This window comes from Vibrio sp. 811 (genome assembly GCF_033339195.1).
Genome location: NZ_JAWOUB010000008.1, coordinates 1 through 115343 on the forward strand (window position 1 = coordinate 1; position 115343 = coordinate 115343).

The window sequence follows — 115343 nt, forward strand, 5'->3', positions numbered from 1 at the left end:
TAGCATGAGTAGTTTTACAGGCAAAGCCGAAACGGATGATAACCACCTACTGAAGTAGGTGGTTTAGGGCTGAAAAATAAAAAGCGCCTTTCGGCGCTATTAATTATACATCCCTTACCCAAACGTCTTTGACGTCTTTCTTAAGAAGGTCAATCACACTCTGGTGAATAAAAACTAATCCAAAGTCTTCTTCTAGTTTAAATATTAATCGTTCTTCTAAGGGAATATTTTCTAATTTAGAGAAATCAAACTCCGTTGACTCGATGTCTAACCAGTTTAACTTGCCGTATTGTTTTTCTTTGTCCGTCAATTTATAAGTTTGATGGATGTAAGGCATTCGATAATCTTCGTAAACTTTAATTTGATCATCTGTTGGTTGGCTTGGAGAACAATCGACACGAGCGTCTAACCACTCTACTCCGTGTACGACCAGTTTCTCCACTTTTGACGCAATATCGCTGATGATAAATAACTTTGGAGAAAAGGTCATTTCAAGCAGTAAATCAGGCTCAATTGGCACTATTGGCTTAGGGCTTTGCTGGAATGGGAAGTCAGTCAAAGATTGTTTAGATAAAACTATGTAGTTAGTCATTATTATATTTACCTACTTACACTAGACTCGGGGCGTCTCTTCGGATGTATCAAATGAAAAGGCAACGATACTAGTGTTTATTTTACCCTCCTCATCTAAACGGACAAGCGCTTCAAACAACTCGATTGAGAAGAACGTTTTTGTCATTCCGACAGGTTTAAAAACATGCCTCTTGCTATCCGGAAGTTCCTTGATCTTTTCATCAGATAAGTAAAAACGAGTAGTTACGTCAGTCACTTTTATGCTTTTATCATAATCAACGACATCTACTAAGTTATCTACTGCTATTATGTAGCGCTCAGTTAACACTCCGTCTCCGGAACAGGTTAATTTTGCGGGATAAACTTCAACACCGTATGGGTCGAAACTCATAATTAGTTCAGCAATAGGCTTAGTGACATTAAAAGCACCGCCTCTGATTAAATCTAACGCTTCCATTTCATAGATATCATCATCTTTCCACACAATCTCACTTATACAAGAAGTGGGAGTGAAATCATTATCATCATAGAAAGACGACCGACTATCAACGGCTGTAAATAATGATTCACCCTCGTTAAAGTCTTCATTTATGTATGCTATTTCCATCTCAAACCTATAATTTACTAGCAACCTTTAGATAATTGAACTTAAGGGCTTTCTTATAAAAAAGTCCACTCCATATTTCTTCTATCTCCGGCCAAGTTGTATTTTTGTGTGTTCTTTGCTGACAATCTGAGCTTCTACAACCATTTCCTTTTGGAGAAAAGTCACCTCCTGTATTGTGAAGCAATATCGTAAATTCACTTATCATGTCACAAATTCTTTCCGAAAGATCATTCAGTTCTTTTCGATATACAGGAGGTGGCATTTCACAGTGTAGCTTTTCCAACGTCTCTAGCAATTCTTGCTTTACAAACTTATGATAGGCTTTAGAAGGATATGCTTTAATCTTATTTTTGTCTTTGTTCAGCATACTAGCCCTCTTCATTGGATTCCCTCCATTTAACATCGAGGTAGGCTCTGCATTAGAGTACACTTGTTCATCACTCTTAAGATTAAGTTTACTTACTGTATTTCTACCCGTATGACCGCTAGAATGCCAAGGCAATCGATACTTGCACGCAACCTTTTTAGCCGTACCTTTGTCACTGCTGGGAAGTATTACTATATTGTCTAAACTGTTCCAACTGTATTCTTTGTTTCGCATCTGTTCTGTTCGCTGAGTTGATAGCTTTTCGAACAAATTAAAGCTAATCAGATGATGTCCAGTAAGAGGACAATCACATTTTTCAGCTAATATATGATTGGCCTTTAGTAATGCTTCACCAGAAACATGTCGAGAAAAACCGTTATTGCTCATACTCATTTTTTCCTTCCTGGAAGGACACATTTTTTCTTATGTCGTTTATCGGCGATTGCCCGCTTACACACTCTACAACGAACTGTTTTAGTCCCTTTATCCTCATTTGCCTTCGCAGAACTCTTTCCTGACTGTGCAGACTCGCCAGTATTATGTTTTACTTTTGCTGGGTAAGTTTTCTCACTCTTACCTAAAATTCGAGCAAAAAGGTCATCAAACTCGCCCATCGCTTCTTTAAGCTTATCCGGTACCATCTTATCGATGATTTTTACCTCATCCGCTAACTTCAAGAAATACGTACCGAGCTCATCTGCACCCATTCTGTTTGCGTGTGAAGCCAACTCAGTTGCCACTTCAATGCAAGGTTTTAGAACATCGCTAACAATCTGGCTGGTCTGTTTTGCATAATCCATCCAATCTAACGTGCGTAGGAATTTTTCTGGATCGCCTTTACCCATGCCTCTTAAAACAGCAAGCAAAGTATCTTTTGATGTTCCTTTACCGCCTTTTAACGCAACTTTACAAGTGCCTTTGACTGCACTACCAAATGTCGGGACACAACCGATAAGCGTTAATGAAAGAGCTAGCCAGTTTTCCGACTTTTCACGTTCTTCCTCATTCAACAACGTCATAATGTTCGCTGATAAATCGCGGACATCTGCTGCTTGATCGACAACAGGGATCATGGTCAGGGCCGTATTGGCAATAATCTGTTCTACGGAGGCATCATCGTTAAAGTCACCAAGAATGACGCCCCAAACCCAGCTTGCAGCACCAGACATTCTCTTCCACGCATTCTCCCAGAAACCGACTTCTCCACGCTTAGCTTCTTCAATAATTAGCTGCGCGTTTGCACTTGGATCAAAGTTCGGGTTGGTCTTGGTTGGGACATTTGGCATAAAATCACGGCTGTCCTCGCCGTACTCTATAGCAAACTCCCCCGGAGCAACGCCACCAACAGATGCTTTACCGTTGTCGTCGAGAGTTCCTTCAAACACCGCGCCAGATTGATCTGTGAGAGTGTATGTTGCGCCTTGAACGGGTTCACCGTCTGAGTATGAGAGATACAAATCAACCGTATACGTCCCTTCCTGCTCTTCACTCACAGAAACCGATGGGTTTTGTGCGCCGCCAAGACACACAGTGTTGGCTTTGTTCATGGTCATTTGATCGGACAGGCGACATACGCCCTTACCTTCAAACTTAACCGTTGGTGAAGCTGAAATGAATTTTGCTTCGGCTTCTATCGTGCCTGAGGCAACGCCTTTTCTGTCACCGCCCGCATCGCCAGTACTTTTTGAGAACGTACTGCCCTTGATAGCGACACTGTTACCGCCATCCATAGAGACTGTCGTAGTCCCACCAGCAAGGTCTGCTGATTTAGCATTGTTGCCATAAGGGATAGGGACGACTGGCTTGCCGACCTTAGTTAAACAAACATCTGGGAGCGTTGCATTCGCTTCACCACCTGAGCCTTTATGAACTATCGAAAGTCCATTCGCACCAACTGTTACGCCCATAACCAATCCATTTGAATTTTATTGATTGAATGATAAAAGAGATCGCAAACTGCAATCTCTCTAAATAACTAGTGAATTTCACTAAAAAACCAGTGATATTCACAATAAGCCCTAAAACTGGCAGAAGATCTCATTTTAGATCTCTGGTTATCTATACATTTCAAGCAGTTGCTGAAATTTTAAGTCTATGACGATGTAGGTTGCCGCATACATAAGCGCAAACGTCATAGCACTAAGACTTAAGATCAGCTTGGGTGAAATTACCCTTTTTAACGGCTTCTTTAGATATTTAGCTTTAAGGTTGATTAAAGAAACTTTTTCTTGTTCTGCTAGGCGGTCATCTCGCACTAATCGATAAATGGTGCTGCCAATTTCCGCTAACTTTTCGTTACCACGCTCTTCACGGCCGTACTTGCCTTGGAAACCAAGTTGAAGCAATAAATAGAGAAACTCTATAACGTGACGGTATTTGCGAGGGTCGGCTTTTAAGCGGTCGAGAATAACGAAAAACTTGTCACCACCAGATGTTTCGTTATGGAATTCAGACAGTAAGCTGTTCTGGCTCCAGTGACTATTTGCTCCCCATTCTTGCCGACAAACAGATTCATCAATCGCCGCACACAAGCAGTAACGAATAACAAGAACCGAAGCACGATCGAGCTCCATTTCATTAAGTTTTCGTTCACCTTTTCGAATCTCACGTGCCACTTGTTCACGAAATGGCATCGGGTCATCAAGCCAAGGGATCGAAGACATACAAGACAGACTGGCGATCAACCATGAGAACTGGTCCACTAGCGGGTTAATACCCATGTTATCGATAGATAGATCTTGTACTGCGATGTTTCTCGACAAGTCAGGCGCTGGCATTACCTCCATTGGTTTGCCAGGCTCTGGTTGGAATAAGACTACGGTGACGTCGGTTTCTGCGTAACTCATAGACGAACGGCCCAAAGTTGCAATGATAAGTTAGCGAAATCGCCCGCAACGTGAATCGCAATCGCAGCAGTGTTCTTCAATGCCATCCACTCTTCGCCCGTTTTATCGAGCTCGAAATAGGTGTAGCCAGCGTGATACGGCAGCGCGCGTGGCACAACTGGCATTGGTTTGATCTCAATCCCAGGCAGTTGAAGGTTAATCAAGTCACGTATGTTATCGATAGCACCGATCTTCGTTTGGCTGACAAACTGGGTATGCAGGACATCCAAGGTCACGTCAGCTTTAACTGCGAGGATAAAGGTCGTCGTATCAATGATCTTATTGTCAGGGATTGCTGCCGTTCTGATGCCATAGTTCTGATCTTTTAAGGTCAGTGGAATTGCTCGTTGCTCAGACATCACGCTCAATGTCATTTTCGCACTGTCTAGGACGCGAGAAAGACAGCTAGTAAGATCACCATGATTGTACTTCGTAAACTCAATAGGTCGGCGTGTCGTTGAGCACAGCGTCGAAAGCTCACCTTCTGCCTGAAGAAGAATTCGATACAAAGACTCAGGATGCACAGCTTCTGTGCTTGCGAAATGCCAAAACAAGGGTTCGTATCGGTTGAGCGCTTGCAATAGCATAAAGTCAGAAACCGATGATACGCCTTGTTGATCCACCACCCCTAATCGCTGAACTATCGATTCCGCGCGATGCTTCAACATAGAAGCAAACTCGGTCGCAAATTTACTCAGTACTGTCGACGCATGAATATCGATACAGGTAGGAATGAAACTATCATCTAAGATCACGCTGCCATCAGGCTTCACTTCTGAGATCTTTAAGATCGGAATAGACGTGTAAGCACTCTTATCTTCATGATCGTACATTAAGCAAAAGTTAAGCTTACCGACGACGATATTTGCCATGTCTTCCGAATCATAACAAGCGTCAACCGCTTCTTGAGATTCCATCGTATAGCGCGCACCGTCTTTTTTGGTACCAAACAACTCAGAACGTTCCGATGGTAACGGACAGCACAAATAAACGACTTTATCGGCAATCGAAGGATCTACATCTTTCACTTCAGGCAGCTCGGCAAGCAACGGAAGCTCAAATGGTGTCCGGTCTTGTAAAATACCTTCAGCACGAGTAATACCGATTTTACCCAGTGCTAGTAACTGAGAGTTGATTTCTAAACGTTTAATTCCCCAATGCAAAGGCGATGCATTGGCACTCAGTAGGCTCGATAGTTTACTTTGCGAACGATCGAGTTGTTGAAAATGCTGCGGCTTCATGAACATTCCATCTTGCCAAACAACTGGATTGTATAAAGACATGTTTCTATCCCTTAAAAGTAAACCTGTTCAATGCCGCGAGTGTTATCAGAAATTAACTCACTGCCCTCTAACTTGAGCTTGATGTAGTACTCGCTCTTCTCTTCAATAACTTCCACTTTTCGCCAAGACGAACCATCAATATCACGAAAAGCCACTGAAAAACCGACGGCACGAGTGTCAGGGTCTAGCGTTAGCATTTCATGAACTTTTCCACCTGGCTGTATTTGATATTCGTAACGTTTGATGTACTCATCACCCAACGACGCTTTATCGCTCTCAAACAAGGCAAAGAAATCTAAGCTTCGGAACAATACTGGCGAACTTAATTCGTGAAGACGGAGAATAACTGGAGATGACTGGCCCCCATTTCTCACATTGAGTACAGGTGATGCCTCAATAACCAATTCAATCGACGAAGTTTCTGGTGTGATACCAGTGGACTCTTTAAATTGATCCCACATGGAACAACCGGACAACATGGCAAATCCGAGTAATACGGCGATACTACGCATGGTTTCCCTTAATCACTTTGTTATAGTTTTTCTTAATCAGCCCTTTTAAGGATGTTTCATTAAGCAGGCGACGATTATTAGTGTAGAAATCTAGGTATTCGGCCCACAGCTTTGACTTAGTTGAGAACAAAGACTGGCTAGTGACCCTGTTAGCAAATGCTACGGGATCGTTCGTTTCTGACTGTTCTAAAATGAGCTCATTCAGTGCTTTGTTAAACATAACTTGGTGATCGTTCAGCTCATCGAGCATTTGTTCAACCAGTTCATTTGGAGCCAGTAATTGCTGACTATTCAAAGTGAGCATTAGCTCTGCGATGTTCGAGTTAGCCTCACTCGCACTCTGCTCATCTTTTAACGATTCCACTTCGTGCAACTCTTTCTGTAGGTTATCAATACATAAACGCAAGCAAGTGCCCATTTGCTTGAATAACTGCGCCTCGTTTGTCATCAACTCTGGGTTTCGAATACCCAAACCATCAAAAAACGCTTGCGCTATATCTTGAGAGCAAACGGCCGCATCAGTATCGACTTGTGCTTTCGTCGTACTGTTTATCGCGTGCTCTGCCGTAGGTATTTGAAGTTGCTGATTAGTGTTAGGAGAAGGCGTAAAAGATTGGGTCATCTCTTCCCATTTTGACCCTGTATTAGCCTGCTCTACGACCATCTCAGTAACATTATGCGTACGATGTTGTCTTTGAATCGTGCTATCTGGGGCTACTGTGCCTGGTTGCATCACCTCAGCTGAGGCAATATCGGCTCTATGTGCCTTACCGCTTTCTGGCGCTGATGTATCATTGACTGATGCGTTACTCTTGGTTTCCGAAGCCATCCAGTCTTCAGGGATTAGGCTTGGCTGATCGAATTCGGAATATATGCTGAAACTGTCATCGACCACCTGACGTGTGCTTTCCACGGTTCTAGGTTGTTCAGATTCTGTACGCTCATTATCACGAATTAAGTAATCGTCATCTCGCTGCATCGAAAAGTTAAGGTGAGCAACAGGATCATGACAATCAATGTCATCCTGTTTAGTCTCCATAAACAAATCTTCTAAGGCACCGACTTTTTCTTCCTCTTCGACAACCGCATCTCCTAGACTAACCAGAGGATCGCTAGATACTCGCTCAGGAGCAATATCAGCGGCGATGTCTAGTGTTGAGGTAACGTGCTCAAGAGAAACACCAATCTCATATTGCCCTAAAGAAATGATGTCGCCATCAACTATCGCAACGGGTTGATTTTTTAGTATTTTATTCCCATTTACCATTGTGCCGTTAGTTGATACGTCACTTATATAGTAGGTATCTCCATACACGCTGAGCAAACAATGAGTGCCCGATATAAAGCGGTTGTGATCGGCTAAAGACACGCTACAGCTTGGGGAACGACCTATCGAACCACCACTTTCAGGCATTTCAATATGCTTTGCACCGGTGTATTCCTCTGGACACTTTGAGATAAATAAAACTAGCTGATTTGAGTACATTTACGAACCTCAAAAGAGCAAAGAAACTGATAGTTCAAGCCCACCAATTCCATCATTTACAACCGGAAGGATATAAGAGGCCTGCGGGATAATTTGTATATGGGCGTCAGGATTACTGCCTAACTTTATAGCAGTACCAAGGGTCATAACCGCACCTAACTCAAACTGGTCGATGTCTTCAACACTCTCATAACGATAGCCCTCTTGGTCTACTTGCCAGCGATTAGAATATTGCGAGTAACCGACAGACAAGCCCGCACCAACATATGGCGTGAAAACACTCCAAGAAGTCAACGCATATTGAGGAACAACACGAAGTTCATAGTTCGTCGCTTCTTGATATAAGCCGTTTGCTGGCGCTTCAATATCTTCTGCTAGATAGTTTAGCCCTAACCACCAACGCCAACGGTTATTGTTTTCATCAATAGGACGAGTATGAACCAAGCCGAACCTAAGCGTATCCTGCTCACCACTTTTACCTTCATCGTATTTAATGCTATCGATAGTCAACATACTGGTAGAGAGTCCATATCGCTCCCCTTTTGCCATTACAACAGAAGAAAATAGACACATGGCTGAAATCAGCCCAATTTGACTTGGTTTTAGCATTTCGTCCCTCTAGGAAAACCGATATTCTACTTAGAGGCGAAAGATATCAATTATATTCTCTTTTTCAATAAGCCTAAAAAAACACCTATAATTTAATACATTTCAACTATCAGGTTGGTTGTTTTACCTACAAACAAAAACTAAAGAACCGACTACAGATTAAGTGACGAGACAGTAAATCTTTCTATTTAAATAGAAGTAACAGAATTTGATTGCTAATTGGACAAAACGTAATCTCCGATAACAATTTAGTTACTTTTTAATCAACGTTCTCATCTTCATATATAAGTTTCTTCTTATAAATAGACTTAACTATTGATATTAATATTATGAACAAAGATCACACTAAAAGTAATTTAATTTCTTTTAATGAATTTTTATTATCTAATCCGCTTATTTTGTCTATAGAATTGCGACAGATGTGCACTGCTTATAATTTAATATAACAGTAGTGAAATCCTATATAACTTAATACTTCTATATGATCAGTTGGAACTTTCCTTATGTTTTTTACCGACTTCGCTCGAAGACCAATCGATGAAAATAACCCAAGCGGCTCTAATCCTAATGGTTCTGAGGATTTTGACGAAATTAAACGTCAAATAAACAACCTGAATAAAGTCACAGGGAGAGTCTCGTGGAAAACGGTTCAAACACTCTCAAAAAAGATCTTGAGTACCCAAGCGAAAGACCTACGTTGTTGCTGTTACTTTACCGTTGCGTCAACCTATAACGACGGCTTAAGAGGCCTTGTTGAAGGGTTAAACTCAATACTTGATGTGTGTGTCGTATATTGGTTCAACGCGTATCCAGAGCATTCAAAGTCAAAGGCACGAATGAGCGCTATTGAATGGATGGTAGAGCATACTGAAAAACGAATTAATAAGCATCGAGCGTTACCAGAAGAGCTTCCATTGATAGAGGCAGCACATCAATTATGCTTGAGGATTGAGGAAGAGCTTCGTCTTCATTACGGTATTGAAGCGCCGTCATTAGGTCGCATTCGCCGTATTTTGAATCAATGGATTGAGCAGATAAAAGAACAACAAATTGCGGCTGAGTTACGCGAGAAAAAACAAGCCAACACTAGCGCTCCTGCAGCAACGCAGAAGGCACCTGAAATTAAAGTGAATGTGTCTCCCTCTCCGGCACCGGTGTCATCACCCAACCTAAATAGCCAAGAGAAAGCATCACCGGCAAAGTCTGGTCGATTTATGATCTACTTCGTTATTGGTTTGATTGTTACTGCGATATGTTCACATTTCATGTACGAGCAACAACGTTATCGAACATTGGAACAAAAAATTAATCAAGCTTCACTTAATGAACTTGTAAATTTGGTCGCCTCGTTAGATTACGAAAATAAAAAATATGCTCAGTCATTGAAAACGCAGGCCATTAATCGTGTCGATATTATGATGAATAACTGGTTTTTAGACTCGGCAAAAGTAAGTAACGTCAGCGAGCTCGATAGCTTGACCAATGAATTAATCGCAATCTATCCGGATTCGTCTTCTGCACAGCAGCTACGTCAAAACTTTTTGACACAGAGCGCCCATTTAGAAGACCAGTTTATGGATGTTTATAAGCGATTCTCAGACGCAAGAACGGTGTTTGCCAACGTAGCTAGACAGAATGTAGATAAGAACTCTGAAAAGGCGTACGAATACAGTAACTCGTTATTCCCGCTTTTAGGTCGTATTGAATACGCTGAAAAGTATTCACAGCAAAAGGAAATTGACCGCGCAACCCTTTTACTGAACATCTACCTATATAAATTGAGTCAGCTACAAGCTGAAAAAACTGACAATAAATAACAATACAATTAAAGAAGTTTTAGGCTTATGTTCAAACAAAAACTGTTTAGAAATCCAGTGGTGATTTCTACTATATTGATGTTTTTAGTGGCTGCAATTATCACCACTATTTATCTGCTTTTTCTTGACGAAATCGATCAACTTTATCTTTGGCTGACTCTTGGTGCTATCGCCATGGTTTACGTCACTTTTCAATTCACATTATGGTTGAAGAAAAAGAACAACGCTAAAGCTCAACATTTGGAAACCGAGGAAGAAGCGCTTTCTATGGTTATCCAGCCTCTTCTTGCTAACTCAGGCAAGAAACCAATTTACCTGATGCTTGGTAATAAAGGGTCAGGGCGACGTCAATTTTTATTTAATTCTAGTGCAATTAAACCGATGGATCGCACTAGAACCGCTAAGAATGACTTTTTTGAATGGTACGAATCTGACAGCGCTGTATACATCAAGCCTGACCAACGCTTAGTGTTCCAGGAAGTATCAAGCAGTGATGCTTCTTTATGGAATACGTTCATTGAAGAAGTTATTCATCATCGACCTAGAAAGCCATTTTCTGGGTGTCTATTCTTCATCGATTTCGAGTTCATGATCGTCTCTGAACCAGAACAAAAAGAGTACACCATTTCGTCGTTATTGGCGCGCTTGAGTACCATCAACTCTAAAACGTCTTCAGCATTGCCAATCTATTTGATTATGTCAAAGCTAGACAAGTTAGATGGCTTTAAAGAATACATGCACTTTAGCTCTCTCAAGACACGTGTTGAGTTCCTCTCTATCCCACTAAAAGAAGCCAAGGGTGTATTTGCAGAGTACTACCGCGATAGCTATCGAAATCTAGTGAGAGTGCTTGAAAGTAATGCGCTAGATGCATCCGCTAATTCAACGGACATTGATGAGAAACAAGCAATACTCGCTTTCCCTAAGCAGTTTGAGCTATGTCAATCTGAAGTCAGCTATGTGCTTGAGCGTCTATGTGATGTTAACAACGGTGTCTATTCACTAGACATCCGTGAGATTTTCTTTAGTTCGAGTCTGCAAGGCGGTCGCAAGTACAATTTACTTGCAAAAAGTTGTAGTAATTACTTCAACTTACCTATTATCGCGTCAGAGCATACTCAGTTAACAGAAACGCCTTATTTCTCTCGCTTTCTGATTGATTCACAAATATTGCCGGAAAGCGACTTTGCGGGCGAAAACAAGACGTATCTTCGTCTAATTCAGAGACAAAGCCGTTTGGCAATACTCGGCTCTATTATCCTGCTTACTGGGGGCAGTTACTTCTTTTTCACGACATTAGACCGTAACTTACATGTGATGAATCAACTCTTGAGTATCGATGACAAATCACAAGTGGAGCAAGATGCAAGATTCAATGAGCTTTTAGCGAAGGCGACGAAAGCAATAGAGCCTTCTTATGGGGCGTGGCTTAAAGGTTCTAAGGCTTTGGATGAAGAGATATTACCACTCAACATTAGCCGTTTGGATCAAAGCACTCGCATCGCATACGAAGCATTACTTAAGGACGTTGCTCAACAGTTGATACCTCTCATTGAGAAAGGTTACCGTCTACAACTGACACAAAATCAAAACACTTTTACACGCGCTTTACCTCTATTGAAGGGGTATCTAATGCTAAACGATCCAACAAAGCGTGATATCCGTTTTTTGCGTCATCAAACTCTCCAAATGATGAACGACTTGAGCAACCAAAGTGACGTCGTCAATCAGGCGATGCGCTATTTGGACGCTTACTTTCGCACGCAGTTTGAGCCAATTGATATCAATATGGATCTTGTTCGCGCAACACGTCGCTCATTGCTAGCAAATTCGAATGTTGATCTCGTTTATGCAGGCATTTTAAACGAAGCAAATTCGATTGATTTAGGAACCCTAGATCTGCAACGAGCTGTGGGTTTTGAGTTTAGCAATGTATTCAACACACCAATCGATAGTGAACGCTTGATCGTAGATAAGATCTATACCTCCACTGGTTTTAGCACTTTTTATCGACCAAGCGTGGACCTAATGTCACAACAAGTCATCAGTGACAACTGGGTTTTAGGTCTGTCACAACACGTTATTCCTACTAGTGAAGAACAAGAAGCCTTCAAAGAGGAAGTACGTAAAAAATATACTGACGACTACATCAGTAATTGGCGCAATGCGCTGAGTGAACTAAAAGTCCAGAACTATGACAATGTCGGCGACCTAACGAACGCGATAGACTTAATCTCGGGCCCTTCTTCACCAATGACAACCGTACTGAAGCAGGTCTATGCCAACACACAATTTTCACCCGTTGGTGAAAAAAATGCTCTGATTTCAAAGCTAGACCCGAAACTCGTGGCAGCGGCAGACTCCGCATCAGACGCAGTAGAGGAAGTAGTTAAGCCTGATTACTTGTTGATGAAACGTGTTGAACAAGCTTTTCACTTATTAAACCAACTTCAGGTCAGTGAAACACCAAACTCCCCTACTCCTTGGGATGAGACCGTAGCAGCGTTAAGCCGTGTTCGCACATATATGAAAGACATCGCTGATGCACCTGACCCGCAAATGGCGGCGCTAGCGGCAGCTCAGCATCGAATGAACAGCAGTGAAGCTGACCCATTAATAAAACTTAAACAGATTGCCCAAAAATCACCGGAACCCGTTCGTAGCTGGTTGTTAGATGTGGTTCAACAAAGCTGGTCAGTCATGATTAAAGAGTCCGCTAAAGGCATTCAAACCCAATGGTACAGCGAGATTTACACCAAGTTTAAAGAGATAGGGCTAGGACGATACCCATTTGATCTAACAGCGACCGAGGAAATCTCAATTGAAGATTTTGAATTACTGTTTGCTTCCGGTGGTTTGTTAGACACATTTATTCAGAAAAATTTTGCACCGTTCTACGATACCAATTTATGGACGCCAAAACAGGTGGATGGCGAGACGATGCCAATCTCTCCGGCTCTGTTAGTGCAACTGCGTAACTATAACGTTATTCGAGACACATTAATTAATAAAAGCACTAACCGCGTTCATATTCCGTTTAGTGCAAGAGTACTCGATCTTGATTCTAGTGCGATTAGAGCGAGCTTAAAAATTGCAGATACCAATATAAGTTACTACCACGGTCCAAGCCGCATTCGTGAAATGGCATGGCCACCGCAAAATGGTGACTTCAATATTAGTATCACACTCCAGGATGTAACCGATGAAGGCAGACAGCACGTTTTAAATAAGAGTGGTCAATGGGCGATATACAGATTGCTAGGTGACTCGACCTTGACAAACACTCATAACGGCAGCTTTGTCAGTGACATAAAAGTGTCAGGGAGGGACTTGAGCTTACGCATCACTCCGTTGACACAGAAAAACCCATTCACTCTTGCTGAGCTGTATAACTTTACGCTCCCAGAGTCGATTTAATAACAATATAAAAACAAAATAGGCAGAACACATGATTTCAAACATGACTTTACAAGGTTTAGATAAATTAGATCGAAAAATACTTTCAAGTCTATTGTCGAATGGGCGAGAGTCGATTGCGAATCTATCCCGAAACATTGGTTTGTCTCGAACAGCAGTAGCAGAAAGAATTAATCGTTTAGAAAAGACCGGTATTATCAAAGGCTATACCGCACAGATTCGCGTAGAAAATGAAGGGCGAAAAGCCGCTAGTTATCTACTGATCTCTTGTGAAAAGGGTAAGAAGAATGATGTAACGAATGCACTTAAAGAAATCCCTGAGGTTCGCTTAACGAGCGTTGTTGGTGGCAACTTTGATATTATTGCCCTAATTGAAGCGCCCGACCTGCAGTCTATTCATCATCTTTGTAATGAAATTGAATCATTTAACGGCATTCAAAGGCTTGATACTACCGTTGTACTGCACCAGCCGATCAGTCGTTAAGCTTTTCTGACCTCTTTGAGGAAAACATAAAGGGCCGCTCGTTGAGCGGCTTTCTTATATGCTTCCGATAAGTCGAATTTTGGCGTCTTTATCACCTGGGTTGCCAAGCCAGAACGTTTGACCTAGTTGGTTCCCTTCTCCATTACCCAATTTGTTTTCTGGAATACTGTCTAGGTTAACTGTCAACTTTAGGTCCCACGACATTGGGTCACGCAGAATAAAGCGCATCAAGCCCACCAGCGTCTTATGTAACTCACCATCGTAGGAAAACTGCTTAAACGTTTCAAAATCAATGTTGTCGATACACAAGTTAAACTTGCCGTTCAAATCCGCAATGCTTTGTCCCAAGTGTAAGCTTTGTCCCAATACACAATTGGAACGATTGAGTTTGTTACGCTGGCTTTCAGCGATTTCTACGCGTCTATAAACCCATTCTTCGATTCGCACATTCGGCAGTGAAAAGTAGTGCGAAACAATACCGGAAATAAGCTTAGGTGAACGTGTACGCGTAGATAACTGGTTCACGTAAGACAGAACTTTCGCTCGATCTAACTCCGCTACTTCACAATCTTGCATAACGCTTGACAGACCAGCCAAATGCAGTATGCGCCCAGAAAACGCATCGCTCGCCCCGCTTTTGTACTGCACGTGATATCGGTATTTCTTCCAAACACGATACAGTAAGCTTGTATAGCGGTTGTGGAAAAAGTCGAAGAAGTCCTTCACTGGGTTATCATCGGGATCACGACCGACGAGTTTCTCAGTGTAAGACGCAGGTAGGGGCGAGCTTGAACCATGCAAGCCAAGAAAGTTCGTCTCAATACGTGAATATTGCTGTCCGTTTCTTTCCATATGAGTAATAAAATCCATATCACTCTTTGGAAAGCACAGGTTTGGCGACACGCTGAACTCAATTCGCTCTTGATGGAAGTATTTGTTCTCGCCCACGGCAACAAAATTTGAGTTTGGCTCCAGCTGGTAGTGTTTCTCTAACAGCAACACCGCTTGGTAGAAACTAAACTCATTCGACTTATCAGAAAGTGTGTTAATCATAGTATCGTCTGCTGCCCGATTAGGCTTGCCCAGTTGTAAACCTCGCCCGTCGCTTCATCGAACACCTCTAGTTCGGTAAAGGAGTTCACACTCGAATATAAACGGATAAATTCATTCAATACCGTGGCCATAAGGAACATATCGCCTTCATTTACGAAGAACTTAGAGTCCGTGACGAGCTTGAATTGGTTACCACGCACAGATACACCACGAAATACGCGATCGATTGGTTTCATCTCTGAAGAAATAATGCCATCAAGTCGATGAATCGACGCGCGGTGGGCTTGTCTATCGACTCGAGAGTGGAAGTCGTAAGTCGAGAGCAACACTTTCAACACATCGATATTGGCCAAAGACAAGTAGTTGAGCGACATGTTGGCAATCAACTGCCATTGAAGTTCACCATTAACCTGAGGACTTACTGACTGTGTTGGCTTAGTAATGTTTTTAAACGTCGCATACGTTGGCGACTTGTGCGTCGCGTACGTGATATCTCCTACTGACAGGCGCTCCGCTAAGTCCGCGTTACTGCATTGCAGTTTCATCAATACTGTTTCAGTCCCTAAATCCGCAATGTCACCATTGTGAGTATGGAATGAGATATAGCGCTCTAACCCTCTCCCACTTACTCGCTCGCCCACTTTGGATTTGTAGAACTCTCGCTTATCACGCTGGTTGATTTGGTGCTCAAACGATTCAAATTCAATCAGTGGTTTTCGGCGACGCTCGTCTTTACTCCAGCTCTCCACTTGCTCAATGGAATAAACCTCGTAATGCTCCTGAGTGTTACTTTGTGGACGCACCTTGTACTCGTTTCGTCGATGCTCTAAACGGATTGGATCGCCGTCTTTTTCAAACAAGTTAACGGCAGGTGTGCAGTGCAACCTTAAGTGTTTATCTTTAAGCACCACCTCTGAAGGCAAAGCACGCTTAAAGTGGAATTTGATTTTGACCGTGCTGCGCTGTGGAATGCCTTTTAGCCACTCTAAGCCTTTAATGTCGAAGAACATGAACTTATCTGGCAAAGAGAAGAATTCTTGCAGCAAACGGTAGCCTGCAAAGGAGTTTTTGCTGTAAGGCAGCAGCGCCTCGTCCTCTTCATGCCCGACTGGCTTAACGTATTCTGGCCCTAAACGATGTTTGTAGCCGCCACCAACATCCAACTCGACGTAATCTAGATAACGGAACAGCCATAAGAAGACAGTGCGAGTAATATGAATCTCACCATGCAGGTGCAATCGCAGCGTGTCTAAACCTATCCGAGACAGCTCAAGGCCATGCTCCGTCGATAACGTCACATCAATCATCGAGCTGGTGCGGCTGTTAGTTTGTTCGATGTTAGTAATCGTAACTGGGTATAGATTGACGTCATAACAAGTACGGAACAAACACTGCGTGCCTTCTACCTGCTCGCTGGCCATTTCCGCACCACGTTTCACCACGGTTTTCTCAGTAACACTTCCGGTATGCGGTTTTAGTTCGCTAATACACAAAGACGGAATCGAACGCATGTAATGTGGCCACAGCAAAGTCATCAGAGATTGCGTTAGCTCAGGAAGTTCATCGTCAATCTTTTCGCGGATGCGTCCGGTCAAAAAAGCAAAACCTTCCAGCAGTCGTTCGACATCTGGATCAAAAGTTCCTTCAGAGAGAAAGTGAGTTAACTTCGGATGATATTTGGCAAACTCACTACCCGACTCGCGTAAATACGTGAGTTCATCTTGAAAGTATTTACTGTTACTCAAGTGGCACCTACTAAACGTTAAATTGGCCGTCGGTTCCCATGTAGACATCGATCGACATTGGGACTTTACCGCCGTTATGGGAAACTTCGCCGCGAATACCAAAGCCGAGTTGTAATGGATTATGGTGGTCTTCACGGTAATGAACCTCGACATTAAGCAGTCGGGGCTCAAAGCGCTCTATGGTTGACGTGATGTTTTTTTGAATATGGCGAACGAGGTTTGTGTTGTTAGAAAGTACGTCGTTAAAATCTGGCAGACCATACTCATTGTCGATCATTGCGTTGCCGGAGTGCGTATTCAACAAGTCAGCGAGATGCGAGTGAATGGATTCAATCAAATGCTTATGAGACACCACTTTCTCGTAGCAGTTTTTTGGTTCTCCTAGCTCGATCCGCTCTAAAAGACGGTAACCTTTTTCCATATGCGATCCTACGAAAAAAGCAGCCAGTCTTCACTGGCTGCTTGATGGTTTCAGTAATGGGTTATTGGTCTAGCTTACCAACTAGAGACAAGTCGAAGCTTGCGCCCATGTACTTGAAGTGAGGACGTACAGACATCGATACTTTGTACCAGCCTGGATCGCCTTCTACGTCTGATACTTCAACCTTCGCAGCGCGAAGTGGGCGGCGACCACGAACTTCCGCTGGCGGGTTCTCTTGGTCAGAAACGTATTGACGAATCCACTTGTTCAATTCGATTTCTAGGTCAGAACGCTCTTTCCAAGAACCAATTTGCTCACGCTGTAGCACTTTTATGTAGTGCGCTAAACGGTTGATAATGAACATGTAAGGAAGCTGAGTACCTAGCTTGTAGTTCATCTCGGCTTGTTTGCCTTCAGGCGTGTTCGCAAACACTTTTGGTTTTTGAACAGAGTTTGCAGAGAAGAACGCCGCGTTGTCAGAACCTTTACGCATGGTTAGCGCAATGAAACCTTCTTCTGCTAGCTCATACTCACGACGGTCAGAAACCAGGATCTCGGTTGGGATCTTAGTCTCGATTTGACCCATAGCTTCAAAGTTGTAAACCGGTAGATCTTGTACAGTACCACCGCTTTGAGGACCAATAATGTTCGGACACCAACGGTACTTAGCAAATGATTCACTGATCTTGGACGCCATCGCGTACGCTGAGTTGCCCCATAGGTAGTTATCATGGCTGTCTGTCACTTGCTCATCGTAGTCAAACGCCTTAATTGGGTTATCTTCAACAGAGTAAGGCGTACGTAACATAAAGCGAGACGTACATAGACCTAAATAACGTGCATCTTCGTGCTCACGCAGACCACGCCATTTCGCGTACTGTGGACCTTCGAATACAGACTTAAGATCTTTTAGGTTTGGCAGCTCTTCGTAGCTGTCTAGACCAAAGAATTTAGCCGATGCAGACGTGATGAATGGTGCGTGAGACATTGCACCTACGTTCGCCATATATTCCATCAGTTTGATGTCAGGCGACGAAGCAGACATAGCGTAATCACAAATGACGGCGCCAACAGGTTTACCACCGAACTGGCCGTATTCACGTGTGTAGATTTGCTTGTACAGGCCAGACTTCACCACCTCTGGAGCGTCTTCGAAGTCATCAAGAACTTCGTCTTTCTTCGCAGAGATCAGTTCGATTTGAATGTTCTCGCGGAAGTCAGTGTGATCAACCAGGTACTTAAGGCCACGCCACGTTGATTCAATCGCTTGAACTTCTTCGTTATGAAGAATTGCATCAACTTGCTTAGACAATTTTTGGTCGATTTCAGAGATCATCAGATCAACCAGAGATTGGTCGACTTTCTCTGTGTTCGAACTGCTTAGTAGCTCACTGATGAATGCTTCTACGCCGCGTTTTGCAACGTCAAAACCTTCATCACTTGGCTTTAAACGTGTTTCGTTAAGAATGCTATCCAGAAGTGAGCCTGATTCAACTAAGGCTGCTTCTTGTTCTGGCGCTTGTGCTTCTGCAGACATGATATCCCTTACTCTTCTTTCGCGTCTTGGTCGTTGCCAATGCTTAGTTCATCCAACAGTTTCTTTCTCGCTTCTTCATCTTGAAGAACCGATGCGATCTTCTTACGGAACGCAGGAACGTTTCCTAGAGGACCTTTAAGTGCAACCAAGGCTTCGCGAAGCTCAAGTAGGCTGTTCAGTTCAGGTACACTTTTCGCGATCGCTTCAGGAGAGAAGTCCTTCATGTTTTGGAACGTCAGATCAACACCAATCTGGCCGCCTTCTTCATCAGAAAGACGGTTTTCAACGTTGACTTTAACGTTTGGAGACATGCCCTCTAGCACTTCGTTAAAGTTGTCTTTGTCAATGTTAATTGGAGTACGTTCTTCAATTGGTGTCTCATCTGCACGCGCAGTAAAGTCGCCAACTACCATCATGCTTAGCGGCAGCTCTACGTCTTCTTGCGTATCGCCAGTTGCTGGAACATAACGGATATTAATTCGCTCTTTAGGAGCCACCGAGCCGTCACGTGACATAATTCGTTCCTTATCTAACTCTTTAATTAGTCGTAAATTGCTTTCCACTCTTCATACTTCTCAGGTAGAAGATCCTTGCTTCCAAATAACCGATGGAGTGTTTTTCGAATTAGGTCTTCTAACTGTGACGATAAGTGGGGTTCCCAGCTCGCGAGATTAAACGCTTTTTGTACTTCCCACCCCTTCTCAAGATACGGCAAACACAACGGGTATAATCCAACAGACTGGTAAGCTGCTATCAATTGTAAATACAGCATGAACTGCCCACGTCCCGAGCTATCCAGCTCAAGTTTGTGGGCAAGCTCTGCTGCACATTCCCCTAGATTTTCTAGAGTGATATCCTCCATTGGCAGCGAGTCTTCCTGCGAAATCACAACCGTTTGAACAACGGGTTGAGAAGTCGAAGAAGTAGTATCTTGAGTCGATAACCAGCTCAAGGTCGCTTCATCTGCAAATGGTATAGAATTCTTAAATGAGAGGTGCTCGATGCCCTCTAGCGATTCAACAAAACGCGTCACTTCTTGTTTCACAGCAAGCGCTGCATCATCAAAGCCCAAGTTATTAAGCATCGAATACACGAAGTAATGGCCCGTCAGCCAAAACGGCGCATCCGTTAATGTGCGCTCCAAACGCTTAATGGTGTCGATGTCGCTTTCTTGTTCAGCTTTATCTCGGTATTCCGCTTGTTGATCGGACGACACTGCCAAGCTCAAAGGCGTTTGATTATTTTGGTGGTCGGGTAGACCATCAATGTCATCCCAAGTCAGATGACGATAAATCCGGTAAGCCAGCGGATCACTTGGGTTCGCATGAAGCATGACTTCCGCAACCTTCTTCAAGGTGCGCTTAGAAGCCGTCGGCGAAGAGAAGTCCGTATCGACATCGACTTCTTTTGCTACCGCTTTCTTAACTGGCGCAGGTTTAGGGGCCGGCGGAACCGCCTTCACCGGTGCGGTTTGCACTTCACTCTGCGCTGGCGTTTCTGCGGCGGCAGGCTGCGTAGCTGGTGCAGGCGCCGCTTGTTCGACGTTAACGACTGCTTCATCGCTCTGCTCATCAGCCGCCGCTTGTTGAGATAAAACATTGAGTTGAGTGCGAATCTCAAAGAAATCCGCTTCTGAGTCTTGGTAAACCTCGTCGTACTGGCGCTGCACTTCTTCAATAGTCGAAATGCAGTTTGATACCAAATCCCATGACTGAGCACTTTCCGCTAACTTGCTGCTGACCAGTTTAAACTGATGGTTCAACCATTCGACCGCGCCATCTCGACCCCGCTTTCGGGAAGGATACAATTCAACGCCAAAGCGACTTAACGCCTCACTAAGCAGCTTTAGACCTTGTTCAAAGCCTTGCAGACCAAACTCTTCTGTTAGCGCGCGAACGAGGTAACAAATGGCTTTTAAGTCTTTACTGTGGTGCTCTAGAACTTCAGTCGCGTGCGTTTTTACTACGCTCCAATCTACTGTTTCGCCAAACAAGGAACCGAATTTCTTCACTTCGGATTCCATCATTTCATAGCAAAACTCGTAACGGGCATCATTACCCACTGGAGATTCATCAGAAATAGGATTAAGCAGACGATCGATATCAATGTTGGACAAAATTCACGTCTCCTTCAGTCAAGTAATCTCTCAACGCACGCGCTACCGCAATTGCGCCATTTGCTGGCTTAGATAATCGATGGCTCTGCTCAATTGCATCCGACGCCATGCTATCTAGAATTTTCGTGATTTCTGTAAATTTGCTTGGTGCATTCCGTTCTAAATCGGCAAGGGATTCATGTAGCTTTTGTTTGTCGTAAACGGATTGCTCCATCACGGTGCTAAACAAAATAAATTCGCTTCTTGCGACGATTAAATCCTTTATTTTTTTGTCTAGTTCTGGCGTATTACCGAAGTAGGCTTTGGCTAATTCAGCTTCTTCAATTGCTTTGGTGTAAAAGTGGGCCTCTGCATGTTTATCGATGGAGTCATTAATATTTTCCATCACAGTCTTTGGTAAGATTTGGTTGTAGAAATAGGCTTGTGACTGGTTTAACAGCCATGCCTCTTTCATTTCATTTTCTGCGAGCTTAGCTTCACCATCTAAAATTAAGCGAGCAATCTGCTTATCTCGACTGCCAGCTATGGCAGATACTTTCATGGAATCGATAGACGCGACATTTAATCCAGACATCACTTTAGTCAACGCCTCATCCGCATATGGAAACAGGGCACCGTCACGAACAAGGGTTTCTCGCAAGGTGACAAGCTCCTTACGTAATTCGACTAATGCCATTGGTAAGCCATCCGCTAACGATTGATACGACGTTAACTGAGCCTGTTTTTCTTCATATAAATTCGAGAGGCTTAACTGCTGAGCTTGATATGCTGTTCGATAAGCTTCTGTCATATCAATACTCTGAGTAGCTTGAGACAATTCTTCTTTGATTTCCCATGGAGGCTGAGCTAAAAAAGAAGCCGTTTCAGAGGGCGTAATAACGTGAGTTACAGTAGTGACACCTCGGGAAAAAATGGCATCCAATTGATCTTTATTCTGTTGATATAAATAACTTCCTGCTGTTGCCAGCACACTCAGCACTAAGCTCGCCTCTAATATTTTAAAGCGACCGTACGCCGTTTTATCATTTGGCTTACAGTGTGTAAGCAGCAAATCCGCGTTACGCAAGCTACTGAAAATTGGTGCGTTAGAATTTGAGCTAATTGATTGCGTATCGATTCGCGCTAACTGTTGAGCAAAAGAAATAGCGGTATAGCCATGCCCTCTTGGTTTGTTGATGACTTCTTTCAGCAATTTCCAAATATGAACCGGGATCAAAGCCGGACGCTTTCGATCTTTTAACTGCTTATTCCAAGCATCACCAAATATTGATCCTAAAAATAGGTGTCCAGCGAGCAGAGCGAGAGAGTAAACATCATCTTGCGGTTCCGCGATGCCAGTTTCTATATAAAGAGGGGAAGCGTAGCTCAAGCTTGCTTCTGCGTAAGGTTCTGTCTCTCCAATGTAACGAGCAGCGCCGAAATCAATGAGCTTAACGTAATCGCCTTCACTCACTAATACGTTAGATGGTTTAATATCAAGATGGCAGATACCTCTTGTATGCATAAACTCTAGAGCGCCAGCGAGTTGATACACCAACCAAGCGATGTGGTCGTGGCGGAAGCCTTTAGAAGAATGACGCTCCATTTTTTCTGCCAGTGATTCACCTTGGATCCACTCGTACATCAAATATGGGCGTTCGAATTCGTTGCCGATTTTTACAAAGTTAGCCACGCTAGGGTGTTGAGAAAGCTCCAGCCTGCTCGCTTCGTTAATCAACATTTTGCTCGCAAATTCTGGCGAGTCATCATTGATAACTTTGCAACAGATTTGCTTCTCTGGCTGCCCTTTTTTTGCAAGATGGTAAACCGTTGTCTTACCATTTTTAGAAGGAAGCTTGTCTAATACATCAAACTGTGAAAAAAGCACGTACTCAAGCTTCGGCTTATTTTTTTCTGCTAGCCTTTGCTCATTCAGTTTCTTTTTCTCAATAGCTTTAACAACCAACTGATCGATATATCCTTTGGCTGTACTCTGATTATTAGACACTTAGTACTCTTTCATAGAATAAATATTATTAGAGTTGAATAATATTTTCTTGAACGTACTTGTATCAAGGTTGGTATTTAAAACAAACAGTAAGCCTATTATTTTAGTTATTATTACTAACTTATTAGACCTTTTTACTTACGCTTTCACTGCATGAGTTATACGCTTTTTCGTGTTACAAACTTCAACCTAATAATATGAGTATATTTTCATTGCCATTTGATCGATGAGTGCCCACTAACATTGCAGTAATTGGAGAACTCCTTTGTCACCATGAAAGTCGAACATTAACAACGTAGTTGGTTGCTTAAAGTGGTGCTCTCTGACCGCAAAGGCAATTAAAGCGAGAGAAGAACAACTGCCCATTGTGCCCCACAACTCATTGATAAGCTGCGGTTGTTCTGGGTTCGTGAATCGTTCTGCTTTAGCCCCCAGAGCAAAACCGTAATCTTCCGAATGCATGCGCAGGTTCGTCATATCGGAATACACTTCACCAAATAAATCGAGCTTTTTACTCGCACGTTGAACAAGTCGAAACATGCCTCTTCGGTCTGAAGTGTTTAATTCCGTATCAATGTAGCCAAGCTGCGCTTGAGGCTTAAGTTTCAATGTTTCTACGGTATTTCTTCGACAAAGAATTAAACCCGCCCCACCCTCACTCGGAATAACGCCCCATGGATTATTGGTACTCATTACCATCGCATCGTCGATGAGTGTTTGCATCGAACTCACCAAGGAATCGACACTGATACACATCATAGCATCATATTTATCCAATGATTTCATGGCCTGGAGAACGAAACTAGGCCCACTGGCATGAACAGCATTCACCACAGAGAGAAATTCAGCATAGTTACTTTCACCAAGCCATTCTTGCACCTTTACTAGTGAAACAGACGCAGGCACCGCTATAAGCAAAGGTATTGGTCTCAATGAACGTGGTAACTGTGCTAACAATGAATTAAGCAAGTGGGTGATTAACTCACACGTTTTCTCAAACTGCTCACTTTCTTTGGTGTATTCGATTTTGGCGTAAGTAAAACGCTCGATACCATCATCCCCTACACATTGGTCGAATCTTCCTAAGTCAGCATACGAAACTGCAGTAGCAATATCTAAATTCATACCGGTTGGCGTCATCACTTCCATCCCTAGCACGTAACGGCCTGTTGAATTATGCATGCTCGCTTACCTCTTCCAACTTAGTGATGGATGTCGACACCAACAAATGCTCCTTGCCCTGACAAGGAAACGCAGCGGTGTAACTGATTGATATAGTTTTCTTTTCCGCATCAACGAATAAGGTGTACATCGCCATATCAGCTTGATAACTTTGATCTTTGAACGTCGCGATCGCACGGTATTTTTCTTTAGGAATTCGAAATGAAAGCGTGTCATCATGACAAAAGCCACTCATCATCAAACGCTCCCCCCCACGAAGGAAGCCTTTGCACTGTTGATCAATAGGCGCGCTTTGGAAGAACCGCTTATCAAAATCGAGTGGCAACATTGGCTTGCGATTCTCAATCCAATCGTCATCGAACGTGCCGGCCAGCTTCTGGCGCGACTCAAAGAACGGAGGCACTGGCCCGAACCCCGCAACGCGTAGTTTTTTCGCGGCGGCACTCCAGTCCTCTCGGGGATAAAAAATCGAGGGTACTTTCTGTTCAAGCAATTCTTTGTTGGAGTCGGCAACCCCACCACCTATTCGGTTACGTAAATCACCGCCTACCGCGCAAGTGTAATCAATGTCTTTTTCAATAAATGGGACTGGATTGCTCAGCGTGATACTGCCAGCATGCTCAACCCATACGCGTTCCCCGTGAATAGCGAGAGTCTTATCGATATGACCATCAATCAGCACACGACACTCTTGGTATGTCACTGGCTTTTTCGCGTAGCTGCGCGCTTTGCCGTAAACAAGTACATCTGTGTTGTCTTTGGTATACGCGAACTCGTGGTCAACTTTCATCGCAGAGAAACCTTCTTCGCCCAAATATTGGGGATCATCGAAGATTTCACTTTCACCTAATTCGTGCCAAACCACACCATCGAATTGCCAAGTACGTTTAGCGACCACAACCCACACTTCATCGCCGTTTTCGTCACGTTGAAAACGACCTTTAAGTGATAGCTCAGGGTGCGCTTCAATATCCCATAACTGCATTGCTATTCCTTAAGTTGAATCGTTCGCTCGCAGAAGGTGCGGCCTTTAAATTGTTGAAGTTCCAGTCTTGCTGATGTATCGGCATCGCCATATCCCAAGGCACGTAGGCTCTGGATTGAATGCAGATTTGGCGCCATAGCCAGTCGCGGAACAGCACATCAACGTTAGAATCTTGCATCGCAGCTAACGTAGACTCGAAGCTCAATGCGTAACCCAAGCGGCTTGGTAGATTTTGGATATATTTTTCATCTTCCACCCACTCATTGAGCAGATCGACGATCTCTTCCCATTCATACTCGACACCAACATCTTGCGGATTCAGAGGAAGAAGCTTTCCGTAGACGACATACAAGGCTTGAAGCCAAATTTCACCTTCAGCTTCCTCCAGACTTTCCAAGTGCTCGATGATTTGAGGCACCAGTTTCCAATCGCCACTCAGCGCAAAATCAACAGGTGCTAATGAAGAAGAGATATCAAACGCCTCAAACTCTTTTAACTCAAGCAACTTGGCATAAGTAAGCACTTGCGCTGATGGTAATCCATTTGGTTCGATGCCAAAGCTCTGACGGAACCAAGTGCCTCTGTCACGTTTGGTAATCAAACGTTCAAATAGGTATTGTTCGCTGCCTGCATTGTCATTAAGCCAATCAATCCCCTCTTTCACGTCTTGTAAAGCGAGCAGTGGCAAAGCAACTTGAGAGCTAATGATGCTGGCTTTGTGCCAGCGCTTGATGAGAGAAACACTTAATGTTTGACGTACACGTAAGCATTCAAAGTAAAACGCACTGGATGTCGCATTACCCTCAATAAGCTCCGAAAGCGTGCTATCCATAGATTCAACCGGAGATTGTACGGCAATGACCATTGCGGTTTTAGCGTCAATATCTTCGAATAAACTCAATCCGCACAAAAGGTTATCCAACTCTGAGCCCAACTCGCCCTGTAGCATCAGCCAGCTGTAGATTTCTGGCTCCTGGCCTCTTAACTGATGAATCAACCCCGGTGCTAGCCGATAAAACGACAAGTACACCTGCTTCAGTTCTTCAATTTGGCGTTCGATCAGCTTGAGATACGCCAACTCACGACTTGGATAACCCCTTTTGTGAATTTGAACTCGCTGCCTGATTAAAAACCCGATACTTTCAGAAGCAATGGACAGCTTTTCATTACAGAAATCTAGCCATGTTACTGGCAACTGGGAAAGGTCATTCACAGCGCGATCAGCTTTTGCTAACGCGCCTTCGACTTCTTGATTGGTTATGGGTGCCTTTAGGTGCTCGACACCGATTCTTTGTCGCATCTAGTTATCCGTTATTAGCGTGCCATAACGCGATTGCAATTAGTTAATACAAAGTAATTAGCTAACTCGACGTAAATTAGCTAATGCTAGGTAATTAGTTAATTGCGATCGTTCCGCCTTGAATTTTTTGTGCTTTTTCTGCTTGAGAAGTGACGTACTTCGCTTTAGTGGTAATTCGTCCATCGCGCCCGCTATAGCGAGTTTCTGTCTCACCACTTTTGACTACCAACTCTTGTTCTGTCTCGATAACCATCTTCTTCGCTCGCAATACAAACTCGTCAGAGTCATCCAGAATGGAGAAGAAAATGTCCGTCACAAGAGGCAAGCTTAAGTCGTCGTTCAAAAACTCAACTCGACAACTTAATCGATTATCGATAGCCATTTGCAGTTCAGAACGACGAAAGCCACGTCCCAGTCTCGCAGTGAGTGGCTGCTTAAATGGGTTACCATCAAAATCAACTCGCACACTGCCCGTAGACTCATTGATAGCCACTATTATTCCAAAACGCGAAAAGCAAGCCGTTGATTCGGCTTGCTGCTCTGATATTACTTCTGTTGTAAGAGGTTGTTTTTCCATTGTTAGTTAACCACTACGTTGCCACCTTTCACGACGACTTTGTCACTGCCTTCGATCGTAATAGCCGAGCCTGATAACTTTATTGAACCATCACTGTTCATCACTAAAGAGGAACCACCCGTTTTCAATACAATCTTGTCGCCACTGATAATTTGCGTTGCACCATCAGCTTTATAAGCGGTGTTCCCTTTCACTGATACCGTTAAGTTGCCACCAACCGTCTGGTTATCATCCGCACCAATATCTGAACTCTTAGACGCACCGATAGTAAGGTTACTGTTTTCGCCAATATCTAAGTCATCATTTTTACCGATCTTAGTCGTACGGTTATCACCAATTTCTAAGTCAGAATTGTTTTTCACATACTGGGCTTCGTTCGCGTTGTATGTAACGGTAACGTCTTGCTCGACTGTCTCGGTAAACGTACTGTTTACTTGTGTCGTTTTATGCCCATGAATGGTTTCTTTATGGTCACCATGAACTTCATTCGTTTGGTGACGTGCAACCTTCAAGAATTCATCTTGACCGATATCACGGTAACGGTTGTTGAGCACCTTGGTCGACATGTCTTTTTGAGCGTGAATATAGACTTCTTCTTGGTTCGCTTCGTCTTCAAAACTCAACTCGTTGTAACCTGTTCCTTTGTGCGTTTGCGTGCGGAACGTGGTACGAGTTTTGTTTTCTGGCAAAGAGTACGGTGGGAAATGCAAACCGTTGTAAACTGCGCCCGTAACTAACGGACGATCTGGATCCCCCTCAAGGAAAGTCACTACGACTTCGTGGCCAATACGCGGCAAATAAACTGCGCCCCATGTTGGCGCCGCCATGGATTGGCTTACACGAATCCAACAGCTTGAATGTTCGTTGTTATCACCGTAGCGATCCCAATGGAACTGTACTTTCACTCGACCAAGCTTGTCGGTGTAAATCTCTTCACCTTCTGGTCCTACAACGACCGCCGTTTGAGGGCCATCCACTACTGGTGCCGCTAGTTTAGGCGCTTTAAACACCACATCACGTGGAATACACGAGAACTGGTTGTAGTAAGTGGTTGGCATACCACTCGCTTCATCTTCATGCACTTGCGGATCTTGACCTGTGTGCATTACAGACAACATGAGGTAATCGCGGTTAATCTCAGAACGCGGGTGGTCACTGACGTTAAAGCTGTAACCAGATGCTAAGCGCATTACGTCACTCGTTGCTTCCACTTGTTGATTATCGACTATGTGTTCCGACATCCACTCCGTGGTTCTCACCTGCCCCATCAGCGGGTCAACGTATCGTCCAGGATAATCAAACTGCTTGAGATCTTGGTCTAGCTCGCCAGCCTGTGTCATCTCTTGTGGAATTTTAGGGTGTTCGTAGTTGTAATCTGTGTACGTAACCTGTCCCGTTCTAACGCGGTTAACTAACTCGAGATCAGAGATATGTTCGCGATCGGCAACACCGCCACCATCGGCATGATAAACAATCGGCCCAATGTAAGAAGCATTTAGTGGCGAGCTTATCAAAGGTGCAATCGAGTCATTACTGTCGACAATGACCATCGTATGATTTGAATCGCTATGGTCAAAGTAATACCACATACCGTGTTCAGCCATCATACGCTGCACGAAGTGCAAGTCAGACTCACGGTATTGCAGAACGTATTCTTTTGGAGGATAAGTACCCGACACTTCAAATCGGTAATCGGTGACTGCCCCATCATCGAGTACTTCTGTGATGATGTCTTGCGCTGACTTTTGCTGGAAAATACGACAATCTTGGCGCTGAGATAAGAACCAAGCTTGAGGAACCAAGACTAATTGATAACGAGAAAAACGACGTCCAGTCCCTAAGTAACGAACTTCATTCACCACGCCGTTGAACACACGCGCAGCCCCAACACCTTGTCCGTAAAGTGTCAATGTTCCTGCTTTACGTATTAACTCATCGAACGAGATATCTGGATCAAGTGAAAGTAATGAGAGATTGATGTGGAAAGGCTTAGATAACTCTTCATGAACATGAAAGCTCTCGACCCGAAATTCATGCCCACATCCAGGCACTTCAAATTTAAATTCTACGTCATTCACCATATCTTTTACCTGATACAAATAATCGAATTAGGGCCAACAATCGTTGGCCCTGAATCTTTACGCGACGAGCAATTAAGCTTCGCGTGGAGCACGCCAGTCGTCGTTACCCGCAGTACCACAGTTTTCGTGAGTTACTTCGATCGCACGGTAAGTGAACTTAAGCACTTCTTCTGTCACGCGGTCAGCTGTTGCTGCGTCTTGACAGTGGTTCATACGAGTTTGGATATCGACAAGTAGCGCATCAATCAATTTGATTGAGTAGTAGTGCTCTTGTTTACCTTGAACTGAAGTGCGGTAGAAGCGGATCACACACTCAGGAAGTTTTTCGCCAGATACTAGTGCGTTGAATAGTAGTGGAGATGAGCGATCTTGAACTTTAGTTACAACAAGTGGACGGTGTACACGTTGACCCGTTGGCTGACCACTTTGTGGATCACGTGGAACTGTTAGCACGTGATCAAGTTCTTGTACTAGGAACTCATCAACGTGAGCTTCTTGCCATGTGTTACCTACTGAATCTGCAGAGTAAGTATCTTTAGTAATATGGCCTTGAGTCTCACCTTGGATAGACATATATGCTGGAGTTGGCATCGCTATTTCCTTTTCTAAAATCTGTTTTGTTTAAATCACCAAATCGCTTATCACCGCGACTAGTTGGTATAATCAAAGTCCGTGCCAACTTTAAAAGTCAAACAAAAACAACAACTTAAGCAATATCAGGCATTATTCACTAATATATTGAGTACAATTTATTGGATAAAAAACCAAAAAGTTGGATTAAGATAATAATAAATTGTTCTAACTTTAAAAAGTGAAAATAACCATATAAAACTGTGTAAATAAAGTCATTAAAACTAATAAATCCGACACTTTTACTATCAATTAATTTAGAATGACAACGCCATTAAAATAACCGCAAACATTAATGTCACAATAATCATTAAAAATAACCAACAAACGATAGTCAAAATATCTTGATAAAAAAAGAACGCAATCACTTTTAGTATAATAGCCGCTACCTCTTTTCCTCTAAAGAATAAAATGGCTATGATAAATATAAACCTTTCTTCATTAATTCAGCGTCTACACCCGATTGCAAAAGTAGCATTAGAAGACGCCGCTGCACTTGCAGTCTCTGAAAAAGCAAACGAAGTTCAAATTGAGCATTATTTACTGAGTCTATTAGAAAGGCCAAATAGTGATTTTGACGTCTTATTAAGTCATTTTGATTGTTCTGAGAACTTATTAAGACAATCGGTTCGATCCACACTCGACACCAACGCCAAAGGAAATGGCAGCAAACCTGTTTTTTCTGCTTTATTAATCGAATGGTTGCAAGAAAGCTGGCTGGTTTCTTCTTTAGATCTATCCGAAACACAAATCCGCTCTGGTGCCTTACTCCTTACTCTTGTTAGCAACCCTCTCCGTTACGGCCAACATGGTTACGCCTCTATCCTTGAAGCGGTAAACCCTGACAGCCTTAAGCGTAACTTTGCAGAGCTAACCAGCCACTCTATTGAGGCGCAAGTTGCTACTTCAGAGAAAACACAAGCTCGTGAGGATGGCTCAGCACTGAGCAAGTTCACGACAGACTTCACTGGTAAAGCACGCAAAGGCGAAATCGATCCTGTTTTCTGCCGTGACCAAGAAATCCGCCAAATCGTGGACATCCTTGCTCGTCGCCGTAAAAACAACCCTATTGCTGTTGGTGAACCGGGCGTTGGTAAAACCGCAGTAGTAGAAGGTTTGGCACTTAAGATTGTACAAGGTGACGTACCAGACAACCTCAAAGGTGTTGAGCTTTACGGCCTGGACATGGGTCTTCTGCAAGCTGGTGCAAGCGTAAAAGGCGAATTCGAAAAACGCCTAAACGCAGTATTGGATGAAGTGAAAAACTCGCCAACCCCTATCATTCTTTTCATCGATGAAGCGCACACCCTTGTTGGCGGCGGTAACCAAGCGGGCGGCAGCGACGCGGCAAACTTGCTAAAACCAGCCCTAGCACGTGGTGAAGTGAAAACCATCGCCGCAACAACATGGTCGGAATACAAGAAGTACTTCGAGAAAGATCCTGCCCTTGCACGTCGTTTCCAATTGGTGAAACTCGACGAACCATCTCCTGAACAAGCAGCATTGATCATTCGTGGTCTGCGCCCTGCTTATGAAAAATCACATAACGTTTACGTGCGTGACGATGCTATCACTGCTGCGGCAGCACTTTCTGCTCGTTACATCTCTGGTCGTCAACTGCCAGATAAAGCCATTGATGTTCTAGATACAGCATGCGCGCGAGTGAACATCAGCCTTAATGCCACTCCTGCTTCTGTTGAAACTCTGCAGCAAGAACTTGCAGCTCAACAGCGCGAGCTAGAAGCTCTTGAGCGTGATGCTCTGCAGCAAACTGGCGACAAGCACAGCCTTGCTAACATTCCAGACCTAAAACTGGCAATGGAAACAACGAAAGAAGAGCTAGCAGAACAAGAAGCGCAATGGCACAAAGAAAAAGAGCAGATCCAAGAGATGATTGCTCTACGCTCTCGCTTACATGAACTGGTCTTTGGCGAAACAAATGAAGAAGAGCTTGCTGCAGACGAAGATTCAGAACAAGAGCAAGACGTTTCTCCATATGCAGAAATGGATGAAGAAGCCGTTCGCATTGCCATTTCGGCCTGCCAAGAACAGCTAGATGTAATCCGCAATGGCAACCCACTGGTTCACTTTGAAGTGGGCCCAGATGAAGTCAGCCATGTGATCTCGGACTGGACTGGTATTCCAATGGGTAAGATGCTTCAAGACGAAGCAGAAACCACGCTAAAACTGAAAGAAAGCCTAACACAAAGCATCAAAGGCCAAGAATACGCTATCGATGCACTGTCTGAAGGCATTCAAACTGCGAAAGCTGGTCTAGGTAACCCAGACGCACCAACAGGCGTATTCCTGCTGGTTGGCCCAAGTGGCGTGGGTAAAACCGAGACAGCTCGTGCGATCGCTGATCAAATGTTTGGTGGTGAGCGCTTTATGACGACCATTAACATGTCTGAGTTCCAAGAGAAGCACACGGTATCTCGCCTAATCGGTTCACCTCCGGGTTACGTAGGTTACGGCGAAGGCGGCATGCTGACAGAAGCGGTTCGTCAACGTCCATATTCTGTTGTTCTTCTTGATGAAGTGGAAAAAGCCGACCCTGAAGTGTTGAACCTGTTCTACCAAGTGTTCGACAAAGGCACGCTGAACGACGGCGAAGGCCGCACAATCGACTTCAAGAACACGCTGATCATCATGACCAGTAACCTTGCTACGCACGAGATCGAATCTTTAGTTCATCAATCAAAAGACATCGATGCAAACATCATCGCAGAAGCTATCCGCCCTACTTTGAACCAACACTTCAAACCGGCGCTATTGGCACGTATGTCGGTACTACCATTTGTTCCTCTGTCTGATGAAGCAATGACAGAAATTATTCACCACAAGTTGAACAAAGTTTCTCAGCGTCTACAGAGCCATCACAAATTGTCTCTGAGCTACGAAGAAAGTTTGGTTGAGTTCGTACTAGGTAACTGCCGCCTTGCTGAAACAGGCGCGCGTAATATCGACGCGGTCATCAACCGTCAGTTGCTGCCGCAACTATCGACTCAGCTATTAGTGCATGACAAGGATGATTCACATACGCAAATCGAAGTGTCTGTCGATGAGCAAGGAACACTAACCTATGCGTTCAGCTAACCATAGCGAACTTAGTAACGCCCTACTTGCGATCAGTCAGTCTTTGGCTGATCGCAGCCAGCTTACCCAAACCTTGGATGCTGTGTTGACTGCTGCGAGACAAATGACCCTCGCAAAGCACGGCATCATTTACGTTTTGGACCAGACTGGACAGGCGTTGATTCCAAGTACCGCTCACCATAACGATAAAACTATCGTTTCCCACCCTTGGGAAGCATTACAGTTAGACTCAGCCAGTGAGAACGACCCATTTAACTTTGCCATTCGTAATGGTGAAGTGGTGTTGATTAACGAGTTGTATAAGTACAACGGCTATGACTGCGAAAGCATCTATCAAACTGAGCAGACACTGGGATTAAAAAGCGAGAACTTATTGGCTTGGCCTTTGATTGATAGCGAAAGCAAAACCATTGGACTGTTAGTCTTACTCGATTTGAACGTCATCGATAACGAGGCAGCCTTGACTGAGTTTTGTCGTATGGCCGCGAGTAATATTCGCCAAGCTGTGTGGTTAGAGCAATACGGGCAAGTGATTAAAAATCTCAATGCAGACAATCAAGCCCTAGTGCGCGAGAATACTCAGCTCAAAAAACGTACCCAGAAAGCCTATCAAGGTCCTATTGCAGAGAGCGAAGAAATGCTCAATGTTTTGAATCGTCTTGATAAGGTGTTATCTCTCCCTGTCGACGTTCTATTGCGTGGTGAAACGGGAGCCGGTAAAGAAGTGATCGCGAAATACATTCACGAAAACTCTAACCGTTCAGAACAACCTTTGATCGTACAAAACTGTGCCGCAATCCCAGAGCAGTTATTAGAGTCAGAACTCTTTGGCCATAAGAAAGGCTCATTCACTGGCGCGGACAAAGACAAAGTCGGTTTGTTTGAAGCAGCCAACGGCGGCACGCTTTTCCTAGATGAAATTGGCGATATGCCAATGCTACTACAAGCGAAGTTACTGCGTGTACTGCAAGAACGTAAAGTTCGCCCAATCGGCACTAGCAAAGAGATTGAGGTGGACGTTCGCGTTATCGCGGCAACACACTGTAACCTTATGCAGCAAATCAAAGATGGCGGATTCCGTGCCGACTTGTTCTATCGCTTGAATGTATTCCCGATTACATTGCCGCCCCTGAGAGCCCGTAAGTCGGACATTATTCCCCTTGCCGAACATTTCGTGCAACACACCACCAACACGCTAGGTTTGCCGCAAGCGCCAGGGTTAAGTGCCAACGTACGTAAACAGCTCCTTGCCTACCAATACCCAGGGAACGTGCGTGAGCTTAAGAACATCATTGAGCGCTCGGTGCTACTGTCCGATTTTGAAACCATTACTCACATTGAGTTTGGCGAACAAATCCCAGAAGATGTACCAAGTATCGACATGAAAGCAGCTTCACCTACCCCAGAGCAACCTGCTTACGAGCAGCAAGCACAAGTGGATTTAGAAGACGTTTCAAAGAGCCTTAAGGACGTTGTCAGCCAATACGAGCGTACAGTAATCATCGATTGCTTAAATGCCTGCAATTGGCACACCAAGAAGGCCGCTGAGCAATTGGCGCTGCCAATGAGCACACTCAACCACAAGATGAAGAAATACGACATTTCTGCAGCGGGTTGATGGGGCTTAAAAAGAAAATTCTAAATTCAGTATGAAGTCATAAGAAAAGAAAAACCGCCCGAAGGCGGTTTTTTTGCATCTAGGAAGGGTTATCAAGTGACTTTTCCAAGGGCTTGGGTGCTTGAGTTACCGCAGGTTGTTTCTCAATCCAATCTTTCAACCATTTCTTGCGTTGAGATTCGTTATACTGCTTCCAAGTTTCAGCCGCAGACTTGTCTACGCCTTCCTCTGTCGACTCTTTCTCAATTAACCAAGGCATATCACTAAAGAAATTACCAGCCAAAGCACTATCCGCATTTAAAGAAGGAATAGAAATTACAGCATCACGACCAATATCATAGTCATCAGCTCCATTTAATCCGACTTGTTTTAGATGAGCAACCGAAAGCTCCAAGTTCGCTTTACCACCAATTACACCACCAAACGGTCTTAGGCCTTTTAACCTAACTCCCGTTGGTGCAACATATTCCAAGTTAAACCTCATGCAGTACATCGTATAGTTTTTGCTCTTAGATAGTTCATTCTCTTTAGTGAGACTACCTACAGCTTCACCTATAAACTCACTCATGGCATCAACTTGTTCTCGATGGTTTTCTGAAATAGATTCAGTAAACATCCATTCTTCGTTTTTATAGGCAAACTCACCAATATGATACATATCGGTGAAGTAAAGAGGACCTTTAACTGGCTTGCCATCATTTCCGTCGAGCGCCAGTTGAATACACATATTCACTGCTTCCCACGACATACCCAAACGTTCATAAAGTGCTTTTTCATGACTCTCACCCAAAATCAGTACATAAATACTGGCAGGATCGTCTTTCTTTTTGTTTCCCCATGAGAAACCATCACGCCAGATATTATCAGCCGATTGGTACCACTTTCTTTCACTGAAAAAGTTCATACCAGACGCTTTGGTGTCTATAGCCACCAATTGCTGTTTAATGCCATGAAGTATAGGGATGGTATTTTTGTCTCCCTCACCTGCCATTAAGGTAAAGCTCTCTACCATAAGGTCCTGTTCACGTAGACGCAGTTGCTGCTCTCCCAAGTAGGTATCAAGCAAAACCAGTCTAGTTTCTGTACTTAAAGCGCCAATTTGCAACTCATCTTCAGCATCATCAAACTTCTGCCCCAGACTGTACTCTTGTGGTAAATAAAAACTATGTTGCCCTTGATTTGTTCTAATTCCCAAGCAGTAACGCATATTTTGGAAGCCTCCGCCTTTTACATAGCGCTTAAAGGAATCCGCTTCTGCAAAATAGTCGCTTGGCTGACCCGATATCGCTGCTCCGGAAACTGCCATACTGAACATTGCATCAGAGAACATTAGCTTTGCTTTAGAGGTCATTGGTTTCATACCGTCGATCATCACATCACCGAAGCGGAATGAGGGAATATGCTCAATAGCAATCAACGTAGCGCCGTCATCAATCCCCTGTTGCTTGTAAAAAGCACTTATTCGCCCATCAGGATCAGTTTTGAAGTCACTAACCTTCATTGGCAGCATCCAGTCACTGAAAGCTGGGCCTTTAATATTTTCGAGCCCGTCAACGCGATCGTAGCCAATCGTAACTGGCTTCGCATACTTGTGTTCTTTTTTAAGTATCAACTGCACTTTCACTTTATCGTATGGACCTAGGCGACTGTTGCTAGATTGCTGAATCCAACTATCATATGACATCCATTCTGGTTCATCACTTTCAGCATAGCGAGCTGACTGAACTAGTATTCGACAATAGCCGATTTCATCTTTCTTTAACTCACTTCCTTGCGGGTTAAATGACTCGGTAAAGTTATCAAACATCGTTTCATTTGGGTGTTCAAACAACATGGTTTGTATCGGGAAGATTTGATTAAATGCACCTGACGCTTTAAAGCTATCCCTGTTTTCGGTTATAGAGAGATGAGAAACTTTGCTATTAGTTGTTATTGGAGCAGGCCAATGCTGCGCACCTTGTGGCATCTTTGTCGATAATTCGGTGTAGTACTCGTTATCACAACGGTTCTTCCAGTTAGCCGCTAAGGTGTTTCCTTTGATCGTATGTACAGACCAATCATCGCTCAAAATGTAGTTCTCAATGTATTCCTTCACCTTGTAACGCTCAACCAAAAACCTAAACGAGATATTAGAATTCCGTTTGGTTTGAGATCCTAGGTCAGCGAGTAATAACACTAAGCCATTAATAGCAAGCGCTCGTAGTTGGTAGCGTTTTAACACCTCCTTACGAACTTCTTCGCTCTCAAGGTGAGTAATGAGTTCCTGATAAGACCTACATTCAATACCTACATCTACCTTACTGCGTCGCAAATCGTTAAGTAACTCGATATGTATTTTTGCCAGCCTTTCAAGCTCACTGACAACCTCATGGCTTTGCTTTAACTCTTCTAGGAAGGAGTCCAACATTAAACTATCAATCACTTTCACCGCAGATATTGCTGTCTTTGAACCCTCTATGGCAAGCATAAACCCTCTTGCCGCAGGAGCTATAGCAGGAATATAGGAAGCGACGTCAACGACACTGTCAAAAATCGCCATTCGCAGTGCGACTTCTGCTTTATCTTGCGCAACCATCTCAGCTTCTAGAGCAAGCCTAGAGCGTTCCATTGCATGCGAGCCATAGCGACTGGGGTGAAAGAATATGTTCAGGAATTGCAGGTAAATACGGATTACAACCCGACGGTTTTGTCTTAGATTAGGGTTGTTGCGGTCGACTTTTTCACCTTGTTTGGGAACATAGACAGGTTTACTTTCACCAAAAGCGGCTACCGAAACACGACCTTCAAAAACAGGGAACTCCTTCATGAGCAGTTTTTTCGCATATTCTGCGCGCTCTGCCGAGACCTGCATATTTGCTTTCTCGGTACCGACTTGGCAAGCATGCCCTTCTATCTCTACTCTAAGGTTTGGCTCATTCTCTAAAACGTTAGCAAGAGAAGCAGCAAGCTGTTTAAATATAGGTGCATGATCCTTTAACTCTTTTTCACGCGAGTTAAAGGCAAATTCTATTTTTATTCCTGCGCCTCTAGAGCTATTTACGAGAATGGCGTCAATCTGATTGCCAGATTGATCACGCGCATCTTTTAAAGCCTGTTCTAGTTTTTCTTCTTGGATATGGTTAGCTGTCTTCCAAACTGGAATTTGAGCAAGGTAGTCTTTTGTAACTTCTTCTGTTCCTTGCTCTGCTTTATCAACCTTTTTATTTTGATTAACCAGCTGTTTAGCTTTTTTATACAAACTAAGTGCTGTCAATCCCGTTCCGAAGCCATTAAAACCAACGGTTTTACCACCAGAAAGCCAAGCTTCCGCAACTCGCCCGGCAACCACACGTCGGTTACCCAGACGTGATTCTAAAGAAAGTGCTAGTGCGCTTGACCGAGCTTCATTGGTGTTAAAAACCTTATCGTGAAATAGCGCCTTCCAACCAACACCCGCGATAGCTGGAGTGTGGAGTTCCTGCAACTTATCAAGCGCTTCTTTCGTACTGTAAATACCGTAATACAATTCGCCCGCCGCTTTCATCGCAGGCGGCATCTCGGACTTAACTGCATCCCAATACAGTTTCGAGACGTTATTAAACACCGCTTGGCGGCCATCACGGTCTAAAGTGTCTTGCAAGCTACCGCTCAGCAGCCCTGCTCCTAGCTGAGCAGACACATCTCGGATATTCTTGAGTAACGCAATACTCCTTGAAGCTGGCGTATTGGCTGTTACACCTTGTACATTACCGTGAAGGTAATGTTTCATATTTCCAAAGTACTGAGGGTATTGATAAATCAAGGATTCCTCAAGGGAGATCATATCGCCACTGACAATGGCAAATTTCCCTAACGGAGTGCTTGAAGAAAAGGTAATCTGTTCACGTAGCTCGTAAGTATAGACTGTATCTAAGCCTTCAGAAAATTGCTGAATATGAGCGTCTTTAATGAACTGTGGAACACCATTTTTCATCTGGCTTGGAATAAATTCGACACGGATACTGTATAACCCTTCTTTAAAATCAGCAGGATCAACGTGAAACATCGCGCATGGATATTGCTTAGCATTTTCTTCTGAAAGCTCATCTTCAGGTAATGCCGCTTGTACTGAAGAGCCTATCGTTTTGTATTCCCCACCTTCTTTGGTTGAGTCAAACTTTTGCAAAGTAACCGTCGCACTTTCATAGCCTTGATCAGAAAAAACCACCGCGCAACTCGCCACAACAGGTAAAACGAAGCCTTTTAGTGTCTCTCCCGATTCACTTACATCTTCATACCACTTATTATATTCTGCCTGTTCTTCGCTGAGCCCCCCGTTCGCAGCTGGTTCGTAAGGCTTAGCCAATTGTTCAATGCTGACCTCTGTCAAGGTGAGTTTTGCTTCGCTGTTTTCCAACTGGCTACTCAACTCTGCAACTTTTGTAGCTAACTCTTTGGGGTTTAACTCAGAAAGTGAAGCTATTAAAGGCAAGGGCGGAAAGCGGAAAGTGAAGGTCTGCTCACCCTCTTTGGGTAGATCCCTACCTAACGCATGAATTGTGTGCTCTGGTGTCAGGACCTCAAAAGCCCCATATTGATCGGGCTTTCCGTTACCCAGTGAACATAACTTAAATTTATGGTCGGTAGCCCAAAGCTTAGGGCTATCGCTATCAGTGACGTTAAGCATCGGCACTTTCGCTAACGGGCGAATATTGGAAATATTTTCTCCAACTAGACTCGTGTTGGAGTGCCATGAAGGGTAAGTTTTGTCGTTATTTTCATCTTCTTCGGCTGCAAAGTAAGCGCCAAATAAGTAATAACTAGCATGTAGCGGTATTGTATTGCAGTTCTCTACAAGGCTCATAAATCCCCCTCTTTAACAAAATCACCATTATTGGCAAAAGCGTTGTATAGAGAAGAATTACCAGCACTATGGCCTGTCCCAATTTGCTCCCATTTCAGGTATGGCCCAAATTCATTGTTTTCTGTTGTCTTGCTCAATATAACTCTAGCCGCTCCATCTCGTGTGTAATTTACATCTTTACCTAGAATTTCAAAATAACGTAACTTACCTACCGCTCTTGGAACAATTTCTTCCGACTGGAAGGTTCTATTTTTAACGTCAATAAGATAACGGTGCGTTCTGGTTTCTGACCAAACATAACGTCCTGTTGGGCTAATTGCTTTCTTACGGAACTCCTTGGCATCCAAATCACCTCCTCTTTCTTTAGGTGCAACAGAATAAAGCAGTTCATTCGTCTGCTCATCGAAAACTGCTACTCCATATGCAACAACAACAATTCGTTTTCCATTATATATAACAGAGTATTCATTAAAATTAACTTCCGTTTCTTCTTTTTCACCCGTCGCTAACGTGTACTTCCAGTCTTTAAACTTGTCTACGTAGTAAAGATAGCTGCTGTCTTCTGCCCATAGAAACTCTGGGTAGCCACGTGAACGACCTAGTTCAATATACTCACCCGTCTTAAGATCTTTAATTACTTTAAACATCCCTTCTGAGGCCGAATAGGCCAAAGCCAAGTAGCGATTATTTGGAGAGACACGCATTAGACGAACTTTGCCAACAAACTCATCTGCGACCAGACGCAAGTCCGTCCCATCCGTTTTGATACTCCACACTTTATCCCTTTGATCATAGTGGTCTTTCGCTTCATTTCGGGCGTTATCCCAACGAAACACTACACGTGGTAAATCATAAGAGCCTTCATTGGTGAGATCTTCACGTGGCCATTCTTTAGCTTTAAAAATAAAGTGTTTAGGTTTACCCGTCTCTTTGTCATAAATAACGTAATTGTTTTCTGTAATATAAACACGACCATCTTCCCACTGTTGAGCATTTTTTTCTGCGATTCGGTCTTGAACCGTCTGAGGTTTTGGCGCGTGTTGTTCTGGTTCCTTGGCTGATTCTTGATTACAACCAGATAAGACCGCTAAGGTAATCAGGTATAATGTATGACGTAGGTTCATCTTATATTCTCTTCGTTATCTTTCTCGATCGCGTTTAATAATGTGACAACGCAACCCGAATAAGTTGTTTTGTTAACTTGGCTGATCTTTTTTCTTATAAGCCAGTAAATCCGCAATGGGTGTTTGAGCAAAAATGACCGTTTTATTATCTCTTCCGTGATGACTATTGCCCTGATAACCACGGAGAAGATCCACTTCTTTAACCTCTGCAGGCCAACCAGTAAAACGAATCAACCTAGAACCATTCTCTTTTTTTATACATTGGCGCAAGCACACTCGCTGCGACCAATCACCATCGCTTTGCCTTAACTCAAAGTAATCATCTGACTCGTCCAGCGTCGTATAGCCCGGATATTCGAAAACTATCTCGACAGATTTAAGTAAATACACGACCGCTACATTTTTATTTAGCTGGCTTCGTAACATTGCGTATTTTTCAGGTTTTGAGGTCGCAGCACTTGGTAATACTGAGAGCAGACGAACAGAACCGTCTCCAATTTTAAAGCTTTTCTCACTGCTATAATGGTTAAGATCAGTGACTTTTATGGCCTTGGTTCCGGGATCACTTTCTAGTTCAGATAGTTCACTCTCGCTCAATCGTTTACTGTTATAAGCCAAATATACTTCTTGAGGCTCACCTTTAATCTTGTAAGGAAGCCATATATGCGGGAGAGGGTAACCTTGCGCGCTCCGCTCCACTGGGCTAGAAGCATTAATAGGGCTCAAATTTGTTTCAATCTTTTCTTTGATTTGTGGTTCATAGCCTGTCATGACTATCTCAACTTCTTCCTCAACTAAGTTGAACACTCGAGCCTCTCCAGAGCCATTCAAAGAGCCTTCACTTACCACCTTGCCGTTCTGCACGATTTGGAAAGGCTCATAAGCGAAAACACCGCCTGTTTCAGGATTGGTCATATAGATATCGGCGTGCCTTTTGGGTCTAGAGCCTTCACGAACACTATTAATGTCCGTATCTGAAAAGTAACCATTTTCCGTAATTGCCACTTCGCGCCAAATTTTATTGTTCCAAACAACATACACGTAGCCTGATTTAAACACTTCTGCAGCTTCATCTGATTTATCGCTACCAGGGAAGTGCAGCGGAACCACAGGCACCAACACGTTATCCCACTCATCCATCTGAGTTTCTTTATCAACGGGTTGCAGGTCTTCGGCGAGTTTAAGCAAAATTGGCTGAGGCTGGTCAGTGCAAGGGATTTTGATATAGAGCGTTTTGCCCTCAGCTTCGAGATCTTTAAATATCGCGAGGCTGCGGTGTTTGTTTTCTGTATCAGCCTTGCCTACAGTCACTTTTTCTTTTTGAGCTTCGGTTTTTCCCAACATCAAACATGCCGCGTTGCTAGACCACTGCCCTGCAAACTCGACAACGACTTTTTGATCTGGACTTGGCTCAGAGGGGACATGCGTGTAACTACGAACTAAAGCAACATCGTCAGTAACCTGCTTATAACCCGCTTTAAAAGCTTTGCTTTCATTCGAAGCAGATACAGAGTCAACGAGTGATTTAAGTCTAGGGAAGCTTTGCAGCTGAGAGTCCGTCAATGGCGACCGACGTGCAACGGTAGATAATGACACCCAATTGCCTTTTCCCAATTCGATTCTTATAGCAGCTAGCAATGCGCTGGTCGTTTTTTTGGTAGAGATGGAAATCTTTTGCGCCAATTCTTTAGGGAGGTTTCTAAGGATGTCATCTGAATTTCGCAAACGCGAAAGCTGTCCTATACACTCGTCCGGTGTAAGAACATAAGATAGCTCGTTGGAGGATAGCTTCGAGCTAGGTATAAATTTGCAAACTAAATGCATTTGAATTCTCCACAACCAACATCGTAAATATGGCTGCGGTGACAATTAAGCTGATAAGGCTTACAAGTACGATTTGGTCTGCGTATCCTACTTACTTAGCCATTTATTTTCAATGAGATAGAAAAATCGCCCGAAATCAAAAACACCAAAAAAATGGTGACTTTTGCTATCAAAACATGCGATTTGACCACAACAAAAGCCAGTAACATCACCCACTCTGTCAAAATGGTAAAATCTTACTATCTAAAAAAATTTAATTTATGGACTGAAGTTAACAAAAATCGTAGTAACGTGCGCTTCAGGTAAGCACGAGGAAATTCAGAAGTTTATGAGGTGCCCTCCTCAGCAACAAACAACAAATTGACTGTTACTGAGGAAGTTTAAATAAAAAGGTGAGCGCATTACGCACTCACAAAAGTAACTGCTCTGAAGCTTGCTAGGATTAAATTTGCTTCATCGCGAGTTAAAGAGGCGAGGTATTACCCATCGACCTCATGCAGAACACTATACTCAGAGTATAGAAACGAGCGTAAATATATAATATTTAAAAAGATTTTCAACGCGACACATTCACCACAGCACCTGCCGAGCGACCATCACAATCACGTCATACACACCTAAAAGCAACATTGGCCTAGTTATTATAGTTATTCAGCCTTGTATTAAGACGATTCATTAATTCGAGTAACTTATCAATAAAGGCAATTATTTTGATAAATATCACAAAAAGTCCCAAAGAAATAAAGCGAGCTAAACGCTCGCTTTATTTATGCCGCATTTTTTAAAGTTTTGTTATCACTAAAATATCGGTTGTAAACAGCACCTAAGGAGGCTGTACTTGCGAAACGATCATAGTTAAATGTTGCTTGAGCCTCTTCGGCAGAGGCGGAAAGCTTGTTGGTACCATTTACATAAATCGTCACTACCCCCTCCTTCAGTCCTGAAAGATCTAAATCAGTTGTCCATGAGTCTGAAAGCACGGTTGCCATGCCTGTGGCTTCTGTACCATCAGCGTCGACTGCTTTGATATCTATGAACTCACCATCTTCAAATCGTTCACTGCTACCACTTACTGTCACGCTTTCCACTCCAGTAACATCGTTGATAACGTCTAGGTGTATTGTCGGTGTAATTGGCATGGAGTAAGCCGTGTTCTGGCTACCGGTATTCCCTGATAAGTCTTGGTAGTCACGAACTAGTAACGCCACATTCAGCTCTGACGAGTCTGGTACCACTACATCACCAGTCCAAACACTTGGGTCCGCGGTTGCCACTAACGAGGTGATCGTCGTGCCACCTAACTCCGCCGCGGCGGATTGCAGATCTTTATCGAATTCCAGCGTTACCGTCACGCTTTGGCCGATGGCTTGGTGCTCAGGCGTAAACGTCACGTTAGTCAGCGTTGGCAGAGACTGCGCGAGAGTAAAGCTCTGACTTTCACTTACTTCAATGCCCGCTGAGTTCGTCCCTGTCACAATCACGGTATAAGTGCCGTTGGTTTGGTGACTCATGTCCATTGCGTCACTGGTCCAAGTGCCACCGGCTTGTACCGTTGCGCTGCTGCTTTTCAATACCGTCGCGCCGCCTTGGGCTTTCACTTCAAGACGCAGGGACTGACCGTCAAAACGTGTCGACGTACCTTCAAATTGTAGCGTGGCGGCATGCGCTTCATCCACATTACCCACTGGCGTAATAGCTAAGGTTGGTGTGATCGGCATGGAGTAAGCCGTGTTCTGGCTACCGGTATTCCCTGAGAAGTCTTGGTAGTCACGAACAAGCAACGCTACATTCAGCTCTGACGTGCTTGGTACCACCACATCACCAGTCCAAACACTTGGGTCCGCGGTTGCCATTAATGAGGTGATCGTCGTGCCACCTAACTCCGCCGCGGCGGATTGCAGATCTTTATCGAATTCCAGCGTCACCGTCACGCTTTGGCCGATGGCTTGGTGCTCAGGCGTAAACGTCGCGTTAGTCAGCGTTGGCAGAGACTGCGCGAGTGTAAAGCTCTGGCTTTCACTCACTTCAATGCCCGCAGAGTTCGTCCCCGTCACCATCACAGTATAAGTACCATTGGTTTGGTGACTCATGTCCATTGCGTCACTGATCCAAGTGCCACCGGCTTGTACTGTCGCGCTGCTGCTTTTTAGTACCGCCGCGCTGCCTTGGGCTTTCACTTCAAGACGCAGGGACTGACCGTCAAAACGTGTCGACGTACCTTCAAATTGTAGCGTGGCGGCATGCGTTTCATCCACACTGCCCACTGGCCTAATAGCTAAGGTCGGCGTGATCGGCATGGAGTAAACCGTGTTCTGGCTACCGGTATTTCCTGATAAGTCTTGGTAGTCACGAACAAGCAACGCCACATTGAGCTCCGACGTACTTGGTACCACCACATCACCAGTCCAAACGCTTGGGTCCGCGGTTGCCACTAATGAGGTGATCGTCGTGCCACCTAACTCCGCCGCGGCGGACTGCAGATCTTTATCGAATTCCAGCGTTACCGTCACGCGTTGGCCGATGGCTTGGTGCTCAGGCGTAAACGTCACGTTAGTCAGCGTTGGCAGAGACTGCGCGAGTGTAAAGCTCTGGCTTTCACTCACTTCAATGCCGGCTGAGTTCGTCCCTGTCACCATCACGGTATAAGTGCCGTTGGTTTGGTGACTCATATCCATTGCGTCACTGATCCAAGTGCCACCGGCTTGTACTGTTGCACTGCCGCTTTTTAGTACCGTCGCGCTGCCTTGGGCTTTCACTTCAAGACGCAGGGACTGACCGTCAAAGCGTGTCGACGTACCTTCAAATTGTAGCGTGGCGGCAAGCGTTTCATCCACACTGCCCACTGGCTTAATAGCTAAGGTTGGCGTGATCGGCATGGAGTAAGCCGTGTTCTGGCTACCGGTATTCCCTGATAAGTCTTGGTAGTCACGAACAAGCAACGCCACACTCAGCTCTGACGTGCTTGGTACCACCACATCACCAGTCCAAACACTTGGGTCCGCGGTTGCCACTAATGAAGTGATCGTCGCACCACCTAACTCCGCTGCGGCGGATTGCAGATCTTTATCGAATTCCAGCGTTACCGTCACGCGTTGGCCGATGGCTTGGTGCTCAGGCGTAAACGTCGCGTTAGTCAGCGTTGGCAGAGACTGCGCGAGTGTAAAGCTCTGGCTTTCACTCACTTCAATCCCCGCCGAGTTCATCCCCGTCACCATCACAGTATAAGTGCCATTGGTTTGATGACTCATATCAAACGCGTCACTGGTCCAAGTGCCACCGGCTTGTACTGTCGCGCTGCTGCTTTTTAGTACCGTCGCGCTGCCTTGGGCTTTCACTTCAAGACGCAGGGACTGGCCGTCAAAACGTGTCGACGTACCTTCGAATTGTAGCGTGGCGGCATGCGTTTCATCCACACTGCCCACTGGCGTAATAGCTAAGGTTGGCGTGATTGGCAATTCGTGAGCGGTGTTATCCTCACCTATGTTGCCAGTCAAATCTTTAAACTGACTAACAACCAAGTCGACACTTAACAGCGCGGTGCTCGGAACTTGTACATCACCAACCCAGACCTTTTTATCTGCCGTTGCTGACAGAGAACTAATGCGATTGCCGCCAAGCGTAGCGGTCGCCTCTTGGATCTCTTTGTCAAACTCAAGCGATACATTCACGCTTTGACCCGCACTCTGATGCTCGGGGTTAAATGTCACATTGGTTAGTTTTGGTAAGGTTCCTTCAACCGCGATACTTAAGCTGCTTCCTTTTCCAGGAATGGTGTTGGTACTTTGGTAGCTATCGTCCTCTACCTGTATTGTTATGTTTTTATCTTGCTTTTCTGGACTGATGTAATTAACCGTCCACGTAACGTTGTCTGAAGTGGACCACGTATCTTGCTTTAACGTTCCTGTTGCGCCGTTATCACTAGCGACAAGATGGACATCTGAGATATCAAAGTTCGTAACTTCTTCTGTAAAGTTAAACGTAAGTGTAATCTCTTCACCTCCAAAAAGAGGGGCGCTTGAGGCGGTAGAGATACTTAGCCCGGGAACGGTTGCCGCTTCCACATGCGCATCAATAGAACTTTCACTCTTGTTATCCACCTTGTCTGTTGCTGCCACCGTGATCGTATGATCGCCTTTCGGTAACAAATAGCTTATAACATAAGGCCCCGCTTCAGTTGTCGGCTCAGTAATCGCTTGAGGAGCCACTGTGCTACCACCACTCACCGCTTTTGACGTGACGAGATTTAAATTTTTATCTGTAATGTATGCACTAATTTCTAGTTGATACTTATCGTTTGTCGGCACCTTAGAGGTTTGATTAGCACTTAAGCCCGAAATACTTGGAGCGTCATAATCAACAATAGATTCGATAACCTTTCCATCATAACTTTTGCCTAGTAATTCAAAGCTTGTATTCTCTCTTCCAACTGAGTCCGTCACCGTCACCTTAAGGGTATATGACCCTTGGTTATCGACGGCAAAGTTCATCATTCCATTACCACTAGATGAGATAACATCACCTGAGTAACTCAAGGAATCACCGAGGCTTGGAATAAGCTCCACAGAATATTGTGAAGCTTTCACTCTTTCTCCTTCCACCGTAGATACCGTAAACGGCTGGCTTGCCTTGGTTAAAAACAGTTTCCCACCCTGCAAACTCGTAATTCCATCGAAATCAACTGTGACTTTAGGAACACTAATATCAATGACTTTTCTGATATCAGAATACAGTCCGACGCTATCTGTCGCTTTGATGTCTACTGTGATTGAACCACGCCCCTCTAACTGAGATTTCGGTAGTTCAAAGTACGTAGATGAACCATTCCCATCCTCTACTCTTTCTTCTTGATAACTCGGGTTTAAAACCGAGTAGTTTACTTTTGCCAGGCTGCTACCAGTGTCCGTTATGTCAAAACGAAAACGAACATTATCAGGATTTGTTGGCGATTCGGTTACGATAATCTCATCGCCAACACTTGGAGGTGTGTTGTCAACTTTAATATCAACGGTCGCTTCACCGACTCTCGACCACACATCCGTTGCGGTAATCGTTGTCCTGATCGTTTTTCCATCCGCATCGCTAGGAAGTTCACTTGTAAATGTTGAACACTTGTAGGTTGGATCATCTGCACACACCTCTAATTGTGCAAACTTCTCCGGATTATCTTTATAGTTGTAGGATTCCGTTCCAAACCTGGCCATCACATTGTCTAGTCTAGAGTTTTCATACAGCTTAATTCTGAATTTGGCGACAAGCTGCTGACCATTAATGGTTGTGTTTCCAACCGGATCAGTAATTTCAACGACTACCGAACCTTTAGGTAATTCAAGCAGTAGATCGTGCTCTGGCGTCAAGTTTCCTGCTAAATCAGATAAGTTCTTGATTTTGTATTCTTGAGTTGTACTCAGGCCATCAATAATATCGGCATAGGATTCAGAATACGTACACTTGATATTTCCAACACCTTTGGCACAAGTCGTTGGTGTATAAGCTTTGTTGCCAAGATTACGAACCAACTTTGGATATTCATCTGAACTTTCGGTATTCACGCCTGATAAAGCATCATTGAAAGAGAGCTCAAATGTGAGCATCTTCTTCTTCAAAGCTTCATCAAACCAAACATCACTTCCTTTAAAACTGTATGAGTTACCATCTACGACTGTCGGTGCATCAATATCCACCATCGAGAAATTGAACTTGTTGATCGTTTCACGCCCATTTGTACCCAAGGTTTTAGTGATCAAAGTAACAGGTGCTTTGGTCATGTTTTGCCCAACATTGACACTACAACTGTAAGGTTCTTGCGATACGTTGATAACACCAGAAGTTGGTTGCTCATTAGTTGGTGGCGCATCCAGAGAGTTGTATTCTTCACGAACCCAACACTCTAACGTTTTGGCTTTGACCGCACTCAATGTAGTAAAGGTGACATCAAGAACACCATCAGATAAGTAATTTTGGAAGTCCAGCGGGCTTTCAACTGTTAGAACCACGCCTTCACGCTGTACGCTAAAGGTTTGGTTTACTTTTCCAACCTTTCGGTCTTTTTCATCAAGGTAACGAACTTTGTTATAAACTTTGATATCAAGTTCATAATTACCATCTTTGGCAATTTGTGTAGAAAGCAACGTTGCGGTCCAAGTGCCATCTGCGGTTTCTGAGAACGTAAAGTTAGTCCCGTTTTGCTCACCAGAAAATCTATACGTTGAGTCAATTCGATCAACGCCACTATCATCAACAATATCAAGCGTAAGTACGATATTCCCATCTTGATAGATGGTGTTGTTTGTAATTGGCGTTCCATCCGTGTAACTCATCGCCAGCGTCACCTGCGGGATTGAGTTGTACACTTTGACGGTAAAATCTTGCTCATCACTGGTTAAGGTTGTGTTGCCACGAACATCAGACCCTTTTAAACGAATCTTGTGGGTACCCGAACCTAAATCACCAAGGCTCACTTTGAGATCCTCATTGATTTTTGTACCGGGAGAGCCAGGTAATGGCTCCAGATCGCTAAACGTCCAATACTCTAGGCTTTCTCGATTGACACCATTAATTGAAACATCACCGTTTGCATTTAGGTCTAGAGCCGTTAGGTCAAAGACATAGTTACCTAAGTAGTAGTCATTCGCATTGAAACCACTTAATCCTAATGTTGGTCCATCACGATCAAGAATAACCTTGTGCGTGTTAGAACTAGACTCAAAACCATAAATATCGGTTGCTTTTACATACAATGACGTTGTTTTTTCATCTTCAGAAATGTCTATTTTATCTGTGTCACTCTTGATCAGAGACATGACAAACTCTTTAGATGAATCCGTTGGTACAATTGTCTTAATTGGCGAATCTTTACCACTTTGATACAGCGAGACTTGCTCAAGGTCTGAATCGTCTATTACGGATTTAAATCGCACGTTGAACTCACGCCCTATGACGTAGTTCTCTTTGGACAATGTGTCTTCAACCCAAGGTGTATTTAGGATGATTTCAGGGCCTTTATTATCGACTTGGAAGGTAAATTTCCCTGTTGTACTAACATTGGCAGGATAAGCGTTGTCCGTCGCAGTGACGTAAAACTCATTCCATTCATCGTAATCAAATGCTTTTGAAACCAGTTGGACTTTGACGTCAGGCTGTTCACCAACTAGGTATGGTACGTCACACACCTCTGTTAGAGGGTCACAGCTTTCTAATGTCAGAGCCTGACCAGATCCGCGGCGCAAATCTATTTTTACGTTATTGCCAGAGCTTAACGTCCCCCAATCAATGACAGGTGTCCATTGGTTATTACCACCTAAACGGCTTTGAACCTGCTCACTTTTTACAATAGGAGCTTCAGAGTCGATACGAATATTGAATCTCGGAGCGGTGCTAGTTAACTCTGAAACGGAGTTACCTAAGTTGTCCTCTGCTGCTGCAACAACTAACCAATCTCCATCACCAGGATAAATCGTAGAGCCTTGATTTGAACAAATCTCGCCCGTACATAGTTTGACTTTAAACGCGTCTTTCGAGTTACTTGCAAAGTTTTCTGGTGTGTATGTTACTTTTTCACCGGTTTGCTGGTAGAAAACAAGGCCCCTCGAGGCAAGCTTATCACCAACAATATCCTCAACGTTGAAGGTTAATTCATGAGTATTGTTCGCATTTAAATAAATACCGTTTTCTACAGGTTTACCATCGACATCATTGGGTGGAAGGTAACTGGCCTTAGGGAAGTCGTTATCAATAAACACCGATTCTATAAACGGAGATTTACCATTGTAACCATACGCATTGCCATGTGGGTCCATAGCACTGGTCTCCACGGCAAACTCTATAATATCTTTTAGTTCACTAGACTGGGAGTTAAGGGTGAAGAAGTACTCTTTTCGATAAGCATTGCTGCTGTCTGAGTTTTCTACGATGTTGATGTCCAGTGGTATTTCAATGTTTGGCTCATTGGCTTGATACCACATCGTGCTAAACTTCGGGCCGTGAGCGTCGGTTCCTACAATACCAGAAGGATCGTCTAGGACAATTTTAGAAACAACCTCGCCAGCGATATAAAGCCTATTACCAACCATCGTCTCTCTGCCGCTTTCAATGGTTAATTTTGGCTGCGGAGGCAAGGTATCGATACTGCTACCCTCTGTATCAAAAATGTTCTTACCATTTAAGTCAGGATTAGCCATCGAAATATCATCAGCATAGAGCTGCGCGATATTGGTCTCAATACCGTATTTGCTCGCCATGATTTCATAATAGGATTGCGCCAGGTCTTTTCGGTAAGTTTCAGCGCCAAACGTGTAAGAATCGAGCGTAACTTGACTTCCTCCTGCCCCTACACCATTTGCTTTTCCATCGTAGCTAAAATCATCGTAAATAGCAGATGCAAAATCTAATGAGTTATTTCTTGGCATTCTCTCGGCAATACTATCAATTGCTTCAACAAGGAATCGGTGTAGATAGTCATTTGATGGCTTGTCTGGAATCGCTTTAGTCGTAAGCATTTCATTGGTTGCATAAGGCACAACCGTTGGGTCAAACCCAAAGAATGAGTTGTTGTTCGTACCTGATAACGCGTAGCGCACCTCATCAAGAATTTGAATCGCACGTTCTGAAGTTTTCTCTCCCGCTGTCACTTGATCCCACTGGAAATCAAACAAACCAGTCTGATATGTCGATAGTTCAGTAATATAGTAAGTTTGAGAACCTTTGAGCTTAAAATACACACCAATATTGGCCTTGTTTAAGTCAACCGTAACTTTCTTGGTCCCTGGATCTCTTTTCCATTGGTAATAGTATGGCTCACTGCCTTCGATACCAATTAAACGAACACGCATGAAATCATAATTCACTACGTCAGTTGTGGTTTCACAGCTCGCTACGTCAAGAGCCATGGACTGGTCACTTTCCAGTTGCTGGATAGTGGTACAACTTGCAAGTGAAGTGAATTCACCACTTGGGCTCAACCCTTCAAGTTGAGCTCGCGCACCAATAAATGGTGTCACCACTTTTATGGTTGGTAGGTCAAAGCTACTTCTAAAATATACTTCTCTTGGAGTGCTTTCGTTATCAGACTCATCGACGGTTTGAATGACTAACTTTTGACTACTGTTTTCTGATACCGATTTAAAGCTGTCACCCAAAATATCTCTTACAAAAGGAATGTAATAGATGACATCCTCTACTCGCCCATTGCTATCTAACAGCGTTTCGTGCGGAATTTTTGCGATGTAATCGTCATCGGATGCGGTTGTGTCAATAACTTGCTGAAGTGAGTAGTTGTTATCGTTGTTTTGGCTTACGTAGTACTTGACGACGAGCTTAAGCTTATTAGCGTTGGAGCCTAAAACCGTATCGGTATTTACGTCTGAAACTTTCACACGAACATAAGGGATTTTATTCTCTTTCAATAAATTAGCGTTGAAGTTACTAAAATCTATCCCTTTTAATGAGTTCTGAATCCCTAAACTTGCGTACGCATAGTCAATCTTCAGGAAATCGCGGCTTGCTTGAACATTGTCTGGGGTGTACGTATCTTGAGAGTAGATACCATCGTAAGTGGTTCGTTCACCATCTAAACCCACATTTACGTACGTCATTGACGTACCTTCAGGATAGGTTATCGTCTGTGCTGGCGCTTGATCGTCACGACTTACTGCATGCTGCGCAGAGCCCGTATTGCCTTTGCTATCCTTAGCTCGAACCTCAAAGACCGTCGTAGATAGGAATTCATCAGTTGGGTAAGCCTTACTAAACTCACAAGCATTTCCAGACTCTACAGTGACAGGAGAACATGTGACGCCCTCATGTAAGCCATCTTTAAATGAAATACTGACCGAACTAATCTCTTGCGAGCTTTCTTTTACAACCCCTTTCAGAACGTATTCTTTAAGTTGGTTATTAATTGCACTCGCCGATGTAATATCGATAACAGGCGCATCGTTATCCCATTCAAAGTTGATATGAAGACCCGAATGGCTGCCTGGAGTTAACTCATTACCCAGTACATCCGCTGTATATAAGACTAACCGTGCTGCTGTTACGTTTGAGAGCCCTGTGGCAGGGTTCATATCCACACTATCGATCTCTTTGGTATTAATGTTAACTTTAACGTTGGTCTCTCGAAGGCCAACTTCAAAATCATCAAATTCAACCGAACAGAATGTGCTTCCAAAATCTTGTATGTCGTTACATTGAAATTCACCAGACCAAGAGCCATTAATCTGATACTGAATAAAGGCGGATACGTCTTCTACACCGATATCATCAACAATTTTTAGATCAACTTTATCGGTGCCAGCAAGTACATCACGGTCAATGCGTGTCACGATAGGAGCTGTGGTATCGATCTCCGTCCCATCTCGCGGTGGAATGACGCCATCTGTACTGCCATATGTACCTAAATCATTAAGCTTCTTACTAAAGTCGACATAGTCGGCAGCATCAGTACCAGAAATATTGATACTTGGGTCGTTTACCACGATCAAAACATGTTGAGATAAGTCACGTGTATAAACGTCGCTGTTTATCTTTTTCTGTCCAAAGCTGAGGGGAGTCACTGCTCCGGAAGTCTGGCTCACTTCAAGTCCATCAAGAACACCATCTGCAATAACATCCCGATATTGGATGTCAGCGAAGTGCATCGAAGTGTAGACGTTATCGCTGTTGCCGTATTTTTTAATAAGATCGTAAGAGTAAGACGAGTATGCTGTTAATAAAGCGCCGTATTGATGCCCTACACTAGCAAAGCTGCTTTGCCCACCTTTGGTAATATCAATAGGTTTGGTCTCATTTACGTCAAAGCCATACATGCTATTGATACTATCCAAAGCAGTTGAAAAGGCACTTTCATCTGTGGCCCCCTGAGAAATTTTGTACTTTGCCAAGCCTGCTGCCAAGTTCGACAGCGGAGTAAGCATTAACTTTTGCTCACTCCCCTCTTTAAAGTTCACAACACCTTCAAATTTAAGTGTCTTCGCATTACTCACAGATACCGTTTCATTTGTAAACGGATCGGTATAACTCCCCTCTTTTGCAACAACAAAAAGAGGCATTGACGACGATTCAAACTCTAGCAGATAGTTTCCGAAGGCATCAGACGTCGTGTTAGCCAACTTCCGACCTAAGTTTCCATTTTTGAACTCGAAAACCTCAATCTTGGCGCCATTGACTGGGGCGTCAAACACCATACCGGAAATGCTTCCTTTGCTTCTAGCTGGAGGTGTGTTGTCTCCTCCATCACCACCACCACATGCACTCAATAAAAGAGATGTAAGCGTAAGACCTAATGTTAATTTCAGCGTATTTTTAGCGAACATAGTAATTTGGCAAAATATATTTTCCCGAGATTATATTATTGAAAAATATTTTCTCAACGTGACATTAACACCAACAAAATAGGCATAAACACCAAGCCAACCGTCACTTTGACTGAATTATTAAAATTATTATCACATCCTATAATTATTAACTTAGTTAAAACAGAGGAATTACTCATGCTTTAATGCTAGTTTTTATTTAAAATATTATACTCTACGCACAACTGTCAGTATTGATAAATCAACAAAACTAATGACTATTTTAATAATAAAAAGGAGTGTGCAAGCTCCTACCGTAGCCCTTATCACTACTGCGTTAATCATATTGATTAGCGTATCGCTTTCTCACTACTTCCTCACTCCTGTGGATAGGCTACCTACCATCAAGCCTTTAGAATTCGAAAGTGAGAATGTGCAGCCACCAATTAAAAAGAATACTCGTAGGCAAAAAATCACTATCGGTGTGGTTGAATACTCTTTTGTCGCTTCATTATTAAAATCAGGAGTGAGTCAAAAAGAGATCAACTTGCTATTAGCACTGATCAAAAGCAAGTTTAATATTATTGACTCTATTAAAAGAGGTGATAACTTTATCTTAAGAACTAAATTAAATAGTAAAAATGAAACTTACATTAGTTCTTTTTACTATTTAGGCAGTAAAACTGATTTATTTATTATCAATGATGGTCACGGCAACGTATTTGATGAGCATGGTGTGTCGATAAATAATCAGTTCATGTTTTCTTCACCCTTTGATAAAAACTACAGAGTGAGCTCTGACTATAACTTAAAGCGAACACATCCAGTGACCAATATAACGACTCCGCACTTAGGCACTGATTATGCCACACCTGTAGGTACACCGATTCGTAGTATTGCTGATGGCATCGTTTTAAAGTCCCGCTACAACCGTTTTGCGGGCAACTATATTAATATCCGCCACACAAATGGCTCTGTATCACGCTACCTACACTTATCTCAGCGCAACGTCCATGTTGGTGAGAAGATCAGCCGAGGACAAGTGATAGGGAAAACGGGTAACACAGGAAGAACAACAGGGCCGCATTTACATCTTGAACTGCACATCAATGGTGTTCCTGTTGATTACGAGCAATACATTCAAAGGCACCCAAACACTGACGTAAATATAGAAATGCTGATTGCAGCGAGAAAAGAAAAAGCAGAGTTAACAGCGGAATGGCAACGGTATGAGCAGTCAAATAGGTAACAACATCCACTTCGATTCGCTCTTTCTTCATTTATCTGAAGCGAGTCCTCGTAACCCTCTGAGCGCTTCGTAGTCTGTCGCCACTAACCAATTTCAGGATCAAAAAGAGCCGCTACATGCGGCTCTTAATGATTCTAATCTTTATTTACATACCCATGAAGTGATACTTTGTGACATCACGTTTCAAACTCAGAAATTCAACAATAAACGTTATTACATAAAAGAAACTCATAACTAGTATTACTAAGTAGTCACAGAAAAAATCAATTGGTAACTACGAGACAATAAAAATGAAACGGCTTACTAGTAGTCGAACACATCTAGTAGATCGAGATCGAATTCGACACCACGCAGGTCATGTTCATTACACAAGTTCTTTAGCTTATCATCGCAATACAGCAAGTTACACCCTTGCATCAACGACTTAAAAACATACTTATCTGCAACGCTCAACTCGATGAACTTAAGCGACGTCAAGCCAACCGGATGCTCATCAATATATTCGTGTTTCGTATTTTCCTGGTCTTCTTCTCCAAAGCTCATGACATTGAAAACCTGAAACTTCTCACCATCAATCACTATAGGTAAAAACTCACCATCTGTTTCAATGTATGGTTTAAGCACTTCAGCCGCTCGCAGCGTCAGCACTAAACACGTTCCCCAAACAGATATGTCAGGGGTTTTTACCGATGTCTTGTAGTGAGCCGTAAATTGAACACTCTCTTCTACCCAAACATCAGACAAACCCTCTGCTCTTACTGGCTCATTGAAAAGCCTATTCAACAGATCATCATCGCCCGCATCTATGGCCCTCTGATACGGATCATGCTCAAGAACTTTAAAGTAACGATTGAGGTTTCTTACCTGATATATACTCATTAAGCTAGTTTCCAAACTGGTTCTTTCTTCACAAGAATTTGAAGATAATGACAAATATTATCTTCATGATACTTAATTCTAGTCCCAAAAACGCGTTTACAGTTTCAAATTTCGACTAATATTCCAACCTATCTCTAAAAACCGTTGCATGTATACACGAATACATCGCCGCTAAGAAAACTGAGACAAAAAGAGCGCTACTTACGGCTCATAATGATTCGAACCTCCTATCGAAACAACCATAAAGTGATATCTACGATTTCTTTCACTTCAATAGCTTACTCAAAAAGCAACCATTTGTTGATATCACTTAAAGGAACCATAAGTTGATATTTTTGTGAACCCGACAGTTTACTAAAAAACCATAGGTAAGAAAGTTACCTTCAGTATTACTGTACAACCACTTCATGTAAAGATTTCTCTGCGGGAAAAGGAATATAGCTAACCCAGCCGTATTGATATTTAGCTTCACTTGCTTCTGCACCGACCAATAGGTTTCTCAGTATTTATCCGTTGGACGTCAGACGCAAAGCTGGAGGCCAATCTAACTATCAGCCAGCATGCGAACAATTACTTGAGACTCAGGATCTTTAAGAATATGCGCTTGGGATAACGCCAGTTCTTTAAGTACGTTCAACCCGACCTCGACTAAATATTGGTAAGAGATACCAACCATGATATACATACGACGTTTGTTGCTATGACTAAAATTACAAACAGTTGAGCTCCAAATAACACTGTTCTAACTAGAAATGTAAAGGCCATCTGCCGTCTAAAACACGGGAGTGAATAAACCAATATCAACCAAGCTACCTGAGCAGCTTCCGAATTCAACAAACCCACCTTTTTTGTTCGGCTTCAGAAATAAAATCATGATACCTGCGGCAGTGTTGCTCAGGGTGCCTTTCAGAGCTAAACCAATCGCTAAACCCGCTGCACCCACTAAAGCTACCAAACTGGCAACATCTACAAGTGCGACTAAACAAACCGCATAAGAAGCCACTTGAGACAGCGAGCGATAATTTCATCTCCACCACTGACTTTGTCTGTCTTTTTGAATATCCCGAGGTTGACGAGCTTGGATACCACATAAGCCAAGATAAAATTGTCAAGAGCGTATTTTGCAAGATCAGCACAACGAGTGCCTAACGCGTATCATAAAAAACCGTAATGTGTTCCATCTTACTGCGTGACTCAATAAGTTCACTGTTCAATATTTATGTATTAAAGCGCTCCATAGATTAGATAACTGTTGTATCCCAAATAACACACCAACAGAACAACGCCTTCACTGCGAGAAATCGTCTGTGATTTGCCAAAACGAGCGGCGGTCAACCGCAGTAATCCCGTGACAAAAAGCATCGATGTCCAGTCACGCCAGAAGACTTCAGCACCAATATTGGCAATAGGTGCAATGGTGCCCGCAATACCGATGACTGCTAAGGAGTTAAACATATTTGAGCCTACCACATTACCCACAGCTATATCATGCTCGCCTTTACGAGCCGCCACTATAGATGCCGCTAATTCGGGCAATGACGTTCCTAAAGCCACAATAGTTAGGCCAATCAATAAATCGCTGACACCGAGTTGTTGTGCGATTTCCACAGCTCCCCACACCAAAATGCGCGAGCTGATAATCAGTAACACTAACCCTGTAAACAGCCAGAAAATGGAAGACTTCTGTGACATACGTTGGCTAGACAGTTCGTAGCCCGTCTCTTGCTCTAAGTAGTCTCCCTTTGAGCGTAGTGCGCTCCAGATTGACCAACCAATCAAAAGCATGAATCCACCAATCAAAGTCCAGGCTTCTAACGTGCTGATATGGTGATTCCATAGCATTGCACCAACGCCAAGCGTAATGACTAAAAGTATGGAAAAAGTCCCTTACGAGAGTATTCAGTATCAATGGATCAGAACAAATTCATTGCACCGTAAACACTAAACTCAATTTGAACTGGTAATACCACGTGTTTCGAATCAATCTTAAATACTTTGTTAAATAGCTAGGCGAAACCTATAAACCTATAAACCTATATCTCGATTCATTTTCTCTCCTCGGCCAAATTTATTTGATTCTGTTTTAGCTAACTCTTCATATTCTTCACATCGGTAGTCCAGACGAGTGCTTTTAGAACCAAACGGGTCTTTGTTTCGTAATTCGGTCAGAGCACCAAACTGCCTGAAGTTGAGCAATTCTCATACTGCACACTGAGTTTCAGACATACCAAACCCTGTAAGTTTGTTCAACTCTTTAATCATGGCGTAAGTTTCATCAACCTGAGCATTGTAGTTTCTCAGGCTTAACCGCTCAACTAACAACTTCTTCACTCGATACATTGCTGTCTCTGATAGTGAGCGTTTATGGTAGCCGTATCGTTTTTTTCCACTTACACTTGGATACGTATGACATCGTGACAATCCCCTGTGTCATAAGCGCCATCACCTAATATCGCTATGATTTTACGACTTGTTTGCTTGAGCAAGTAAGGGAGGACTTCTGCATAGGTAACATTAGATAAAATCAGTTCTGCCGCAACGATTTCGTAAGTGCTGGTATCGATAGCTCAATGCCATTTTCTCCAGACTCTACACTTCCCGCCAGTTACATGCTTCTTGACCTTCCGTTTACCTTCACCATAGACCTTGAGACCTGCCGCATCGAGGGCTAGATGATATATTACACCTCTAGTCTTTGGTTTAAATAAAACCTCGACTTGCTTAGCTCTTCGACTGATACAACTGTAATGTGGACAGGCTATAGGGACGTTAGCCAATGAAACAAACAGAATCGATAAACCCTTGCAATGTTCTCAACGGTATTGAGAAAACTCGTTTCACTATAAGCACAGTGATAATGGCTAAGCCGCTGATCTGAAACGGTTTACCACGTTTACCTTGCTTATTCTGCTTCCACTTGCGAATGGCTTCTTCATCAATCCAGAAAGTGAGAGAACCACGGTTGATTAGAGATGTCATCCATGGCCAAACTGGTTTCAAGATCGTACTACTCTGAGGTAGTGCTCGATAGTCCAAATTGGAGCCAGTTTACCGACTTAGTCGACCAAATATATAGTAAATTTAACGAAGAAAGTGCTAACTAAAAGATAGCTATTCATTCTTGTTTTGCAATAAAGCAATTGGATGAAGCAAGGCATCCTTAGTACTGACATCCAACACTTTTACTTTTCGAAAACGTTCCGGTTCTTTGATCGCGACATCATGAGCAAAGATCACAAACTTCGCTTTCTCGATGTCTTTCTCGGTAATTCGATTGATGACGCCATTCGCCCCTTGAGTTTCGACTTTAATCTTAATGCCGAGTGCACAAGCCGCTTTTTCCAATGACTTCGCCGCTAAGAACGTATGTGCCACACCTGATGGACAAGATGTAACCGCCAAAACATCTGCCTCACCTTCGCCTTGAACGGAACCATATACTTGAGAATGACCAGTGTAGCTTTCATCTTCGGTGACGGTTTTCTTTAGTGCAATCACGATCAATGCAGTGGTAACTGAGCCCGTAATCGTGCCGATGATGTAACCAATTTTTCCATCCACGACAGGGAGAACAATCCAACCGCCCCAAGGGGCATGGTTCATTACGTGGAACATAAAGCCAATCACGTTACCAACAATGCCACCAGCAACAATCGCAGGCAGGACGCGAGCTGGGTCGCCCGCCGCAAACGGAATCGCTCCTTCGCTGATACCAATTATGCCCATGATGCCCGCTGCTTTACCAGCTTCACGTTCATCACGTTTAAATTTACTTGGCGATAGGAAAGTCGCTAACGCCATGCCCAGCGGCGGAGTACAGATCGCAATACCGACACCACCCATTAGCCACGGTTGAGTATTTACTTGTGTCTGAGCAAACAAAGTCGCCACTTTGTTGATAGGACCGCCCATATCAAACGCGGTCATTGCACCTAGTACGGTACCCAACATCACTTTGCCCGAGCCCGCCATCCCCGTGAGCACATCATTCATGGTCGTCATTGCGCTGGCGATAGGCGCACCAATCACCCACATCACTGCGCCGCAGGTAACAAACGTACCAACCAGTGGGTAGATAAAGATCGAGCCGAGCGAACTCATGCTGTCCGGCAGTTGAATTTTCTTCAGCAACCAAACCACAAAGCCGGCGAAAAAGCCGACCACAATTGCACCTAAAAAACCCGTATTGTAATGACTGACCGCAATCCAAGACCCAATCATACCCGGCGCAAGGCCCGGCTTGTCGGCAATGGAATAAGCAATGTAACCGCCAAGAACGGCAGTAAACAATGTCAGGCCAGCAATCCCCATTTGGGCAATATCGGCCAGAATGCCCTCCTGTGGTACACCACCGTGTCCAGAGATCATCACCGATAACGACAACAACACACCACCCGCAACAATAAACGGGATCATGTGGGATGTGCCAAACAGCAGGTGCTCTTTAATGCGGCCAAGTTTTTGCGCCCAAGGGCTCAGGGGTTCTGATGCAAATTCTAAAGAAGTCGGGAGAAATTCATTGGATTGGGTTTGAATATCAGTCAGCATCTCAAGCGCTTCTTCTCGCGATTGAGCCAGCTTGAGCTTTTCAACAAAGCCGTCTTCGATAAGTTTGGTGGAAATTTGTGCCAATACTTCAATGTGATGATGATCATCACCATCTGGAGACGCCAGCATGAAAAACACATCGGACAGCTCGCCATCTTCGGCGCCATAATCAATCCCATTACGGCTGATCCCGACCGCGACAGCTGGTTGCGCTACAGCATCACTTTTGGCATGAGGGATCGCAATACCATCATCAAATCCTGTGTTACCGATCTCTTCTCGTTTCCAGATATCTGCCAAGAACTGGCTTTGACTGTTGAGCTTGCCAGCGGCCTCTAGCATATCGACCAGCTCTTTGAGCGCTTCATCTTTGGTTTGAGCTTTTAGATCTAAACATATCGTTTCCAGCTCAATTAGGTTTGTGATGTCCATTGCTTTACCTTCCAATATTCACGCTCGAATATATACCCAAGTGAGTTTGAGATACAGGATCCCCTGGCTCGTATGCGTTCCTACTCATTTTATTTGGGCATAGATTAACCAGTGCCTACCCTTTGATATATAGGACTAAAAGTGCATTAACTGGATTAATGTAACATGAGATTCAAACTGTGATAGAGCTCTTGCGTTAATCCAGCTCAAATCAATTCAATCTGCGGTGGCTGTGTTAATATCCACAAAAAATAAAATGGATAGAACATGAAAATCGTAGCGGTGACAGCATGCCCTACAGGCATCGCTCATACCTATATGGCGGCAGATGCACTCATGAAAGCTGCGCCAAAACATAACGTGCAAATTAAAGTAGAAACGCAAGGTGCGATGGGGATAGAGAATCAGCTCACTCCTCACGATATTGCTCAAGCGGATCGGGTTTTGATCGTGTCGGATATTGAGATAGAACAACCAGGCCGATTCGAAGGGACGCGCAAAATTCAAATCCCCATTGAAGAGGTTTTGCTGAACGTCGACAAAGTATTCCTCGCCCACTGCCGCGACTAAATTTGTAGATGAACGAATACCAAATCACCTTTTTCGTCGATAATGCAAATGCCAGTGCGCACGTTGCTCAGCCACTCAATCGAGTGTCAAAGAAGTTCAAAAGTACCTTACATATCATTAATGTAACGCAAAATCGTGTTGCGGAACTCACCAAGTCCGTGGCGATTTTGCAAGCAGGTCTACAACAAGGTGATTTGTGTCAAATCACAGCGATTGGCATTGACGCAGAGCTGGCCTGCTTCGTCATCAAAGACATAATTGCTGAACACTTTACTGTGGTGGGGTCTCATATCAACTATCAGTTTTCTAGCCAACTAGCCGAGCGTTTACCGCAGATTTGCCCACCTTGTGAAATCAAATGGCAGTACGCCAAAGCGCATACCGAGCTCACCAAGTTTGAATGCCTCAAAGGACTAGCTCAGCTCATCCACCCCATTTATCCCGACGAACTGATTCTTGCTTTTATTAAACGCGAAGAACGCTCATCAACTTGCGTGACTCCGGGGATCGCTCTACCGCATGTGATGTTTTCAGGTGTTGACCATATTTCCATTGCCGTTATTGCAAATGAAAAGTCGATGGATTGGGCTTCGAAAGTGGGCGATGTTCATCTGGCTATAGCACTGGTGATACCAGAAAAGCCGACCCGAGAACAGATCATTGTGGCTACTAACCTCACACGAAATCTGCTTACCGAACAAATGGCGGAACGCCTACTACTAACAAAAAGCAGCGTCGACTTACAAGCGCTGCTGATGTACGCCATGTCGAGGCTGCTCGCCTAAACTTCTCTATGATTTACGCACTCTTACTGAAGGTTTAAATCGAACCACGATATTCCGTCGGCGTTCTGCCTGTACGATTCTTAAATACTCGGCAGAAATAGTTCACGTCTTTAAATCCACAGCGCACTGACACGTCATTGAGTTTGAAGTTGTATTTCTTGAGCATAAACTTCGCACGATCCACGCGTACCCAAGTAATGTAGTCTGCCAAGGTCATGTGCCCCTGCTGACGGAACAAGCGCGACAAATGGTTCGAGGAAATACTGAATCTCGACGCAATGCTGTCACGTGTGATTGGGCGATGGAAGTTCTCTTGAATGTAGATACAAATCCCTTGATAGAGATCTTGTACACGGCTATGTGACTGCTGCTCGACTGGAGCATCCAACATCGTCTTCGCGTATTGCAGTAATGCTTGCAGTAAAAGCTCATCCATTGGTTTTTTAGTATTCTCACGAGCCAGTGAGCTCAACGCTTCTAAGATGTTATCTATCGCAAATCCTGAGCGTGTTTGGATGCTATGCTTTTGAATATCGTAAAAGTTTGCCTCACCTTTGCGTTTGCTCACCAAACTTAACCCAAGTTGTCGACGCCCAAACAAAATACTTAACACTGAGCAATCGGTATCCCAGTCTGGTTTATTCCAACAGTTAGGTGGAATAAATATCGCGTCGCCTTTTTTAGCAACGATGTGCGTTACTTTTCGATCATGACTTTCCATTTCATTAATATATTCCCCATCCAGAACTAACTCTAGGCGAGGGAAATTAACTTGATAGCTAAATTCAGGCGGCGTATGAAAATCTCCTGCAAACCAAATATTATGAAATGGCTCTCTTTCATTTAATACCGCTGAAATTAAATCATGAAAAATCATTGTCTCACACTCTATATATGCATCAATGATGCTATTTACTATAGATATACACCGGACTGGATTTTTGTGCTATTGAGCAAAATCACACTTCCATTTTAATGTTACAAAAATCCAGTTAACGCATCAAATTTCCAGTAACAAAAACTCTATCAAAAACACTCAATCCCTTTTTAAATGGGAGCAACGCCACATTTTACTTATCGTTTAGCTTCTTATCCATCATGTCACAGATATGCAGCTAGATTTGTCCAGTGAACGATCTAAATCACACTATAGTTAGTCGGTTACAATCCTCCAGCAAATGCATTTTTTCTTCACTACAGTCTTTTTCTCAGTAATTTAAAAATACCCCTGAAATAAAAATTATATTTATAGGGGTTCGACAATGATCACCAAACTAATAAATGAAGACTTAATTAAGCTTGATCTTAAAGCATCTTCAAAAGAAGACGTATTTAAAGAACTGGTTGCAGTTCTACACGCCCAAGGTCGTATTTCTGACCAAACACAATTTCTTTCAGATATAAAAGCACGTGAAGAATTAGGAAATACCGGATTTGAAGATGGCGTGGCAATTCCACACGCGAAAAGCGCCGCTGTGATTGAACCGGCGGTTGTGATCGGCGTTAGCAAATCAGGTATCGAGTATGGCGCGGAAGACGGTTTACCTTCAAAGCTGTTCTTCATGATCGCTTCTCCAGACGGTGGCGATAACCACCACATCGAAGTACTTGCAGAACTGTCTTCAAAACTGATTGAAGATGGTTTCATCGATGCGTTTTTAGGTGCAACAAACAGCCAAGACGCACTGGCACTCCTTCTTGCTAAAGAAGAACCGCAACCAGTGACAGATGCTCCAGCAAACCAAGGTTTCGTCATTGGTGTTACCGGTTGTCCTGCGGGCGTTGCGCACACCTACTTAGCAGCAGAAGCACTGGAGAAAGGTGCTGCGGCGATGGGTTACGAAATCAAGGTTGAAACGAATGGTTCAATCGGTGTGAAAAACAGTCCAACCGCAGAAGAAATCGAGCGTGCAGATGCCATCATCGTGGCATGTGACAAGCAAGTTGACATGAACCGCTTCGCGGGCAAACGCGTGGTTAAAACCAACGTAAAAGCCCCAATCCGCGATGCTCAAGGACTGATTAATGAAGCGTTAAACGCACCGACGTACCAAGCTGAGTCCAATGGCAATACGCAAGCGTCGGTTGCCGACAAAGCTTCTCAAGCTCGTTCTGACTTATATCGCTACTTGATGAATGGCGTATCACACATGATCCCATTCGTCGTAACGGGTGGTCTGTTGATTGCCCTTGCTCTTGCCGTCGGTGGTCAGCCAAGTGAAGCGGGCATGGCGATTCCTGAAGGCAGCATGTGGAACCAAATCCTCAATGTCGGTGTGGTTGCCTTTACGCTGATGATCCCAATCCTTGCCGGTTACATTGCTTACGCGATTGCTGACCGCCCAGCTCTAGCTCCTGGCTTGATCGGTGGTTGGATTGCAAACAACGGTTCTTTCTACGGCGCAGACGCTGGTACAGGCTTTATCGGTGCCATCATCGCAGGTCTGCTTGTGGGTTACTTCGTGAAGTGGATTACGTCGATTAACTACCACAAATTCATCCAACCTTTGGTGCCAATCATGATCGCACCAATCACAGGTTCGCTATTCATCGCAGGTCTATTCATCTTCGTTATCGGCGCGCCAATCGCAAGCCTAATGGACGGTCTGACTGCGCTACTCACTAGCATGAGTACAGGTAACGTCGTTCTACTGGGTATCGTACTTGGTGGTATGGCTGGCTTCGATATGGGTGGTCCATTCAACAAGGTCGCATTCCTATTCTCTGTGGGCATGATTGCGAGCGGTCAAACTCAATTCATGGGTGCGATGGCGTGTGCAATCCCTGTTGCTCCTCTAGGCATGGCACTGGCAACGGCGCTTGGTCGTAAGTTCGACCTGTTCGAAGAATCAGAAACCGAAGCAGGTAAAGCCGCAGGTGCAATGGGCCTGGTGGGTATCTCTGAGGGTGCTATTCCATTCGCAGCGCAAGATCCAATGTCAGTGATTCCTGCAAACGTACTTGGTTCAATGGTGGCGGCAGTAATGGCGTTCTCATTCGGCATCACCAACAGCGTTGCTCACGGAGGTCCCGTGGTCGCTCTACTTGGCGCGATGAACCACCCAGTCCTTGCTCTGATTTGTATGGCAGCTGGCGCAACGGTTACCGCAGTAACGTGTGTAACGTTGAAGAAAGTACGTAAAGCAAAAATGATGCAAGCAGCTGCTTAATCCCCCCTCCCCCAAATGGCTCCTATGGCTTGGGCAATGTCGCCCAAGCCATGATTTTCTCTCATGGTGACACTCTATGTCTGATTTAACGATGTCCGATACACAAACGATTCAAACTCAAGCTAAGCATCCGATGTTTTTCCTGATGAACAACGTGATTCAAAACTACGCTTGGGGCAGTACTACTTCTGTTAACCAACTGTTTGGCATTGAAAACCCAACGGGCGAACCACAAGCAGAAGTATGGATGGGCGCGCATCCAAACGGTTGCTCAGTGGTGATGGTAAACGGCAAGGAGACCAAACTCTCTTCACTGATTGCTCAAGACATGAATGCTTTTCTGAGTGAAGAAGTCGCAAACCGTTTTGGTGAACTTCCATACCTGTTTAAAGTGCTTGCCGCTGAGAAAGCGCTGTCGATTCAGGTGCACCCAAACAAGCAACAAGCAGAACTAGGTTTTGCACTGGAAGAAAAACAAGGCATTCCCCTAACCGCTGCAAACCGTAACTACAAAGATCCAAACCACAAACCAGAATTGGTTTACGCGCTAACCGAATACCAAGCGATGAATGGATTCCGCCCAACAAGTGAAATCATCAGCTTCTTCTCTGAGCTGGCGATTCCTGAGCTACAAGGTTTGGTAGATGATCTAATCGCAAACCAAACGCCAACGGGCTTGGCGACCTTCTTCTCGGGTCTACTGTCACTAGAGGGCGAACAGAAAGAGATGGCGTTGACGGTGCTATTGGCTCAAGCTCGCATCACCGACTTACCTCTGTTCAACCTTATTCTTGAGCTAGAGAAGCAATACCCTGGCGATATTGGTTTGTTTGCACCACTGATGCTTAATGTGATTACCCTACAACCGGGTGATGCTATGTTCTTGGATGCAGAAACGCCACACGCTTACTTAAAAGGTACAGGTCTTGAGATCATGGCAAACTCAGACAACGTACTGCGCGCAGGTCTGACACCAAAATACATGGACGTGAAAGAGCTTGTTGCATGTACACGCTTCAATGAGAAGCCATTCGACAGCCTATTGCTTGCACCGACTGAAATCGACGATATGTTGGAATACCCAATTCCTGTGGACGATTTCAAATTCGCCATCGTTAAACAAGCTCACCAGCGTACTCTAGAAGTTCAAACCGCTGAGATCCTTATGCCTCTGGATACCAAACTTGTGCTAACTCACGCAAACGGTGAAACATGCGTGGTTGAAAAAGGACAATCAGTTTTCATTCCGGCTTACGCAAAACAGGTCACTTTGGATTGTGAAGGTCGTGTTGCGCGCGCTCACAGTTAGTGAACGCTAATTAAGCTTCCTTCATACTGTTACATTTTATAGTTCAGCCAATAACCGCCGTTATTGGCTTTTGATATTCATTCATCCTAGTTTTATATTGATATATTGGAGAGCTAAATCACACTTAAGCTTGTGTGATACAAAAATATAGTTATTGGTTTTTTTTTACTATTTCAGAAAACCGTAATATTAATTAAATTTGCCTCATTACTTCAGTACCAATGAGTCACAAAATGATTACAGAACTAACAAACGTCAATTTAATTAAAGGCAATCTTAAAGCAAATAATAAAAAAGAAGTCTTTGAAGAGCTAGCGAAAATGCTATTCGGAAATAATCGAATCAGCAGCAAAGAGGATTTTTTAACCGACATAGAATCACGTGAAGTATTAAGCGTAACTTCAATGGACGGCATCGCCTACCCACACGCAAAAAGCAAAGCGGTCACAGAGCCTGCAATCGCTGTTGGCGTAAAGCGCGAAGGCATCGAGTATGGCGACGAAGAGGGAGTCAAACCGACCGTATTCTTCATGATTGCTTCACCAGATAACGGTGCCGACCACCATATTTATGTTCTTCAAGAATTATTCGGAAAATTTAGCGAAGAGTTTATTGAAGATATTCATAACGCAAAAGACGAAAACCAAATACTAAATATTTTAATTAATTCATAAGGCGTGAAATTATGAGTACAATCACAGCTCAAGCTACTAATAATAGCGATTTCAAAAAACTACTCAGTACCATGAAAGGTCACCTTTTATTCGGTACTTCTCACATGCTTCCATTTATCGTTGCGGGTGGTGTACTACTGGCGCTGGCGGTAATGGCATCAGGTAAAGGTGCGGTTCCTGCGGACGGTTTATTGGCGGATATTTCTAATATCGGTATTAAAGGTCTGGTGCTGTTCCCAATTATTCTTGGTGGCTTCATTGGTTATTCAATTGCAGACAAACCGGCACTTGCTCCAGCGATGATCTCTTCTGGCATCATGGCTGACATGGGCGGCGGCTTCCTTGGTTGTATCGTAGCGGGCTTCATCGCTGGTGGTGTGGTATTCCAACTTAAGAAGATCCCTCTTTCTGCTAACATGACTGCGTTGGGCGCTTACTTCATCTACCCACTTGTTGGTACGCTTATCTCTGCAGGTATCGTTCTATGGGGTATCGGTGAGCCAATCAAGATCTTCATGGCTTCTATGAACGAATTCCTAGCTTCTATGGCTGGCGCTTCTAAAGTGGTTCTAGGTACGATTCTTGGTGGTATGACGGCATTCGATATGGGCGGTCCAATCAACAAAGTAGCGACGCTATTCGCTCAAACTCAAGTTGATACACAACCATGGCTAATGGGTGGTGTTGGTATTGCAATCTGTACGCCTCCTCTAGGTATGGCACTAGCAACATTCCTATTCAAGAAGAAGTTCACTAAGCAAGAGCAAGAAGCAGGCAAAGCAGCAGCAATCATGGGCTCTATCGGTATCTCTGAAGGTGCTATCCCATTCGCAGCAAACGACCCTGTACGCGTTCTTCCTTCAATCGTTGCTGGTGGTATCGTTGGCTGTGTGTTCGGCTTCCTAACAGACGTACTACTACACGCACCATGGGGCGGTCTAATCACAGCACCTGTATCAAGCAACATCCCAATGTACGTTGTGGGTATCGCACTAGGCTCACTAACAACTGCGGTTATCGTTGGCTTCTGGAAACCAGTTGCTGAAGAAGAAGCAGAAGACGAAATCGCAGAAGCAGCACCGACGCAAGCTCAAGTAGCTCCAGCAGCAGGCGAAGGCGAGTACGACATCGTAGCAGTAACATGTTGCCCATCTGGCGTAGCACACACATTCATGGCAGCGAAAGCACTAGAGAAAGCAGGTGCAGCAGCGGGTCTAAAAATCAAAGTAGAAACTCAAGGTCAAAACGGTATCCAGAACCGCATCACAGACCTAGATGTAGCAAACGCGAAGTTGGTTATTCTAGCTCACGATATCCAAGTAAAAGACGCTCACCGCTTTGCAAAAGCAAACGTTGTTGAGTGTTCAACGAAAGAAGCGATGCGTAACGCAGCGACTCTTGTGAAAGCTTAAACCTTAAGCTCCTCCCCCTAAGAGCCCTTTCCCCCAAAGGGCTCTATTTCAAGTTTTTAAGTTTTAGTAATACCCCTGATTTTTTTAATTATATAACCCTACAATTTACAAGGCTTTAAAAATGAAATTCAAAACTTCCCTACTCGCTTGCGCAGTTTTAAGTGGTCTAGTCGGCCTGACTGGCTGTAACGACGACACAACCAACATTTATGAAAGCGGTGATACCACCCCTGCGCTGCCGGATATTCCTGACGGCGGCAAGCCAGTATGTCCTCCAGTTGGCGATGGCGACTGTGATGACAAGCCAAACCCAGAAACACCTGAAATCGACATGGGTGTTCACATCCCGGTAGATTTCGCCGATATGGACGTAACACGCTACGTCAACCCATTCATCGGCACAGGTAACCTAGGCAACACCTACCCTGGTGCAACCACACCACACGGCATGGTGCAGCTTTCTCCAAACAACGGTTCTAACGGCTGGGAATACATTTCAGGCTACTACTACCACGACGCACGTACTTCCGGTTTCTCTCACACCCACCTTTCCGGAGCAGGTGCTGGCGACTTGAACGACATTCTCGTCATGCCAATCAACTCACGTTCGGATTACATGATTGATGAAGGTTCAGCAACGCTCAACCTAGAGGCGTCTCGCTTCCAACATCGTGACGAGCAAGCGACGGCAGGCTACTACAAAGTCGATCTATTGGATTACGACATCAAAGCCGAGTTGACGGCGTCGGATCGCGTTGGTGTACACCGCTATACCTTCCCTCGTGATGAGAAGTCAGAAATCATCGTGAACACTGGCTTCAAAATTAACTGGGACTATACCTCAGATTCTTACTTGAAATGGGACAAAGACAATAACCGTCTAGAAGGTCACCGTTTCTCAGATGGCTGGGCACCAAGCCAAAAAGAATTCTTCGTGATGGAATTCGACCAACCAATCAAAAACGTTCGCTTTGCTTACTACGATAAAGAGCAAGGTCGTTACATGGATGTGCCAGAAGGCATTACAGAAATCGGTAACGAGACACGCGGCAAGTACCAATACGCGCGCGCTTACGTTGAGTTCGACACATCAAAAGACGGCTTAACGGTTGAAGCGAAATTAGCGCTATCAAACGTTGAGATCGGCGAGAACGGCAAATCAGGTGCTTCTCTTAACATGACAGAAGTTGCGGGCATGAACTTCGACCAAGTACGCGAAGCGGCAACGAAAAAATGGGAAGACGAACTCGGCAAGATCCAAGTCTCTGGCGACGAAGATTACAAACAGACGTTCTACACCGCGATGTACCACTCGTACCTAGGTCAAACCATTCACTCTGACTTAGATGGTCGCTACCGCCAAGTTCACCAAGGTCGTAACGCTTACCCAGATGGCAACACACCTTGGGGCGATAAGATTGATACGCTGAAAGAGTCAATCCGCACTGCCGATGCCAACAAAGATGGCAAAGCAGACTTCACGCGCTACGACACTTTCTCTTTGTGGGATACCTACCGCGCAGTTCAACCGCTGTCTTCGATTCTTGAACCTGACCGCTTAGCAGACGTGGTGCTGTCTATGCTGTCTTACGCCGAAGAAGAATGGGTGGATGACAAAGGCAACGTGCGTAAAGGTCGCCTGCCTGAGTGGACATTCAAAGGCAACGAAACAGGCATGATGATGGGCATGCACTCAACGCCTGTGATTCATGATGTGTTGTCGAAAGGTTCACTAGAAAAACGCATGATCGACCTTGGCTTTACAGAAGCAGAGCGCAAAGACGTGAAAGAGCGCTTGGTTGAAGCGATGATCACTGACGCGCGCGCCGCAACAAGCCAAGGCGTAGCATGGATCAAAGAGTACGAAGAACAAGGTTACGTGCCAGCGCAATTGCACGACACTCCACCAGATTCTTACGGCGGTCACTCACCATTTAAAGACTCTTGGACAGCATCTTACTCGCTTGAATACTCAATGAACGACTGGGCAATCGCGCAATCAATCAAAGAAGTCTTCGGTGAAGAAGATCCACGCTACACCGAGTTCGCTAACCGTTCTAAAAACTGGCAAGCGCAATTCGACTTCGGCGGTAAGCAATACCAAGGTTGGTTCAAAGCCCGTGACTACGATGGCGAGTTTATCGATGCAGGTTGGGTAGACCCAATCACCGGTCGCGCGGTGGGTAAAGACTGGCGTCCAGACATGTTCAACTGGGCATTCTCTGAGTCTAACGGCTGGCAATACTCGTTCAGTGTTCAGCACGACATTCATGGCTTGATTGATCTGATGACACGCTTCGACAAGACACAAAACCCTGAAGCAGAACGCGGTGACTTGTTCGCAGCACGCTTGGATGAATACTGGTCAACCTACCCGGACCGCAACGCCGGCGACAACCAATTCCCAGTGTTCAACACAGGTAACGTTGGTCAGCACGTTCAAGGTAACGAACCAGATATCCACGTGCCGTACTTGTACAACTACGTCGGTCAACCTTGGAAAGGTCAGGCAGCCATCGCAGCAGCAACCAACATTTGCTACAAGAATACCGCTGACGGCATTTGTGGTAACGACGACTTCGGTACGCTCTCTGCGTGGTTCGTGTTCCGTGCACTTGGCTTCTACCCAGTGAATGCTTCTTCTGGCATCTACGAAATCGGTACTCCGCTGTTTGAAAGCGCGTCTATCGATGTCGGCAACAACCAGAAGTTCACGGTTACTGCGAAGAACGTTAGCCGCGAAAACATCTTCATTCAATCGGCTCGCTACAACGGCAAAGACTTCAACCGTACTTACCTGACTCATGACGAAATCATGTACGGCGGTGAGTTGGAGTTCGTGATGGGCGACAAACCAAATCAACGTTGGGGCTCTCTAGAGCAAGATCTTCCACCAGCACAAGGCATCGGTGAGTTCTTGCATGAAGACGAGATGCCAGCAGGTTCTCGTTAATCCCAATAGTGACAACTCAGCCGGGGGAGCGCATCTCCCGGCTATCCCTACAAGAAAACTTTATAAGCAGTCCTTTATAAACAGTCTCTTATAAACACTTTTATATACAAATAACGACAAAACGGTATGCACATGTTTAAACGTAATCTTATCTCTTTGGCTATCCTGGTTGGTCTGACGGGTGGCTTGGCTGGCTGTAACAGCGACAACGATTCTTCCTCTTCACTGCCGGGCGATCCAATTGTTGATCTTGCGGTGTTGAAATACGTCGATCCTATGATCGGCACAGCAGCTTCTGGTCATACATTCCCGGGCGCGACGGTACCGGCAGGTATGGTTCAACTGTCTCCAGATACTTTCATCGGCTCTAACACAGACCATGAATCAGGACTTAACCCTTGGCACTCGGCATCTGGCTACTGGGATTCATCCAACTACGAAACTGGCGAAGTAGTTAACACTGACGTTCCGCTGTACGGCTTCTCCCATACTCACCTTTCAGGTACAGGCGCAACGGACTTAGGCGACATCTTGGTTCTGCCATACGCAGACATGGCGAACACACAACTGAACTCTTTCGACAAAGCCAATGAAGAAGCAAGCGCAGGCTACTACAAAACCAAGCTGAACCAAGGTCAAATCGAAGTGGAACTGAGCGCAACCAAACGCGTTGGTTTGCACAAATACACTTTTGCTGAAGGCGCGGACCGTAACGTGAAGTTCGATTTAGGTCATACCCTAATGAACAACAACGGCAAGTCTTTGAAGAACAAAGTAGAAGTGGTGGACGAATACACCATTCGCGGTCGTAAAACATCAACAGGCTGGTTCCAAGGGCAAGATCACCAAGGTCAGGACATCTTCTTCTACGCGAAATTCAACCAACCAATCGCCAAGGCACTGTTGGGCGAACAAGATCTAGAACCAACTCGCGAAATGCGCAATGGCGCGGTTTACTCAGGCGATGATCTGACCGCTTATCTAAACTTCGGCACAGGCGAAGAGCCAATTGAAATCCGCGTCGGTATCTCTCCTGTTAACTGGCAAGGCGCACAGAAAAACTTAGAGGCGGAAGCACCAAGTTTCGACCTAGCACAAGTGAAAGAAGACGCGGAATACGCGTGGGCTGAGAAACTAGCAAAAATCAAAGTTGAAGGCGGCACAGACGCAGAGAAAACCAACTTCTACACTGGCATGTACCACATGATGATCGCCCCAATCGAGTTCTACGATGTGGATGGTCAATACGTGGATATGCTTGGCACGGTGCGCACACTGAAAGATGTCGACACACCAAACTACTCGATTTACTCAACGTGGGATACGTTCCGCGCCGTTCACCCAATGTGGACCATCATCGACCCAGACCAAGCAACGCTATACGTCAAAGACTTGATTCGTAAATCTAACGACGAGTTTGGTTTACTGCCGAAATGGGAAGGTCACGGCTCAGAAACCGGCACCATGATCGGCTACCCATCGGCAGCGATTCTGGGCGATGCGGTAACCAAAGGCTTGATTGATGCAGAGCAAGCTTACACGGCATCAGTAAAATCAGCTCGCTACACACCACATGAGTACCCACAGATTCATGACGACATCCTAAGCTCACTTATGGCAGGTCAGTTGAACTACCACGAGAAAGAACAGTGTGTTCGCTACCCGAACTGGAACTCAGTGTCGTACTCGTTGGAATTCTCATTCTACGATTGGACGATCGCAGAAATGGCAAAAGCCGCTGGCGATATGGACGCGTATGAAGAGTTCAAAGCTCGTTCTTACAACTCTTTGAAACACTGGGATGCAGAAGCAGGTAACGCAGACGGCACAGGCTTCTTTGTACCGACAGAACTGAAAGAAGGCGACCCATGTGCACTGAAATACGCTTCTACTGACTTCGACCCTTACAAGTCTGACGCGTTCTACTACACAGAAGGTAACGCGTGGCAGTGGCAATGGGCGTTCATGCAAGACTTGGACAAGCTGACTGAAATCATGGGCGGCACTCAAGGTCTGAACGACAAGCTGAACAACCTATTTACTGCCGATCCAAATGGCGGCGAAGCGCACCAAGACATGACAGGCTACATTGGTCAGTACATTCACGGTAACGAGCCTTCGCACCACGTTATCTACTTGTACAACCGTACTGAAGAGTCTTACAAGGCGCAGGAATACCTAGACCAAGTTTACGACCAGTTCTACAAACCGACACCAGACGGCATCATCGGTAACGAAGACGTAGGTCAAATGTCGGCGTGGTACTTGATGTCAGCACTAGGCTTCTACCAAATCTCGCCAACCGATCCAACCTACAGCATCGGTCGTCCAATCTTCGACAAAGCGACGGTAGACATTGGCTCTGGCACCTTCACGGTAACGGCTGAAAACAACGGTCCAGACAACATGTACATCAAAGAAGTGACCATCAACGGCAAGCCTCTGGATGTGTACAACACCTTCCAGCACAGCGAATTCAAAGCAGGCGGCGAACTGCACTTCGTGATGACAGCTGACAAGTCTGAAGCAATGCAAGCCAACCTTGGCGAATAATGATTTTGAGGGGACCTCGTGTCCCCTTTTCTCGTGGAATAAAAACAATGAAACTAAAAAGAACCCTACTCTCTACCGCAGTGTTAACCGCCATGCTTGGTCTTGCTGGTTGTGGCAGCGACTCTGATCCAGAAACTCCTGTTATCTCTACCCCTACTTTGGAATTCGTTGATACCTTGATTGGCACTAAAGGTCTTGGCAACGTCAACCCATCTCCAGTCATGCCAGAAGGTATGATTCAACCATCACCAGATAACTTCGATCCAAACGGTTGGAATGGTAAAGGCTCACCTGTCGAATACGATCCTGTGCACAGCCTGCTTTCTGGCTTCTCAATGACTCACATTTCCGGCGCAGGTAAAGGCGATTTAAACGACTTCGCCTTCTTGCCATACACAGGCTTCAATACCGATGCCGTGACCATGGATAAAAGCTCGGAAGTGGCAGAGGTTGGTTACTACTCGGTTGACCTTGTAGAAACCGACGTAAAAGCTGAACTGTCTGCAACCGACCGCGTGGCGTTCCAACGTTACACCTTCAAGCCGGGTGAAGACCGCAAAGTACGTATCGACCTGCAACACGAACTGTTGGAGCAATACGGCAACCACTCTCGCAGCATCTACTACAAACGAGTTAACGACACCACCGTCGTAGGTGCACGTACCTCAAACGAATGGGGTCAATGGCAAACCGTGTTCTTCGCGGCAGAATTCTCTGATCCAATCATTGAAGAGAACCTGTACACCAAGCTGGCTTCTGAGAGCAAACTGACTCCAACTGACGCTACCGAAGTCGGCTTGGAAGATTACCGTGGTTACGCAGAGCACAAACCAATGCCGGGCGAACCAGAACCTGACCCAGAACGTTTGGCAAAACGCGCAAACGATGTCCTGACGCATTTGAACTTTGGTAAGAGCGATGAGCCATTGGTGGTCAAAGTAGCGATTTCTGGCACTGGCGTTGACGGCGCATTGAAAAACCTAGAAGCAGACACTAACGGCTGGGATTTCGACAACGTCGTACAACAAAACCGCGTGGCTTGGGAAAACATCCTTGGCGAGTTTGAACTGGAAGGCGGCAACAAAGCAGACAAAACCATGTTCTACACCTCGCTCTACCGTACGTTTGTTGCTCCATTCCTATACCAAGATGTGGATGGCAAATACCGTGGCATGGATGGCAAAGTGCACCAAGCAGAAGATGGCTTAGTGAACTATTCAGTGTACTCAATGTGGGATACCTTCCGCGCTGCACACCCATTGAAAACCATCATCGATAAAGACCGCGCGATTGAACACGCACGCGATCTATTGAACAAATACCAAACGGGCGGCGTGCTGCCAAAATGGGAACTGCACTCGGATTACACTGGTGAAATGGTCGGACATCCTGCGGTCTCGGTTATTGCCGATATCATGGTCAAACACCCAGAAGCTTTTACTGCTGCCGAGTTTGATTTGGCACTGAAAGCTGCTGACGAAACAGTCAACTTCAACCTTGATAAAACAGAGAACTGGGTGCCTTACCAAGACGCTTGGAACGGTGACAAACGCTTCACAGTCATGACACGTCACAACGACTACCAAGAAGACGTCGGCTTTATTCCAGCTAACACCAAATGGGCACCGGATTCTGGTGACAAACCGGGTTACGTAGAAGGCTTAAAAGTCGATAAATACGACGAACTCGTGAACGAGTCGGTGTCTTACGGTCTTGAGAACGCATACTACGACTGGTGTATCGCTCAGATCGCTAAACTTGCGGGCAACGACCAACAGTACGACCGCTACATGGCGCGCTCTGAATCGTTCAAGAACTACTTCGATTACAACCTAGAGCAATATGGCAAACTGCAAGACACCAAAGGCAACGCATTGGGTGCAACGGGCTTTATGCGTCCGGCTTACATGAACAGCGGCAGCAAGGTTTGGGCAAACAACCTCAAAGCCGAATGTTTGGACGAGAACATGGCGCTGTCTATCCCAGACGGTATGGACTACAACGCGTGTAAAGACCGCAAAGCACTCAACGAAAGTGACGTGTTCTGGCCTTACCGCGCCGAGCACCGTGGTGAAGACTTTACTGAAGGCAATACATGGCAATGGACATGGTTTGCACCGCACAACTTGAACGGTCTGGCTAACGTGATGGGCGGCGAGCACATTGACCGTACTGACTTCTCTCTTCCTGAAGACGTAACCGAACAAGGCAAAGCGGCATTCTTAGCCAACTTGAATGCGCTGTTTAATGCGGACTCCAACGCCGATACAAGCCAATCACACGACATGTCGGGCTACATCGGTCAGTTCGTGATGGGTAACGAGCCAGATCATCACGTGCCTTACCTCTACAACTGGACGGCAGAACCTTGGAAGACACAAGAAATCGTCGACCAAGCGATGAACGAGTTCTACCACCCAACCCATGAAGGTCTGATTGGTAACGAAGACGTCGGTCAAATGTCGGCGTGGTATGTGATGTCTGCATTGGGCTTCTACCAAGTCACACCGGGCGAAGCAAGCTACACCATCGGTCGTCCTCTGTTCGACAAAGCCGTGATTCCAGTCGCGGACGGTAAATTCACCATCACCTCAGAAAACAACAGCCAAGAGAGCATCTACGTGAAGTCGGTGACCATCAACGGCAAACAATTGAGTGACAACTTCAGCTTCGCGCACAGCGATTTGAAAGATGGTGGTGAGCTGCATTTCGTCATGACTTCAGACAAATCTGAAGCGATGAAAGCGCCTCAATAAGCTTCACATGAAATGTGTTCCTCAGGCTAAAATAGCTTGAGGAATACAGGGGGATTTGATGTGATGAACGGATCTCCTATCTAGCTTCGTTGCGCCAAACTAATGGCGCACTTAGTATGAGTAGAAGTAACGGACAGCGTGTTGACAAAATCGGTCGAACCTTTCCAATGCTGAATTCTGCGATTTGATCGCATATATAGATAGTCCAAGTATCAACTCTACCTTAATGCACTTAGTAGCTTTGATGTGATCTTCGCACCTCCCTTTTAGCACCGTTGTACCAAACTAATGGTGCAACCAGTAAGAACAGGAGTAATCATCATGTCTATTAACGTTGTCGCATCGATATAACCAAAAACCTCTTTCAAGTATGCGTGTTGAGTGCTTTGATAATGGCGTATGTCTCCCCAACTTGTGCGTGGTAATTTCGAAGCGTGAGTGAAGCGCCTAATAGTTGTTTTACGCGATACACAGCGGTCTCCGACGATGAAGGCCTGTGGTAACCATACTTTCGTTCCCACTTTTTTCGAACCATAGAGCTTTTGGTAAAAAAACAACTTTTCAATGTTTCACCTGAGCATAATCGCACCGTCAGCAATATTAATTATGTGTTAGTTAAATTGGTCAAGAGCGGTTCAACTTCAGTTGCAGTCGAAATATTGGAATCAATCTTAACTGTAGGTATGGAAGTCACGGACTTAGGTTGTTTATCTAATGAGTTACTGAGCAAACATCGAGATTTACTTAACCACCTAATTACAAGGTGGTTCAAACCCTAGGTAAAAACCAATAACTGCTTTGCTGTAACAATCAACTAATTGAGTAAGCCAAGGTCGGCCCAATGGCACGCGATGTTCTTCATGTACAGCAAAGAGATCTACTACCGTATGATCTATTTCTACCCTCTCAAAGACGTAAAAACTCAACATCTTTTTTCCCATCCGACGGAACTCTATTTTCACGACTCGCTCCCCCTTCTCCGCGGTCAGTAATTCGAAAGGGACCTTCTTTTTAACCCGTTTCCGAAGGGATTCATAAGTTGGCTATTTGTACTTCGTTCCATTGTTCAGATTATGCTGACGTAATTGCCTTCGCACGCGCTTGTTGGCCCTTCTGATACGCGCTTTTCGCCCAAAGATAACTTTTTCTACAGCTTGTTTCATCAAAGCATCAACGAATGTTGGTCCTTGACTTTACTATTACCCTTATCTTTATTCCTTGGAGCTATACAATCAGATACTCTGAAAACCAACCACCGGTGTATTGATATTGCACTTGGAATAATCCTGTCATATAACCGTTGTAGTACAACACGATGTGGTTCAATAGTCTTTGGAATGATTTTTCGCACTTACAGTGCTAAATAACGAAGAATGCTTAGACGAAAAGTAATTTGAGTGGCTATATTGTCAGGAAATGCAGATATATCTCGATATGTTTCTTCATCAACATCGCTGGTATCGACACCCTCTCATTTGGCTCAGGCTTTTCTTGCTGAAGTGCCGACTTCCGATGAAAACTCGAGAACGATTTCTTAGGCATAACAACCCAATTCAGATTCGAGAGGAGGTGAGGTCTCTAAGCTTGTTTTCAGTAGGCTTCGAGAGAGCAAATCACACAGGAATGGAAATATTTTTCTTCCATTTAGACAGAGGTGATGTCCTAAACTTTTCGCTGTTTGGGTACCATTCAGTTTTAACATCGTAAGGAGAGTTTGATGAAAGTGGTTCGGTTATCTCTTGAGGAATATCGATGCAAAAGTTTAAGGTTGCTAGAGATAACCTCATCCAGTATTTCTTCCTCTGTAACCAGTTCTAGCTCCAAACCTAACGCAAACGCGCCTTGTACTTTTGCTTCCCATTCACATTGAAATGCCGATTTTGAACTCTCCATATCGGATTTTACTTCATACAGCGTATATTCACCGGTATCAAACTGATACTAGAAAGTCTGGAACATAGGTATGGGTTTTGCTATTGAAGCAGTATGAAAGCCGTATCGGCTAGGAGCAAAAACGAACGATGGTAAGCTCGAAATCAAAATGATAACAAGCGGCACATTCTAAAATGATTCTACCGTGACTCTTTTTCCCATCTTAGCACTGACGTAACGGTGTATGTTTTTCACGTGATTTAGTTTCGAGCAGGAGTGTCAAACGCAGTTTCAAGTTAAAGCAGGCTGGCTGTAGAAGGGGAAGGTAGAGCAGACATAAAACTGCCTCTTCAAAAATGTCATAAACTTAAAAAGCAATAGACTGATGAAGAGGCAATATCAAATTATGGTTGCACCAAATATCAATATATGGTTGCTTTTACACTTGTTACATACAGTCGATTTACTCTTTACCGAACACGTTGTTCTCTTGTTCTTGAACGCGGATGAATGTAGTACGCTTGGTTAGCTCTTTAAGCTTTGCTGCACCCACGTATGTACAAGTTGAGCGAACGCCTCCAAGGATGTCTTGAATAGTACCGTGAACGCTACCACGGTATGGCAATAATACGGTTTTACCTTCGGCCGCACGGTAGCCAGCGACACCACCTGAGTGCTTATCCATCGCGCTCTTCGACGACATGCCATAGAATTTCATGAACTTCTCGCCGTCTTTCTCGATCACTTCGCCGCCTGACTCTTCGTGACCCGCTAGCATCCCGCCTAGCATTACGAAATCCGCTCCACCACCGAATGCTTTCGCTACGTCACCCGCACAAGAACAACCACCGTCACCGACGATCATGCCACCAAGGCCGTGCGCTGCATCGCCACACTCGATGATTGCAGAAAGCTGCGGGTAACCAACACCCGTTTTTACACGAGTTGTACAAACTGAGCCTGGGCCGATACCCACTTTAACGATGTCTGCACCAGCTAGGATTAGCTCTTCACACATATCACCAGTAACCACGTTGCCTGCAGAAATGACCTTGTCTGGGAACTCAGCTCGCACGCGTTCAACATACTCGACCAAATGCTCTGAGTAACCATTAGCAATGTCGATACAAATGAAAATAAATTCATCTGAAAGCGCCATGATGTCTTTGGTTTTTTGGAAGTCTGCGTCAGATGTTCCCGTAGACACCATAACGTTATTCATGGTTACTTTATCTGCTGATTTAGCAAACTCAGCCCAATCTTCTACCGTGTAATGTTTGTGAACAGCGGTCATTACACCATGCTCAGCCAGCGCTTTAGCCATTGCAAAGCTACCAACCGAATCCATGTTTGCTGCGATTACTGGCACACCAGACCATTGACGACCACTATGCTTGAATGTAAAATCGCGGGTTAAATTTACTTGAGAACGGCTCTTAAGGGTAGAACGTTTCGGGCGAAACAGTACATCTTTAAAACCTAACTTAAGTTCTTGTTCGATACGCATTGTGTAATTCCTTGATTCATATGTATATGTGTCATTCCAGAGTGCGTAGTGATTTCGTTGGCAGACGAGTTCACTGTTCTTCGGACACAAAAAAACCGGAGCGTTGGCAGACGCTCCGGTTTTCAGCATTATAGGCTGTGATTTATTTCCTACAAGTCTGATATTTGAATTTTTTTTGTGATACCATCTTGAAAATCGCATATCAAAAACGCTCCCCAAGTCACCAAAACCTCTTATTATTTATAACTATCAACAACTTGAGAAAGCACTTGAGTTAACCTATTGCGCAAACCTTTGCGTCATATCTTAAAAATTAAAACGCATCACCTCTCAAACCTGCCTAAAACTCAATCACCTAATACTAAGATGCCCTGCTAATTCGTAAAAAAGTACTCAAAAAAATCGACCAATTTTCTCAGCAATGCATGAAATCTAATTAATTTCGATAGAGCTCTTGGGTGATAGCGGTACGAAGAGTGCTAACGACATCACTTGCCAAAAGACCAATTTGACCATTCTGACTCACGTTTATATCAGCAGCATGACTGTGAAGTACCACACCTAAACGTGCGGCAACAGAAATTGGTAAACCTTTGGCTAGTAATGCACCAATGACTCCAGATAACACATCTCCCATTCCCCCCGTCGCCATTCCGGCGTTACCCGCTAGACAGACGTACATTCTCGTTCCATCGTAAATAAGCGTCCCCGCGCCTTTTAAAACCACTACACCGCCATAACGCTCTTGCAGTTGTCTTGCAGCAGAGTATCGGTCACTTTCTATTTGTTGAATGGTTACATTTAGTAGTCGAGCTGCCTCTCCAGGATGCGGCGTGATCACTCGATGGTTGTCGTACACCAGAGTGCCATCGCATCGCTGGCTCAGCATCGCTAGAATATTGAGGCCATCAGCATCAACAACTTTAGGTTTCTGCTCTTGAGCCAGATATTGATAGGCTTGATAAGCCCACTCATCATCTCCAAAGCCAGGACCAAACACGAATACGTCAGCCCAGCGAATGCGTTTAGTTAAGTCGTTCTCAGTATCCCTGAGTAAGTCAGCGGTGATGCTCTGGCTCATTACTTCTGGGCAACCAACCTGCAGTGGAATAAGGCTACTCGTGTGAGTAATTGCGGCAGTTAAACCAGCTCCGGCTCTAATCGCAGCGGAGGAACATAAACGAATCGCTCCAGACATCCCTTGGTTGCCACCAACACAAAGCAACTTCCCGTTGTCACCTTTATGGACCGTTGGATTTGGCTTGGGCATTAATCTTGAAACAACCTGATGATCAATACCTAATGCACTTTCTACTTCGATAGTATCAAACTTAGTATTGACGCCTAAACCACAAAAGTAGAGCTCGCCAACGCGATCTCTCGCTTGTCCAGTGCATAAGCCTTGCTTAAACCCAATGAAGGTTACTGTATGCTCGGCACGAATAGCATCACCTAAAACTGCACCTGTATTAGCACACAGACCAGAAGGAACGTCGACTGCAATCACAGGGGTATGAATTTGATTAATTTGGTCAATATAGCGACGATACTCCGAACGAACCTCACCGCTTAAACCAGTACCTAACATGGCATCAATGATCACATCTGCTTCTAGCAATGCGGTATTCCATTCATCCCAATCATTGTTAACACCGTCGATTGACTGCCAATCTTGGTATGCGCGCAAAGCATCACCTTTGAGCGCAGTCACATCACCAAGTTGGAAAACCTGTACATTGAGTTGCGCTTGTTTAGCAAGCGAGGCAAATACGTATCCGTCACCACCATTATTCCCTTTACCGCAAATCACTAAGATATTTCTTGATTTAGGATACAGATGTAAAAAGCGCTCATACACGGCCATACCAGCGCGTTGCATTAAGCTATACATAGAAACACCAGCCATTTGCGCAGCCAGCGTTTCACCGTTTTTTACTTGCTCTGCGGTGTAGAGTTTTAGGGCGAGATTAAAGTCCATATTCACGTTCTACGCATTGGGAAACACAATTATAAGTATACAAAAAAGCCAAGGCGGACCTTGGCTTTTGAGAAAGTTTTTTATCGCTATTGATTCTGAGACATCAGAGCTTCAGCCGTCGCGTCTTGTATAGACAAAAACAACGAGTTGATTTTTCCAGTCGGTGTGCGCATTGGGTTCAACGTAACATTCTGGTACATAAACTCCGCTTGCTGCGTGACTGGTCGAACATTGCGACAGCAAAATAAGTAAGGTCGTTGTCGCCATGTGATGAAGCTGCGACAGCCTAGGTCATACACTGGTTTTGTTTTTAATTTAAACCACTCCTGTGGGATTTCAGGGAAGATATCAAATATAGAACGACCTATCGCATCATGAGACTGCAAACCACTGTGATGAGTCATAAACCCATTCCAGACCTGTACATTGTAATCTCGATCAATGACCACTAAGCCCATGTCGACGTTTTGTACCATATCCACCATCCAATGGAATTGTTCAAACTCTGCTGGCATATTCAACATTAGAACTCCTCCATTAGATAAGACAGTTTGTTATCAAGCAGCGGCAAGGATTCATCCACAAACATAAACAACAAGTCACAACGAATCGACGTTCCTTCAATGTTGTAGCTCACTTCGAATGTCATCGTGCGGCTGAATGCTCCAGTTGTAGATTCAATGATCGAGTCAATTGAGATATGCTGACCAAGGAGTACTGGTGGACTTTGGAAGAATCGGACTTCAGACTGCTCGCCTAAACCATTTAAGAACGACCCCACCAAAATATTAGAAATATCCATTAGCAGCTCAAGCTCTTCTAGCTCTTCGCTGTCTGCTGGTACTTTCATCAACTTTTTGAGATCAGATACGCTTGAATCACTCAAAATCACTAGCGCTTCGCCAGCAATACCTTCGCCACAAAATCCCTGACAAACGCCCGATACGTTGTCATGCGACGCCAAGTCGCGTAGCGCCATGTGAAGTTCGCTCACTTCAAAGATATTGACGTTCGGCAGAGGTAGTTGCACAAACACGTCAAAGTGACGCGCCAACGCATCGGCTGCTCGACCAATTGAAACGTTAGCCACTTCCATGTAAATATCGCGACGACGTAAAATCGGTAACTCAATAGAGACAGGCGTGATAATTTGAGGACGAGGTTCTGGCTCGACCAACTCTTTAAGCGCCTTCTTGAGTTCATCTTTGGCGATCGGTTTTTGAATAAACGCTTTTGCACCCAGTGCGAACACGCGCTCTTTCGCTTTAGGTTGGATATCCCCCGACACCACAACCACCGGAGTTTTATCCCCCAACCGTTGCATGTGCTCTAGTGTTTCAAAGCCATCCATTTCTGGCATGGTCAAATCAAGAAACATCAATTTAAACTCGTTTTTTTCGAGTTCTTCTAGCGCGTTTTTTCCGTGGATAGCAAACGTAATATCGGCATTCAATGTGGCTGGTAGTGATCTCGCCATCTGTTTGCGTGCTAACGCTGAATCATCACAGATGAGTACGGGAAAAGACATTCAATCACCTTTTTATATTCCACAATCTGCGCCGGAGTCTAACAGATTGTTACAGCATGTAATACGAGAAAACTGACGAGTTTTTTATTTCTTTATTATTCAATAAGCATACGCAATATGAATGAATGAGTGAACAAAATGACTAAAAAGCAAGCATCACATTCGCTGTTTAGTGACATAAAACAAACATGGGTAAAACTCCTCCACCAAAAGTAAGCAAAAAGTTGCAGCTAACATCCAAAGCCCATTTTTGCTCGAATTTCATTCTTTCCATTTCCATAATGGGTAAACAGCAACGCGCTAAAACTAAAAAGGCACCCTGCTAGAGGATGCCTTTAATAACAATTTCATCGATAATATATCAATTCTATGGCACACCATGACCTTTAGAAGCCACCCATACGCGATACCATTGCTCTCGAGTAAGTTCGATGTTCAATGCATTAACTGCAGTTTGCACACGCTCGATTTTACCAGAGCCAATGATTGGAATAGGGTTAGATGGCAAACGACGTACCCAGGCATAAATTACTTGGTCAATACTCGCTGCGCCCACTTCTTCACGAATTGCTTCTAATTCGTTACGGACACGAACAGCTTGCTCACTGTCACCACTAAAAATTGAACCACCACCGAGGCAAGACCAAGCCATTGGTCGCGTGCGCAACATTTGCATTTGATCAAGCGTTCCATCGTGAGCAACCTCAAAGTTAAGTGGGTTGATTTCCACTTGGTTAGTAACCAACGGCTTACCTAGGCGAGATTGCAGCAGTTCAAACTGGCGTGGAGTGAAGTTAGACACGCCAAAGTGCTTCACTTTGCCGACTTTGTGAAGCTCAGAAAATGCTTCTGCAACCTCGTCCGCATCCATTAACACGTCAGGACGATGAATTAAAAGTACGTCGATTTCATCCACATTCAAACGTTCTAGCGAGTTATTCACCGATTGGTAGATATGTGCTGAGCTCGTGTCGTAGTGATTGATCTTACGCTCTGGCGTTTTATCGCCACACAAATTGATGTCGCATTTCGTCACGATCTGAATTTGCTCACGAACACTCTTGTCTAAAGCTAACGCTTCACCAAACAACGCCTCACACTCGTAATTACCGTAGATGTCGGCGTGATCGACTGTCGTAATGCCTAACTCAATGTGTTGCTTAAGAAATGACAAACGCTCTTGAGCCGTCATTCCCCACTCAACTGCACGCCAATATCCTTGAACCAGCTCTGAGAACTCTGGGCCTTTTGGTGCAGTTACTACTTTTGCAACCATGGGTTTTCTCCTTCAATTGATCTGCATTCATCGTAGTCTTGTTTTCGTACCGGCTCAACGGGTAAACTTTCGCAATTCGAACTGGAGTACGAAATATGTCTTTTGCCCAACGCCTAGCCACCCTGATCGGAGAAGAAAGCATCAGCGGGTTCGCTCGACGCGTCGATGTGTCTGAAGCTTTAATACGCAAATACCTTAAAGGCAGTGAACCTAGCCTAACTAAAGCAAATCAAATTGCAATGCGCGCCAATTGCTCTCTTGAATGGTTAGCAACGGGATGTGGTTATTTATATCGCCGTGCTGAAGTCGTGGATATGGATGCGTACAAACTTGCCTTTCAACACGTTATGAATCAGCCGTTGTCAGACGATGCAGAAGAGATACACCGCAAGCTAATCGCAGGCTATCAATACCTGCGCGCTCACAAAAAATCGGATGGTTTTTTGGATGAGTCTGCAATGGCGACCTTCCTATCTCTCCATAAAGAATCTAAAAACGAGTCACTTTGACCTCGATAATTTCGCCATCACTGCGCAAGTGCACATTTAAGGACGGTGATGGCGTCAGAAACTCGTCCGGTTTTACCCAAAGCAAACTTCGAATCGCTTCTTGCGGATAGCGGTTCATCAACAAAATAACTTCTTTATCGACAAGTTCGGAAGATTTCTTTTCCAGAGCTTCAACGACATCATAGTGTTCTTGTCCGATAGTAACTCTGCGTAAAACTAACCCATCCTTTCTTAAGTTGAGAAGTAAGTCATTCAGACGCTGCCACTCGTATTCAGTAAGAAACGAGAACTGAGCACTTTCTCTTCTCAAAATCACTTCACCATACAAGTGCTGCTGGTAGTACGAAAAATCATCCAAACAAAATGCGCTGATAAACGTTGAGTTGTCTCGCAGCTGCACTTCGCAACCATACCAGCTTCCACTTTTTTCTATACGTTCTTTTAGATTGGAATATGGCATTGCTGACAACGTGTCTTGCCACCAGCTCGGCGTTGAAAGTGCCGGAAACGTTACCGAACAACAACATAAAGAAAGTAAGAGTCGAAGATAAAAGCGCATGCACTGCTCTAGTTGGTTGACATCGAACCAAGACATTACTGACTGCAAGAAAATGTTCAAGAGAAAAATAGTGGCAGGTGGCGATGAAAGTTATGGTGATGAAAGTTATAACGCAGAAATTAAGAAGGCGCACATGTGCGTGCGCCTCTACCTCGTTACTCAATCGTGAGTGTGCGAATCGGCGATGTCTATTGATGCATCCCGAACATAAAACGAGGACTTACCGTAGGGTTTGAATCCATCCAAATTGTGTGTAAAACCTCACATCCCTCCTTCTGAAGCAGTCATGTTGCTTTACATTTAAAGCATGGTTCATTTTTCTCAAAAAACAAGTTTTTTATCCTAAATTATGAGAGCAATAGCACAATCTGAGTGAATGAATAATATCGCGACACTTCAAACACTCAATAGTGAAAAGCTAAATTGCATCTTTATTGATTAGGTCTAGACTCTGCGAAGCGTATACTTTCTTTCGTCCCTTCCCCCCCAGCAACAGGAGAGCTTGTTAATGACCAAACGCGAGAGAATTGTGAAATCTGTGTTGGCGCACGTACCGAAAGATGCGATTAACCAGTTTGTCTCTCGAGGGTCAACACCATTTTCTGTTCTCATTATGGCCGCCATTGTGGGTACGTTGGCTGGTTTTGTCGGTACGTATTTCGAGCTTGCCGTTCATTTCGTTTCTGAAACACGAACAGAATGGTTAAGAAGCGAAATTGGTAATGTTCTACCGTTGTGGCTGGCAGCGGTTCTCATTAGCGCACTTTTAGCTTTTATTGGCTATTTTCTTGTGCACCGCTTTGCGCCAGAAGCGGCAGGTTCTGGTATTCCTGAAATCGAAGGGGCAATGGATAATATTCGTCCAGTGCGCTGGTGGCGAGTTCTACCAGTAAAATTCTTCGGCGGCATGGGCGCACTTGGCTCAGGTATGGTGCTGGGTCGTGAAGGCCCAACCGTTCAAATGGGGGGCGCTGTTGGTCGAATGGTGACCGATATATTCCGCGTAAAGGATGACGATACCCGCCACTCCCTGCTCGCTTCTGGTGCTGCTGGCGGTTTGGCTGCGGCTTTTAATGCCCCACTCGCAGGCATTATGTTCGTTGTGGAGGAAATGCGACCTCAGTTTCGCTACTCTTTGATCTCAATTCGCGCAGTGATCATTTCTGCCATTATGGCGAACATAGTGTTTCGCGCCATCAACGGGCAAGACGCCGTTATCACTATGCCGCAATACCAGTCGCCAGAGCTTCAAACCCTATGGCTGTTTTTATTGCTTGGCGCATTGTTTGGCGTGTTTGGCGTGATCTTCAATAAACTGATTACCGTGGCACAAGACAGTTTTGTCGCAATTCACAAAAACGATCGTAAGCGCTACTTGATTGTGGGTTCGTTACTGGGAGGCGTGTTTGGTTTGCTTCTTTTGTACGTACCCCAACTAACTGGTGGTGGTATCGGCCTTATTCCTGACATTACTAACGGTAACTACTCGGTATCCATTTTAGTTTTGCTTTTCTTTGGTCGTGTAATTACAACCCTGCTCTGTTTTGGTTCTGGTGCGCCTGGAGGCATCTTTGCACCTATGCTTGCTCTGGGAACCTTATTTGGCTACGCGTTCGGAGCAAGTGCTGATGTTTTGCTCCCTGCGCTTGATATCGAGCCTGGTGTATTTGCGATTGCGGGCATGGGGGCCCTGTTTGCTGCAACGGTACGTGCACCGATTACTGGTATTCTGTTAGTGATTGAAATGACGAATAACTACTACTTAATCCTGCCATTGATCATTACTTGTTTGGGCGCTGTGATTATTGCTCAATTGTTGGGTGGACAACCTATTTACAGCCAGCTGCTGCATCGCACAATCAAAAACGAAAAGTTACGCCAACAGGATCTACCGGAGAATCAATCAACATAACATTCTCTTTGTTATCACTTCGCTCCAGACTATCGAAGGGGTTGGAGCGATAAACTCTGCATTTTTGCATCTTTTCCCAAATATTCGATACCAAACTCACAAAATTATCATTCTCTGATATTTGCTCACCACCTTTCATGAGAAACCCCTCTCCATACTTGTTAGTATTCGCTACTTAAATAGAGCATTTCATCCAAATCGTCATGTTTCGTTTCATTCAGGCAAAAATCAAATGGAGTAGATTTGAACTGGAGAAGACTTGTGCAGTTTTATAGTGTCCCGCCGTCTCAAGCCGCGTTGGCACTAGGTATGATAGGTTTAGGGCAAGCTTGGGCACTCTATGTTCCTGAGATTGGTGAACCGATACGCCCATTTTTGGCGTCACTCGGCGCACTTTTACTCGCCCCTGTACTCATAAAATATGCCGCGAATCCACGATTATTCATGGTCGACATTCGTCACCCGCTGAGTGGTAGTTTAATGGCACCAATGAGTATGGCGTTACTGATCCTTGCAGATTATCTTGCCGCTGTAGCGCCTATCATCGCTTATCCACTTTGGTTTATGGCGCTTTTGCTGCATTTTACTATGATGGTGCTGTTTTTTAGCTTTCAGCTAATGAACTTCAAAATGTCCAATATCGTACCGAGTTGGTTTCTTTATCCGGTGGGGCTGATCAGTAGTTCACTAGCCGGATCTCAACTAGGTCACAACTTATTCTCCGAAACGTTAGCGATGATGTGCATCGGCATTTATTTCTTCATGCTGCCACTCGTGTTGTATCGTTTGGTGTTTTTCGGCTCTCTACCAAGGCGAGCAAGACCAACCCTCGCGATTATGGCCGCGCCGGTAAACTTGTCATTAGCAGCATACTTGGTGAACTTTCCCTTGCCTGATCCGATACTGACAGGCGCATTGGCCGGGATCGCCATCACTATGACGTTATTGATCTACTTATGTTACTTCCGCTTACTTCGCTTGAAGTTTCAACCTTCTATCGCGGCAGTAACCTTTCCTTCCGTGATCAGCGCCATCGCAATGCATCGCTTGACCTCTTTTTTCGCCGAATCGCACCCTCACTGGCACTGGCTACACGACTTTGGTTTTCTAGAGCTCAGTATCGCGACTGTATTGGTTGTTTGGGTATCGGCAGGTTACGTCAAAATGTATTGGCCAGAAATCATGAAGTCATTTTCTAAACAAGCATAAAAAAAGGATGGCGTTTGCCATCCTCTTAGAATAGTACTTGGTTACCTAGCGTAAACCGTGCAGAAATTCGGCACGCGTTGCTGGGTTGCTCTTGAAGATGCCACCCAATGCAGTTGTTGTCGTTTCGCTGGTTGCATCCATCACACCGCGAGATTTCACACAGTAGTGTGTTGCGTCAATTGTCACTGCCACATCATCAGACTCAAGCAACGTTTGAAGTGCAACAAGAATCTGCTGAGTCATACGCTCTTGAACTTGTGGACGCTGCGCAAAGAAGCGAACGATACGGTTGATCTTTGATAGGCCAATGATCTTGCCACGAGGAATGTAAGCCACAGCAGCCTTGCCATCGATGGTCACAAGGTGGTGTTCACAAGTACTGGTCACTGTGATGTCCTTCACGCGAACCATCTCGCTCACGTTCATCTTGTTCTCAATCACTGTGATTTTAGGAAAGTTGGAGTAATCCAGACCAGAGAAGATTTCGTCAACGTACATCTTAGCAATGCGGTGAGGGGTTTCTTCTAGGCTATCGTCGGTAAGGTCAAGTTGAAGTAGACCTAAGATCTCACGCATGTGGTGTTCGATCTTCTCTTTCTTCTCTTCACGACTTACGTTGTTTGGACGCATTGGCGTTTCCAAACCGCGTTGCTCTAGCGCTTCTTTTACTAACTTCGCTGACTCGCTAAGACCTGACATTCCACTTCCTCTTTTGTTTTACTTCAGCCTTCGTACAAACCCAATCAAAATTGCATTCATACTTTTCGCTTTGAGTTGCTCAGTTCGTGTCTTTACACCAAGTCACATCAGATGAAGGTACTGAGCTGATTTTCTTGAGCTCCGCAGGTTTTTTACCCCTTTTGGATGGCTGACAAGGATACTCGGATTTTTGAATAATTACACCCATATTTTATAGGTGGACATTCTTACTCGGTCCCCTTTTTATGGTAAAGTTGCCACAAAACAAAAGAACACAGGATTTTCTCAATGGGCTGCTGCGACGCACCTGGCTTGATGCCAATTGAAGAAGCGATGGACAAAATGCTATCGCGAATCAAACCTATCCAAACAACGCTTTCTCTTCCACTTGCTGAAGCACTCGGTTTTGTACTGGCAGAAGATATCTTGTCTCCTATTCACGTACCGCCATTCGATAACTCAGCAATGGATGGCTACGCTATTCGCATTCAAGATCTTGAGTCATCTTCTGTATTGCCTCTGGCAGGTAAATCATTTGCAGGACAACCTTTTGAAGGTGAATGGCCTCAAGGTACCTGTGTTCGCATCATGACTGGCGCAAAAATCCCACAGGGTTGTGATGCCGTTATCATGCAAGAAAACACAGAAGTAACGGATACTGGTATTCAGTTCAACCAAACTGACGTGAAGCCGCAAAACAACATCCGTCCAACAGGTGACGACATCAAACAAGGCGACATCGTGCTGGCAAAAGGCGCACGTTTAACACCTCGCGATATTCCGATGATTGCGTCTCTTGGTGTGAGCCATGTGACAGTAGTACGTAAGCCAAAAGTTGCTTTCTTCTCTACTGGTGATGAACTTAAACCACTAGGCGAGCCCCTAGACGAAGGTCAAATCTACGACAGTAACCGTTACGGCATTAAACCGCTTATTGAGAACTTCGGTTGTGAAGCCGTAGATCTTGGCATCATTCCAGATTGCCCAGAGACTCTAAAAGCAACCTTTGAACAAGCGCAAACATTGGCAGATGTGGTTGTGACCTCAGGCGGTGTCAGTGTAGGCGAAGCGGATTACACCAAAGACATTCTTGAAGAACTTGGGGAAATCGGTTTCTGGAAGCTAGCAATCAAGCCGGGTAAACCTTTCGCATTTGGTAAGCTAAGTACAGCTTGGTTCTGTGGTCTGCCAGGTAACCCGGTTTCTGCAGTTCTGACTATGTACGTGCTTGTTCAACCAATGCTGGCAAAACTTGCAGGCCATACCGAATGGAAAGCACCCGAGTCTATTCCAGCAACAACCAAAACCGCCTTTAAGAAAGCGCCAGGTCGTACCGATTACCAACGTGGTATCTATACATTGGAAGATGGCAAGTTTGTGGTTGAAACAACCGGTAACCAAAGCTCTGGTGCATTCCGCTCAATGAGCCTAGCGAACTGTTTTGTTGTATTGGAACGTGAACGCGGCCGAGTTGAAGTGGGCGAAACGGTTCAGATTCAACTATTCAACTCAACCCTTTACTAGGAAGACGTTGTGGATATTCTTTCCGATCAGGAAATGTTGCGTTACAACCGCCAAATCATTCTTCGTCAGTTTGACTTTGAAGGACAAGAAGCACTCAAACAAGCATCGGTATTGATGCTTGGTGCTGGCGGTTTAGGCTGTGCATCGAGCCAATATTTGGCGACGGCTGGTGTTGGTAAAATCACGCTGATTGATGATGATATCGTCGAGCTGTCTAACCTTCAGCGCCAAGTGCTGCACCACGATGCGGATATTGGTCGTAAGAAGGTAGACTCGGCGGCCGATGCACTGCGTGAGCTTAACCCGCACATCATTGTAGATACCATCGCAAAACGTCTTGATGATACCGCGTTAGAGAGCCTGATTAAGCAGCACACTATTGTTGTCGATGCATCAGATAACGTCGATACGCGCAATCAACTTAACCGCCTATGTTTTGCGACCAAAACACCGCTAATTTCAGGCGCGGCCATTCGTATGGAAGGCCAAGTGAGTGTGTTTACTTACGACGACCCAACGCAACCATGTTACCAGTGCTTAAGTGCCCTCTTCGGCAGCGGTGCGTTAAGTTGTGTCGAAGCCGGAGTCATGGCGCCTGTTGTAGGTATTGTTGGCGCAGTACAAGCGATGGAAGCGATCAAAGTTATTGCTGATTACGGCCAACCAATGAAAGGTAAAATTCTGATTTTGGACGCGCTCAGCATGTCTTGGCGAGAAATGAATCTGATGAAAATGCCAACCTGTCCGGTTTGTAGTTAGTTCTAAACCTCTAATCATTCCCAAAAAGCCCAACTCGATGTTGGGCTTTTTTCTCATTTTGACAATCAGATTTAAAACCCCTCTTCTTACAAATATTAAATCAATAAAATTCAACAACTTAAAAGTTGGCACATTCCTTTCATTGCATATATCACGAACCAATGAGAGGGCGAATTATGAAAAGGACATCACTACTACTTGGGTCTCTAATAGCGAGCGCTTACGCACAAGCGGCGCCATTTGATACGTGCCCAAGCCAAGCATACCTGTTCCAATCAACCCCGGTTCAAATCTATGGCGTCAATTTGGTTACAGGCTCTACGACTCTTTTAGAGGACGACACAGGTTTGGCTTCGGGCATCAACGGTGTAGGCTTTAACTTCACTGACCGTTATATCTACGGCTACGACACCACAAACAAAAAGATTGTTCGTCTTGGTCAAGACTTCCAAGCAGAGACACTTGATGTTTCGGGTCTTCCTACCGACCACACGTTTTACGTAGGTGACGTTTACAACCACGTCTACTACTTGTACCGCAAAGGCAAAGGACTTTTCTCCATTGACCTTTCTCCGCTCGATTCTGATCCAAATGCGACATTGAGCATCGTGAAAATCAGCTCAACAGCGACTGTGAACCTAACCGACTTTGCATTCCATCCAGGTGATGGCTCCCTTTACGGCATCGACAACAACTCTGGTGTGCTATATCAGTTCAACCCATCAAATGGTAGCGCAACTGCGATAGGTGACACAGGTGAGAAAGGCACATTTGGTGCTGGCTACTTCGATGTAAACGGCAACTACTACGTGTCACGTAACCAAGATGGCAAAATCTATCGCGTTGACCTTTCGGAAGGTAACGCAGCCAATATCGCAGCAGGTATCGTTCCTGCGGTTGAGTTTGTATCCAACGGTCCAAGCTCAAGCCAAAATGACGGTGCACGTTGTGCAAATGCTCCGGTGATTAACGAAGACGAGCCAATTGATTTCGGTGATGCTCCAGACAGCTACCACACAACACTTGCGTCAAACGGTCCTCGTCACGAAGTGGACGGTGTAACTTGGCTTGGTTCCGTCGCTCCAGATGGTGATGCCGACGGACAGGCAAACGATAACTCTGTGGGCACAGCTGATGAAGATGGTGTTGGTTTTGTATCCGCACTTGATCCAGGCTTAAGCTCAATTGTGAATGTGACAGCTTCTACTTCTGGCTACCTATCAGCATGGTTTGACTGGAACCGCGATGGTGACTTTGATGATGAAGGTGAGCAAGTCTTTACCGACCAATTACTGTCTGCGGGTAATAATCCCCTACCGTTTGTAGTTTCAACCGCTGCAACAGAAGGTTCAAGCTGGAGTCGATTCCGCTTTAGCCAACAAACCGGATTAAACTACGATGGTGGTTCGACATCTGGTGAGGTGGAAGATTACCCAATTACCATCACTGGTAATGGCTACTCAGTGAAATATTTCCCGAGTGCAGAAGATTACGCCACCGTGGCTTATGAAGATAATTGGCCATACACCGCAGACTACGACATGAACGATGTGGTCGTGAAATTCCGCATCACTGAAACCAGTCTTGCTGGTCATGTTGAGAGTATTCAAATTACTGGCGACCTAGCGGCTTACGGCGCAAGTTACAAAAATGGCTTCGCAATCCGACTACCGGGTGTATTGAGAAGCTCGATTGAAAACGGATTAACAACGCTATCCTTCAATGGTGTAGAGCAAGCATCTAATGGCTTGGAAAGTATTTCTGATGAAGCAATTTTCATCATCAGTGAAGACTTAAGCACACACGCGGCGAGCAGCTGTAGCTACTTCCGCACAGAGTCTGGCTGTGATGATAACGTCTCACTCACCTTTACCTTGAATGTGTACTTCACTGAAGGCTCTGACCGTTCTGCGATTCAAGCCATGCCATACGACCCGTTCATCTTCGCAACGCCGGGGACTTACCATGGCGACGGGATTACCTTCCAACCAGGTCGTAAATGGGAAGTTCACTTAGCAGACCAAGCACCAACAGAACAGTTTGATGACCAAAACCTCTTCGGTGTCGGCGTCGATGCAAGTGACCCAGCACAAGGTGTGTACTTCAAAACAGCAAACAACTTACCTTGGGCACTGTTAATAGTAGAAGATTGGGATTGGCCGCTAGAGCGTGTAGACATGGTCGATGCATACCCTCAATTCCAAACTTGGGCTGAGTCTGGTGGCGAACTAAGCACAGATTGGCACACCGCTCCAACACCTAACAAATGCTACATTCCATAGGGAGATAACATTATGAAAGCACTTATCACAATCATCATGGGATTAGCACTAACGGCTTGTGGCGGAGGCGGTGGCGGCGGAGGTGGTAACAGTACACCACCTCCACCAACCCAAACCACCGTTGCAGAGGAAGACACAACCCAACAGGAAGAAACAACCGTAGAAGAGACTACCGTAACTGTAGAAGATGCAACCATGCAGGATCTAGTAGTACCAGATGGCTTTAGCTACAACCCAGTGACGGAAGGTACGCTCAATGTAGACATCAGTGGTTTCTCTTCACAACGAGCACACCTAAGCGTGTACAAAGAGTTTGTCGAGAACAGTTCAGGTAACTACGATGCAAAATACCCAAGCAAAGTCGCATCGGTTCCACTCAACAATGGTACAGCAAATGTCGACTTTAATGTTTCTGATAGCCAAGGTAGCCTACTTGTTGAAATTTGGTTCTATGACGGTAGTGACCCAATTCAGAAAGTGATTACTTCTGGAGACAACACTTGGACCATGTAACTGGGTAAATCGAAAGCTGTCTTTCAGAACAAATCTTCAATCTTTAACTTAAAAATCGCATCGTTCTTTTGAACATGCGATTTTTTTGTTGTAAAACAGTAAGATTATCCACCTAGCAAACTAAAGACAATGCAAGCACTGATTAGTACTGATGAACTCAATAGCCTTCTCGGCCAACCTAACGTCAAGCTCCTCGACGCTAGTATTGCGTTTCAAATCCCTTCTGAAGGCAAAAAGATTCAAGATAAGTGGATTCCAAATACTTTACGCTTTGATTACGACAATGACTTTTGCTTACCCGGTTCTTCCCTGCCGCATATGATGCCAACAGAAGAAGGCTTCAACCAAAGTGCGCTACAACTCGGTTTGAACAACGAAGATTTGATTGTGGTTTACGACAACTCTGGCACTTTAGCCGCGCCAAGAGCTTGGTGGATGTTCAAAGCTATGGGACATGATAATGTTCGAGTCTTAAACGGCGGTCTTCCAGCTTGGATTGAAGCAGGACTCCCTGCCGAAAGTGCCCTATCGCAACCAAGCGAAGAAGGCAACTTTGCGGGCAAGCTCAACCAAAATGCCTTTTTGAGTGCACAAGATGTTCTTGCTCATTCAACCAATAAAAGTGCCAACATCATCGATGCCAGAGCCAAAGCTCGCTTCCTTGGTGAAGTGCCTGAGCCACGAGAAGGTCTACGTAGTGGGCACATTCCAAATTCGGTTTGCTTACCGTTTCAAGAACTCTTGACCAACGGTCACATTAAACCAAACTCAGAGTTGCAACAGATATTTAGCGCACTAACGATAGATAGTGACAATTCGATTATTTTTAGCTGCGGTTCCGGTGTAACCGCATGCATTTTATTACTCGCGGCGTATCAAATTGGTCTAGACAATCTGTCGGTGTACGACGGTTCTTGGACCGAATGGGGTGCTGACCACTCTCTACCTATCGAGCGTTAAGACAAGTGTCTGTTTAACAAAGTATCTTACGTTTATCTAAAGATGATGTGTTCCAATAAACTAAACGCAGCTTCTAAACCAAACTTGTCATTTCGAAATAGAAACTGGCTATGAGTGATTTGTCCCTCCTCATAGCCTGACTACATCAAAAGCCGACTATTTCCGTTAGCGTTCAGATGTCGCGTTACCGTGCATTTGCTCATCTAAGTTGAGCACGGTTAATGCGTTACTAACGCTCGTGGCGATCACGTCTATCGCTCCAGTTCTTAATGCTCCGAGTAGAGCGAGTGGCTTGCTGTTCTCAGCTGCGATCGCAATGACTTCCGAGATCGGCCGAAACTCTTCAATACCAAGTCCAATTACTCGGTCACTCATTACCGTGTTCGCTACATTACCGTGAATATCAAAGAAGTCATAACCTGCAAAATCCCCTACCACACCTTGTTGAAGTCTCGACTGAACCACTTCATCAGGCGTAAACCAACCTAAGTCGACCATGTAACTGTTTTCGCTCATGTCACCAATACCAACCAAAGCAACATCGGCTTTACGTGCTAGGTCGAGCGTTTGTTTCACGGTTGCATTTTGCATGAAGGCCAACTTCTGTTCTCTATTTTCTGCGTAAGCCGGCGCATAAAGGGTTTCAGAGGTCCCCCCATATTTCTTCGCCAACTGACGACAAATATGGTCGGCGTTATACATACCGCCACGCGGATGAATACCACCAATGCCACACACAAATTTACAGTCACGCGGCGTAATAACACCAATATGGTGAGCGACAGACGACACGTTGCGCCCTTGTCCGACCGTCACCACCATGCCGTTTTTGAGCGTGCTAGTGAGATAATTGGACACCAATCCCGATACCTGTAGTCGTTGCGCTTCTTCATTCGGTTGATCAAGAGCAACAAGCGCGCGCTTAACGCCGAATCGCTCGATCAAACGTTGTTCGATCTTGGCGCTGAACACCGGATGGTATTTAACGGTAATTTCAACAATGCCTTCATCACGCGCCTGCTTGAGCATTCGCCCGACCTTTGCGCGTGATATGGCAAATTTTCTCGATATCTCTTCCTGAGTCGCACCGTCTTGATAATACGCGACGGAAATCTCTGTCAACAAATCCGTGTTTTCAATGGAAATATCTTGATTAGAACTGCTCATGGTTTCTCTCGCCCTTTAAGAGGATCGATATTGTATGCAATAAGTGAACATATGCTCATTGACTTAGCATATGTTCTTTATCAATTTAAACGCTACATTTGCTCATCGCAATAACATTTTCTCACTACAATTTTTTACCCTCTTGGACAACGCTCAAGCTTTGAACAATAAGGGCAAACGTTTATTTGGGTTAACCACTAAACACACAGTAAAAAAACGTTGATGAAGTTCACTATAAGTCCATTTCAGCGATTGACTTTCAGCATAGATAGGATAAATATGGACACATCATTTACTCAGCTATCGATCAAATGTTCATAGCATTTGTTCGGTAACGAAATTTTCCGTAGTTGGCTGAGCAGATGTCTCATTAAATGCGATGAGACGGTTAGCTAACTCGCTTGCAAATGCACAAGCTGTGATAACAAAAATCACGCTTAAGCCCATTTAAATAGGATGATCGATTATGAGCAACAAGTTAGAGCAACTTCGTAAACTAACGACTGTAGTAGCAGACACTGGCGAAATTGATGCAATTAAAAAGTATCAGCCAGAAGACGCAACAACTAACCCTTCTCTTATCCTTAAAGCCGCTCAAATCGCAGAGTACGCACCTCTAATCGATGCTTCAATCGAATACGCTAAAGCACAGAGCAACGACAAAGCTCAACAAGTTCAAGACACTTGTGACATGCTTGCAGTAAACATCGGTAAAGAAATCCTAAAAACTATCCCAGGTCGTATCTCTACAGAAGTAGACGCTCGTCTATCTTACGATATGGAAGGCAGCGTAGCGAAAGCTCGTCAACTAGTGAAAATGTACAACGATGCTGGCATCACTAACGACCGTATCCTTATCAAACTGGCTTCAACTTGGGAAGGCATTCGCGCAGCTGAGATCCTAGAAAAAGAAGGCATCAACTGTAACCTAACGCTTCTATTCTCGTTCGCTCAAGCACGTGCTTGTGCAGAAGCGGGTGTATTCCTAATCTCGCCATTCGTTGGTCGTATCATGGACTGGTACAAAGCGAAAGAAGGCCGTGACTTCGAAGCTCAAGAAGATCCAGGCGTACTATCTGTAACTAAGATCTACAACTACTACAAAGAATACGGCTACAAAACTGTAGTTATGGGCGCAAGCTTCCGTAATATCGGTGAGATCTTAGAACTAGCTGGTTGTGACCGTCTAACTATCGCTCCTGCTCTACTTGCAGAACTAGAAGCAGCTGAAGGTGAAGTAGTTGAGAAACTAGTTGATTCTAAAGGCGCAGCTGAGCGTCCAGCACCAATGACTCACGCTGAATTCCTATGGGAACATAACCAAGACCCAATGGCTGTTGAGAAGCTGGCTGAAGGTATCCGCAACTTCGCCGTTGACCAAGGCAAACTAGAAGCGATGATCGAAGCTAAGCTTTAATTGCTTATCAAAAGCGAGTAGCCCGTCTACTCGCTTTTACCATCAGCACTATTTTCAAAAAATTCTATTTGAACTTGTTTCGGCGAGTTCCCTCTATTTAAATCAAATATCGAGAAGTAATCACTATGGATCGTAAACATCTAGCAAATGCAATCCGTGCGCTAAGCATGGATGGTGTTCAACAAGCTAACTCTGGTCACCCAGGTGCACCTATGGGTATGGCTGACATCGCTGAAGTTCTTTGGCGCTCTCATCTAAACCACAACCCATCAAACCCTGAGTGGGCAGACCGCGACCGTTTCGTGCTGTCTAACGGCCACGGCTCAATGCTGATTTACTCTCTACTGCACCTTGCAGGTTACGAGTTGTCTATCGACGATCTGAAAAACTTCCGTCAGCTTCACTCTAAAACTCCTGGTCACCCAGAGTACGGTTACGCGCCAGGTATCGAGACCACAACGGGTCCGCTAGGTCAAGGCATCACTAACGCGGTTGGTATGGCTCTAGCTGAAAAAGCGCTAGCAGCACAGTTCAACAAAGAAGGCCACGACATCGTTGACCACTTCACTTACGTGTTCATGGGCGACGGCTGTCTGATGGAAGGTATTTCGCACGAGGCATGTTCTCTTGCAGGTACTCTAGGTCTAGGCAAGCTGATCGCGTTCTGGGATGACAACGGCATCTCTATCGACGGTCACGTTGAAGGTTGGTTCTCTGACGACACACCTAAGCGTTTCGAAGCTTACGGTTGGCACGTAATCCCTGCAGTCGATGGTCACGATGCTGACGCAATCAACGCAGCAATTGAAGCAGCGAAAGCGGATCCACGTCCTACACTTATCTGTACTAAGACTATCATCGGTTTTGGTTCACCAAACAAATCTGGTTCACACGATTGTCACGGTGCGCCACTAGGTGCAGAAGAAATCGCAGCAACACGCAAAGAACTAGGTTGGGAGCACGGTCCTTTTGAAATTCCGCAAGAAGTCTACGCAGAATGGTCAGCGAAAGAAACAGGCGCAGCTAAGGAAGCAGCGTGGAACGAGAAATTTGCAGCTTATGAAGCAGCGTACCCTGAGCTGGCAGCTGAATTTAAACGCCGCGTAAACGGCGAGCTTCCTGCACAGTGGGAAGAAAAAGCAAGCCAAATCATTGCTGATCTTCAAGCTAACCCAGCAAACATTGCATCACGTAAAGCGTCTCAAAATGCTCTAGAAGCATTTGGTGCTCTACTACCAGAGTTCATGGGTGGCTCTGCTGACCTAGCACCTTCTAACCTAACCATGTGGTCTGGTTCTAAGTCTCTAGAAGCAAGCGACTTCTCTGGTAACTACATCCACTACGGCGTACGTGAATTCGGTATGACAGCGATCATGAACGGTATCGCGCTACACGGTGGTTTCGTTCCTTACGGCGCAACATTCCTAATGTTCATGGAGTACGCACGTAACGCAATGCGTATGGCTGCGCTGATGAAAATTCAGAACATCCAAGTGTACACGCATGACTCTATCGGTCTTGGCGAAGATGGTCCAACTCACCAACCAGTTGAGCAAATGGCATCGCTACGCCTAACACCAAACATGAGCACATGGCGTCCATGTGACCAAGTTGAGTCCGCTGTAGCTTGGAAACTAGCGATTGAACGTAAAGATGCACCGACAGCACTTATCTTCTCTCGTCAAAACCTTGCGCAACAAGAGCGCACAGCAGAACAAGTAGCAGACATCGCGAAAGGTGCTTACATTCTGAAAGATTGCGAAGGCAAGCCAGAGCTAATCCTTATCGCAACAGGTTCTGAAGTTGAACTAGCAGTAGAAGCAGCAGCACAGCTAACTACTGAAGGTAAGAAAGTACGCGTTGTTTCAATGCCATCAACAGATGCATTTGACAAACAAGACGCCACTTACCGTGAAGCTGTACTGCCATCAGACGTAACAGCACGTATCGCAATTGAAGCAGGTATTGCTGACTTCTGGTACAAGTACGTAGGCTTCGACGGTCGCATCATTGGTATGACTTCATTCGGTGAATCTGCACCAGCCGGCGAACTATTCAAAATGTTTGGTTTCACGACTGAAAACGTAGTGAACACAGCAAAAGAGCTACTCGCGTAATTGCAGTAAAAAGATAGTCAGTTTTCTCTATTGCGAATGTGAAAACTGAAAAGCCCCACCAGCAATGGCGGGGCTTTCTTTTATCTGGCTCCTATTCGCATAAACGCAGCCAGGACATAAACATCACAACTTTCGTTACGACTATTTGTCTTCAAATCGAAGTGCGAGCTGATAGAAATCTTGTACTTGGTCTTTCAACTGTCGGCTATTTTGCTCAACTGAATGTGTTGCTGCCAAGTTTTGTTCTGCGGTCGAAGCAATAGAATGAATGTGCTGGTTTACATCACTAGATAGCTTTAACTGGTTATTCGCCGCTTCTGCTACATCAACCATCAGCCCACTCATGGTTTGCATCATCTGTTCAACTTCAGACAAACGCAACGCGCTTTGTTCTGCTACTTGAGAACAGGCATCGGTTTGCTCTTTGTTTGCCAGAATATCTTTCTGCCAACTTTGAATCGTTGCCAACATAGTGGAGATAGAGGCTTGGATTTGTTCAGTTGCATTGGATGTTCGCCCAGAAAGCGCGCGGACCTCATCAGCTACAACAGCAAAACCACGACCTTGCTCCCCTGCTCTTGCCGCTTCAATCGCCGCGTTGAGTGCCAGTAAATTGGTTTGCTCTGCGATCCCACCAATCTCTTCCATCAAATGGTTCACCTTCTGCGCCTGATCACTCAGTTGATACGTCGTTTCCGTCGCTTTTTCAGCTTGAAGGCTTAACTTCGCTAGATTGGTGTGCGTTTGATCGATGGTCTCCTTCGCCATCAAGCATGACTTCAATGTATCATCAATCAACATATGGGCATCATTGGTACTCGAAGAAACCGAATTTGCCGACAACTCCACCTCTTGGGTAGCATCTCGCACACGATGAATATCGGTATTTTGCTGATTTAATGCAGCCGAGACTTCTGCTGTTGTTTGACTGAGCTCTTCGGCGCAATGCTGCAAAGGCAATGCGGAGTCAGTCATTCTTCCTAACACGGTTCGAATTCTTGCGGATAGCATTTTGATATGGAAATCGGCAATCGAAAATGCCGTGTTACCGGAATAGATCAAGCGACTTACGCTGTCATATTGCTTTTGTAACTTTTTAAGTTGCTGAGGTGTATCAATTAACTCTTGGCGGAATAACAGAGCCAGAACACTTGCAGGTAACGCACTTGCAAGCCAAGCCAACGGCCCTTCAACAGACAACGCATATGCGGTTGCAGGTGCGGTTAGTGCACCAAGTAGAATCGCATAGCGAATGGTTTCATTGATTTTCAACGACCAAGTTCGACCAGACTTCTCTGCAGCACGCATGCTTTTGTAGGCTTTTGTCGCAATATCAACCCACTCTCGCTTTGGTTTCACGCGCACTGATTGATACCCAACAACATGGTTGTCTTCGTAGATAGGGGTGACATAAGCATCAACCCAATAGTAACCGCCAGACTTAGTGGCATTCTTAACCATTCCACGCCAGGCTTTACCTTGTTTAAGGCGTGCCCACATGTCACCGAAAGCGGCTTTAGGCATATCATTATGACGAACTATATTATGGTTCTGACCGACAAGTTCTTCGTGAGTGTATTCAGCAACGCGGCAAAAGGCTTCATTACAATATGTAATAACGCCTTGTAAGTTTGTTGTTGAGACGAGTTCCTCAGACTCCCTCACGAGAGTTTCTTGAGCTTTATGAGAAATATTGGCTGACATAGACGAAACTTCTTTAGTTTTTATTGATTTTCGGCAAGATATATACAGGATTTTTATTTTTATTACAAAAAGTTAGATAAAAAGTCTTATCAAATCGACATTTTTATTGTGGGAATTCACATTATCGATAAAAACATAAAGAAGAGATTGTTGATTTGAGCTAATAAACAAACCCGACACGATCGGCCGGGTTATATATTAAGCCTCAATTAAGCGGTTTGTGATTCTGGCTTTTTATTCGTTTTTAACGCAAACATCGCGATAACGAGTAACACAAATGGAAGAACATACAAATTAAGATTCTGCCAACCTACGGTAGACTCAAGCCAACCAGATAGTAATGCGGTGATGGTGACACAACTGAACACGAAGAATTCATTAAACGCTTGAGCCTTGCTTCTGTTTTTCGCTTCATAGCTTTGACTAAACAGCCCGGTTGCTGCGATAAACATAAAGTTCCACCCTATTCCTAACAGGATTAAAGCAAGACTAAAATGCCATATAGACACTCCATGTATATTAATTCCAATACAAGCAACAAATAGCAACCCACCCGCCAAAATCATATTCTTAGCGCCAAACCGCTCTATCAGACGGCCCGTGACAAACGCAGGTGCAAACATACCCAACACGTGCCATTCGATCACTCCCGCCGCTTTATCAAAATCAAAGCCACAACCAATCATCGCTAAAGGAGTTGCTGTCATTAAAATGTTCATCACCGCGTACGCAACCATTGCCGCGATAACTGCCAGCATGAAATTAGGTCGACGAATAATCAGTCTCAGCTTATCCGCCTTAGCGTGTAGCGCCTGCGTGTGTGCAGGTGGAAAACGAATGGTTTGTAGCACAACCAACGCGGTTATATAAAGCACGACAAGCACAGCAAATGCACTAATGTATAAGCCATCATCTGACCACTGCTGCGAGTACACGGCCAGATTAGGCCCAAGGATCGCCGCTAACACCCCACCCGCCATAGATATCGAAATCGCCCTATGCCTTGCCGACTCTTCACACACTTCAATGGCAGCAAACCTGTATAGAGTACCGAAACCTATACCAACACCAAGCAAAAACGTAGACATGCAGAACAGATAGAAGTTTTGTTGACTTAATGCATACGTCGCTAGACTAGCACCCAAAATGCCAATGACATTACCAAGGCTAAAACCAAGGCGACGCCCTAACTTGCCCATAATTAGCGACGCAGGAATTGTCGCGGCCATCAGTCCCAAAAACTGCAGTGCAACTGGTAATGTGATAAAACTTGATGACGGCGCAAGTGTTTTGCCAATAAGGGCAATAACAGATATGAGTAAAATATTCCCTGTCATTAATAAGGCTTGGCAGAGGGATAGAAGCCATACATTACGATTCAATTCCAAATTCCTTTTGGTTACAGCGTATACAGATAACATATAGGAAAGCAGAAACAATAGAAAGATATGAGAGTAATTCTCAACAAAAAGAGCCAGAGGCATAGTACCTCTGGCTCTTCACTATTCACTTTTCGCTTTTAAAAAGTTTTTCTGTTGAGCTTACTTGTTGCGGCGCGCTTTTACTGCATCAGAAAGCTGACGAAGTACCGTTTCCGTATCTTCCCAACCAATACATGCATCAGTAATCGACTGACCATAAGTGGCTGCTTTGCCATCCACTAAGTCTTGGCGACCTTCAACTAAATGAGACTCGATCATCACACCAAAAATGGCTTCTTCGCCAGCAGAGATTTGTTCGGATACATCATCAGACACCAGCATTTGACGCTTGAACTGCTTCGAGCTGTTAGCATGGCTAAAATCAATCATCACTTTTTTCGGCAGACCTGCGGTGTCCAGCTCATCTTTAATTTGAGCTACATGTGCTGCACTGTAGTTTGGTTCTTTACCGCCACGTAGAATAATATGGCAGTCTGGATTACCAGCGGTTTCTACGATCGCGGAATGACCGTATTTTGTTACTGAAAGGAAGTGATGGGAAGCGCTTGCAGAACGAATCGCGTCGCTCGCTATTTTAATATTCCCGTCTGTACCGTTTTTGAAACCTACAGGACAAGAAAGACCAGAAGCTAGCTCGCGGTGAACCTGAGATTCTGTCGTACGAGCACCGATAGCGCCCCAACTGATCAAATCCGCCACGTACTGAGGTGTGATCATATCTAAGAATTCACTTGCCGTTGGCAAGCCCATATCGGTTAGATCAAGAAGAAGTTTACGTCCGATACGTAGACCATCATTTAGCTTATAGGTGTCATTTAAGTAAGGGTCATTGATAAGGCCTTTCCAACCAACGGTCGTACGCGGCTTTTCAAAATAAACTCGCATAACAACCTCAAGCTGCTCGCCCAGTTCATCACGTAGTACTTTTAGCTTTTTGCCGTACTCAACCGCGGCAGCCGGATCGTGAATAGAACACGGGCCAACGATCACGAGTAATCGATCGTCTTTTCCTTCAAGAATATTGTGAATGGCGTTACGGCAATCAAAAGTGGTCGAAGAAGCGGTTTCAGTCGCTGGGAACTTCTCTAATACTGCAACAGGTGGCAATAACTCTTTTACTCTATTTATTCTTACATCATCAGTTTGAAACATTACTTCTACTTCCTGGTTTTATTTCCGACCCCATTTTTACCAACTGAACTCATTGCAACATTGTTCACAAAGCGAGCAGCATCAAGGGCTGTGGTCATTTTCTGTCTAGCGTTTAAGTAACTTATCGGCTTAGGCGTAGACTTGCAATCAGTTTTTGCAAATAAATGCAAATAAAAACCACCCGTTAACCACTGCGCACAATGTAAAGTAAAGTTTACGAAAAAAAGTTCAAAATAATCATCAATTTTCTTATGCACCAAAAAATCTTTACTACAATGTAAGAAATATCAGAAGTTTGTGAGGTATTTTTGGGTAGTAAATGTTGATCAAGTTCAAATATATTGTTGCTTGATATGAAATGATTAGAATATTAAACTAATTTCTTATAAACGCTGGTTTTTTCTAATTTTTTGATAAAACGAAGTAGAAGTTAATATGCAATCAATACAAGGAAACATTATGAACAAAGTAGCAATTGCAGTAGCAGCAGTGGTAGCTGGTAGTAGCGCGCTTTTAAACTCTGCTCAAGCTGAAATGTACATCGGGGGCAAAGTGGGCATGACTACACTTGACGACGCTTGCTATCTAAATAGCCCTTGTGATGATGAAGCGTTCGGTGCAGGACTACATATCGGTTATGACTTTACCGATATCATCGGGCTAGAGTACGGCGTAGACTTCTTAGGCGACTATGAAGGAAACTCTAGGTCAGGGGCTAATACGATTAATACGATTGACGGCAATCTAACGGCTTTAACACTTGCACCTAAATTCAACTGGCACTTAAACGACTCTTGGAATCTATTTGCTAAGATCGGTGGTGCTTACATGATGTCTGATGACGAAACAGACTTTGTCCCAACAGGTTCTTTGGGTGCTGAATACTCGATCGATAGAAACTGGAGTGTTCGCGCTGAATACCAACGCTACCAAGATATGTCTGACGACGTGTGGGACGACATGGATGCTAACTTCTTTGGTATCGGTGTTAACTACAAATTCGCAGCAGCTCCAGTTGTTGCAGCAGTTGTAACGGAAGAAGTGATCGAGCCAGATCCAGAACCAGTGATGATGAGCAAGGTGCACAAAGAAGAGTACGGTACAGGTACGTTTGAATTCGATAGTGCTAAATTAACAGAGTCCGTTTCTGAACGTCTGGACAACTTTGTTTCATTCTTGAACGAATATCCTCAAGCTCAAGTAGAGATTACTGGTTACACGGATAGCTCAGGCCCTGCGGCATACAACCAAAAACTGTCTGAGCGTCGTGCTCAATCTGTTGCTGATTACCTAACCGCAGCTGGCATTGGTTCAGATCGTTTGACAGTTAAAGGTATGGGTGAAGAAAACCCAGTTGCTGACAACAGCACTCGCGAAGGTCGTGAGAAAAACCGTCGGGTAGAAGTTGTGGTACCTTCATTTGAATACCAAGAGCTAGTTCAACCAGAATAAGCATCTATGATTCATGATCGATGATGTGGTAAAAATTAATGGGGTGCATTTGCACCCCATTTTGATCTCATATTAAGGGATATTGCCACTATGGTTTTGGGAAAAAGATCAACTCATTATCTTGCACCATAACGCAATCCATACCAGCTGCATGCGCCGCTCGCTTCCCCAACTCAGTATCCTCGAACACAAGACACTGTGACGCCTCCAAGTCGAGTTGTTCCGCGGCCACCAAAAAGGTATCTGGAAAGGGTTTATGGTTCTCTACATCACTTGCGGTTACTACAACATCCAACTTGTCTAATAAACCTGCATGACTTAATAAGCGCATGGCACTTTCTCGTTGGCTGCCAGTCCCGACTGCAATTTTCTTATGGCCTAAATACTCCTCTAACACGATGTTCGTGCAAGGAATAACGTCACCATGAAGCTCCATAGCAGCGAATGTTTCCATTTTAAATGTCGCGACAGTTTTAGGATCTAATGAAAGCTCATGCACACGATTTAGTTCCTCAACAATTTTAAAGCTCGGCATCCCTCCCAAACTGTGAAACCATTCCTGGCAAAACAGAAAATCAAAACGCTCAGCAGTTGCTTGCCAAGCTGCCAAGTGGGCTGGCATGGTATCGATTAGAGTACCATCCATATCAAATATGAATCCCTCATAGGGTCTAAAATCAATCGTGCTCATGTCTTTTCTTCTATTTGTGCATCTGTAATGTTAATTTATCAGCTCTTTCAATCGTCCTTACCGGCATTTACTTATCATGCTCAAAATTTCGAACTCCGTCACAATTCAAGAGTGGGAAATTCAATTATCCCCAATTAGAGCTCAAGGAAATGGTGGCCAGAACGTTAACAAGGTAGCGTCCGCTATACACCTGCGCTTTGATATCCGGCATTCCAGCTTACCTGACTTTTACAAAGAGCGATTACTTGCACTTTCTGATAGTCGTATAAGTAAAGATGGCGTGATCATCATCAAAGCGCAACAATTTCGGACACAAGAACAAAATAAGGAAGACGCCCTAAATCGGCTTCAAGCATTGATAAAAGCTGCCGCTTTACAGGAGAAGAAGCGTATTAAAACGAAACCAACCCGCGCTTCTCAACGCCGACGACTTGATACAAAAAACAAGCACGGAGCGAAAAAACAGCAACGTAAAAAAGTGCTGTATTAGTGCATGTCGTTTTCTCGACATGTTAGTTGAACAACGTTTGCTAGCCCTTGGAAATCTCATTGGATTTCTCTTTTTAGTTACTTATTCAGGAAACAACAATATGACTATTAGGCAAAAACTCTACTTCCTCGGAGTTATCGCCATTTTAGGCATCGTGGCCCTTTTGGGTACGTCATCCCATTTTGAAAATAAGAGCAATGATCTTAATCACGCCATCAAACTCGTTGGTGATCTAGAAATACGCTTACTCAACTTACGCAGAAATGAAAAAGATTTCCTACTACGTAGTAATGACAAATATCTAAATAAATTTGACGCCAATGTTGACAAGTTTATAGACACAGAAAAAGAGCTTGCGAACATACTCAAGAGTAATGAATTACCTTCCAGTCAACAATTTAAGCAAGACTTGCTCGCATACCAAAGGGGCTTTCAGAATCTGGTCAGCGCTTACCAACGATACGGGCTTGATTCAAAAAGTGGGTTTCTCGCTGGTTACGAACAAGCACTATTAGAAGCAAAACAACGTTCAGACCACCAGCAGTTATTGGCATTAGTCCGTTTTGACTCTGCGGTAAAAGCAGGACTATTCAATAGTGACTTGCTTGAGGGGCAATATGCTCCGGAGCTTATCAAAACAGGTAAGCAATTGGCGGCCCAAAAGCAAGTTGTTGGGGTTGCTTATGACAAAGGCCTACTCGGTGAAACTCGCGCATTATCTCATGCCGTAGAAGAGCAATTTGAAACCTTTTCCACAGCCCTTAGCTCTGCTGCCGCACAACGTGATGAACAAATGTCGACCATCAAGCAGGTCATTACAGCTCTGATCTTAGTCGTTATTTTCGCATTGATTTGGCAAATTTCACGTTCAATCAATACGCGAGTGAATAGCTTACTTGGCACCATTCGAAGTATCAGCGAAACGAACAACATGGGACTTCGATCTGATTTGAAAGGTCAAGACGAGCTATTTGATATCAGTCATCACCTCAATGACCTATTGGATAAGCTTGAGCATCTAATTAGTAGTACCCAAGAAAAATCGGCGCAACTCACTGCAAGTACCGATAATATGCATCGTGAGTTAGAAGGCGTTATGGAGCAATTCCACACTCAAACTGACCACACAGCATCAATGGCGACGGCAGTTCAGCAAATGGTTGCCACAATAGGTGAAATCTCTGAAAGCACATCAGTTGCGGTAGAAGGCGTACATCAGGCAGCGAATAATGCCGAACAAGGTCGAGGAGTTGTTGAGGCGACGGTAACCAACATCGGTCAACTAACCACGATTTTATCAAACAGCCAGCAGTCGATTGGCTCGCTGAATCAGCATGTAGATAAAATTGGTGGTGCCGTGAACATCATCCAAGAAATTGCAGAGCAAACCAACCTACTAGCTCTCAACGCAGCAATTGAAGCCGCGCGAGCAGGCGAACAAGGCCGCGGGTTTGCAGTTGTCGCCGATGAAGTACGCGCCCTAGCTAGCCGAACTCATCAATCCACAGAGGAAATCACGCGGGTCGTTGCAGATATTCAAACTCAAATGTCTACAGTTGTTGCTGATATTGATCAATGTAACGATCAAGGGCAACAAACACTTAATGCTTCTGAAAAACTGGATTCTAGCCTACAGCAGATCATCACTGACATGCATTCAATTCAAGGTAATTCGGAGCGCATAGCTTCAGCAATTGAAGAACAAGGTATCGTGATGAACCAAGTTAGCGGTTCAATCACCGAGCTAAACGCAATATCTGAGAATAACATGCAATCCGCTCAGGAATGCTTGCATGAAGTGAACTCTGTCTCTGCTCAAGCTCATGATATGGATGAAGCCGTTGCACAATTCAAAACTGCGCTAAAATAACCCTTTTCAAAATAGAAAGCCCGAAGCAATCATTGCTTCGGGCTTTTTTTCAATTGTCACTTCGTGCTTACTGCGCACTTCGGATGTGATTATTCATCATCAAGAGGAACCAGCTTGGTGTTGCCGCCATGAACTTTCTCACGCTGTCTTTGCACCAGAGCGTAGAAGCCTGGGATCAAGAATGTACCTGCTAGAAGCACACACAATAGACCACCAATCAGCGACACGCCGAGTGAGTTTTGACTCACGTGCCCCGCGCCAGCAGCAAAGATAAGCGGGAAGATACCCAGGATAAATGACCAAGATGTCATATTCACAGCGCGGAAACGTAACGTGCCTCCTTTAACCGCTGCACTATCGATATCAGCATCTTTTTCTTCACGCTCTTGCTTGGCGAACTCCACAATCAAAATTGCGTTTTTCGCCGCCAAGGCTATGAGCAAGACAAGACCAATTTGGGCATACAAGTTAAGCGGCGTGCCAGTTAGATTTAACGCAAGGAAGGAACCTAACGTGGCTACTGGGACCACCAAAATAATAGCCAGTGGAATACTCCAACTTTCATACTGAGCCACCATAAACAAGTAAATGAAGATCAAAGCCAGCGCAAACGCATAAATGGCTTGGTTGCCCGCAAGCACTTCCTGATAAGCCATACCTGTCCATTCATACGTGTACCCTTGCGGAAGAACTTCCGCAGCAACGCGTTCCATTGCGGCAATCGCATCACCACTAGAGTAACCCGGAGCTGGTTGGCCTTGAATGATAGCACTGCGGTACATGTTGTAACGCCACGCCACATCAGGCTCAAACACTTGCTCGTAGCTCACTAGCGTACTTAACGGAACCATATCACCGTTCGAAGAACGAACATGGAAACGCTCTAGATCTTCCATGCTGCTACGATGCTGACTATCAGCTTGCATGGTTACGCGGAAGTTCTTACCAAACATGGTGAAGTCATTCACATAAAGCGAACCTAAGTTGCCTTGCAAGGTTTGGAAAATAGACGACAGCGAAATACCTAATTGCTGCGCTTTCTCACGATCGATATCAACGTAGTAGTGCGGAACATTCGCGCGGAACGTGCTAAACGTGTAGGCAATTTCAGGCGCTTGGTTAGCCGCTTGGATCATTTCTCCCATGACCATCGACAAGTCGGTACGACTTCGCCCTAGCGTGTCTTCAAGCACAAACTCAAAACCAGACGCAGCGCCCATACCAGGAACCGCTGGTGGTCCCATCGCAAAAACAACCGCTTGAGGTAACTCTGTCGCCGCTCGCCCGTTAATACGTGCCGCGATAGCATTAGCAGAGTGCTCTCCTTGCAGCGAGTTACGAGTATCCCAATCATGCAATTTGATAAATACAGAAGCACCGTTTGATGCTGCTGCGCCTGTCATAAACGAGTAACCGTTCGCAACCGTCACACCATCCACACCAGGCTCTTCACCGATCATTTTCATTAAATCATTGGTGACTTCTTCAGTACGTGATAAAGAGGCTGAATCTGGTAACTGTACGTTAACCAGCAAAATGCCTTTATCTTCTTGAGGAACAAACGCTGTAGAGGTGGTTTTCGCAAAGAAAGTGACCGCTGCGATAGCAACTATAAAGAACGTCACGAGCAGTAAAGACTTCTTCACCAAGAAACCAGCGATCTGGCCATAACGCGTAGTGATGCGCTCTAAGCCTCGGTTGAAAGCCTGGAACCAGTTAGCGGTATTGCCCCCACCCTGCTTCAATACCAGAGAACAAAGTGCTGGAGACAGCGTCAATGCATTGATGGATGAAATCACAACCGAAATACAGATGGTCAAAGCGAACTGGCGATACATGATACCGGTGATACCTGGCAGCATGGCGACGGGTATGAATACCGCAAGTAGAACCAAGGTCGACGTGATGATTGGTCCCGTTACTTCTTTCATCGCTAGCAACGTCGCTTTACGCGGTGAAATGCTTGGGTCTTTCGCCATGGTAGTATCGACGTTTTCGATAACCAGAATCGCATCGTCCACCACGATACCAATCGCAAGGATCAAGCCAAACAAAGTAACCGTATTAATGGTGAAGCCCGTTGCCTGCATGATGGCAAACGTACCAATCAGAGAAACGGGGATCGCGACAACAGGAATCAACGTTGCACGCGCACTACCCAAGAACAAGTAAGTTACAGCAATCACCAATAGAATCGCTTCAATCAGTGTTTTTACTACCCCTTTGATCGATTCAGATACGAACACGGTTGTATCGTAGCTGGTCTCGTATTCCATTCCCTCTGGGAAGTTTTTGCTCAAGCCTTCAAGGAGCTCCATGACGGCCTGACCACTTTCTAACGCATTCGCATCCGATTGAAGAGACAACGCAACGATTGACGCGTCCTGGCCACGGAACTTACCGTTACCATCGTAGAACTTTTTGCCTAGTTCAACGCGAGCAACATCTTTCAGATAAACCGTAGAGCCATTGGGATTAGCTCGAAGGACTACGTTCTCAAACTCACTCACGCTTTCCAAGCGACCTTTGGTCACAAGGTTAAACTGAACTTCTTGCGGATTGTTGTATGGTGCTGCACCTACACGCCCTGCCGCAACTTGAACGTTCTGTTCAGCCAAAGCGGCGTATACGTCTGACGTGGTTAGCTTAAGGTTGGCCATTATTTCAGGATCTAACCAAACACGCATTGCGTATTCGCCACCACCAATCACGTTAACTTCACTGATACCTTTCGCACGAGCCAACTGATCTTTTACATTCAAGTTAATGTAGTTAATCAAGAACTGATCATCGTATTTGCCATCAGGTGAATAGAAGTTAAGTACCATCAGCAAGTCAGGTGAACGCTTTTTCACCGTCACACCAACCATGCGAACTTCTTGAGGCAGTTTTGACTCAATCTGTGACACGCGGTTTTGCACGTTAACTTGCGCCATATCTGGATCGGTGCCAACATCGAACGTGACGTTTAGGCTGTAAGAGCCATCGTTCGCGCTCTTTGAAGACATGTATATCATATCCTCAACGCCGTTGACTGAGGTCTCTATGGGGTCCGCAATGGCCTGCTCGACAACTTCCGCACTCGCGCCAGTGTAGTAAGCCGAAACGCTTACTGATGGCGGGCTTATCTGTGGGTACTCAGCCACTGGCAAAATCGCCAGTGAGATCGCGCCGGCTAGCGTTAATATGATCGAAATAACCAGCGCGAATTTAGGTCTCTGAATAAAGAAACGACTTAACATAGTGCCCCCTACTGCTTATCTTCAGCAGGTGCTTGAAGGCGCACTTCTACACCATTACGCACACGTTGTAGGCCTTGTGTAATAACCGTATCTTCCTGATCGAGCCCTTCTCGAATGATAATGCCTTGTTCAACCTGAGGGCCAAGCTCGACGTTACGACGCTCTGCCACACTTCCCTCAGCCATCACCATCACAAAGTCACCTTCTAAGTCAGTCTGTACGGCACGTCGTGGGATAACAATAACGTCTTTCGTGTTCTTATCTCTCAAGTTCACTTTGATGTGTTGACCCGGAAGTAACTTCTGCTCTGGGTTTGGCACTAGCGCGCGCATAGCAATCGTACCCGTTTTGGTGTCAATACGATTACCTAAGAAATCAAGCTTACCAAGATGCTCAAAAAACTGTCCATTTTCCAGTTCAAGCTGAACTTCAACGCGGTTTGATTCAGCCGAGCCATCACCTTTTACTTGATCCATACCCATAGCTAAACGCTCACGCTCACTCACACTAAATGAGGTATGAACGGGATCTAAACTCACCAGAGTTGTCAGCACGCCAGATGATGGAGACACCAGATCACCCGTACTCACTTTGGTATCACTAATACGTCCGCTAAAAGGTGCTCGGATTTGAGTATAGGAAAGGTTAACTTCAGCAAGTTTAAGTTGAGCATTTGCCGCTTCTAGCTCTGCTCTCGCACCAAGAAGTGCCGCAGTTAAAGCATCAAACTCAGATTGAGAGATACTACCGCGAGGCAACAAGTTTTTACCTCGAGTATGATCTAATTCGGCTTTTTTTAGCGCCGCTTTAGCTTGTGCAAGTGCGGCTTTAGCACTCGCGACTTGGGCTTCAAAAGAAGATGGCTCGATAGAGTAAAGGAGCTGCCCTTTTTCTACCATTTGCCCTTCTTCAAAGTGACGAGCTTTTAAGTAGCCAGAAATCTGCGCGGTAATATTGGTATCTTCTACTGCTTCAATGCGACCGATATAAGACTTGCTCGGTTGGTAGTCGATAACCGTGACATCCTGAGTCACTACGAGAGGCGCTTGACCTTTCGTTTGGGCATTATTAGCTTCCCCGCATCCAGCGAGGATTGCTGTAGCCGCCATTAGTGCGACAAGTGGTTTCTTTTGCATGTATTTACCGTCTTTATAGAACAGGATATTGTTGAATTCCTATCAACCTTACTCCTTGCTGCCACTGAAAACTTCACTGAAAAGCGCCCAAGGTGTTTCTAAATGTAAACATGAGAAACAAAAGGAAAATAAAGTAATTTAGTTAACAGTGGTATTCAATGAGCAATATACATACAACTCAATCATAACTATTTAATATACGCCTTAGGAGATCGCGAATTTTAGCGTGTGCTTGGAAACACTAACGGGAGTATTGTATTCGGGCGTAAAGTGAGATTCAGTGCTCAAGATAAGAACGTTTTTTGGCTAAAAAGGTAAAAAGTGACGCCTTCATACTCAAGACCCCGATTTTGACTATTTTTTTAATATAAATGGGTTATCATTCAATTAATTCAACGCCTTCGACAGAGAGGATGACTATGATTTCTAAATGGGCGAAACGCTTTTACCAGATGGCAGAACTAGTGGCGTCTTGGAGTAAGGACCCATCAACACAAGTCGGTGCCGTTATTACTAAACAGAATCGCATTGTATCTGTTGGATTTAATGGCTATCCGCATGGTGTTTCTGACAGTGTCGACACCGATGAGCGCGAGTTGAAATACCTTAAAACACTGCACGCGGAAGAGAACGCAATTTTGTTCTCAAAACGTGACTTAGACGGATGTGATATTTGGGTAACGCATTTTCCTTGCCCTAACTGCGCGGCAAAGATCATTCAAACAGGGATCTCACACGTACACTGCCCTGAACAGTCTGAAGACTTTTTATCTCGCTGGGGAGATAAAATCCAAGTCAGTCAAGATATGTTCGATCAAGCGGGTGTGAAAGTCGACTGGTTACCACTAGAAGACATTGAAATTGAAGACAAAGACGTGCGCTAGTATTCCATCTTAATATTTAAATAGCCCAGAGAGATCTGGGCTATTTTGTTATTAAATCTGCAAGAGGTCTCGACGTAGTCTTTTAACTGTGTTTTTTCGCTGTAAGCTCAGCAATTTTGACGATAACGAGTACTGATTTTTCCATCATTTCAACAGAAATAAACTCATGAATTCCGTGGAAGTTAAAACCACCGGTGAAGATATTCGGGCACGGCAAACCCATAAAAGATAAACGAGCACCATCTGTACCACCACGAATAGGTTTTATAATCGGTTCCACATCACACGCTTCCATCGCTTGCTTTGCCAGCTCAATGATATGAGGGTAAGGCTCAACCATTTCTCTCATATTGTAATAGCTGTCTTTTATTTTTAGCTCTACAGAACCATGGCGTAAACCCGTGTTCATTTCATCGACGAGTTTCTGCATAAAGGCTTTTCGATCCTCAAGTCTTTGACGGTCAAAGTCTCTAATAATGTAACCTAGCTCGCTTCGTGCAACGCCCATTTCTGCCGATTTTAGATGGAAGAACCCTTCGTAACCTTCGGTTGTTTCCGGAGTTTGATCTTGGGGCATTTGAACTTGAAATTTCGCAGCCAAGTTCATCGCATTGACCATTTTGCCTTTTGCAGTACCTGGATGAACGCTAACTCCATGAAAAATTACATCAGCGTTTGCTGCATTAAAGTTTTCGTATTCCAATTCACCTTGTGGGCCACCATCTATAGTGTATGCCCATTTCGCGCCAAATTTTTTAACATCAAACAAATCTGCA

The 115343-nt window shown here is 44.6% G+C and carries 76 protein-coding genes and 3 pseudogenes (1 of these 79 running past the window's edge); 29 read left to right on the forward strand and 50 right to left on the reverse strand.

Features of this window, described 5'->3' with window-relative positions:
- Window positions 1-103: 103 nt before the first annotated feature.
- From R7Q46_RS13885 to R7Q46_RS13925, 9 genes are all read right to left on the reverse strand, one after another.
- Window positions 104-592, reverse strand: coding sequence for a hypothetical protein (locus R7Q46_RS13885; protein WP_033906419.1), 489 nt, complete (start codon window positions 590-592; stop codon window positions 104-106).
- 21 nt (window positions 593-613) lie between these two features.
- Window positions 614-1180: an imm11 family protein gene (locus R7Q46_RS13890; protein ID WP_047008198.1), complete on the reverse strand. Its 567-nt coding sequence runs from the start codon at window positions 1178-1180 to the stop codon at window positions 614-616.
- Window positions 1181-1187: 7 nt separating this feature from the next.
- Window positions 1188-1934 (reverse strand): AHH domain-containing protein, encoded by a 747-nt coding sequence (locus R7Q46_RS13895; RefSeq protein WP_226083226.1) that lies wholly within the window; start codon window positions 1932-1934, stop codon window positions 1188-1190.
- Between the two features lie 2 nt (window positions 1935-1936).
- Entirely contained in the window at window positions 1937-3454 is a 1518-nt protein-coding gene (locus R7Q46_RS13900) for a PAAR-like domain-containing protein (RefSeq protein ID WP_136976744.1), read from the reverse strand.
- Window positions 3455-3601: 147 nt separating this feature from the next.
- A complete protein-coding gene (icmH, locus tag R7Q46_RS13905) occupies window positions 3602-4393 on the reverse strand; it encodes a type IVB secretion system protein IcmH/DotU (RefSeq protein ID WP_005373354.1) in 792 nt (263 codons plus the stop codon).
- Window positions 4390-5715 (reverse strand): type VI secretion system baseplate subunit TssK, encoded by a 1326-nt coding sequence (tssK, locus tag R7Q46_RS13910; protein ID WP_318077549.1) that lies wholly within the window; start codon window positions 5713-5715, stop codon window positions 4390-4392. Before tssK ends, icmH begins: the two co-directional genes overlap by 4 nt.
- Window positions 5716-5726: 11 nt before the next feature.
- Window positions 5727-6227 (reverse strand): type VI secretion system lipoprotein TssJ, encoded by a 501-nt coding sequence (tssJ, locus tag R7Q46_RS13915; RefSeq protein ID WP_005386118.1) that lies wholly within the window; start codon window positions 6225-6227, stop codon window positions 5727-5729.
- Window positions 6220-7713, reverse strand: coding sequence for a type VI secretion system-associated FHA domain protein (locus tag R7Q46_RS13920; RefSeq protein WP_239945272.1), 1494 nt, complete (start codon window positions 7711-7713; stop codon window positions 6220-6222). Before R7Q46_RS13920 ends, tssJ begins: the two co-directional genes overlap by 8 nt.
- Window positions 7714-7722: 9 nt before the next feature.
- On the reverse strand, window positions 7723-8322 hold the full coding sequence (locus tag R7Q46_RS13925) for a hypothetical protein (protein ID WP_206954878.1): 600 nt from the start codon (window positions 8320-8322) through the stop codon (window positions 7723-7725).
- Window positions 8323-8825: 503 nt separating this feature from the next.
- Here R7Q46_RS13925 and R7Q46_RS13930 point away from each other — a divergent pair.
- From R7Q46_RS13930 to R7Q46_RS13940, 3 genes are read left to right on the forward strand one after another with little or no spacing between them, the layout of a single operon-like run.
- Window positions 8826-10139 carry a type VI secretion system ImpA family N-terminal domain-containing protein gene (locus R7Q46_RS13930; RefSeq protein ID WP_005386112.1) on the forward strand — a complete coding sequence of 438 codons (1314 nt, stop codon included), beginning with the start codon at window positions 8826-8828 and terminating at the stop codon, window positions 10137-10139.
- A 27-nt stretch (window positions 10140-10166) separates the two neighbouring features.
- Window positions 10167-13556, forward strand: coding sequence for a type VI secretion system membrane subunit TssM (gene tssM / locus R7Q46_RS13935; protein WP_318077550.1), 3390 nt, complete (start codon window positions 10167-10169; stop codon window positions 13554-13556).
- Window positions 13557-13587: 31 nt separating this feature from the next.
- Complete coding sequence (locus R7Q46_RS13940) at window positions 13588-14040, forward strand: Lrp/AsnC family transcriptional regulator (RefSeq protein ID WP_005373369.1); 453 nt, start codon at window positions 13588-13590, stop codon at window positions 14038-14040.
- 54 nt (window positions 14041-14094) lie between these two features.
- Here the strand turns inward: R7Q46_RS13940 and tssG are convergent, their stop codons facing one another.
- From tssG to R7Q46_RS14005, 13 genes are all read right to left on the reverse strand, one after another.
- Window positions 14095-15093: a type VI secretion system baseplate subunit TssG gene (gene tssG / locus R7Q46_RS13945; protein ID WP_005373373.1), complete on the reverse strand. Its 999-nt coding sequence runs from the start codon at window positions 15091-15093 to the stop codon at window positions 14095-14097.
- Entirely contained in the window at window positions 15090-16838 is a 1749-nt protein-coding gene (gene tssF, locus R7Q46_RS13950; protein WP_042523535.1) for a type VI secretion system baseplate subunit TssF, read from the reverse strand. The genes tssG and tssF overlap by 4 nt, the downstream gene beginning before the upstream one ends.
- Window positions 16839-16848: 10 nt before the next feature.
- On the reverse strand, window positions 16849-17259 hold the full coding sequence (gene tssE, locus R7Q46_RS13955; RefSeq protein ID WP_005373376.1) for a type VI secretion system baseplate subunit TssE: 411 nt from the start codon (window positions 17257-17259) through the stop codon (window positions 16849-16851).
- A 61-nt stretch (window positions 17260-17320) separates the two neighbouring features.
- Complete coding sequence (gene tssC / locus R7Q46_RS13960) at window positions 17321-18796, reverse strand: type VI secretion system contractile sheath large subunit (RefSeq protein WP_005373378.1); 1476 nt, start codon at window positions 18794-18796, stop codon at window positions 17321-17323.
- Between the two features lie 8 nt (window positions 18797-18804).
- Window positions 18805-19311, reverse strand: a complete 507-nt coding sequence (gene tssB, locus R7Q46_RS13965) for a type VI secretion system contractile sheath small subunit (RefSeq protein ID WP_005373381.1) — start codon at window positions 19309-19311, stop codon at window positions 18805-18807.
- Between the two features lie 26 nt (window positions 19312-19337).
- On the reverse strand, window positions 19338-20912 hold the full coding sequence (gene tssA / locus R7Q46_RS13970; protein ID WP_213911884.1) for a type VI secretion system protein TssA: 1575 nt from the start codon (window positions 20910-20912) through the stop codon (window positions 19338-19340).
- Window positions 20899-22899, reverse strand: a complete 2001-nt coding sequence (locus R7Q46_RS13975) for a serine/threonine protein kinase (protein ID WP_213886142.1) — start codon at window positions 22897-22899, stop codon at window positions 20899-20901. Before R7Q46_RS13975 ends, tssA begins: the two co-directional genes overlap by 14 nt.
- A gap of 237 nt (window positions 22900-23136) precedes the next feature.
- Window positions 23137-24081, reverse strand: a complete 945-nt coding sequence (locus R7Q46_RS13980; RefSeq protein ID WP_213866790.1) for a hypothetical protein — start codon at window positions 24079-24081, stop codon at window positions 23137-23139.
- Window positions 24074-25066 carry a DUF2169 domain-containing protein gene (locus tag R7Q46_RS13985; protein ID WP_005386096.1) on the reverse strand — a complete coding sequence of 331 codons (993 nt, stop codon included), beginning with the start codon at window positions 25064-25066 and terminating at the stop codon, window positions 24074-24076. Before R7Q46_RS13985 ends, R7Q46_RS13980 begins: the two co-directional genes overlap by 8 nt.
- The gene (locus tag R7Q46_RS13990) at window positions 25047-26366 is read right to left on the reverse strand and encodes a hypothetical protein (protein ID WP_154204261.1); all 1320 of its coding nucleotides are present in this window, start codon (window positions 26364-26366) and stop codon (window positions 25047-25049) included. The genes R7Q46_RS13985 and R7Q46_RS13990 overlap by 20 nt, the downstream gene beginning before the upstream one ends.
- Window positions 26367-26460: 94 nt before the next feature.
- Window positions 26461-26943, reverse strand: a complete 483-nt coding sequence (locus tag R7Q46_RS13995; RefSeq protein WP_064376245.1) for a hypothetical protein — start codon at window positions 26941-26943, stop codon at window positions 26461-26463.
- 2 nt (window positions 26944-26945) lie between these two features.
- On the reverse strand, window positions 26946-29024 hold the full coding sequence (gene tssI, locus R7Q46_RS14000; RefSeq protein WP_154204260.1) for a type VI secretion system tip protein VgrG: 2079 nt from the start codon (window positions 29022-29024) through the stop codon (window positions 26946-26948).
- A 72-nt stretch (window positions 29025-29096) separates the two neighbouring features.
- On the reverse strand, window positions 29097-29615 hold the full coding sequence (locus R7Q46_RS14005) for an Hcp family type VI secretion system effector (protein WP_005373415.1): 519 nt from the start codon (window positions 29613-29615) through the stop codon (window positions 29097-29099).
- Window positions 29616-30071: 456 nt separating this feature from the next.
- Between R7Q46_RS14005 and tssH the strand changes: the two genes are divergently transcribed.
- Both tssH and R7Q46_RS14015 read left to right on the forward strand, forming a co-directional pair.
- Entirely contained in the window at window positions 30072-32750 is a 2679-nt protein-coding gene (tssH, locus tag R7Q46_RS14010; protein WP_154204443.1) for a type VI secretion system ATPase TssH, read from the forward strand.
- Window positions 32737-34368, forward strand: coding sequence for a sigma-54-dependent Fis family transcriptional regulator (locus tag R7Q46_RS14015; RefSeq protein ID WP_115386559.1), 1632 nt, complete (start codon window positions 32737-32739; stop codon window positions 34366-34368). The genes tssH and R7Q46_RS14015 overlap by 14 nt, the downstream gene beginning before the upstream one ends.
- Window positions 34369-34447: 79 nt before the next feature.
- Here R7Q46_RS14015 and R7Q46_RS14020 read toward each other — a convergent pair whose 3' ends face one another.
- The 4 genes from R7Q46_RS14020 to R7Q46_RS14035 form a co-directional block, all read right to left on the reverse strand.
- Window positions 34448-39190: an OmpA family protein gene (locus tag R7Q46_RS14020; protein ID WP_318077551.1), complete on the reverse strand. Its 4743-nt coding sequence runs from the start codon at window positions 39188-39190 to the stop codon at window positions 34448-34450.
- Window positions 39187-40314: a Tricorn protease domain-containing protein gene (locus R7Q46_RS14025; RefSeq protein WP_318077552.1), complete on the reverse strand. Its 1128-nt coding sequence runs from the start codon at window positions 40312-40314 to the stop codon at window positions 39187-39189. Before R7Q46_RS14025 ends, R7Q46_RS14020 begins: the two co-directional genes overlap by 4 nt.
- A 72-nt stretch (window positions 40315-40386) precedes the next feature.
- Window positions 40387-42138 (reverse strand): hypothetical protein, encoded by a 1752-nt coding sequence (locus R7Q46_RS14030; RefSeq protein ID WP_318077553.1) that lies wholly within the window; start codon window positions 42136-42138, stop codon window positions 40387-40389.
- Between the two features lie 767 nt (window positions 42139-42905).
- Entirely contained in the window at window positions 42906-53447 is a 10542-nt protein-coding gene (locus R7Q46_RS14035) for a tandem large repeat (protein WP_318077554.1), read from the reverse strand.
- A 253-nt stretch (window positions 53448-53700) separates the two neighbouring features.
- Here R7Q46_RS14035 and R7Q46_RS14040 point away from each other — a divergent pair, with 253 nt between their 5' ends.
- Complete coding sequence (locus R7Q46_RS14040; RefSeq protein ID WP_318077555.1) at window positions 53701-54675, forward strand: peptidoglycan DD-metalloendopeptidase family protein; 975 nt, start codon at window positions 53701-53703, stop codon at window positions 54673-54675.
- A 303-nt stretch (window positions 54676-54978) separates the two neighbouring features.
- Here the strand turns inward: R7Q46_RS14040 and R7Q46_RS14045 are convergent, their stop codons facing one another.
- The 6 genes and pseudogenes from R7Q46_RS14045 to R7Q46_RS14065 form a co-directional block, all read right to left on the reverse strand.
- Window positions 54979-55554, reverse strand: a complete 576-nt coding sequence (locus tag R7Q46_RS14045; RefSeq protein WP_033906398.1) for a hypothetical protein — start codon at window positions 55552-55554, stop codon at window positions 54979-54981.
- Window positions 55555-56098: 544 nt separating this feature from the next.
- Window positions 56099-56239, reverse strand: a complete 141-nt coding sequence (locus R7Q46_RS30805) for a hypothetical protein (protein WP_372061284.1) — start codon at window positions 56237-56239, stop codon at window positions 56099-56101.
- Between the two features lie 87 nt (window positions 56240-56326).
- On the reverse strand, window positions 56327-56557 hold the full coding sequence (locus R7Q46_RS30810; protein ID WP_372061282.1) for a mechanosensitive ion channel domain-containing protein: 231 nt from the start codon (window positions 56555-56557) through the stop codon (window positions 56327-56329).
- A gap of 221 nt (window positions 56558-56778) precedes the next feature.
- A pseudogene (locus R7Q46_RS14055) lies at window positions 56779-57429 on the reverse strand (sodium:calcium antiporter); the annotation flags it as partial.
- A 324-nt stretch (window positions 57430-57753) separates the two neighbouring features.
- Window positions 57754-58533: pseudogene (locus R7Q46_RS14060) on the reverse strand (IS5 family transposase).
- Window positions 58534-58665: 132 nt separating this feature from the next.
- Window positions 58666-60534: a fructose-specific PTS transporter subunit EIIC gene (locus R7Q46_RS14065; protein ID WP_213871409.1), complete on the reverse strand. Its 1869-nt coding sequence runs from the start codon at window positions 60532-60534 to the stop codon at window positions 58666-58668.
- A gap of 267 nt (window positions 60535-60801) precedes the next feature.
- Here R7Q46_RS14065 and R7Q46_RS14070 point away from each other — a divergent pair, with 267 nt between their 5' ends.
- Window positions 60802-61104 (forward strand): PTS fructose transporter subunit IIB, encoded by a 303-nt coding sequence (locus tag R7Q46_RS14070; protein ID WP_193292733.1) that lies wholly within the window; start codon window positions 60802-60804, stop codon window positions 61102-61104.
- Window positions 61105-61112: 8 nt separating this feature from the next.
- The gene (locus R7Q46_RS14075) at window positions 61113-61889 is read left to right on the forward strand and encodes a PTS sugar transporter subunit IIA (RefSeq protein WP_213871410.1); all 777 of its coding nucleotides are present in this window, start codon (window positions 61113-61115) and stop codon (window positions 61887-61889) included.
- A gap of 34 nt (window positions 61890-61923) precedes the next feature.
- Here R7Q46_RS14075 and R7Q46_RS14080 read toward each other — a convergent pair whose 3' ends face one another.
- Entirely contained in the window at window positions 61924-62766 is an 843-nt protein-coding gene (locus R7Q46_RS14080) for a helix-turn-helix transcriptional regulator (protein ID WP_006742228.1), read from the reverse strand.
- A 385-nt stretch (window positions 62767-63151) separates the two neighbouring features.
- Here R7Q46_RS14080 and R7Q46_RS14085 point away from each other — a divergent pair, with 385 nt between their 5' ends.
- The 7 genes from R7Q46_RS14085 to R7Q46_RS14115 all read left to right on the forward strand — a co-directional run bounded on the left by R7Q46_RS14085 (window position 63152) and on the right by R7Q46_RS14115 (window position 76716).
- A complete protein-coding gene (locus R7Q46_RS14085) occupies window positions 63152-65059 on the forward strand; it encodes a fructose-specific PTS transporter subunit EIIC (RefSeq protein ID WP_047731690.1) in 1908 nt (635 codons plus the stop codon).
- Window positions 65060-65135: 76 nt separating this feature from the next.
- Window positions 65136-66368 carry a mannose-6-phosphate isomerase, class I gene (gene manA, locus R7Q46_RS14090; RefSeq protein WP_213871411.1) on the forward strand — a complete coding sequence of 411 codons (1233 nt, stop codon included), beginning with the start codon at window positions 65136-65138 and terminating at the stop codon, window positions 66366-66368.
- 233 nt (window positions 66369-66601) lie between these two features.
- Entirely contained in the window at window positions 66602-67042 is a 441-nt protein-coding gene (locus R7Q46_RS14095) for a PTS sugar transporter subunit IIA (protein ID WP_213871412.1), read from the forward strand.
- A gap of 11 nt (window positions 67043-67053) precedes the next feature.
- Window positions 67054-68454, forward strand: coding sequence for a fructose-specific PTS transporter subunit EIIC (locus R7Q46_RS14100; RefSeq protein WP_025552477.1), 1401 nt, complete (start codon window positions 67054-67056; stop codon window positions 68452-68454).
- Window positions 68455-68575: 121 nt separating this feature from the next.
- Complete coding sequence (locus R7Q46_RS14105) at window positions 68576-71407, forward strand: GH92 family glycosyl hydrolase (RefSeq protein ID WP_213871413.1); 2832 nt, start codon at window positions 68576-68578, stop codon at window positions 71405-71407.
- A 132-nt stretch (window positions 71408-71539) separates the two neighbouring features.
- Window positions 71540-73960, forward strand: coding sequence for a GH92 family glycosyl hydrolase (locus tag R7Q46_RS14110; RefSeq protein ID WP_213871414.1), 2421 nt, complete (start codon window positions 71540-71542; stop codon window positions 73958-73960).
- Window positions 73961-74007: 47 nt separating this feature from the next.
- Entirely contained in the window at window positions 74008-76716 is a 2709-nt protein-coding gene (locus tag R7Q46_RS14115; RefSeq protein WP_213871415.1) for a GH92 family glycosyl hydrolase, read from the forward strand.
- Between the two features lie 364 nt (window positions 76717-77080).
- Here R7Q46_RS14115 and R7Q46_RS14120 read toward each other — a convergent pair.
- From R7Q46_RS14120 to R7Q46_RS14145, 6 genes and pseudogenes are all read right to left on the reverse strand, one after another.
- Window positions 77081-77261: pseudogene (locus R7Q46_RS14120) on the reverse strand (IS5/IS1182 family transposase); the annotation flags it as partial.
- Window positions 77262-79051: 1790 nt separating this feature from the next.
- Window positions 79052-80095 carry a GMP reductase gene (locus R7Q46_RS14125; protein WP_005373458.1) on the reverse strand — a complete coding sequence of 348 codons (1044 nt, stop codon included), beginning with the start codon at window positions 80093-80095 and terminating at the stop codon, window positions 79052-79054.
- A 436-nt stretch (window positions 80096-80531) separates the two neighbouring features.
- Window positions 80532-82073, reverse strand: coding sequence for an NAD(P)H-hydrate dehydratase (locus R7Q46_RS14130; protein WP_213871416.1), 1542 nt, complete (start codon window positions 82071-82073; stop codon window positions 80532-80534).
- A gap of 86 nt (window positions 82074-82159) precedes the next feature.
- Window positions 82160-82597, reverse strand: a complete 438-nt coding sequence (locus R7Q46_RS14135; RefSeq protein ID WP_005373463.1) for a PAS domain-containing protein — start codon at window positions 82595-82597, stop codon at window positions 82160-82162.
- Window positions 82597-83601: a response regulator gene (locus tag R7Q46_RS14140; protein ID WP_005373466.1), complete on the reverse strand. Its 1005-nt coding sequence runs from the start codon at window positions 83599-83601 to the stop codon at window positions 82597-82599. The genes R7Q46_RS14135 and R7Q46_RS14140 overlap by 1 nt, the downstream gene beginning before the upstream one ends.
- Window positions 83602-83968: 367 nt before the next feature.
- Window positions 83969-84877: an aldo/keto reductase gene (locus R7Q46_RS14145; RefSeq protein WP_005387688.1), complete on the reverse strand. Its 909-nt coding sequence runs from the start codon at window positions 84875-84877 to the stop codon at window positions 83969-83971.
- 95 nt (window positions 84878-84972) lie between these two features.
- Here R7Q46_RS14145 and R7Q46_RS14150 point away from each other — a divergent pair, with 95 nt between their 5' ends.
- Window positions 84973-85386, forward strand: a complete 414-nt coding sequence (locus tag R7Q46_RS14150; protein ID WP_005373470.1) for a helix-turn-helix domain-containing protein — start codon at window positions 84973-84975, stop codon at window positions 85384-85386.
- Here the strand turns inward: R7Q46_RS14150 and R7Q46_RS14155 are convergent.
- Window positions 85367-85981: a hypothetical protein gene (locus R7Q46_RS14155; RefSeq protein WP_250154622.1), complete on the reverse strand. Its 615-nt coding sequence runs from the start codon at window positions 85979-85981 to the stop codon at window positions 85367-85369. The genes R7Q46_RS14150 and R7Q46_RS14155 overlap by 20 nt on opposite strands.
- Window positions 85982-86453: 472 nt before the next feature.
- Here R7Q46_RS14155 and clcA point away from each other — a divergent pair, with 472 nt between their 5' ends.
- Together clcA and R7Q46_RS14165 are read left to right on the forward strand one after the other, a co-directional pair.
- Complete coding sequence (clcA, locus tag R7Q46_RS14160) at window positions 86454-87857, forward strand: H(+)/Cl(-) exchange transporter ClcA (RefSeq protein ID WP_005373473.1); 1404 nt, start codon at window positions 86454-86456, stop codon at window positions 87855-87857.
- A 261-nt stretch (window positions 87858-88118) separates the two neighbouring features.
- Window positions 88119-89066, forward strand: coding sequence for a TDT family transporter (locus R7Q46_RS14165; RefSeq protein WP_005373475.1), 948 nt, complete (start codon window positions 88119-88121; stop codon window positions 89064-89066).
- Between the two features lie 45 nt (window positions 89067-89111).
- Here the strand turns inward: R7Q46_RS14165 and folE are convergent, their stop codons facing one another.
- The gene (gene folE / locus R7Q46_RS14170) at window positions 89112-89765 is read right to left on the reverse strand and encodes a GTP cyclohydrolase I FolE (RefSeq protein ID WP_005373478.1); all 654 of its coding nucleotides are present in this window, start codon (window positions 89763-89765) and stop codon (window positions 89112-89114) included.
- A 288-nt stretch (window positions 89766-90053) separates the two neighbouring features.
- On the opposite strand from folE, the gene moeA reads away from it, so the two are divergent.
- From moeA to R7Q46_RS14195, 5 genes are all read left to right on the forward strand, one after another.
- The gene (gene moeA / locus R7Q46_RS14175; RefSeq protein WP_045412151.1) at window positions 90054-91289 is read left to right on the forward strand and encodes a molybdopterin molybdotransferase MoeA; all 1236 of its coding nucleotides are present in this window, start codon (window positions 90054-90056) and stop codon (window positions 91287-91289) included.
- A gap of 9 nt (window positions 91290-91298) precedes the next feature.
- Entirely contained in the window at window positions 91299-92048 is a 750-nt protein-coding gene (moeB, locus tag R7Q46_RS14180; protein WP_213871417.1) for a molybdopterin-synthase adenylyltransferase MoeB, read from the forward strand.
- 176 nt (window positions 92049-92224) lie between these two features.
- Entirely contained in the window at window positions 92225-94330 is a 2106-nt protein-coding gene (locus tag R7Q46_RS14185; protein WP_213871418.1) for an LruC domain-containing protein, read from the forward strand.
- 12 nt (window positions 94331-94342) lie between these two features.
- Window positions 94343-94843: a hypothetical protein gene (locus R7Q46_RS14190; RefSeq protein ID WP_053307245.1), complete on the forward strand. Its 501-nt coding sequence runs from the start codon at window positions 94343-94345 to the stop codon at window positions 94841-94843.
- 129 nt (window positions 94844-94972) lie between these two features.
- Entirely contained in the window at window positions 94973-95803 is an 831-nt protein-coding gene (locus tag R7Q46_RS14195; RefSeq protein WP_053307244.1) for a sulfurtransferase, read from the forward strand.
- A 165-nt stretch (window positions 95804-95968) separates the two neighbouring features.
- Here the strand turns inward: R7Q46_RS14195 and R7Q46_RS14200 are convergent, their stop codons facing one another.
- The gene (locus R7Q46_RS14200) at window positions 95969-96970 is read right to left on the reverse strand and encodes a sugar-binding transcriptional regulator (protein WP_005387670.1); all 1002 of its coding nucleotides are present in this window, start codon (window positions 96968-96970) and stop codon (window positions 95969-95971) included.
- A 466-nt stretch (window positions 96971-97436) separates the two neighbouring features.
- On the opposite strand from R7Q46_RS14200, the gene tal reads away from it, so the two are divergent.
- Window positions 97437-98387, forward strand: a complete 951-nt coding sequence (gene tal / locus R7Q46_RS14205) for a transaldolase (protein WP_005373488.1) — start codon at window positions 97437-97439, stop codon at window positions 98385-98387.
- 125 nt (window positions 98388-98512) lie between these two features.
- Entirely contained in the window at window positions 98513-100504 is a 1992-nt protein-coding gene (gene tkt / locus R7Q46_RS14210; RefSeq protein ID WP_136976715.1) for a transketolase, read from the forward strand.
- 141 nt (window positions 100505-100645) lie between these two features.
- Here tkt and R7Q46_RS14215 read toward each other — a convergent pair whose 3' ends face one another.
- The 4 genes from R7Q46_RS14215 to R7Q46_RS14230 all read right to left on the reverse strand — a co-directional run bounded on the left by R7Q46_RS14215 (window position 100646) and on the right by R7Q46_RS14230 (window position 105059).
- The gene (locus R7Q46_RS14215; RefSeq protein WP_213871419.1) at window positions 100646-102208 is read right to left on the reverse strand and encodes a methyl-accepting chemotaxis protein; all 1563 of its coding nucleotides are present in this window, start codon (window positions 102206-102208) and stop codon (window positions 100646-100648) included.
- Between the two features lie 209 nt (window positions 102209-102417).
- On the reverse strand, window positions 102418-103590 hold the full coding sequence (locus tag R7Q46_RS14220) for an MFS transporter (protein ID WP_021035943.1): 1173 nt from the start codon (window positions 103588-103590) through the stop codon (window positions 102418-102420).
- Between the two features lie 159 nt (window positions 103591-103749).
- Window positions 103750-104802, reverse strand: coding sequence for a 3-deoxy-7-phosphoheptulonate synthase AroG (gene aroG, locus R7Q46_RS14225; RefSeq protein ID WP_017635200.1), 1053 nt, complete (start codon window positions 104800-104802; stop codon window positions 103750-103752).
- A 5-nt stretch (window positions 104803-104807) separates the two neighbouring features.
- Window positions 104808-105059 carry a hypothetical protein gene (locus R7Q46_RS14230; protein WP_151515721.1) on the reverse strand — a complete coding sequence of 84 codons (252 nt, stop codon included), beginning with the start codon at window positions 105057-105059 and terminating at the stop codon, window positions 104808-104810.
- Between the two features lie 202 nt (window positions 105060-105261).
- Here R7Q46_RS14230 and R7Q46_RS14235 point away from each other — a divergent pair, with 202 nt between their 5' ends.
- Window positions 105262-106254, forward strand: a complete 993-nt coding sequence (locus tag R7Q46_RS14235) for an OmpA family protein (protein ID WP_005373499.1) — start codon at window positions 105262-105264, stop codon at window positions 106252-106254.
- Window positions 106255-106342: 88 nt separating this feature from the next.
- On the opposite strand, the gene R7Q46_RS14240 is transcribed toward R7Q46_RS14235, so the two are convergent.
- Entirely contained in the window at window positions 106343-106945 is a 603-nt protein-coding gene (locus tag R7Q46_RS14240; RefSeq protein WP_318077557.1) for a beta-phosphoglucomutase family hydrolase, read from the reverse strand.
- Window positions 106946-107021: 76 nt separating this feature from the next.
- Here R7Q46_RS14240 and arfB point away from each other — a divergent pair, with 76 nt between their 5' ends.
- Window positions 107022-107435, forward strand: a complete 414-nt coding sequence (gene arfB, locus R7Q46_RS14245; RefSeq protein WP_017635196.1) for an alternative ribosome rescue aminoacyl-tRNA hydrolase ArfB — start codon at window positions 107022-107024, stop codon at window positions 107433-107435.
- A 100-nt stretch (window positions 107436-107535) separates the two neighbouring features.
- Window positions 107536-109305 (forward strand): methyl-accepting chemotaxis protein, encoded by a 1770-nt coding sequence (locus tag R7Q46_RS14250; protein WP_213871420.1) that lies wholly within the window; start codon window positions 107536-107538, stop codon window positions 109303-109305.
- Window positions 109306-109394: 89 nt separating this feature from the next.
- On the opposite strand, the gene vmeZ is transcribed toward R7Q46_RS14250, so the two are convergent.
- Both vmeZ and vmeY read right to left on the reverse strand, forming a co-directional pair.
- Window positions 109395-112547: an efflux RND transporter permease subunit gene (gene vmeZ, locus R7Q46_RS14255; protein WP_213871421.1), complete on the reverse strand. Its 3153-nt coding sequence runs from the start codon at window positions 112545-112547 to the stop codon at window positions 109395-109397.
- An 8-nt stretch (window positions 112548-112555) separates the two neighbouring features.
- Window positions 112556-113683, reverse strand: coding sequence for a multidrug efflux RND transporter periplasmic adaptor subunit VmeY (vmeY, locus tag R7Q46_RS14260; RefSeq protein ID WP_017635193.1), 1128 nt, complete (start codon window positions 113681-113683; stop codon window positions 112556-112558).
- Between the two features lie 419 nt (window positions 113684-114102).
- Here vmeY and R7Q46_RS14265 point away from each other — a divergent pair, with 419 nt between their 5' ends.
- Window positions 114103-114567, forward strand: coding sequence for a dCMP deaminase family protein (locus R7Q46_RS14265; RefSeq protein ID WP_005373515.1), 465 nt, complete (start codon window positions 114103-114105; stop codon window positions 114565-114567).
- Window positions 114568-114649: 82 nt separating this feature from the next.
- On the opposite strand, the gene pepT is transcribed toward R7Q46_RS14265, so the two are convergent.
- Window positions 114650-115343, reverse strand: the 3' portion of a protein-coding gene (gene pepT, locus R7Q46_RS14270) for a peptidase T (RefSeq protein WP_053304524.1). The gene runs 536 nt beyond the window's last position; 694 of the gene's 1230 nt are visible here — the last part of the coding sequence; the start codon falls outside the window, past its right edge — the gene reads right to left on this strand; the stop codon is at window positions 114650-114652.

Bases quoted from the DNA above. Each gene is read 5' to 3' on its own strand.
- R7Q46_RS14215 (WP_213871419.1), bottom strand. From the start codon at position 102,208: ATGTCAGCCAATATTTCTCATAAAGCTCAAGAAACTCTCGTGAGGGAG.
- R7Q46_RS14185 (WP_213871418.1), top strand. From the start codon at position 92,225: ATGAAAAGGACATCACTACTACTTGGGTCTCTAATAGCGAGCGCTTAC.
- R7Q46_RS14115 (WP_213871415.1), top strand. From the start codon at position 74,008: ATGAAACTAAAAAGAACCCTACTCTCTACCGCAGTGTTAACCGCCATG.
- R7Q46_RS14085 (WP_047731690.1), top strand. From the start codon at position 63,152: ATGATCACCAAACTAATAAATGAAGACTTAATTAAGCTTGATCTTAAA.
- R7Q46_RS14110 (WP_213871414.1), top strand. From the start codon at position 71,540: ATGTTTAAACGTAATCTTATCTCTTTGGCTATCCTGGTTGGTCTGACG.
- R7Q46_RS14070 (WP_193292733.1), top strand. From the start codon at position 60,802: ATGAAAATCGTAGCGGTGACAGCATGCCCTACAGGCATCGCTCATACC.
- tssJ (WP_005386118.1), bottom strand. From the start codon at position 6,227: ATGCGTAGTATCGCCGTATTACTCGGATTTGCCATGTTGTCCGGTTGT.
- vmeY (WP_017635193.1), bottom strand. From the start codon at position 113,683: ATGCAAAAGAAACCACTTGTCGCACTAATGGCGGCTACAGCAATCCTC.
- aroG (WP_017635200.1), bottom strand. From the start codon at position 104,802: ATGTTTCAAACTGATGATGTAAGAATAAATAGAGTAAAAGAGTTATTG.
- R7Q46_RS14020 (WP_318077551.1), bottom strand. From the start codon at position 39,190: ATGAGCCTTGTAGAGAACTGCAATACAATACCGCTACATGCTAGTTAT.
- R7Q46_RS14250 (WP_213871420.1), top strand. From the start codon at position 107,536: ATGACTATTAGGCAAAAACTCTACTTCCTCGGAGTTATCGCCATTTTA.
- R7Q46_RS14015 (WP_115386559.1), top strand. From the start codon at position 32,737: ATGCGTTCAGCTAACCATAGCGAACTTAGTAACGCCCTACTTGCGATC.
- R7Q46_RS13900 (WP_136976744.1), bottom strand. From the start codon at position 3,454: ATGGGCGTAACAGTTGGTGCGAATGGACTTTCGATAGTTCATAAAGGC.
- R7Q46_RS14195 (WP_053307244.1), top strand. From the start codon at position 94,973: ATGCAAGCACTGATTAGTACTGATGAACTCAATAGCCTTCTCGGCCAA.
- tssK (WP_318077549.1), bottom strand. From the start codon at position 5,715: ATGTCTTTATACAATCCAGTTGTTTGGCAAGATGGAATGTTCATGAAG.
- icmH (WP_005373354.1), bottom strand. From the start codon at position 4,393: ATGAGTTACGCAGAAACCGACGTCACCGTAGTCTTATTCCAACCAGAG.
- R7Q46_RS14100 (WP_025552477.1), top strand. From the start codon at position 67,054: ATGAGTACAATCACAGCTCAAGCTACTAATAATAGCGATTTCAAAAAA.
- R7Q46_RS14030 (WP_318077553.1), bottom strand. From the start codon at position 42,138: ATGCATTTAGTTTGCAAATTTATACCTAGCTCGAAGCTATCCTCCAAC.
- R7Q46_RS14130 (WP_213871416.1), bottom strand. From the start codon at position 82,073: ATGGACTTTAATCTCGCCCTAAAACTCTACACCGCAGAGCAAGTAAAA.
- tssE (WP_005373376.1), bottom strand. From the start codon at position 17,259: ATGGAAAAAGGTTACCGTCTTTTAGAGCGGATCGAGCTAGGAGAACCA.
- R7Q46_RS14125 (WP_005373458.1), bottom strand. From the start codon at position 80,095: ATGCGTATCGAACAAGAACTTAAGTTAGGTTTTAAAGATGTACTGTTT.
- R7Q46_RS14140 (WP_005373466.1), bottom strand. From the start codon at position 83,601: ATGTCTTTTCCCGTACTCATCTGTGATGATTCAGCGTTAGCACGCAAA.
- R7Q46_RS13895 (WP_226083226.1), bottom strand. From the start codon at position 1,934: ATGAGCAATAACGGTTTTTCTCGACATGTTTCTGGTGAAGCATTACTA.
- R7Q46_RS14065 (WP_213871409.1), bottom strand. From the start codon at position 60,534: ATGGACATCACAAACCTAATTGAGCTGGAAACGATATGTTTAGATCTA.
- arfB (WP_017635196.1), top strand. From the start codon at position 107,022: ATGCTCAAAATTTCGAACTCCGTCACAATTCAAGAGTGGGAAATTCAA.
- R7Q46_RS13890 (WP_047008198.1), bottom strand. From the start codon at position 1,180: ATGGAAATAGCATACATAAATGAAGACTTTAACGAGGGTGAATCATTA.
- R7Q46_RS13985 (WP_005386096.1), bottom strand. From the start codon at position 25,066: ATGCAGTTATGGGATATTGAAGCGCACCCTGAGCTATCACTTAAAGGT.
- tal (WP_005373488.1), top strand. From the start codon at position 97,437: ATGAGCAACAAGTTAGAGCAACTTCGTAAACTAACGACTGTAGTAGCA.
- R7Q46_RS14265 (WP_005373515.1), top strand. From the start codon at position 114,103: ATGATTTCTAAATGGGCGAAACGCTTTTACCAGATGGCAGAACTAGTG.
- R7Q46_RS30805 (WP_372061284.1), bottom strand. From the start codon at position 56,239: ATGTATATCATGGTTGGTATCTCTTACCAATATTTAGTCGAGGTCGGG.
- R7Q46_RS14235 (WP_005373499.1), top strand. From the start codon at position 105,262: ATGAACAAAGTAGCAATTGCAGTAGCAGCAGTGGTAGCTGGTAGTAGC.
- R7Q46_RS14025 (WP_318077552.1), bottom strand. From the start codon at position 40,314: ATGAACCTACGTCATACATTATACCTGATTACCTTAGCGGTCTTATCT.
- moeA (WP_045412151.1), top strand. From the start codon at position 90,054: ATGGGCTGCTGCGACGCACCTGGCTTGATGCCAATTGAAGAAGCGATG.
- R7Q46_RS13995 (WP_064376245.1), bottom strand. From the start codon at position 26,943: ATGGAAAAACAACCTCTTACAACAGAAGTAATATCAGAGCAGCAAGCC.
- R7Q46_RS14200 (WP_005387670.1), bottom strand. From the start codon at position 96,970: ATGAGCAGTTCTAATCAAGATATTTCCATTGAAAACACGGATTTGTTG.
- R7Q46_RS13885 (WP_033906419.1), bottom strand. From the start codon at position 592: ATGACTAACTACATAGTTTTATCTAAACAATCTTTGACTGACTTCCCA.
- R7Q46_RS14045 (WP_033906398.1), bottom strand. From the start codon at position 55,554: ATGAGTATATATCAGGTAAGAAACCTCAATCGTTACTTTAAAGTTCTT.
- R7Q46_RS13925 (WP_206954878.1), bottom strand. From the start codon at position 8,322: ATGCTAAAACCAAGTCAAATTGGGCTGATTTCAGCCATGTGTCTATTT.
- R7Q46_RS14105 (WP_213871413.1), top strand. From the start codon at position 68,576: ATGAAATTCAAAACTTCCCTACTCGCTTGCGCAGTTTTAAGTGGTCTA.
- R7Q46_RS14190 (WP_053307245.1), top strand. From the start codon at position 94,343: ATGAAAGCACTTATCACAATCATCATGGGATTAGCACTAACGGCTTGT.
- R7Q46_RS14155 (WP_250154622.1), bottom strand. From the start codon at position 85,981: ATGTCTTGGTTCGATGTCAACCAACTAGAGCAGTGCATGCGCTTTTAT.
- tssG (WP_005373373.1), bottom strand. From the start codon at position 15,093: ATGATTAACACACTTTCTGATAAGTCGAATGAGTTTAGTTTCTACCAA.
- tssH (WP_154204443.1), top strand. From the start codon at position 30,072: ATGATAAATATAAACCTTTCTTCATTAATTCAGCGTCTACACCCGATT.
- clcA (WP_005373473.1), top strand. From the start codon at position 86,454: ATGACCAAACGCGAGAGAATTGTGAAATCTGTGTTGGCGCACGTACCG.
- tssC (WP_005373378.1), bottom strand. From the start codon at position 18,796: ATGTCTGCAGAAGCACAAGCGCCAGAACAAGAAGCAGCCTTAGTTGAA.
- manA (WP_213871411.1), top strand. From the start codon at position 65,136: ATGTCTGATTTAACGATGTCCGATACACAAACGATTCAAACTCAAGCT.
- tssB (WP_005373381.1), bottom strand. From the start codon at position 19,311: ATGTCACGTGACGGCTCGGTGGCTCCTAAAGAGCGAATTAATATCCGT.
- tkt (WP_136976715.1), top strand. From the start codon at position 98,513: ATGGATCGTAAACATCTAGCAAATGCAATCCGTGCGCTAAGCATGGAT.
- tssI (WP_154204260.1), bottom strand. From the start codon at position 29,024: ATGGTGAATGACGTAGAATTTAAATTTGAAGTGCCTGGATGTGGGCAT.
- R7Q46_RS14080 (WP_006742228.1), bottom strand. From the start codon at position 62,766: ATGATTTTTCATGATTTAATTTCAGCGGTATTAAATGAAAGAGAGCCA.
- vmeZ (WP_213871421.1), bottom strand. From the start codon at position 112,547: ATGTTAAGTCGTTTCTTTATTCAGAGACCTAAATTCGCGCTGGTTATT.
- R7Q46_RS13990 (WP_154204261.1), bottom strand. From the start codon at position 26,366: ATGCGACAAAGAATCGGTGTCGAGCACCTAAAGGCACCCATAACCAAT.
- R7Q46_RS14035 (WP_318077554.1), bottom strand. From the start codon at position 53,447: ATGTTCGCTAAAAATACGCTGAAATTAACATTAGGTCTTACGCTTACA.
- folE (WP_005373478.1), bottom strand. From the start codon at position 89,765: ATGTCAGGTCTTAGCGAGTCAGCGAAGTTAGTAAAAGAAGCGCTAGAG.
- R7Q46_RS13930 (WP_005386112.1), top strand. From the start codon at position 8,826: ATGTTTTTTACCGACTTCGCTCGAAGACCAATCGATGAAAATAACCCA.
- R7Q46_RS14075 (WP_213871410.1), top strand. From the start codon at position 61,113: ATGAACGAATACCAAATCACCTTTTTCGTCGATAATGCAAATGCCAGT.
- R7Q46_RS13940 (WP_005373369.1), top strand. From the start codon at position 13,588: ATGATTTCAAACATGACTTTACAAGGTTTAGATAAATTAGATCGAAAA.
- R7Q46_RS14240 (WP_318077557.1), bottom strand. From the start codon at position 106,945: ATGAGCACGATTGATTTTAGACCCTATGAGGGATTCATATTTGATATG.
- R7Q46_RS14145 (WP_005387688.1), bottom strand. From the start codon at position 84,877: ATGGTTGCAAAAGTAGTAACTGCACCAAAAGGCCCAGAGTTCTCAGAG.
- R7Q46_RS14040 (WP_318077555.1), top strand. From the start codon at position 53,701: ATGACTATTTTAATAATAAAAAGGAGTGTGCAAGCTCCTACCGTAGCC.
- R7Q46_RS14150 (WP_005373470.1), top strand. From the start codon at position 84,973: ATGTCTTTTGCCCAACGCCTAGCCACCCTGATCGGAGAAGAAAGCATC.
- R7Q46_RS14095 (WP_213871412.1), top strand. From the start codon at position 66,602: ATGATTACAGAACTAACAAACGTCAATTTAATTAAAGGCAATCTTAAA.
- R7Q46_RS14135 (WP_005373463.1), bottom strand. From the start codon at position 82,597: ATGTTGAATATGCCAGCAGAGTTTGAACAATTCCATTGGATGGTGGAT.
- R7Q46_RS13980 (WP_213866790.1), bottom strand. From the start codon at position 24,081: ATGCATAATTCAACAGGCCGTTACGTGCTAGGGATGGAAGTGATGACG.
- tssM (WP_318077550.1), top strand. From the start codon at position 10,167: ATGTTCAAACAAAAACTGTTTAGAAATCCAGTGGTGATTTCTACTATA.
- R7Q46_RS14005 (WP_005373415.1), bottom strand. From the start codon at position 29,615: ATGCCAACTCCAGCATATATGTCTATCCAAGGTGAGACTCAAGGCCAT.
- R7Q46_RS13920 (WP_239945272.1), bottom strand. From the start codon at position 7,713: ATGTACTCAAATCAGCTAGTTTTATTTATCTCAAAGTGTCCAGAGGAA.